At 70.7% G+C, this 115343-nt stretch carries 96 protein-coding genes and 2 pseudogenes (1 of these 98 running past the window's edge); 71 read left to right on the forward strand and 27 right to left on the reverse strand.

The genetic code is table 11. The features are described from left to right. Nucleotides 1-19: 19 nt before the first annotated feature. Complete coding sequence (locus ACFVYE_RS05030) at nt 20-640, forward strand: hypothetical protein (RefSeq protein ID WP_389604152.1); 621 nt, start codon at nt 20-22, stop codon at nt 638-640. Next, nucleotides 640-1362, forward strand: a complete 723-nt coding sequence (locus tag ACFVYE_RS05035; RefSeq protein WP_383977184.1) for a tetratricopeptide repeat protein — start codon at nt 640-642, stop codon at nt 1360-1362. Before ACFVYE_RS05030 ends, ACFVYE_RS05035 begins: the two co-directional genes overlap by 1 nt. Before the next feature lie 60 nt (nt 1363-1422). Here the strand turns inward: ACFVYE_RS05035 and ACFVYE_RS05040 are convergent, their stop codons facing one another. Further along, nucleotides 1423-2700 carry a DUF1015 family protein gene (locus ACFVYE_RS05040; protein ID WP_383977187.1) on the reverse strand — a complete coding sequence of 426 codons (1278 nt, stop codon included), beginning with the start codon at nt 2698-2700 and terminating at the stop codon, nt 1423-1425. Between the two features lie 71 nt (nt 2701-2771). Between ACFVYE_RS05040 and ACFVYE_RS05045 the strand changes: the two genes are divergently transcribed. Then, a complete protein-coding gene (locus tag ACFVYE_RS05045; protein WP_383977190.1) occupies nt 2772-3800 on the forward strand; it encodes an HAD hydrolase-like protein in 1029 nt (342 codons plus the stop codon). A gap of 178 nt (nt 3801-3978) precedes the next feature. Beyond that, nucleotides 3979-4821: an ABC transporter ATP-binding protein gene (locus ACFVYE_RS05050; RefSeq protein WP_383977208.1), complete on the forward strand. Its 843-nt coding sequence runs from the start codon at nt 3979-3981 to the stop codon at nt 4819-4821. A gap of 58 nt (nt 4822-4879) precedes the next feature. Here ACFVYE_RS05050 and ACFVYE_RS05055 read toward each other — a convergent pair whose 3' ends face one another. Further along, nucleotides 4880-5227: an SCP2 sterol-binding domain-containing protein gene (locus ACFVYE_RS05055; protein ID WP_383977193.1), complete on the reverse strand. Its 348-nt coding sequence runs from the start codon at nt 5225-5227 to the stop codon at nt 4880-4882. A gap of 43 nt (nt 5228-5270) precedes the next feature. Here ACFVYE_RS05055 and ACFVYE_RS05060 point away from each other — a divergent pair, with 43 nt between their 5' ends. The 6 genes from ACFVYE_RS05060 to ACFVYE_RS05085 all read left to right on the forward strand — a co-directional run bounded on the left by ACFVYE_RS05060 (nt 5271) and on the right by ACFVYE_RS05085 (nt 11373). Then, nucleotides 5271-5621, forward strand: a complete 351-nt coding sequence (locus tag ACFVYE_RS05060) for a hypothetical protein (RefSeq protein WP_389604155.1) — start codon at nt 5271-5273, stop codon at nt 5619-5621. 7 nt (nt 5622-5628) lie between these two features. Next, nucleotides 5629-6444, forward strand: a complete 816-nt coding sequence (locus ACFVYE_RS05065) for a TlyA family RNA methyltransferase (RefSeq protein WP_383977199.1) — start codon at nt 5629-5631, stop codon at nt 6442-6444. Next, nucleotides 6441-7346 carry an NAD kinase gene (locus ACFVYE_RS05070; RefSeq protein ID WP_383977202.1) on the forward strand — a complete coding sequence of 302 codons (906 nt, stop codon included), beginning with the start codon at nt 6441-6443 and terminating at the stop codon, nt 7344-7346. The genes ACFVYE_RS05065 and ACFVYE_RS05070 overlap by 4 nt, the downstream gene beginning before the upstream one ends. A gap of 108 nt (nt 7347-7454) precedes the next feature. Beyond that, entirely contained in the window at nt 7455-9200 is a 1746-nt protein-coding gene (gene recN / locus ACFVYE_RS05075) for a DNA repair protein RecN (protein ID WP_383977205.1), read from the forward strand. Between the two features lie 135 nt (nt 9201-9335). Further along, nucleotides 9336-10097, forward strand: a complete 762-nt coding sequence (locus ACFVYE_RS05080; protein ID WP_389604158.1) for a hypothetical protein — start codon at nt 9336-9338, stop codon at nt 10095-10097. Nucleotides 10098-10275: 178 nt separating this feature from the next. Beyond that, nucleotides 10276-11373: a glycosyltransferase family 4 protein gene (locus tag ACFVYE_RS05085; RefSeq protein ID WP_383978567.1), complete on the forward strand. Its 1098-nt coding sequence runs from the start codon at nt 10276-10278 to the stop codon at nt 11371-11373. A 27-nt stretch (nt 11374-11400) separates the two neighbouring features. On the opposite strand, the gene ACFVYE_RS05090 is transcribed toward ACFVYE_RS05085, so the two are convergent. Then, on the reverse strand, nt 11401-13026 hold the full coding sequence (locus ACFVYE_RS05090; protein ID WP_383978564.1) for a PucR family transcriptional regulator: 1626 nt from the start codon (nt 13024-13026) through the stop codon (nt 11401-11403). Nucleotides 13027-13290: 264 nt separating this feature from the next. Here ACFVYE_RS05090 and ACFVYE_RS05095 point away from each other — a divergent pair, with 264 nt between their 5' ends. After that, nucleotides 13291-14184 (forward strand): sulfurtransferase, encoded by an 894-nt coding sequence (locus tag ACFVYE_RS05095; protein WP_383978560.1) that lies wholly within the window; start codon nt 13291-13293, stop codon nt 14182-14184. A 55-nt stretch (nt 14185-14239) separates the two neighbouring features. Here the strand turns inward: ACFVYE_RS05095 and ACFVYE_RS05100 are convergent, their stop codons facing one another. After that, the gene (locus ACFVYE_RS05100; protein WP_389604443.1) at nt 14240-16042 is read right to left on the reverse strand and encodes a glycoside hydrolase family 15 protein; all 1803 of its coding nucleotides are present in this window, start codon (nt 16040-16042) and stop codon (nt 14240-14242) included. 405 nt (nt 16043-16447) lie between these two features. On the opposite strand from ACFVYE_RS05100, the gene ACFVYE_RS05105 reads away from it, so the two are divergent. The 13 genes from ACFVYE_RS05105 to ACFVYE_RS05165 all read left to right on the forward strand — a co-directional run bounded on the left by ACFVYE_RS05105 (nt 16448) and on the right by ACFVYE_RS05165 (nt 31166). Beyond that, nucleotides 16448-18133, forward strand: coding sequence for a CTP synthase (locus ACFVYE_RS05105; protein ID WP_383072365.1), 1686 nt, complete (start codon nt 16448-16450; stop codon nt 18131-18133). An 89-nt stretch (nt 18134-18222) separates the two neighbouring features. Next, nucleotides 18223-18849: an NUDIX domain-containing protein gene (locus tag ACFVYE_RS05110; RefSeq protein WP_383978472.1), complete on the forward strand. Its 627-nt coding sequence runs from the start codon at nt 18223-18225 to the stop codon at nt 18847-18849. Between the two features lie 248 nt (nt 18850-19097). Then, nucleotides 19098-21161, forward strand: a complete 2064-nt coding sequence (locus tag ACFVYE_RS05115) for a tetratricopeptide repeat protein (protein ID WP_383978469.1) — start codon at nt 19098-19100, stop codon at nt 21159-21161. A gap of 143 nt (nt 21162-21304) precedes the next feature. Next, complete coding sequence (gene ald, locus ACFVYE_RS05120; protein WP_383978475.1) at nt 21305-22420, forward strand: alanine dehydrogenase; 1116 nt, start codon at nt 21305-21307, stop codon at nt 22418-22420. A 369-nt stretch (nt 22421-22789) separates the two neighbouring features. After that, the gene (locus ACFVYE_RS05125; protein ID WP_093893768.1) at nt 22790-23908 is read left to right on the forward strand and encodes a ParA family protein; all 1119 of its coding nucleotides are present in this window, start codon (nt 22790-22792) and stop codon (nt 23906-23908) included. After that, a complete protein-coding gene (locus tag ACFVYE_RS05130) occupies nt 23905-24534 on the forward strand; it encodes a hypothetical protein (RefSeq protein ID WP_383974297.1) in 630 nt (209 codons plus the stop codon). The genes ACFVYE_RS05125 and ACFVYE_RS05130 overlap by 4 nt, the downstream gene beginning before the upstream one ends. Before the next feature lie 96 nt (nt 24535-24630). Then, nucleotides 24631-25743 (forward strand): segregation/condensation protein A, encoded by a 1113-nt coding sequence (locus tag ACFVYE_RS05135; RefSeq protein ID WP_383974294.1) that lies wholly within the window; start codon nt 24631-24633, stop codon nt 25741-25743. Then, nucleotides 25740-26387, forward strand: a complete 648-nt coding sequence (gene scpB / locus ACFVYE_RS05140; protein WP_383974291.1) for an SMC-Scp complex subunit ScpB — start codon at nt 25740-25742, stop codon at nt 26385-26387. The genes ACFVYE_RS05135 and scpB overlap by 4 nt, the downstream gene beginning before the upstream one ends. Continuing rightward, nucleotides 26387-27481, forward strand: coding sequence for a pseudouridine synthase (locus ACFVYE_RS05145; RefSeq protein WP_383974288.1), 1095 nt, complete (start codon nt 26387-26389; stop codon nt 27479-27481). The genes scpB and ACFVYE_RS05145 overlap by 1 nt, the downstream gene beginning before the upstream one ends. A gap of 127 nt (nt 27482-27608) precedes the next feature. Beyond that, nucleotides 27609-28310 carry a nicotinamide riboside transporter PnuC gene (gene pnuC, locus ACFVYE_RS05150; RefSeq protein WP_383974285.1) on the forward strand — a complete coding sequence of 234 codons (702 nt, stop codon included), beginning with the start codon at nt 27609-27611 and terminating at the stop codon, nt 28308-28310. A 26-nt stretch (nt 28311-28336) separates the two neighbouring features. Continuing rightward, on the forward strand, nt 28337-29416 hold the full coding sequence (locus tag ACFVYE_RS05155) for an AAA family ATPase (protein ID WP_383974282.1): 1080 nt from the start codon (nt 28337-28339) through the stop codon (nt 29414-29416). Then, entirely contained in the window at nt 29413-30147 is a 735-nt protein-coding gene (locus ACFVYE_RS05160; protein WP_383974280.1) for an NUDIX domain-containing protein, read from the forward strand. Before ACFVYE_RS05155 ends, ACFVYE_RS05160 begins: the two co-directional genes overlap by 4 nt. Beyond that, nucleotides 30144-31166: an ADP-ribosylglycohydrolase family protein gene (locus ACFVYE_RS05165; RefSeq protein ID WP_383974276.1), complete on the forward strand. Its 1023-nt coding sequence runs from the start codon at nt 30144-30146 to the stop codon at nt 31164-31166. The genes ACFVYE_RS05160 and ACFVYE_RS05165 overlap by 4 nt, the downstream gene beginning before the upstream one ends. Nucleotides 31167-31239: 73 nt before the next feature. Here ACFVYE_RS05165 and ACFVYE_RS05170 read toward each other — a convergent pair whose 3' ends face one another. After that, on the reverse strand, nt 31240-31944 hold the full coding sequence (locus tag ACFVYE_RS05170; RefSeq protein ID WP_383974273.1) for a DNA polymerase beta superfamily protein: 705 nt from the start codon (nt 31942-31944) through the stop codon (nt 31240-31242). Between the two features lie 112 nt (nt 31945-32056). Between ACFVYE_RS05170 and ACFVYE_RS05175 the strand changes: the two genes are divergently transcribed. The 7 genes from ACFVYE_RS05175 to der all read left to right on the forward strand — a co-directional run bounded on the left by ACFVYE_RS05175 (nt 32057) and on the right by der (nt 40618). After that, nucleotides 32057-35374 carry a hypothetical protein gene (locus tag ACFVYE_RS05175; RefSeq protein ID WP_383974270.1) on the forward strand — a complete coding sequence of 1106 codons (3318 nt, stop codon included), beginning with the start codon at nt 32057-32059 and terminating at the stop codon, nt 35372-35374. An 85-nt stretch (nt 35375-35459) separates the two neighbouring features. Beyond that, entirely contained in the window at nt 35460-35891 is a 432-nt protein-coding gene (locus ACFVYE_RS05180; protein WP_383974267.1) for a YidB family protein, read from the forward strand. Between the two features lie 251 nt (nt 35892-36142). Next, entirely contained in the window at nt 36143-36505 is a 363-nt protein-coding gene (aroH, locus tag ACFVYE_RS05185) for a chorismate mutase (RefSeq protein WP_383974264.1), read from the forward strand. Beyond that, entirely contained in the window at nt 36502-37587 is a 1086-nt protein-coding gene (locus tag ACFVYE_RS05190; RefSeq protein WP_383974261.1) for a prephenate dehydrogenase, read from the forward strand. Before aroH ends, ACFVYE_RS05190 begins: the two co-directional genes overlap by 4 nt. A 124-nt stretch (nt 37588-37711) precedes the next feature. After that, a complete protein-coding gene (gene cmk, locus ACFVYE_RS05195) occupies nt 37712-38428 on the forward strand; it encodes a (d)CMP kinase (protein ID WP_383974258.1) in 717 nt (238 codons plus the stop codon). After that, nucleotides 38425-39081: a lysophospholipid acyltransferase family protein gene (locus tag ACFVYE_RS05200; RefSeq protein WP_383974256.1), complete on the forward strand. Its 657-nt coding sequence runs from the start codon at nt 38425-38427 to the stop codon at nt 39079-39081. Before cmk ends, ACFVYE_RS05200 begins: the two co-directional genes overlap by 4 nt. A 67-nt stretch (nt 39082-39148) precedes the next feature. Beyond that, a complete protein-coding gene (gene der / locus ACFVYE_RS05205; protein WP_389604166.1) occupies nt 39149-40618 on the forward strand; it encodes a ribosome biogenesis GTPase Der in 1470 nt (489 codons plus the stop codon). Between the two features lie 69 nt (nt 40619-40687). Here der and ACFVYE_RS05210 read toward each other — a convergent pair whose 3' ends face one another. Both ACFVYE_RS05210 and ACFVYE_RS05215 read right to left on the reverse strand, forming a co-directional pair. Further along, the gene (locus ACFVYE_RS05210) at nt 40688-41053 is read right to left on the reverse strand and encodes a hypothetical protein (protein WP_383976743.1); all 366 of its coding nucleotides are present in this window, start codon (nt 41051-41053) and stop codon (nt 40688-40690) included. A 131-nt stretch (nt 41054-41184) separates the two neighbouring features. Next, nucleotides 41185-41985 (reverse strand): hypothetical protein, encoded by an 801-nt coding sequence (locus ACFVYE_RS05215; protein ID WP_383976757.1) that lies wholly within the window; start codon nt 41983-41985, stop codon nt 41185-41187. A 357-nt stretch (nt 41986-42342) separates the two neighbouring features. On the opposite strand from ACFVYE_RS05215, the gene ACFVYE_RS05220 reads away from it, so the two are divergent. From ACFVYE_RS05220 to ACFVYE_RS05235, 4 genes are all read left to right on the forward strand, one after another. Then, nucleotides 42343-43626 carry a glycosyltransferase family 4 protein gene (locus tag ACFVYE_RS05220; RefSeq protein WP_383976745.1) on the forward strand — a complete coding sequence of 428 codons (1284 nt, stop codon included), beginning with the start codon at nt 42343-42345 and terminating at the stop codon, nt 43624-43626. After that, the gene (locus tag ACFVYE_RS05225) at nt 43623-44480 is read left to right on the forward strand and encodes a transferase (RefSeq protein ID WP_383976747.1); all 858 of its coding nucleotides are present in this window, start codon (nt 43623-43625) and stop codon (nt 44478-44480) included. The genes ACFVYE_RS05220 and ACFVYE_RS05225 overlap by 4 nt, the downstream gene beginning before the upstream one ends. 57 nt (nt 44481-44537) lie before the next feature. Beyond that, nucleotides 44538-45497, forward strand: a complete 960-nt coding sequence (locus tag ACFVYE_RS05230; RefSeq protein ID WP_383976748.1) for a helix-turn-helix transcriptional regulator — start codon at nt 44538-44540, stop codon at nt 45495-45497. A gap of 414 nt (nt 45498-45911) precedes the next feature. Next, nucleotides 45912-46127 (forward strand): I78 family peptidase inhibitor, encoded by a 216-nt coding sequence (locus ACFVYE_RS05235; protein WP_383976750.1) that lies wholly within the window; start codon nt 45912-45914, stop codon nt 46125-46127. Nucleotides 46128-46244: 117 nt separating this feature from the next. On the opposite strand, the gene ACFVYE_RS05240 is transcribed toward ACFVYE_RS05235, so the two are convergent. Then, on the reverse strand, nt 46245-47288 hold the full coding sequence (locus ACFVYE_RS05240) for a phosphatase PAP2 family protein (RefSeq protein WP_383976751.1): 1044 nt from the start codon (nt 47286-47288) through the stop codon (nt 46245-46247). A 554-nt stretch (nt 47289-47842) separates the two neighbouring features. On the opposite strand from ACFVYE_RS05240, the gene ACFVYE_RS05245 reads away from it, so the two are divergent. Together ACFVYE_RS05245 and ACFVYE_RS05250 are read left to right on the forward strand one after the other, a co-directional pair. Beyond that, nucleotides 47843-49567 (forward strand): MFS transporter, encoded by a 1725-nt coding sequence (locus ACFVYE_RS05245; protein ID WP_383976753.1) that lies wholly within the window; start codon nt 47843-47845, stop codon nt 49565-49567. 73 nt (nt 49568-49640) lie between these two features. Further along, a complete protein-coding gene (locus ACFVYE_RS05250) occupies nt 49641-50852 on the forward strand; it encodes an acyl-CoA dehydrogenase family protein (protein ID WP_383976755.1) in 1212 nt (403 codons plus the stop codon). Nucleotides 50853-50874: 22 nt separating this feature from the next. Here the strand turns inward: ACFVYE_RS05250 and ACFVYE_RS05255 are convergent, their stop codons facing one another. Beyond that, entirely contained in the window at nt 50875-51318 is a 444-nt protein-coding gene (locus ACFVYE_RS05255) for a cell division protein SepF (protein WP_383958884.1), read from the reverse strand. Nucleotides 51319-51626: 308 nt separating this feature from the next. On the opposite strand from ACFVYE_RS05255, the gene ACFVYE_RS05260 reads away from it, so the two are divergent. Continuing rightward, nucleotides 51627-52868: a DUF5685 family protein gene (locus ACFVYE_RS05260; RefSeq protein ID WP_389604446.1), complete on the forward strand. Its 1242-nt coding sequence runs from the start codon at nt 51627-51629 to the stop codon at nt 52866-52868. Nucleotides 52869-52926: 58 nt separating this feature from the next. Here ACFVYE_RS05260 and ACFVYE_RS05265 read toward each other — a convergent pair whose 3' ends face one another. Continuing rightward, nucleotides 52927-53871, reverse strand: coding sequence for an ABC transporter substrate-binding protein (locus ACFVYE_RS05265; protein WP_383958883.1), 945 nt, complete (start codon nt 53869-53871; stop codon nt 52927-52929). A 476-nt stretch (nt 53872-54347) separates the two neighbouring features. Between ACFVYE_RS05265 and ACFVYE_RS05270 the strand changes: the two genes are divergently transcribed. The 10 genes from ACFVYE_RS05270 to ACFVYE_RS05315 all read left to right on the forward strand — a co-directional run bounded on the left by ACFVYE_RS05270 (nt 54348) and on the right by ACFVYE_RS05315 (nt 64918). Next, the gene (locus ACFVYE_RS05270; RefSeq protein WP_383958882.1) at nt 54348-55214 is read left to right on the forward strand and encodes an amino acid ABC transporter permease; all 867 of its coding nucleotides are present in this window, start codon (nt 54348-54350) and stop codon (nt 55212-55214) included. Then, entirely contained in the window at nt 55211-57067 is a 1857-nt protein-coding gene (locus ACFVYE_RS05275; protein WP_389604171.1) for an FAD/NAD(P)-binding protein, read from the forward strand. The genes ACFVYE_RS05270 and ACFVYE_RS05275 overlap by 4 nt, the downstream gene beginning before the upstream one ends. Nucleotides 57068-57126: 59 nt before the next feature. Further along, nucleotides 57127-58026 carry an amino acid ABC transporter permease gene (locus ACFVYE_RS05280; protein ID WP_389604173.1) on the forward strand — a complete coding sequence of 300 codons (900 nt, stop codon included), beginning with the start codon at nt 57127-57129 and terminating at the stop codon, nt 58024-58026. Between the two features lie 38 nt (nt 58027-58064). After that, nucleotides 58065-58817: an amino acid ABC transporter ATP-binding protein gene (locus tag ACFVYE_RS05285; RefSeq protein ID WP_389604448.1), complete on the forward strand. Its 753-nt coding sequence runs from the start codon at nt 58065-58067 to the stop codon at nt 58815-58817. 44 nt (nt 58818-58861) lie between these two features. After that, nucleotides 58862-59836 carry an ABC transporter substrate-binding protein gene (locus ACFVYE_RS05290; protein WP_383958876.1) on the forward strand — a complete coding sequence of 325 codons (975 nt, stop codon included), beginning with the start codon at nt 58862-58864 and terminating at the stop codon, nt 59834-59836. Between the two features lie 19 nt (nt 59837-59855). Then, entirely contained in the window at nt 59856-60923 is a 1068-nt protein-coding gene (locus tag ACFVYE_RS05295) for an LLM class flavin-dependent oxidoreductase (protein ID WP_383958874.1), read from the forward strand. Continuing rightward, nucleotides 60920-62260 carry an NtaA/DmoA family FMN-dependent monooxygenase gene (locus tag ACFVYE_RS05300; RefSeq protein ID WP_383958872.1) on the forward strand — a complete coding sequence of 447 codons (1341 nt, stop codon included), beginning with the start codon at nt 60920-60922 and terminating at the stop codon, nt 62258-62260. Before ACFVYE_RS05295 ends, ACFVYE_RS05300 begins: the two co-directional genes overlap by 4 nt. A 4-nt stretch (nt 62261-62264) precedes the next feature. Beyond that, entirely contained in the window at nt 62265-63080 is an 816-nt protein-coding gene (locus ACFVYE_RS05305; protein ID WP_383958870.1) for a DUF1684 domain-containing protein, read from the forward strand. A gap of 248 nt (nt 63081-63328) precedes the next feature. Beyond that, nucleotides 63329-64228, forward strand: coding sequence for a S1 family peptidase (locus ACFVYE_RS05310; protein WP_383958868.1), 900 nt, complete (start codon nt 63329-63331; stop codon nt 64226-64228). A 210-nt stretch (nt 64229-64438) separates the two neighbouring features. Beyond that, nucleotides 64439-64918 carry a hypothetical protein gene (locus ACFVYE_RS05315; protein ID WP_383958866.1) on the forward strand — a complete coding sequence of 160 codons (480 nt, stop codon included), beginning with the start codon at nt 64439-64441 and terminating at the stop codon, nt 64916-64918. Between the two features lie 57 nt (nt 64919-64975). On the opposite strand, the gene ACFVYE_RS05320 is transcribed toward ACFVYE_RS05315, so the two are convergent. Further along, nucleotides 64976-65902, reverse strand: coding sequence for a DUF4231 domain-containing protein (locus ACFVYE_RS05320; protein ID WP_383958865.1), 927 nt, complete (start codon nt 65900-65902; stop codon nt 64976-64978). 226 nt (nt 65903-66128) lie between these two features. On the opposite strand from ACFVYE_RS05320, the gene fxsA reads away from it, so the two are divergent. From fxsA to fxsT, 4 genes are all read left to right on the forward strand, one after another. After that, nucleotides 66129-66296 (forward strand): FxSxx-COOH cyclophane-containing RiPP peptide, encoded by a 168-nt coding sequence (gene fxsA, locus ACFVYE_RS05325; protein WP_383958863.1) that lies wholly within the window; start codon nt 66129-66131, stop codon nt 66294-66296. A 64-nt stretch (nt 66297-66360) separates the two neighbouring features. Then, the gene (fxsBH, locus tag ACFVYE_RS05330) at nt 66361-68595 is read left to right on the forward strand and encodes a radical SAM/SPASM protein FxsBH, inactivated beta-hydroxylase extension form (RefSeq protein WP_389604177.1); all 2235 of its coding nucleotides are present in this window, start codon (nt 66361-66363) and stop codon (nt 68593-68595) included. Nucleotides 68596-68805: 210 nt separating this feature from the next. Beyond that, on the forward strand, nt 68806-70161 hold the full coding sequence (fsxC, locus tag ACFVYE_RS05335) for an FxsC protein (protein ID WP_383958894.1): 1356 nt from the start codon (nt 68806-68808) through the stop codon (nt 70159-70161). After that, complete coding sequence (fxsT, locus tag ACFVYE_RS05340) at nt 70145-74080, forward strand: FxSxx-COOH system tetratricopeptide repeat protein (RefSeq protein ID WP_383958859.1); 3936 nt, start codon at nt 70145-70147, stop codon at nt 74078-74080. Before fsxC ends, fxsT begins: the two co-directional genes overlap by 17 nt. Nucleotides 74081-74146: 66 nt before the next feature. On the opposite strand, the gene ACFVYE_RS05345 is transcribed toward fxsT, so the two are convergent. From ACFVYE_RS05345 to ACFVYE_RS05360, 4 genes and pseudogenes are all read right to left on the reverse strand, one after another. Next, nucleotides 74147-75022, reverse strand: a complete 876-nt coding sequence (locus ACFVYE_RS05345; RefSeq protein WP_389604179.1) for an alpha/beta fold hydrolase — start codon at nt 75020-75022, stop codon at nt 74147-74149. 77 nt (nt 75023-75099) lie between these two features. Further along, nucleotides 75100-75312, reverse strand: a pseudogene (locus tag ACFVYE_RS05350) (DUF397 domain-containing protein); the annotation flags it as partial. Nucleotides 75313-75497: 185 nt separating this feature from the next. Then, nucleotides 75498-76376 carry a septum formation family protein gene (locus ACFVYE_RS05355; protein WP_383958855.1) on the reverse strand — a complete coding sequence of 293 codons (879 nt, stop codon included), beginning with the start codon at nt 76374-76376 and terminating at the stop codon, nt 75498-75500. Between the two features lie 425 nt (nt 76377-76801). After that, nucleotides 76802-76951: a hypothetical protein gene (locus tag ACFVYE_RS05360; protein ID WP_389604182.1), complete on the reverse strand. Its 150-nt coding sequence runs from the start codon at nt 76949-76951 to the stop codon at nt 76802-76804. Between the two features lie 180 nt (nt 76952-77131). On the opposite strand from ACFVYE_RS05360, the gene ACFVYE_RS05365 reads away from it, so the two are divergent. The 3 genes from ACFVYE_RS05365 (at nt 77132) to ACFVYE_RS05375 (ending at nt 82710) form a co-directional block, all read left to right on the forward strand. Continuing rightward, nucleotides 77132-80629 (forward strand): DNA polymerase III subunit alpha, encoded by a 3498-nt coding sequence (locus ACFVYE_RS05365; protein ID WP_389604184.1) that lies wholly within the window; start codon nt 77132-77134, stop codon nt 80627-80629. Beyond that, the gene (locus ACFVYE_RS05370) at nt 80626-81633 is read left to right on the forward strand and encodes a hypothetical protein (protein ID WP_389604186.1); all 1008 of its coding nucleotides are present in this window, start codon (nt 80626-80628) and stop codon (nt 81631-81633) included. Before ACFVYE_RS05365 ends, ACFVYE_RS05370 begins: the two co-directional genes overlap by 4 nt. A 183-nt stretch (nt 81634-81816) precedes the next feature. Next, nucleotides 81817-82710 (forward strand): esterase/lipase family protein, encoded by an 894-nt coding sequence (locus ACFVYE_RS05375; protein WP_383958848.1) that lies wholly within the window; start codon nt 81817-81819, stop codon nt 82708-82710. A 21-nt stretch (nt 82711-82731) separates the two neighbouring features. Here ACFVYE_RS05375 and ACFVYE_RS05380 read toward each other — a convergent pair whose 3' ends face one another. Then, entirely contained in the window at nt 82732-83754 is a 1023-nt protein-coding gene (locus ACFVYE_RS05380; RefSeq protein WP_389604188.1) for a lytic polysaccharide monooxygenase, read from the reverse strand. A 158-nt stretch (nt 83755-83912) separates the two neighbouring features. On the opposite strand from ACFVYE_RS05380, the gene ACFVYE_RS05385 reads away from it, so the two are divergent. Both ACFVYE_RS05385 and ACFVYE_RS05390 read left to right on the forward strand, forming a co-directional pair. After that, nucleotides 83913-84377 (forward strand): GNAT family N-acetyltransferase, encoded by a 465-nt coding sequence (locus tag ACFVYE_RS05385; protein ID WP_389604190.1) that lies wholly within the window; start codon nt 83913-83915, stop codon nt 84375-84377. Between the two features lie 35 nt (nt 84378-84412). Next, on the forward strand, nt 84413-85960 hold the full coding sequence (locus ACFVYE_RS05390) for a trifunctional class I SAM-dependent methyltransferase/NUDIX hydrolase/VOC family protein (protein ID WP_389604192.1): 1548 nt from the start codon (nt 84413-84415) through the stop codon (nt 85958-85960). A gap of 16 nt (nt 85961-85976) precedes the next feature. Here ACFVYE_RS05390 and htpG read toward each other — a convergent pair whose 3' ends face one another. The 4 genes from htpG to ACFVYE_RS05410 form a co-directional block, all read right to left on the reverse strand. Further along, nucleotides 85977-87914: a molecular chaperone HtpG gene (htpG, locus tag ACFVYE_RS05395; protein ID WP_383958840.1), complete on the reverse strand. Its 1938-nt coding sequence runs from the start codon at nt 87912-87914 to the stop codon at nt 85977-85979. A 146-nt stretch (nt 87915-88060) separates the two neighbouring features. Further along, nucleotides 88061-88207: a hypothetical protein gene (locus ACFVYE_RS05400; protein WP_389604194.1), complete on the reverse strand. Its 147-nt coding sequence runs from the start codon at nt 88205-88207 to the stop codon at nt 88061-88063. Nucleotides 88208-88275: 68 nt separating this feature from the next. Beyond that, nucleotides 88276-88770, reverse strand: coding sequence for a DUF402 domain-containing protein (locus ACFVYE_RS05405; RefSeq protein WP_383958838.1), 495 nt, complete (start codon nt 88768-88770; stop codon nt 88276-88278). Next, a complete protein-coding gene (locus tag ACFVYE_RS05410) occupies nt 88751-89671 on the reverse strand; it encodes a GNAT family N-acetyltransferase (protein WP_383958836.1) in 921 nt (306 codons plus the stop codon). Before ACFVYE_RS05410 ends, ACFVYE_RS05405 begins: the two co-directional genes overlap by 20 nt. Nucleotides 89672-89740: 69 nt before the next feature. Here ACFVYE_RS05410 and ACFVYE_RS05415 point away from each other — a divergent pair, with 69 nt between their 5' ends. Further along, nucleotides 89741-90118, forward strand: a complete 378-nt coding sequence (locus ACFVYE_RS05415) for a GntR family transcriptional regulator (protein WP_266362696.1) — start codon at nt 89741-89743, stop codon at nt 90116-90118. 174 nt (nt 90119-90292) lie between these two features. On the opposite strand, the gene ACFVYE_RS05420 is transcribed toward ACFVYE_RS05415, so the two are convergent. Next, nucleotides 90293-91387, reverse strand: a complete 1095-nt coding sequence (locus ACFVYE_RS05420) for a DUF5925 domain-containing protein (protein ID WP_383958833.1) — start codon at nt 91385-91387, stop codon at nt 90293-90295. 224 nt (nt 91388-91611) lie between these two features. Between ACFVYE_RS05420 and ACFVYE_RS05425 the strand changes: the two genes are divergently transcribed. The 3 genes from ACFVYE_RS05425 (at nt 91612) to ACFVYE_RS05435 (ending at nt 94112) form a co-directional block, all read left to right on the forward strand. Beyond that, entirely contained in the window at nt 91612-92421 is an 810-nt protein-coding gene (locus ACFVYE_RS05425; protein ID WP_383958831.1) for an SGNH/GDSL hydrolase family protein, read from the forward strand. Between the two features lie 271 nt (nt 92422-92692). Next, on the forward strand, nt 92693-92956 hold the full coding sequence (locus ACFVYE_RS05430) for a hypothetical protein (protein ID WP_383072304.1): 264 nt from the start codon (nt 92693-92695) through the stop codon (nt 92954-92956). Nucleotides 92957-93503: 547 nt separating this feature from the next. Next, entirely contained in the window at nt 93504-94112 is a 609-nt protein-coding gene (locus ACFVYE_RS05435) for a TetR/AcrR family transcriptional regulator (protein ID WP_389604197.1), read from the forward strand. Between the two features lie 4 nt (nt 94113-94116). Here the strand turns inward: ACFVYE_RS05435 and ACFVYE_RS05440 are convergent, their stop codons facing one another. Beyond that, nucleotides 94117-94869, reverse strand: coding sequence for an ABC transporter permease (locus ACFVYE_RS05440; protein ID WP_383958892.1), 753 nt, complete (start codon nt 94867-94869; stop codon nt 94117-94119). A gap of 71 nt (nt 94870-94940) precedes the next feature. Next, nucleotides 94941-95918 (reverse strand): ATP-binding cassette domain-containing protein, encoded by a 978-nt coding sequence (locus tag ACFVYE_RS05445; RefSeq protein ID WP_383958829.1) that lies wholly within the window; start codon nt 95916-95918, stop codon nt 94941-94943. 63 nt (nt 95919-95981) lie between these two features. Between ACFVYE_RS05445 and ACFVYE_RS05450 the strand changes: the two genes are divergently transcribed. Further along, on the forward strand, nt 95982-96689 hold the full coding sequence (locus tag ACFVYE_RS05450) for a TetR/AcrR family transcriptional regulator (RefSeq protein ID WP_383958827.1): 708 nt from the start codon (nt 95982-95984) through the stop codon (nt 96687-96689). Nucleotides 96690-96711: 22 nt separating this feature from the next. On the opposite strand, the gene ACFVYE_RS05455 is transcribed toward ACFVYE_RS05450, so the two are convergent. From ACFVYE_RS05455 to hmgA, 3 genes are all read right to left on the reverse strand, one after another. Continuing rightward, nucleotides 96712-97938 carry a type ISP restriction/modification enzyme gene (locus ACFVYE_RS05455; protein ID WP_383958825.1) on the reverse strand — a complete coding sequence of 409 codons (1227 nt, stop codon included), beginning with the start codon at nt 97936-97938 and terminating at the stop codon, nt 96712-96714. A 119-nt stretch (nt 97939-98057) separates the two neighbouring features. After that, the gene (locus ACFVYE_RS05460) at nt 98058-98825 is read right to left on the reverse strand and encodes a GntR family transcriptional regulator (protein WP_383958823.1); all 768 of its coding nucleotides are present in this window, start codon (nt 98823-98825) and stop codon (nt 98058-98060) included. A gap of 83 nt (nt 98826-98908) precedes the next feature. Then, nucleotides 98909-100237 (reverse strand): homogentisate 1,2-dioxygenase, encoded by a 1329-nt coding sequence (hmgA, locus tag ACFVYE_RS05465; protein ID WP_389604200.1) that lies wholly within the window; start codon nt 100235-100237, stop codon nt 98909-98911. Between the two features lie 122 nt (nt 100238-100359). Between hmgA and ACFVYE_RS05470 the strand changes: the two genes are divergently transcribed. The 9 genes and pseudogenes from ACFVYE_RS05470 to ACFVYE_RS05510 all read left to right on the forward strand — a co-directional run bounded on the left by ACFVYE_RS05470 (nt 100360) and on the right by ACFVYE_RS05510 (nt 112732). After that, nucleotides 100360-102471, forward strand: a complete 2112-nt coding sequence (locus ACFVYE_RS05470; protein WP_383958820.1) for a right-handed parallel beta-helix repeat-containing protein — start codon at nt 100360-100362, stop codon at nt 102469-102471. 17 nt (nt 102472-102488) lie between these two features. Then, nucleotides 102489-103316: a hypothetical protein gene (locus ACFVYE_RS05475; RefSeq protein WP_389604451.1), complete on the forward strand. Its 828-nt coding sequence runs from the start codon at nt 102489-102491 to the stop codon at nt 103314-103316. Continuing rightward, entirely contained in the window at nt 103313-104596 is a 1284-nt protein-coding gene (locus ACFVYE_RS05480) for a hypothetical protein (RefSeq protein WP_383958818.1), read from the forward strand. The genes ACFVYE_RS05475 and ACFVYE_RS05480 overlap by 4 nt, the downstream gene beginning before the upstream one ends. 49 nt (nt 104597-104645) lie before the next feature. Beyond that, on the forward strand, nt 104646-105266 hold the full coding sequence (locus tag ACFVYE_RS05485; protein WP_383958816.1) for a TetR family transcriptional regulator: 621 nt from the start codon (nt 104646-104648) through the stop codon (nt 105264-105266). Between the two features lie 168 nt (nt 105267-105434). Then, nucleotides 105435-107732 (forward strand): molybdopterin oxidoreductase family protein, encoded by a 2298-nt coding sequence (locus ACFVYE_RS05490; protein WP_389604203.1) that lies wholly within the window; start codon nt 105435-105437, stop codon nt 107730-107732. A gap of 133 nt (nt 107733-107865) precedes the next feature. Further along, a complete protein-coding gene (locus tag ACFVYE_RS05495) occupies nt 107866-109293 on the forward strand; it encodes a CitMHS family transporter (RefSeq protein ID WP_389604205.1) in 1428 nt (475 codons plus the stop codon). 2 nt (nt 109294-109295) lie between these two features. Beyond that, entirely contained in the window at nt 109296-110549 is a 1254-nt protein-coding gene (locus tag ACFVYE_RS05500; protein WP_389604207.1) for an MFS transporter, read from the forward strand. 55 nt (nt 110550-110604) lie between these two features. Then, nucleotides 110605-110781: pseudogene (locus ACFVYE_RS05505) on the forward strand (sugar ABC transporter ATP-binding protein); the annotation flags it as partial. Between the two features lie 64 nt (nt 110782-110845). Continuing rightward, nucleotides 110846-112732, forward strand: a complete 1887-nt coding sequence (locus ACFVYE_RS05510) for an ABC transporter ATP-binding protein (protein WP_383958808.1) — start codon at nt 110846-110848, stop codon at nt 112730-112732. A gap of 22 nt (nt 112733-112754) precedes the next feature. On the opposite strand, the gene ACFVYE_RS05515 is transcribed toward ACFVYE_RS05510, so the two are convergent. Further along, nucleotides 112755-115343, reverse strand: the 3' portion of a protein-coding gene (locus tag ACFVYE_RS05515; protein WP_389604210.1) for an ATP-binding protein. It continues 777 nt past the right edge of the window; 2589 of the gene's 3366 nt are visible here — the last part of the coding sequence; its start codon lies off the right edge, out of view — the gene reads right to left on this strand; the stop codon is at nt 112755-112757.

A 115343-nucleotide genomic window follows, 5' to 3' on the forward strand; every position in this document is an offset into this window, starting at 1 on the left:
GACGACCGTGGTCCGCGGCGTGATGACGATCGGGGTGGGCGTCCTGCGGGTGGGTTCGAGCGGCGTGACGACCGGCCGCGTGGCCCCCGTCGTGACGACGACAGCCGTGGTGGCGGCTACCGGCGCGACGACAATCGCGGTGGTGGCTCCGGCGGCGGTTTCCGTCGGGACGATCGGCGGGATGACCGTCCGGGTGGGTTCCGTCGTGATGACAGCCGGGGTGGTTCCGGTGGTGGGTTCCGGCGTGACGACCGGGATCGTGACCGTGGTCCGCGTCGGGATGACGACCGTGGTCCGCGGCGTGATGACGATCGGGGTGGGCGTCCTGCGGGTGGGTTCGAGCGGCGTGACGACCGGCCGCGTGGCCCCCGTCGTGACGACGACAGCCGTGGTGGCGGCTACCGGCGCGACGACAATCGCGGTGGTGGCTCCGGCGGCGGTTTCCGTCGGGACGACAACCGCGGCGGTGGTTACCGCGGGCAGCGGGACGACCGCGGTGGCCGGGGTGGTTACGGCGGGCGCGACGACCGTGGTGGGTACGACAGGCGTGACGACCGGGACCGTGAGCCCATCAAGCGGCTTCCGATTCCTGACGACGTCACCGGTGACGAGATCGACAAGGACGTGCGGCAGGAGCTGATGAGCCTGCCGAAGACCCTGGCCGAGGATGTAGCCAGGAACCTTGTGATGGTGGCCCGGCTGATCGACGAGGACCCCGAGCAGGCGTACGCGTACTCGCGGATCGCGTTGCGGCTGGCCTCGCGGGTTGCTGCGGTGCGTGAGGCGGCCGGGTTCGCCGCGTACGCGACGCAGAAGTACTCGGAGGCGCTGGCGGAGTTCCGGGCGGCCAAGCGGATGACCGGTTCCGTGGAGCTGTGGCCCGTCATGGCCGACTGCGAGCGCGGACTCGGGCGGCCCGAGCGGGCGATGGCCATGGCCGGCGAGCCCGAGGTGCAGAAGCTGGACAAGGCCGGTCAGGTCGAGATGCGCCTGGTGGCTGCCGGGGCCCGCAGGGACATGGGGCAGATCGATGCCGCCATCGTCACGCTGCAGAGCTCCGAGCTCGCCTCGAACGCCGTGCACCCGTGGACTCCGCGGCTGCGTTATGCGTACGCGGACGCGCTGCTGGCGGCGGGGCGCGAGGACGAGGCGCGTGAGTGGTTCGGGAAGGCGCTGGAGGCCGACAAGGACGGCGCCACCGACGCCTCGGACCGGCTCGCCGAGCTGGACGGTGTCGAGTTCGTCGATGCCCTCGGTGAGGACGAGAGCGAGGACGACGCCGCTCAGGCGCCGTCCGCCGCCGCGGATGACGACAAGAGCGAGGGCAAGGACAAGGACGAGGACGGTACGTCCGAGTCGTAAGGCATGAGAAAGGGCGGCACCCCGGAAGGGGTGGCGCCCTTTTTTGTTGCTGTGGGGGGGTCAGCCGAGGGCGAGGCTTCGCAGGACCAGGCCGGTGGCCGGCTTGGGGCCGAAGGAAGTCGACTTGCGGGGCATGGTGACGCCCTGTCGGGCGAGATCCCGGACGACTTCCTCACGTACCGGATGCATCAGGACCGCCGTGGCATTGTGACGTTCGGCCTGTTCGACGACGGCCGCGGTGTCGTGTATGTACGCGATGTGCTCCGGGGCGTCGGGGATTTGCCAGATGTGGTCGAGCAGAGCCGCGTGCAGGACCGTCGCGTCGAGGGTCTGCCAGGCGGTCGGACGGTCGGCCGGAATCGTACGGGACAGCAGGCCGGCGTCGGGACGGTCGATGAGGTGGAAGCCGCCGTCGCCCGCGAGCAGGAATGCGTTGCCTTCGGCGGCCGCCTCGGCGAGTGCGTCCAGGGCCCGGGGGAGCGGGCCCTCCATGTCGCGGATGCGGAAGCGGCCGTTCAGTGCGGCGAGTGCGTCGGCTACCGGGAAGCGGTGCAGCAGCCGGTGGATGGCGCGGACCCGGAGCGGGTAGCGGGCCGTGTCGACGAGGAGGACCAGGCCGAAGTCCCAGGGGCCGGGAGTTGTGTGCTCCTGCTGGAGGCGGAGGTAGGTGGCCCAGCGGTGGTGGCCGTCGGCGATCAGGGCCTGGTGGTGGGCGAGATCGGCCTCGATCTCGGCCCGGTCGGCCGGGTGGGTGACTGCCCAGAGCCGGTGGCTGTATCCGTCCTCGGTGGTGGTGGAGAGGAGTGGCGGCCGGTGGATGGTCCGTTCGATGACGGCGCTCGCGCCGGTCGGGTGGCCTTCGCTGCGGTAGGTGAGCAGCAGCGGTTCGAGATGGGCCGCGGTGGTGCGCATCAGGTTGGCCCGGTCCTCGACGACATGGGCCATCACGTCCTCGTGCGGCAGCACGATGCCGTCGGCGGGGGAGGAGAGCGCCAGCGCGCCGACGATGCCGCGTTGCAGGATCTCGGCGTTGCTCTGCTCGTAGACGTACAGCGCGGGCTCGGGATCGGGAGCGAGTATGCCCTCGGCCAGCCAGCGGTTCAGGGTCTCGGCAGCCTGCGTGTGGCGGGCCGCGGCCGTGTCGGCCTGCGGCAGGATCAGCCGGACGATGTTGTGCGGGTCCGCCGACTCCAGGTGGTGCAGTCCGTCGGGGCGCACGACGACGTCGTACGGCGGTGAGGTCACCGCGGCAAGACTGCCGACCCGCTCGGGGACGTATCGCAGTCCACGGAACGGAATCAGACGCAGTCCCTGCCCGGCCGGACCTGATGTGTTCATTTCTGCATCGTATGTGTGCGGCCGGGATGCGCGATGATCGGGACAGAAGCATGGAATGAGGAGCGCAAAGAATGAGTCAGGTGAGCAGGACCAGGCCGAGCGGCAGCAGCACCGCGTTGAACGAGGCGTACGACACGGCGCTGCTCGATCTCGACGGGGTGGTGTACGCGGGCGGTCATGCGATCGTCCACGCCGTCGAGTCGCTCGGAGCGGCGCGGGACGGCGGGATGCACCTGGCGTATGTGACGAACAATGCCCTGCGGACCCCGGCCGCGGTGGCCGAGCATCTGACCGGACTCGGGGTTCCCGCCGAGCCCGCCGATGTGATCACCTCGGCGCAGGCGGTGGCCAGGCTGATGGCCGATCAGCTGCCGGCCGGGGCGCGGGTGCTGGTGGTGGGCGGCGAGGGGCTGCGCGTCGCGCTGCGGGAGCGCGGTCTGGTGCCGGTGGAATCGGCGGACGACGAACCGGTTGCGGTGGCGCAGGGGTATGGCGGGCCCGACATGACGTGGGGGCGGTTCGCCGAGGCCGCGTACGCGATTGCGCGGGGCGTGCCGTGGTTCGCGTCCAACACGGATCTGACGATTCCGAGTGCCCGGGGGATCGCGCCGGGGAACGGTGCGGCGGTGGAGGTCGTACGGATCGCGACCGGGGCCGAGCCGCAGGTCGCCGGGAAACCGTTGCCTCCGATGCACCGGGAGACGGTGCTGCGGACCGGGGCCGAGCGCCCGCTGGTGGTCGGGGACCGGCTGGACACGGACATCGAGGGTGCGTTCAACGGCGGTGTGGACTCGCTGCTGGTGCTCACCGGGGTGACGGACGCGGCGCAGTTGGTGGCCGCCGAGCCGAAGCACCGGCCGACGTATGTGGACGCGGATCTGCGGGGGCTGCTGACCGGGCAGCCCGAGGTGGTGCGGGCGGGCGACGGGTTCGGCTGCGGTGGCTGGACGGCGTCGGTGCGCGGTGGCGACCTGGTGCTCGAAGGGGACGGGGACGTGCTCGACGGACTGCGGGCGCTCTGCGGGGCGGCGTGGTCGTACGCCGGAGACGGCTCGTGCGGGCTGGACGCGGGGAAGGCGGTCGCCAGGCTGGGGCTGTGAAGGGCGGCTCCCGGTGATTCGCGCCAAAAGGAGGGTAGGCTAACCTAACTTTGTTCTGTTCGGGTGTGCCGCCGTCCGGATGGCCGACCCGCCGGGCGACCGGGCGCGGCCCCGGCCCCCGCTTGCGGCGAGGGACGACCCCGCGCACCCGATCACCTCCGACTCCGGGAGTACGACCATGCAGCGCCTCACCGCGGACTCGGTGACCCTCGGCTACGACCAGCGGGTCATCGCGGAGAATCTCTCGGTCGAGATCCCCGACAACTCGTTCACGGTGATCGTCGGCCCCAACGCCTGTGGCAAGTCGACCCTGTTGCGCGCGCTCTCGCGGATGCTGAAGCCGAACAGCGGGCGGGTGCTCCTGGACGGGCAGGCGATCCACGGCATGCCGGCCAAGAAGGTCGCCAAGACGCTCGGGCTGCTGCCGCAGTCCTCCATCGCGCCGGACGGCATCACCGTCGCCGACCTGGTCGGGCGCGGCCGGTATCCGCATCAGGGGCTGTTGCGCCAGTGGTCGCCGGACGACGAACGCATTGTCGAGGAATCGATGGCGGCTACCGGAGTCGACGCGCTTGCCGATCGCTATGTCGATGAATTGTCCGGCGGGCAGCGGCAGCGTGTCTGGATCGCCATGGCGCTCGCCCAGCAGACGCCGCTGCTGCTGCTCGACGAGCCGACGACATATCTCGACATCCAGCACCAGATCGATGTTCTCGACCTCTGTGCGGAGCTGCACGAGACGCAGGGGCGCACCCTGGTGGCCGTCCTGCACGATCTGAATCACGCCGCGCGGTACGCCACGCACCTCATAGCGATGCGGGAAGGCGAGGTGATTGCCGAGGGGACACCCGGCGAGGTCGTCACCGCGGAGCTGGTGGAGCGGGTCTTCGGGCTGCGCTGCCAGGTCATCGACGATCCGGAGACCGGGACGCCGTTGGTGGTGCCGGCCGCGCGCAAGCCGCGGAGCGGCGCGGTGGGCGTGCAGGGCAGGGCGGCTGCCGGGGCGTCGGCAGGGGGCTGACCGAACGGGGCCTGCCCCCAGTGGCGGGACCGGCCGGGAAAGCGGATCCGCCCTGCGGCTACAGCAGCGACCTGAGTCTCAGCAGGTCGCGGAAGCCGGCCTCCAGGCGGACCCGGCCCGCGCCCCATGCCCTGGCGAAGTTCATTTCGCCGTTTACCATGGCCACCAGGTCGTCGCCGGTCATCGCGAGCCGGATCTCGGCCTTCTCCCCGGGCGGGCCGTCGGCCGTGTCCAGGACATGGATCCGGCCATTGGCCAGCCGGCCGGTGAAGGTGACGTCGAGGTCCTTGATGTGGCAGCTCAGCGAGCGGTCGAGGGCAGCCGCGCTGCGCACGTCGCCGTCGGCCCTCGCGAGGTTGTCGGAAAGTTTGTCGAGTGCGCTGCGGCACTCCGCCATGGTCGCCATCGTGACCGACGGTACCGCAGCCCTTCGCGGTAGCGTTTCCCGTATGAGCGACTCGATGCCGGGGTCCGGGACGGCAGCCGGAACAGCGTCCGGAGTGACACCCGTGGCCGTTGCGGAAGATCCGTCCGCCGAGGGCGCGGCCCCGGCCGCCGCAACCCCTGTCGACCCCGCCGTACCCGCGTCCCTCGGCGTCGTACGCACCCCCACCGGCAATGCCGAGGTCGACGCACGGCTGGAGCGTCTCGCCGATGCGGACCACCTCCCGGCGGACGGACACATCGAGGTGTACGAGGATGTACACCGTGGGCTGCGCGATGCGCTGACCGCGCTGGACGCCAGGCCCGCACCCGCACCGGCACCCGCACCGATGCCCTCGTACAACAACAGGAGCTGAACCGAACGTGGCAGGAGTGGCCCGTCGCCGCCTCGACGCCGAGCTGGTACGCCGTAAGCTCGCCCGCTCGCGCGAGCATGCGAGCCAACTGATCGCCGCAGGGCGGGTGACCGTCGGCGGAAACACCGCGACCAAACCCGCCACCCAGGTCGAGACCAGCGCCGCTGTCGTCGTGATCAAGGACGACAGCGACCCCGAGTACGTCTCGCGCGGCGGGCACAAGCTCGCCGGCGCCCTCGCCGCCTTCGTACCTCTCGGGCTGAAGATCGAGGGGCGGCGGGCGCTGGACGCCGGGGCGTCGACCGGTGGCTTCACCGACGTACTGCTGCGGGCCGGCGCCGGTCATGTCGTCGCCGTCGACGTCGGCTACGGGCAGCTCGCCTGGTCGCTCCAGTCCGATGAGCGCGTCACCGTCAAGGACCGTACCAACGTACGGGAATTGACGCTGGAAGCCATCGACGGGAAGCCGGTGGACCTGGTCGTCGGCGATCTGTCGTTCATCCCGCTGGGGCTGGTCCTGCCCGCTCTGGCGCGCTGCGCCGCCCCGGACGCGGACCTGGTCCTCATGGTCAAGCCGCAGTTCGAGGTCGGCAAGGAGCGGCTCGGCAGCGGTGGCGTGGTGCGCAGCCCCGAGCTGCGGGCCGAAGCGGTACGGGAAGTGGCGCGCCGGGCCTGGGCGCTGGGTCTCGGAGTACAAGGGGTGACGGCGAGTCCACTGCCGGGGCCCTCGGGAAATGTCGAGTACTTTCTGTGGCTGCGGGCCGGAGCACCTGAGCTGGATCCCGCAGATGTCGACCGTGCAGTGGCGGAGGGGCCTCGTTGACGACGAATGCGGCACGAACTGTCTTTCTTTTGGCACACACCGGCCGCCCGGCCGCGATCCGCAGCGCCGAGCTGGTCGTACAGGGACTGTTGCGCAGCGGCCTCGGCGTACGGGTGCTGGCCACCGAGGCGGCCGATCTCCCGCTGCCGCCGTCCGTCGAGACGGTCACAGACACCACGCCCAAGGCCGTGGACGGCTGTGAGCTGCTGATCGTGCTCGGCGGGGACGGGACGCTGCTGCGCGGCGCCGAACTCTCCCGCGCCTCAGGCGTGCCGATGCTCGGCGTCAACCTGGGCCGGGTCGGCTTCCTCGCCGAGGCCGAGCGGGACGACCTGGACAAGGTCGTCGACCGGGTCGTCACCCGGGCGTACCAGGTCGAGGAACGGATGACGCTCGACGTCGTCGTGCACAGCAACGGCGACATCGTCCACACCGACTGGGCGCTGAACGAAGCGGCCGTGCAGAAGGTGTCGCCCGAGCGGATGCTGGAGGTGGTCCTGGAGATCGACGGCCGGCCGGTGACCGGGTTCGGCTGCGACGGGATCGTCTGCGCGACCCCGACCGGATCGACCGCCTACGCCTTCTCGGCGGGCGGACCCGTCGTCTGGCCCGAGGTCGAGGCGCTGCTGATGGTGCCGATCAGCGCCCATGCACTGTTCGCCAAGCCACTGGTGACCTCGCCGACCTCGGTGCTCGCCGTCGAGGTCCAGCAGCACACCCCGCACGGAGTGCTGTGGTGCGACGGGCGCAGGACCGTGGAGCTGCCCGCGGGGGCGCGGGTCGAGGTGCGGCGCGGTGCGGTGCCCGTGCGGCTCGCGCGGCTGCACCACGCCTCGTTCACGGACCGGCTGGTGGCGAAGTTCGCACTGCCCGTCTCGGGGTGGCGGGGCGCGCCGCACTGACCGGCGGACATTCCCCCGGAGGCGGTGCGAATGCTTCAGGAGCACACGGGAGAGTGAACGCCGGGGGGCGGGGCCCGTCGCACATCGGGGCCCGGACCTCGTAAGGTCATGTCCGTGTTGGAGGAGATGCGGATACGGTCGCTCGGAGTCATCGACGACGCGGTGGTCGAGCTGTCGCCCGGTTTCACCGCGGTGACGGGTGAGACCGGCGCGGGCAAGACCATGGTCGTCACCAGCCTGGGGCTGTTGCTCGGTGGGCGTGCCGACCCTGCCCTGGTACGGATCGGGGCCAAGGCCGCGGTCGTCGAGGGGCGGATCACGGTGTCCGAAGGCGACGCCGTGGCCCTGCGGGCCGAGGAGGCCGGGGCCGAATTCGACGACGGCGCCCTGTTGATCAGCCGTACGGTCTCCGCGGAGGGGCGCTCCCGGGCGCATCTCGGCGGCAGGTCCGTGCCGGTGGGGGTGCTCGCCGAACTCGCCGACGAACTCGTCGCCGTGCACGGCCAGACCGACCAGCAGGGGCTGCTCAAGCCCGCGCGGCAGCGGCAGGCCCTCGACCGGTACGCGGGCGACGGTGTCGCCGTGCCGCACGCCAAGTACGCGGCGGCCTACCGGCGGCTGCGGGCCGTCGTCACGGAGCTCGACGAGCTGACGACGCGCGCCCGCGAACGCGCCCAGGAAGCGGATCTGCTGCGCTTCGGGCTGGGCGAGATCGCTGCGGTCGAACCACTCGCGGGTGAGGACGGCGACCTGGCCGCCGAGGCCGAGCGGCTCGGTCATGCCGAAGCGCTCGCCTCCGCGGCGGCCCTCGCACACACCGCGCTCGCGGGCAACCCGGAGGACCCGGAGGGCGTCGACGCGACGACCGTGGTCGCGGCCGCCGGACGGTCCCTGGACGCCGTACGGGCCCACGATCCGGCGCTGGCCGCGCTCGCCGACCGGATTGGCGAGATCTCGATCCTGCTCGCCGATGTGGCGGGCGAACTGGCCGGGTACGCCGACCAGCTGGACGCCGATCCGCTGCGGCTCGCCGCGGTGGAGGAGCGGCGAGCCGCGCTCACCGGACTCACCCGTAAGTACGGCGAGGACATCACCACCGTTCTCGCCTGGGCCGAGGAAGGGGCCACCCGGCTCACCGAGCTGGAGGGCGACGACGACCGCATCGGCGAGCTGACGGCGGAGCGCGACGCGCTGCGCGCCGAACTCTCGGACCTCGGGCAGGCGTTGACCGATGCGCGTACAGGGGCGGCGGAGCGCTTCGCCGAGGCGGTGACCGCGGAGCTGGCATCCCTCGCCATGCCGCACGCCCGGGTCTGCTTCGACATCCGGCAGACCGAGGCGGCGGACGAGGCATCCGGCATCGAGATCGGCGGCCGGAGCGTGGTCTACGGGCCGTCCGGCGCCGACGAGGTCGAGCTTCTGCTGGCCCCGCACCCCGGCGCCCAGCCTCGGCCGATCGCCAAGGGTGCGTCGGGCGGCGAGCTGTCCCGGGTGATGCTCGCCGTCGAGGTGGTGTTCGCCGGCTCCGATCCCGTACCCACGTACCTCTTCGACGAGGTCGACGCGGGCGTCGGCGGCAAGGCGGCCGTCGAGGTCGGGCGGCGGCTGGCGAAGCTCGCCAGGTCCGCGCAGGTCGTCGTCGTCACGCACCTGCCGCAGGTGGCGGCCTTCGCGGACCGGCAGTTGCTGGTCGAGAAGACGGTCGACGGGTCGGTGACCAGCAGCGGGGTCACGGTCCTGGAGGGCGAGGACCGGGTGCGGGAGCTGTCCCGGATGCTCGCGGGACAGGAGGACTCGCAGACGGCCCGGGCCCATGCGCAGGAGCTGCTGGCCGCGGCGCGGGCGGACGGGTAGCGGGGGCTTCGCGGCCGCCGGGCGTGTGTTCGTGCCCGGTCTCCGGGCGGGCTTGTCATTCGGGTCCGCCCGGAGATCTGCGGACGCAGCGGCCCGCCGGACGGTCCGGGCGGGCCGCTGCGTAGCCTGGCCCGCATGGGAGCAACGTTCAGCAAAGCCGCAGTGTCCGGTGCCGTCGCGGCCGCCGTCGCGGGGGGTGCGTACCGGGCGCTGCGGGCCCGGCCGCGCAGGCGCTGGCAGCGAACCAACTACGCGGGCCGTACCGTCGATCTGTACGCGGGACCGGCCGTCGCCCTCGGCGCCGCAGCCGGAACCGCCGTTCTCCCACTGCCTGCGCGTACCCGGTGCGCCGCCGTGCTCGCCGTTCTCGCGGCCGGCGGCTGCGGTGCCTACGACGACCTCGTCGGTGCGGACGATCCGCGCCGCGGGTTCCGTGCCCACCTGGGTGCGCTGCGGGACGGCGAGGTGACCAGTGGCGCGGTGAAGCTCTTCGGGATCGGGGCCGCCGGGCTCGCGGCCGGTGCGCTGCTCAAGGAGCGGCCCGTCGACCGGGTCCTCGCCGGCGTCGTGATCGCCGGAAGTGCGCACCTCGTCAATCTGGCGGATGTGCGGCCCGCCGTGGCCGCCGCCACCGTGCTCGCCCTCGGGGCCCCGGGCCTGCCGGGCGCACTCGCCGCCGCGCCCATGGGGGCCGTGGCAGCCCTCGTCGCAGACGACCTGGGTGAGCGCACCATGATCGGGGACACCGGGGCCCACGCGCTGGGCGCCGCACTCGGTGTCGCCATCGTCGCGGGCCGCGGCCGGGCCGGGCTCGTCGCCCACGCGGCGGGGCTTGTCGCGGCGACGGTGTACGGGGACCGGATCAGCCGGCTCGCCCGAATACTGTCGAACCGCTGACAGGGTCCACGGAGGCGGCAACATCGCGCCGCCTCCTCACCCGTGCGAGTGGTGCGTCACGGCCGGTTGCTGTTGTATGCGGCGGGACAGTGGCTCGACTGTGCCGGAACGTGCGTACGGACTGGCATCCTTGGCGTTGCCATCACCGCCCACTCGGGAGCCCCGGGAGCCATTCAACGTGTCACAGCTGCGTACGGTCCAAGTCCTGGGCGGCGGCAGCGCGGGCAGCAGCGCCCACGTCAGCTCGCTGGCCGCAGGGCTGGTGGCGAGAGGCGTGCACGTCACCGTCTGTGCCCCTGCCGAACTGGACCACGCCTACGACTTCTCCGGTACGGGTGCCCGGTTCGCCCCCGTACCGCGGCGCAGTGATCCCGCCGCCGTCGCCGCGCTGCGTACCGCCTGCCTGACGGCGGACGTGGTCCACGCGCACGGTCTGCACGCCGCCGTACGCGCCGCTCTTGCGCTCGGCGGCCGCCGTATCCCGCTGGTCGTCACCTGGCACGCTCGCGCCCACGCCGAGGGAGCCCGCAGCCGGCTGCTTCATCTGATGGAGCGAAGAGCCGCCCGTGCGGCGGCAGTTGTGCTCGGTACGACATCGGACCTGGTCGACCGGGCGCGGCGCCGAGGAGCGCGCGATGCCCGGCTCTCGCCGGTCTCCGCCCCCGTACCGCGCGTTCCCGCCGATGTCCACGAAGGCAAGGCGAGGGCCGAACTCGGTGTGGTGGAACGGTCGTTGATCGTGTCGTACGGGAGTCTCGTACCGCATCACGGGTACGACATGCTGCTCGATGCCGCACGGGTATGGCGCGAACTCGACCCCGTGCCGCTGCTGATCATCGTGGGGGAGGGGCGGGAGCGGGCCGCTCTGCAGCGCCGGATCAGGAACGAGGAGCTGCCCGTCCGGCTCATCGGCAGCCGCGACGACATCGCAGAACTTCTCGCCGCCGCCGATCTGGCCGTGCTGTCCAGCCGGTGGGAGGCGCGCTCGGTGCTGGCCCAGGAGGCGCTGCGGCTCGGCGTTCCGCTGGTCGCCACCGCGGTCGGAGGGGTGCCCGAACTCGTGGGGGACGGGGCGGAGCTCGTACCGTACGGGAATGCGGAGGCGCTCGCGCGGGCGGTGGTCAGGCTGCTCGGCGATCCGGAGCGGCGCGCGGAGCTGGTGGCCGCGGGGCGTGCGCAGGCCGCGAGTTGGCCGACGGAGGACGACACGATCGCTCAAGTTCTCAGCATCTATGACGAGTTGACGAAGCCGTTGGCGGTGGCGCGGACGCGGTGAGCGGTTGCTCGTCGGACGGGTCCGGAGCTACGAAGTGTGGCGGCGGGCCCGGAGGGCCAGGCTCAGCGCCAGGACCGCCTGGGGGTCGTCCAGGTCGGTTCCGAGCAGTTCGCCGATGCGGGCCAGCCGGTTGTACAGCGTCTGGCGGTTCAGATGCAGTTCGCGTGCCGTCTCCGCCTTGCGTCCCGCGTGGGCCAGATATGTCTCCAGCGTCGGCAGCAGCGGAGGGCGAGAGGTGCGGTCGTGATCGCGCAGTGGACCGATCGCCCGGTCCACGAACGCCGCCAGATCCGGATGGTCCCGCAGCCGCCACAGCAGCAGATCGATGTCCAGACGCCGGGCGTCGTACCAGGGCCGGTCGCTGAGACCGTGGGCGGCCGTCGCCGTCTCCGCGGCGTGCCGCAGCCCCGCACCGGCCGCCGCCCAGCCGCCCGCCACGCCCACCACCACGACCGGCGGATACGATCCTGCACGCTCCAGACCGGCCCGCTCCACACCCGCCCGCAGCGCCACCGCGACCCGGTCCGCGACCGCCGTGCGCTCCGTCTCGGACCGCAGCCCCAGCAGCACCGGAACCCGGCCCTCCACGGGCCGCACACCGAGCAGCACCGGCACACCCACCGACGAGAGCTCCTCCAGCACCGCCCGCGCCAGCAGTGCCCAGTTCCCCGACACGGACAGCTCCGGGGCCAGCCGCATGACCACCGGCAGCAGCGGCATCTCACCCGGTTTGAAGCCCAGTACGCGGGCTTGCGCCGGCGCGTCCTCCGGAGTGATCCGGCCCTCGGCGAGATCCGTCAGGAAGTCGCCCCGGCCGCGCGCGGCGAGCTCCTCCTCCTGGCGGGCCTGCATCAGCACGACGGCGAGGATGCCGGCCGCCCGCTCCGCCGCCATCCGGTGCACCGTCACCAGCGGGCCGGCCACGGCCAGCAGCACCAGCCTGGCCCGTACCGAACCCGTTCCGGGGCCGCCGCCCGGCACATCCACCAGCACCGAACCGGTGGGGGGCGTCTCACGGGCCGCCCGGTCGCCGCGCATCCCGTCCCACACCTGGAGCGGATCGGCGGACACCGGGCCGGACCCGGGGCCCGCCGCGTACAGCAGCTGGCCGTCCGCCGTCTCCAGGAAGACCGGGTTGGCCGTGAAGTCCGCCAGGATGCCCAGCACCTGGGGCACCCCTCCGCCGCCGAGCAGCGCCTCCGTACACCGCCGGTGCACGTCCTCGGCCTGCCGCAGCAGCGCGTAGTGACCGTTGACGATCTCGGTGTGGATCTCCTCGGTCACCGTCACGAACGGCACCTCGCGGTGCAGCTGCACCAGCGGCAGACCGGCCGCGCGGGCGGCGTCCACGATCGATGCCGGCAGCCTGCTGAAGCGCGGTCCGAGCTCCACCACCAGGGCGGCGATCTGGCGGTCGGCGAGCCTGCGGACGAAGGCGCGCTGCTCGGCGGGGCGGGTGCCGAGCCCCAGACCGGTGGTGAGCAGCAGCTCACCGCCCTTGAGCAGCGAAGCGATGTTCGGGACCTCGCCCGCGTGCACCCAGCGCACCGTACGGTTCAGCCGGTCCGCGCCGGCCACCACCTCCGGGAGCCCGCTGCGCAGCCCCGGCAGCTCAAGGGCTCGCTGCACGGTGATTCCGCCTTGGGTCTCCACTGGCTCTGGCCTCGCGTTTCCACTCGGGTCGGGCGGGCAGTCGCCCTGATTCAGGAAGGTACCGGCCCCGGGCGCCGGAGGCGTCGTCGGGGAGCCGTCGGGGGAGTCCGCCGACCGGGGGCAGCATCATTGATCAGCCACTTTCGCCATGCCCGGGGGGCATGGAACCGCTGTTGACATGGGCCGAGAGCCGCTGCGATCTTGTGACCGCCGCGCGGTTCGGGCCGAGTGGCCCCCATACCCGGACCTGGACCTGGAGCAGACGTGGGCGACGATATTTCGGCGTACTCGGGCCGGATAGGCCTTGTGGGCCCCCTTCCCGGCCCGCTGGTCGGGGCCGACTGGCTCGCGGCGCGGCTGGGCGAGCACGGGCCGGTGGTCCTCGATGCCTCGGTGGGCGCGCACCGGGGCTCCGAGCAGCGGATTCCGGGAGCGCGGCCCTTCGACATCGACGGGGCACTGTCCGACCACTCCGGACCACTGCCCCACACGCTGCCCGACGCCGACAGATTCACCGAGGAGCTGCGCTCCCTCGGCGTCGACGACACCGACACCGTCGTCGTCTACGACGCTGCGGGCATCTACTCCAGCGCGCGTGCCTGGTGGATGCTGCGAGCGATGGGCTTCGACCGGGCCGCGGTACTCGACGGTGGCCTGCCTGCCTGGACCGACGCCGGACTGCCGCTGGAGAACGCCGGGCCCGCGCCTGCCGTGGCGCGCGGCGACTTCACGGCTCGGCCGCGCGTGGGGCTGGTCGTCGGCAGCGACGAGGTGGTGGCGGCCCTGGCCGACCCCGCCGCGGCCGTCTTCGACGCCCGCTCCAGGGAGCGGTTCTCCGGCGCGGTCGCCGAGCCACGACCGGGGCTGCGCGCCGGCCATATGCCGGGGGCGGTCAATCTGCCCTTCGGCGAGATCCAGCGCGACGGCCGGATGCGCCCGGCAAAGGAGCTGCGCGCCGTGTTCGCCGCCCTCGCCGGGGAGCGGGAGCGGCTGTTCTTCAGCTGCGGATCGGGCGTCACCGCCTGCGTGCTGACGCTGGGGGCCGAGCTGGCGGGGTACCGCGAGCTGGCCGTGTACGACGGGTCCTGGAGCGAGTGGGGGCTGCCTTCGGGGCTGCCCGTCGTGACCGGAGCGGAGAGCGGGGGATCGCTGCGATGATGCCGCTCGCCGCAGGGGGCGGGCCCGGCATACGCCGCCCGCCCCCTCCCCGAGATCAGCCGACGTACGCCCCGCTCGCCGTCAGGCGCAGTGCCGTGTCGATCAGCGGCACATGGCTGAACGCCTGGGGGAAGTTCCCCACCTGGCGCTGCAGCCGGGGATCCCACTCCTCCGCCAGCAGGCCCAGATCATTGCGCAGGGACAGCAGCCGCTCGAAGAGCTGGCGTGCCTCGTCGACCCGGCCGATCATCGCCAGGTCGTCCGCCAGCCAGAACGAGCAGGCCAGGAACGCGCCCTCGTCGCCCTCCAGGCCGTCGACGCCCGCGTCCTCGCCCTTGGTGGGGTAGCGCAGCACGAAGCCGTCCTCCGTGGACAGCTCGCGCTGGATCGCCTCGATCGTGCCGATCACGCGCTTGTCGTCCGGCGGCAGGAAGCCCATCTGAGGGATCAGGAGGAGCGAGGCGTCCAGTTCCTTCGATCCGTAGGACTGGGTGAAGGTGTTGCGTTCCTTGTCGTAGCCCCGGTCGCAGACATCGCGGTGGATGTCGTCGCGCAGCTCCCGCAGCCGCTCCAGCGGCCCTTCCGCGTCCCCGGACTCGATCAGCTTGATGGTGCGGTCGACGGCGACCCAGGCCATCACCTTCGAGTGGACGAAGTGGCGGCGCGGGCCGCGCACCTCCCAGATGCCCTCGTCCGGCTCGTCCCAGTGCTTCTCCAGGTACTCGATCAGCTTGAGCTGGAGGCCCGTCGCGTAGTCGTTGCGGGTCAGGCCCGTCATATGAGCGAGGTGCAGTGCCTCGATGACCTCGCCGTACACGTCCAGCTGGAGCTGGCCCGCCGCGCCGTTGCCGACCCGGACCGGGCCGGAGTTCTCGTAACCGGGCAGCCAGTCCAGCTCGGCCTCGCCCAGCTCGCGCTCGCCCGCGATGCCGTACATGATCTGCAGGTTCTCCGGGTCGCCGGCGACCGCCCTCAGCAGCCACTCGCGCCAGGCGCGAGCCTCCTCGCGGTAGCCGGTGCGCAGCAGGGAGGAGAGGGTGATCGCGGCGTCACGCAGCCAGGTGTAGCGATAGTCCCAGTTCCGGGAGCCGCCGATGTCCTCCGGCAGGGAGGTGGTCGGCGCGGCGACGATGCCGCCGGTCGGCGCGTACGTCAGGGCCTTGAGGGTGATCAGGGAGCGGACCACGGCCTCGCGGTAGGGCCCGTGGTATGTGCACTGCTCGATCCATTCACGCCAGAAGTCCGCGGTCGCGTCCAGCGAACTCTCCGGGTCCGGAAGACCGGGCGGTTCGTGGTGCGAAGGCTGCCAGCTGATCGTGAACGCGATCCGGTCCCCGGGCGCGACCGTGAAATCGGAGTACGTCGTCAGGTTCTCGCCGAAGGTGTCGGCGGGGGTGTCCAGCCAGACGGAGTCCGGGCCGGCGACGGCGACCGTACGGCCGTCGACCTTGTGGACCCACGGTGTGACCCGCCCGTAGCTGAACCGCATCCGCAGCTCGGAGCGCATCGGCACCCGGCCGCTGATCCCCTCCACGATCCGGATCACCTGCGGTGCACCGTCACGAGGCGGCATGAAATCGGTCACTCTGACCGTTCCGCGCGGTGTATCCCATTCCGATTCCAGGATGAGGGAGTCCCCGCGGTAACGGCGGCGGTCCGCGGACGGCGGCTCCGCCCCGTCCTCCCGCGCCGGTCCCAGGCGCCAGAAGCCGTGCTCCTCGGTACCCAGCAGTCCCGCGAAAATAGCGTGCGAATCGAAGCGGGGAAGGCACAGCCAGTCCACTGTGCCGTCCCGGCAGACCAGGGCGGCGGTCTGCATGTCTCCGATGAGTGCGTAATCCTCGATGCGCCCGGCCACGTGCATCTCCAGTCGAACGGCCATGTCGCCCCGTGGGGCATTACTGCAGGTAATGAGGTCGTCGCAGGGGGCGTTGTGGGGGAACCTGCGAGCTCGGTGCCTCGCCCGGAGCGAGTGTCCGAGCAGGATACGACGCACCCGGATGATCTGCGCGACGGTCTCAGCAAAGCGTCTGAGCCGAACGGGTGGGGCGGGAGGGGCCGACGTCGATCTTGTGCGGTCGGCATGCGGAGCGCGGCCGGAAGCAGGCTCCCTTTGTCGCTGATACCCTGGTAGCCCGTGGACCGGTGGTCGTTCGCAACAGCAGACGAGGCCCCCGAACCGCAGCGACGGCACCTCCGGAATCTCCGGACGGCAACGCCGGCACGCACCTCACGATCGCGACCACGGGAGCCCCCTTTGGCTATGCAGCCCACATCCACGACGACCAAGCACATCTTCGTCACCGGGGGTGTCGCCTCTTCCCTCGGCAAGGGTCTGACTGCCTCCAGCCTCGGTGCCCTGCTCAAGGCGCGCGGCCTTCGGGTCACCATGCAGAAGCTCGACCCGTATCTGAACGTCGACCCGGGCACGATGAACCCCTTCCAGCACGGTGAGGTGTTCGTCACCAACGACGGCGCCGAGACCGACCTGGACATCGGCCACTACGAGCGCTTCCTCGACGTCGACCTCGACGGGTCCGCCAACGTCACCACCGGCCAGGTCTACTCGCAGGTGATCGCCAAGGAGCGGCGCGGCGAGTACCTCGGTGACACCGTGCAGGTCATCCCGCACATCACCAACGAGATCAAGCACCGCATCCGCCGCATGGCGACCGACGACGTCGACGTCGTCATCACCGAGGTCGGCGGCACGGTCGGCGACATCGAGTCGCTGCCGTTCCTGGAGACCGTCCGCCAGGTCCGTCACGAGGTCGGCCGGGACAACGTCTTCGTCGTGCACATCTCGCTGCTGCCCTACATCGGCCCGTCCGGCGAGCTCAAGACCAAGCCGACCCAGCACTCCGTCGCCGCGCTGCGCAACATCGGCATCCAGCCCGACGCCATCGTGCTGCGCGCCGACCGTGACGTACCGACCGCCATCAAGCGCAAGATCTCGCTGATGTGCGACGTCGACGAGGCCGCAGTGGTGGCCTGCGTGGACGCCAAGTCGATCTACGACATCCCGAAGGTGCTGCACACCGAGGGCCTGGACGCGTACGTCGTGCGCAAGCTCGACCTGCCGTTCCGCGATGTCGACTGGACCACCTGGGACGACCTGCTGGACCGCGTCCACAACCCCGACCACGAGATCACCGTCGCGCTTGTGGGCAAGTACATCGACCTGCCCGACGCGTATCTCTCGGTCACCGAGGCCATCCGGGCCGGCGGCTTTGCGAACAAGGCCCGGGTCAAGGTCAAGTGGGTCGCCTCCGACGACTGCAAGACCCCGGCCGGGGCTGCCAGGCAGCTCTCCGACGTCGACGCGATCTGTGTCCCCGGCGGCTTCGGCGACCGCGGTGTCAACGGCAAGATCGGCGCCATCCAGTACGCCCGCGAGAACAAGGTGCCGCTGCTCGGCCTCTGCCTCGGCCTGCAGTGCATCGTGATCGAGGCGGCGCGCAACCTCGCCGAGATCCCCGACGCCAACTCCACCGAGTTCGACGCCGCCACATCGCACCCCGTCATCTCGACGATGGAGGAGCAGCTGGCGTACGTCGAGGGCGCGGGCGACCTGGGCGGCACCATGCGGCTCGGCCTGTACCCGGCGAAGCTCGCCGAGGGCTCGCTGGTCCGTGAGGCGTACGACGACCAGCCGTACGTGGAGGAGCGCCACCGCCACCGCTACGAGGTCAACAACGCCTACCGCGCAGAGCTGGAGAAGAAGGCCGGTCTGGTCTTCTCCGGCACTTCCCCGGACAACAAGCTCGTCGAGTACGTCGAGTACCCGCGCGAGATCCACCCCTATCTGGTCGCCACCCAGGCGCACCCGGAGCTCCGCTCCCGTCCGACCCGCCCGCACCCGCTCTTCGCGGGCCTGGTGAAGGCGGCCGTCGAGCGCAAGACGGGTGCCGGGGCCGGTGGCAAGCAGGGCACCACGTCGGGCAAGTAGTCCGGCGGGACACAGGCATTAACGTTGACCGGGGTACGGATCCACTGAGGATGCGTGCCCCGGTTTCTGTTTTTTGTGGGAGGACGTAGATGGGTTTCCAGGACACGCCCGAGGAGTGGCAGGTCACCGCGACCGAGACGCCCTTCACCGGCAACAAGACCAGCGTCCGCACCGATGAAGTGGTGATGCCCGACGGCACGGTCGTACGCCGCGACTACCAGGTCCACCCGGGCTCGGTCGCCGTGCTCGCGCTCGACGAGGAGGACCGGGTCGTCGTGCTGCGGCAGTACCGCCACCCGGTGCGCCACAAGCTCTGGGAGATCCCGGCGGGACTGCTCGACATCCCCGGTGAGAACCCGCTGCACGCGGCCCAGCGAGAGCTCTACGAGGAGGCGTACGTCAAGGCCGAGGACTGGCGGGTGCTGACCGACGTCTACACCACGCCGGGCGGCTGCGACGAGGCCGTACGGATCTTCCTGGCCCGGAATCTGTCCGAGGCCGACGGGGAGCGCTTCGAGGTCTCCGAGGAAGAGGCCGACATGGAGCTGGCCCGGGTGCCGCTCCAGGAGCTGGTTCGGGGGGTGCTCGCCGGGGATCTGCACAACAACTGCCTCGTGGTGGGCGTCCTTTCGCTCGCGACGGTGCTCGCCGGTGACGGGATCGAGTCGCTGCGTCCGGCCGAGGCGCCGTGGCCGGCCCGCCCGTTCGAGGCCTGACGGTCAGCGGTCTGACGGTTCGTAAGGATTGTTCGAGGTCCCGCGGTCGCAGGGATCGTTCGAGGTCCGACCGCCCGTAGGGGCAGCTGAACGCTTCACCGGCGTCCTCCGATCGGAATAGATGCTGATCCGATCGGGGGACCTCTGCGCCATGCTCCACGGAATTCGTCCACACGCCTGAACTACGCTCGGAATGCCCTGGCCGGAGTCCCGGCGGGCAACGCGTGCAGCGAAGTGGAGCGTGGCCCGTGACGGATCAGGCGGTGGACACCAGCGGCCCGGCCGAGGCAGCGGGAACCGAGGAGCCGTCCAGCACCGTCCCACCCCAATTCTTCGGCCGCGACCGTGAGTTGAAGGCGCTGCGAGCCGACATCGAACGGGCCGGACTGGATACCCTGGCCGGTCGCAAGGCCGCCCGCGCCCGGGTCCTGCTGATCGCCGGACGCCCCGGCTCCGGACGCACCGCACTCGCCGGCGAGCTCACCGGCCGGCTGCTCTCCACCGGCGACCACCCCGACGGCCTGCTCCGGGCCCGGCTCACCGACCCCGGCGGCGCACCCGTCCCCACCGAGCGCACCGCCCGTGAGCTGCTCGACCAGCTGGGCGTGACGGGGCCGCCCGGCGCGGACGGGGACGAGCTCTCCGAAATGGTCCGCGAGGCGCTCGCCGAGCGCCGCGCCCTGCTGCTCCTCGACGACGCCGTGGATGCGGAACAGGTCGACCCACTGCTGCCGGACAACCCCGACTGCCTGGTCGTCGCCACCTCCGAGGGCCCGCTGACCGGTATCCCCGGTGTCCGCCCCTGCACCATCGGCGGCCTGGACGCGGGCTCCGCCGTCCGGCTGCTCGCCCGCATCATCGGCCAGGTCAGGATCACCGTCGACCCGCGGACCGCCGAGACCCTCGCCGAGGAGTGCGCCGGCCTGCCGGCCGCCCTGGTCATGGTCGGCGGCTGGCTCGCCGCCCACCCCATGGCATCGGTCGCCGATGTCACCAAACAGCTGCGCGAGCTGCCGGACGACACGGAGCAGTCCACCGGCGCCCGCCCGCTGGCGCGCGCCTTCCGGCTGGTCCATGACTCCCTGCCGCAGACCGCCGCCCGGATACTGCGACTGCTGGCCCTCGCTCCCGCCGGACTCGCCGACGCCCACACGGCCTCCGCCCTGGCCGGCTGCTCCGTCTCCGCGGCCCAGACGACCCTCGACGACTTCGTGGCCCTGGGACTGCTGAGTACCAATGGGGCGGACCAGCCGCAGTACGAGCTGCCCGGCTGCCTCGCTCCGCTGCTGCGGGCGCTGCTGGAGGACAGGGACCGGCCGACGGAGATCCAGCTCGCCAGAGCCCGGATGCTGGAGCGGACCGTACGGCTGCTGCAATCCTGCCGTGCGGTCACCGAGCCCGAGGGTTCCCCGGCCCGCCGCAAGCTCGCCGGGCTGCCGCGCTCGCTGCGTTTCCCCAGCCCCGATGCGGCCGCCGAATGGCTGCGGATCCGCCGTCCCGCCCTGCTGGCCTCGGCCGGGCTTGCCGTCGAGGACGGTGAACTCGACACGCTGGCAAGGAGGTTGGTGGCCGCACTGGTGCGGGCGCTGGCCGTGCACCAGGGCACCGAGGCGGCCGCGCCCGAGCTGTACGGACTGCACGGTCTGGTTCTGGCAGTCGCCGAACGGCGCGAACTGCCGCGCGAACGGGCCGCCGCACTGCTCAATCTCGCCGACCTCGATGCCAGGACCGGCCGTACGCAGGAGGCGCTGACCCGCTACCGGGCCGCGCTGGACGCCGCACGGGCCGCGAAGGATCCGTACGCCACCGGCCGTGCGATGGAATCCGTAGGCGGTGCCTACGCCGAGCTGGGGGACTTCCAGCGGGCCTCCGACTGGTACGGCCGGGCGTTGGCGCAGCGGCTCACCCAGGGCGAGCGGGCCGACGAGGCGCGGCTGTACGGGCGGCTCGGCGCCGTCCACACCTATGCCGGCCGGTACGGCGAGGCACTGCGGAACTGGCGGGCCGCCGCGGCCGGGTACCGCAGGCTCGGCGATGTGCCGGCCCAGGCGCGGGCGCTGAGCGAGGCGGCCCGAGTGCAGGAGTACGCGGGCCGGCCGCAGGAGTCGCTGCACACCTGTCAGGAGGCCGTCGAGTGGGCCAGGCGGGCCGGGGACGTGCGGCTGCAGGCGGCGCTGGAGCTGCGGCTGGCCGACACGCTCGACCGGCTGGGCGACTCGGCTGCGGCCCGGCTGCACCGGGGCCTGGCCGACAGATTGCTGGGCAAGGAGGGTGCAGCCTACGAAATCCGTAGTGCGGTGAGTGAAAATTAATGCTTTGTAAGGCTAGACAGCGCGAGGCCCTTCATTAGACTGGCTCTGCCGCGTGTGTTCGCGGTGTCTCCATTTACGCTGTGTCTATCCGGGTATGTATAGCTATGTCCGGGTAACCCTCTGAGCCAAGGACCGTGATCGACGTGAAGGTCGGCATCCCCCGCGAAGTCAAGAACAACGAGTTCCGCGTGGCGATCACGCCCGCCGGTGTGAACGAGCTCGTACGCCACGGCCACCAGGTCGTCGTCGAGGAGAACGCCGGGGCCGGCTCCTCCATCACGGACGAGGAGTACGTCGCCGCCGGGGCGCAGATCCTCCCCACCGCCGACGAGGTCTGGGCCACCGCCGACCTGCTGCTCAAGGTCAAGGAGCCGGTCGCCGAGGAGTACCACCGCCTCCGCAAGGACCAGACGCTCTTCACCTACCTGCACCTGGCCGCCTCCCGCGAGTGCACCGACGCGCTGCTGGAGTCCGGCACCACCGCGATCGCGTACGAGACCGTCGAGACCGCGAGCCGCGCGCTGCCGCTGCTCGCCCCGATGTCCGAGGTCGCGGGCCGGCTGGCCCCGCAGGTCGGCGCCTACCACCTGATGCGCTCGGTCGGCGGCCGCGGCGTGCTGCCGGGCGGCGTCCCGGGCACGGCGCCCGCTGAGGCCGTTGTCATCGGCGGCGGCGTCTCCGGCTGGAACGCCACGCAGATCGCCGTCGGTCTCGGCTTCCACGTCACGCTGCTCGACCGGGACATCAACAAGCTGCGCGAGGCCGACAAGGTCTTCGGCACCAAGGTGAAGACGGTCGTCTCCAACGCCTTCGAGCTGGAGAAGGCCGTCATCGAGGCCGACCTCGTCGTGGGCGCCGTGCTGATCCCCGGTGCGAAGGCCCCGAAGCTGGTCACCAACGAGCTCGTCGCCAAGATGAAGCCCGGAAGTGTACTTGTCGACATTGCAATCGATCAGGGCGGCTGCTTCGAGGACTCGCGTCCGACGACGCACGCCGAGCCGACCTTCATGGTCCACAACTCGGTCTTCTACTGCGTCGCGAACATGCCGGGCGCGGTGCCGAACACCTCCACGTACGCCCTCACCAACGCCACACTGCCGTACATCGTGGAGCTCGCCAACCGCGGCTGGGCCGAGGCGCTGCGCCGTGACGCCGCACTCGCCAAGGGCCTCAACACCCATGACGGGCAGGTCGTTTACCGCGAGGTGGCCGAGGCCCACGGTCTGGATCACGTCGAGCTGAGCTCGCTTCTCGGCTGACGGGTCAACATCTCCCGTCAACCTCATGCGTCCGGCCGGACCTTGCTCAGCAAGGTCCGGCCGGACGCATGCCGGGCCCCTGTGAGGCCTCCGTCCAACTCGTCTCGAACGTAACCCTTCAACCGATTCGTGCACCCGCCAAAAGTGCGCCCGGGTGGCTGCGTGCCCTTGACAGGGAGGTGTTCGATTGCCGACACATCGGGCCGGGTCCGGCGGATTGTGTTGCTGCGGAGCGGTGACACGCCATAGAGTCGCCAATCGTCGGCATGGTGCCACGCTGACCTATCGATAAGTTTCCTGGTCACGTCCAAGGAGGTAAGACGACTTGTGAATGAGTCGACATTTACTCCCGGGGGTGTTCAACCAGGGATGCCTGCACGGGGCCAGAGCCCGAACGGGCTGGAGGCTGTCGGCTCCGTCGCTGTCCGCACCTTCGCCACCCACCAGCACATGACGACAGCCCCCCAGATGATGGACGGCCTAAACGTGAACGCCATGGCCGGCAACGAGAGTGGCCGAGAGACCGCCCACTTCGCCGACTTCGACGAGGTGCCCCAGGGGCACTTCTACGACCCCGACGCCGAGTACGAGCCCGATCCGGAGTACGCGGCCACCCTCGCGCCCGACGCTGCCCGCCAGCGCCGCGAGCGGATCGGCCCGACCGGTCGGCCCCTGCCCTACTTCCCGATCCCCGGCCCGCTGACCGATCACGGTCCCGCGAAGATCATCGCGATGTGCAACCAGAAGGGCGGCGTCGGCAAGACCACGTCGACCATCAACCTGGGTGCCGCGCTCGCGGAGTACGGGCGCCGCGTCCTGCTCGTCGACTTCGACCCGCAGGGAGCCCTGTCGGTCGGGCTCGGCGTCAACCCGATGGAGCTCGACCTCACGGTCTACAACCTGCTCATGGAGCGGGGCATGTCGGCCGACGAGGTCCTGCTGAAGACCGCGGTCCCGAACATGGACCTGCTGCCCAGCAACATCGACCTGTCGGCTGCCGAGGTGCAGCTGGTGAGCGAGGTGGCCCGGGAGTCCACGCTGCAGCGCGCCCTGAAGCCGCTGATGGCCGACTACGACTACATCGTGATCGACTGTCAGCCCTCGCTGGGGCTGCTCACCGTGAACGCCCTGACGGCGGCCCACAAGGTGATAGTGCCGCTCGAGTGCGAATTCTTCGCGCTGCGAGGTGTGGCGCTGCTCACCGAGACCATCGAGAAGGTCCAGGAGCGGCTCAACCCGGATCTGGAGCTCGACGGCATCCTCGCCACCATGTACGACTCCCGTACGGTGCACAGCCGCGAGGTCCTCGCGCGCGTCGTCGAGGCCTTCGACGATCACGTCTACCACACGGTCATCGGGCGCACGGTGCGCTTCCCGGAGACCACGGTCGCCGGTGAGCCCATCACCACGTACGCCTCCAACTCGGTCGGTGCCGCCGCCTATCGCCAGCTCGCCAGGGAGGTGCTCGCCCGGTGTCACGCCGAGTGAGTCTGCCCGGGGCCGACGAACTGTTCCGTACCACCGGGGGGATGGGGCTGCAGGCCTCGTCCCCCGCGGACCGGCGGCGCAAGGCGAACGGCGAGGCCCGGGTGCCCGGTCCGGCCGGGGAGAGCGATCCCGCGGCCGAAGGATCCGGGGCGGGCGCGGCGGAGGCCGCAGCCGGCACCGCTGCCCCTTCGCGGGAGGAGCACTCCGCGGCCGACGCCGACGCGGGGGGATCGCGCAGCCGCGGCGGAGACGGTGACCGGGGCGCGGTGGCAGGGCAGCCGGGGCGCAGGCCTCAGCAGTCCTCGCCGTCCACGCAGTCGCCCGCGCCGTCGTCCGGGCAGGAGGCGGTTCCCGCCCCTGCCGTTCAGCAGCAGCGCAGGCGCGGAGGCGGGCGCGGGGCGAACCGGCGGCCCAGCGGCCGGGAGCGTCATGACGAGAAGATCACTGTCTATGTCTCGGCCGAGGAACTGATGGACCTCGAGCACGCCCGTCTCGTGCTCCGCGGGGAGCACGGGCTCGCGGTCGACCGCGGGCGGATCGTCCGCGAGGCGGTCGCGGTGGTTCTCGCGGACCTGGAGTCGCGGGGCGACGCGAGCATCCTCGTACGGCGGCTGCGCGGCCGCTGACCGGCGGGGCGCCGGTAGCCTGCCCGGAGTGCCGCCGCCGGCTGCCCCGTACGGGCCACTGCCCGCCGCCCGTATCCCGCTTGCCCCTGGACCTTCATGCCGACGACCGACGAGCCCGCCCGCACCCCTCGCCGCCCCTTGGGCCGCGGCCCGGGCGGTCGGCCTGCGCCGGGGCCGGCGGGGGACGGGGGCATCGACGGTGAATCCGCCGCCCCGTCTCTTCCCGAAGCCGCGCAAGCGTCCCCGGAACCCTCGGTGGCCGATGCGGCGGCGTCCGCCCGGGCCGACGCCCCCGAGGCGCCCGTAACACCCCCCGAGCCCGCCGTACCGACAACACCCGGCTCACCCCCCGAGTCCGTCGTACCGGCAGGAACCGGCGGCTCGCCCCCCGAACCCGCCGACGACGGGCGGTTCACTGTTCGGCTGGCGAACTTCGAGGGGCCGTTCGATCTGCTTCTGCAGCTCATCTCCAAGCACAAGCTGGATGTGACCGAAGTCGCGCTGTCCAAGGTCACCGACGAGTTCATGGCGCACATCCGCGCCATGGGGCCGGACTGGGATCTGGACCAGACCACCGAGTTCCTCGTCGTCGCCGCGACCCTGCTCGATCTGAAGGCCGCCCGGCTGCTGCCCGCCGCCGAGGTGGAGGACGAGGCGGATCTGGCGCTGCTCGAAGCGCGGGACCTGCTCTTCGCCCGGCTGCTCCAGTACCGCGCGTACAAGCGCATCGCGGAGATCTTCAGCGACCGGCTGGAGTCGGAGGGGCGGCGCTTTGCGCGGACCGTGGGGCTGGAGCCGCACCATGCCGAGCTGCTGCCCGAGGTCGTCATCAGCATCGGGGCCGAGGGGTTCGCCAAGCTGGCCGTGAAGGCGATGCAGCCGAGGCCCAAGCCGCAGGTGTACGTCGACCACATCCATGCACCGCTGGTCAGCGTGCGGGAACAGGCCGAGATCGTGGTGGCGCGGCTGCGGGAGGCGGGGGAGATCAGTTTCCGGGTGCTCACCGAGGACGCCCAGGACACCCTCACCGTCGTCGCCAGGTTCCTCGCGCTGCTGGAGCTGTACCGGGAGAAGGCCGTCGCGCTCGACCAGGACGAGGCGCTCGGCGAGCTCCTGGTGCGCTGGGCCGGGGGAGAGGGGGCCGAGCCCGTCGTGACGGACGAGTTCGACGCCGAGGTGCAGGACGTCTCCGAGGATGTGAAGGCATGAGTCAGCAGGACACCACCGGCTCCACCGTCGCGGATCTTGATCTCAAGCCCGCCCTGGAGGCCGTCCTCATGGTCGTCGACGAGCCCGCCACCGAGGAACACCTCGCCAAGGTGCTGGAGCGGCCCCGCAGAGCCGTCTCGGACGCGCTGCGGGAGCTGGCCGACGAGTACACCGTGCAGCGCCGAGGTTTCGATCTGAGGCTGGTCGCGGGCGGCTGGCGCTTCTATACCCGCCCGGAGTACGCGGCGGCCGTCGAGGGCTTCGTCCTGGACGGCCAGCAGGCCCGTCTCACGCAGGCGGCCCTGGAGACCCTGGCGGTGGTCGCGTACCGCCAGCCGGTCAGCCGGTCGAGGGTCTCCGCGGTCCGCGGTGTGAACTGTGACGGGGTCATGCGGACCCTGCTGCAGCGGGGTCTCGTCGAGGAAGCGGGCGCGGAACCCGAAACAGGTGCGATCCTGTACAGGACGACGAACTACTTTCTGGAGCGGATGGGCCTGCGTGGCCTGGATGAGCTCCCGGAGCTCGCGCCCTTCCTTCCCGAGGCGGACGCGATCGAGGCTGAGACGCTAGAGGGTGTGCCGTCGTTCGATCCGGACGCACCGGACACCCCGGATACTCACGCAGACGACAAGACGGAATTTTGATGCGAAGCAGTGGCAGGAACAGCGGCAGCGGCAAGAGCGGCGGCAACCGGAATCCCCGGGGTGCCGGCGCCGGGCGCGACGACAAGCAGGAGCAGCGTCCCCGCCGGCCCCGGCCCGAGGAGCGCCGCTACGACGTGGGCGCCGACAAGCCGGGCGGCGACGGCCCCCGCAAGGGCCGCGGCGCGGCGGCCCGCGGCGGCGCCAAGGGCGGCCCGAAGCCCGCGCAGGCCGGCGGCAGGAGCGGCGGCCCGCGTCGCCAGGGCGCCCCGTCCCGTCCGCGTGAGCTCGACGCCAAGATCGAGCAGCGCAACCGGGACAGGTACGCGAACAAGCCCGACATCAGGACGCCCAAGACCCACCCGGGCGCCGAGCAGGAGGGCGAGCGGCTGCAGAAGGTCCTCGCCCGGGCCGGTATGGGCTCGCGCCGTGCGTGCGAGGAGCTGATCGAGCAGTCCCGCGTCGAGGTCAACGGCGAGATCGTCGTCGAGCAGGGCATGCGCGTCGATGTGCACAAGGACGAGATCAAGGTCGACGGTCTGACCGTCGCCGCCCAGTCGTACCTCTTCTTCGCGCTGAACAAGCCCGCCGGTGTCGTCTCCTCCATGGAGGACCCGGACGGCCGCCAGTGCCTCGGCGACTACGTCACCAACCGTGAGACGCGGCTCTTCCACGTCGGCCGGCTGGACACCGAGACCGAGGGCATCATCATGCTCACCAACCACGGCGAGCTGGCCCACCGGCTGACCCACCCCAAGTACGGGGTGAAGAAGACCTACCTGGCCGCCATCCAGGGACCGCTCCCGCGCGACCTGGGCAAGCGGCTCAAGGACGGCATCCAGCTGGAGGACGGGTACGCCCGCGCCGACCACTTCCGGGTCGTCGAGAACACCGGCAAGAACTACCTGGTCGAGGTGACCCTCCACGAGGGCCGCAAGCACATCGTCCGCCGGATGCTGGCCGAGGCCGGCTTCCCGGTCGAGCGGCTCGTACGGACGTCCTTCGGGCCGATCCCGCTGGGCGACCAGAAGTCCGGCTGGCTGCGCCGCCTCACCAACACCGAGGTCGGCATGCTGATGCGCGAGGTCGGTCTGTAACCCGGCTCCGTCCGCTCAGAGGCCCGCGGCCGGTTCCTGCTTTCGATTTTCGAACAGGAATCGGCCGCGGGCCTTTTGCTGCGACCGTTCCGCCTTTATAGTCAGAGTGACTATTAAGGAGGCGGGAGTGAGTCTCGCGGAATTCCTCGATCCCCTGCAGCAACCTCTGGTGACAGTCCTTGACACTCCGGTCAGCTGGACCGAGGTGCTCGGCTTCGGCAGCGGAGCGCTGTGCGTCTGGCTCGTGGCCCGCCAGCACCTCGCCAACTGGCCGATCGGCATCGCCAACAACCTCTTCTTCATCCTGCTGTTCGCCCAGTCCGGTCTGTACGCCGACGCCGGCCTCCAGATCGTCTTCATCGCCCTTGCCGCGTACGGCTGGTGGACCTGGACCCACGGGGGTGGACCGGGGACACCGGACCTGCCGGTGCGGCGCACCACGCGCACCGAATGGACCTGGCTGCTCGCGGCAGGGGTGGTGGGGGCCTTCGCCCTCACCGTCCTGCTCGACCACGCCACCGACTCGACCGTGCCCTTCTGGGACGCCCTGACGACCGCGCTGTCCCTGACGGCGACGTACGGGCAGTGCAGGAAGCTCGTCGAGTCGTGGTGGCTCTGGATCGCTGCCGATGTGGTGTACATCCCGCTGTACGCGTACAAGGAGCTCTATCTGACCTCCCTGCTGTACGTCGGCTTCCTGACGCTGTGCCTGATCGGCCTGCGCAACTGGAAGCGCGATCTCGCCGTGCTGCAACGGCGGCCCGTGGAGGTGGCGGCGGCACCCGGGTACGAGGCCGGCGTGGGCCGGGGGCGTGGGGGGTCGCTGTGAGTGGTCGGTTTCCACGGGGCAGCGGCATGAAGCGCTTCGCGCACGGGCTCGTCCTCGGCAAGTTCTACCCGCCGCACGCCGGCCACCACCACCTCGTCCGCACCGCGCAGGACCGCTGCGAGCGGCTGACCGTCCTGGTCTGCGCCGCCTCCGTCGAGTCCGTACCGCTCGCCGACCGGGTGGCCTGGATGCGGGAGGTGCACCCGGACGTACGGGTCGTGGGCGCCGTCGACGACATCCGCATGGATCTCCACGACCCGGTGATCTGGGACGCGCACATGGCCGTCTTCACCGGGGCCGTGCCCGAGCCCGTGGACGCCGTCTTCACCTCGGAGTCGTACGGGGACGAACTGGCCCGCCGGTTCGGTGCCGAGTCCGTCTGCGTCGACCCCGACCGCACGGTCTTCCCGGTCTCCGGCACCGCTGTCCGCAAGGACCCGGTCGGCTGCTGGGACTTCCTCGAACCGCCGGTACGGGCCGCGCTCACTCGCCGGATCGTCGTCCTCGGCGCCGAGTCCACCGGCACCACCACGATGGCTCGCGCCCTCGCCGACCACTACCGGCGGCGCGGCGGCGTCTGGGCACAGACCCGTTACGTCGCCGAGTACGGGCGGGAGTTCAGCGAACAGAAGCTGGCCGCGCTGCGCGCACGGTGGCCCGGAGCCCAGTGGGAGGACGTCGCCTTCACCACCGACGACTTCCCGCAGATCGCCCAGGTGCAGAACGCCAAGGAGGAGGCGGCCGCGCGCACCGGGTCGCCGGTGCTCTTCTGCGACACCGACTCCTTCGCGACCACCGTCTGGCACGAGCGGTACATCGGCGGCCGCAACCCGCTCGTCGAGGAGACCGCCGACCGGGTCGCCCACCATCTGTGGCTGCTCACCGACCACGAGGGCGTCGCCTTCGAGGACGACGGCCTGCGCGACGGCGAGGAGCTGCGGCCCTGGATGACCGACCGCTTCCGGGCCGAACTGACCCGCACCGGAAGGGAGTTCATCGAGCTCACCGGAACCCACCAGGAACGCCTGGCCACCGCGGTCGCCGCCGTCGACACCCTGCTCGCCGACGGCTGGAACTTCGCCGCACCCCTCCCGGAGCACCGATGAGCGCCGGTGTCCCCGCAGGCTACGACCCGTACGCCTTCGAACCCTTCGCGGTCACGGTCGACCTCGCCGTCTTCACGGTCCGTGGCACCCGGCTGCACGTCCTGCTCGTCGAAAGGGGCGAGGACCCGTACAAGGGCCACTGGGCGCTGCCCGGCGGCTTCGTTCTGCCCCGCGAGTCCGCCGAGGAAGCCGCCCGCCGGGAGCTCGCCGAGGAGACCGGGCTGACCGAGGGCACCGTCTCGGCCCTCCACCTGGAACAGCTGCGCACCTACAGCGACCCGGACCGCGACCCGAGGATGCGGGTCGTCTCCGTCGCCTACGCCGCACTCGTACCCGACCTGCCCGAACCGCAGGGCGGCGGCGACGCGGCCAGCGCCCGGTGGTGGGATGCCAAAGCCCCCGGACCCCTCGCCTTCGACCACGACCGCATCCTCGCCGACGCACACGACCGGATCGGCGCCAAACTCGAATACAGCTGTCTGGCCACCGCCTTCTGCCCGTCCGAATTCACCCTGGGGGAACTCCAGCAGGTGTACGAGACGGTCTGGGGTGTCGAGCTGGACCGGCCCAACTTCCGGCGCAAGGTCCTCACCACGCCCGGCTTCGTCCAGGCAGTGGAGGGGGCGCCGCGCCGCACCGGCGGACGGGGGAAACCGGCCGCGCTCTACCGGGCGGGTGCCGCTACCGCCCTGCACCCTCCACTTCTGAGACCGGAAGGAAGAACCACGTGATCGTGACCAGGACCATCACCAAACAGGCCGCCACCGGCGCACTGACCGGGCTCGCGCTCGGCGATGCACTGGGCTTCCCGACCGAGTTCAACAACGTACCGTCGATCCTCGCGAAGTGCGGGCCGTGGCGCCAGATGCGACTGCCGAAGCCGGCGATCGTCACCGACGACACCCAGATGACGCTGGCCCTGGGGCGGGGCATCCGTACCGCCATGGACCGTGGGCTGCTCACCCCGCTGCGGCTGGTCCGCCCGGTGCGCGAGGAGTTCGTCGACTGGTACCACTCGCCCGACAACAACCGCGCCCCTGGCCGTACCTGCATGACCGCCTGCCGACTGCTCGACAGCGACCGGCTCTGGCAGGAGGCCAGCCAGACCGGCTCGAAGGGCTGCGGCGCCAATATGCGGGTCGCGCCGGTCGGGCTCGTGCCGGGGCTGAGCGAGGAACAGCGCTCCGGCGCCGCCCAGTTGCAGGCCGCCCTCACCCACGGCCACCCGACCGCCCTCGCCGCGTCCGACCTGATGGCCCGCGCGGTGTACCTGCTGGCGCAGGGCGCGGAGCCGATGGGCCTGATCGGGCAGCTGCGCAGTTACGCGTTCGAGAACAGCAGCCGCTACCTCACGCGCTGGCTCGGCGACCTCTGGCGGTACGCGGGCGATTCTTCACCGGAGACGTATATCCAGCGCGGCTGGGACGAGTGCCTCACCGCCCTGGCCCGCGTCCAGGACGCCCTGCGCGACCCGTCCCCTGAGACCGACCCCTGCGAGACCACCGGCGACGGCTGGATCGCCGAGGAGGCCCTCGCCACCGCCCTGCACTGCTTCCTGCTCTTCCCCGAAGAACCCGTCACCGCCCTTCGCCGGGCAGCCTGCACCCGGGGCGACTCGGACTCCCTCGGCTGCCTGACCGGCGCCCTCGCCGGGGCGCACCTGGGAGCGGGGGCCTGGCCCAAGGAGTGGTCGGAGCGGATCGAGTACCGGAGCGATCTGCTGTCGCTGGGGGCGCTCTGGGATGCTTGATCCATGTGCATGGAAGGGGTGCGTTCATGAGGGCACCCCCGCCCAGTGCCGGAGGTGGGTGACGAGGGGCCGTTCACCCCTGGTCGGGCCGCAGTGCGGACGCCCGGCGGGTGCGGATCAGGAAGTCCTCCACGCGAGCCCGGTCCGGTCGTAGGGGGAGCGGGGAGTGCTCGGCCGCCTCGTCGTTCTCCTCGGCCAGGCGGCTCATGCGGCGCTCGACCTCCGGCCACGGCACCTCGCCGCGCTTCACCGCCAGCAGCTCCTCCCTGGCAGGCCCCACCTCGATCACGAGCTCGCCCGTGCGCAGCAGATCCCGGCCGCTGGTCAGCAGCCGCAGCAGATGCATGGCGTGCTTCCAGCGCGGCGCCCCGTACTGCCGTACGTCCGCCTCCAGCTTTCTGTGCTGGCCCAACGCGTACCGGACGAAGGTCTGATGGGCCAGGCGGGACAGGAACGCCCCGCGCAGGGAAAGCAGTTCACGGCCCACCGCGTCGACGTGTTCCACCAGCGGCGAGTGCAGGCACTCCAGCACATTGGGGTTGGCGCGCAGGGCCAGCTCGCAGAAGCGTTGCAGCTCCCAGGAGAACTGTTCCTCCGCCGGGCCGTCGACATGCGTCGGTGGCTTGTCGAACCGCCAGAACAACGGGGTCGGCGCGAGGAAGACGCCGCGCCGGTCGGTGTCGCTGCCGTCCGTGGCGAGCCCGAAGGCGCGTGAGCCCATCACACAGGAGTAGACCGTGTGGTCACGTACGAGAGCCTCGTGGTCAGGGGTGATCATGCCGGCGAGCGTACGTGGGCGAAAACGTGTTGCACCGGAAGATCCTCGGTGTCACGATCACCGCCATGACGATGATCGGAAAGGCTCGCCGCGCCACCCTCCGGTGAGCGCGATGACGACACCTCCGTACCCCAGAGAAGAAGTAACCGCTCTGTACACCAGGTTCGAACACCTGCCGTATCCGGCCCGTATGCGGGCCATCGCCGAACACACCCGTTCCCTGGACAACACCGCCTACCGCGCCGCGCACACGGCCCTGGACGCAGGCAACCCCGATGAACGCAGGCTGGCGCTCTTCCTCGCCGTCGCCCGCCGCGACCTCGACGTCGTCTCCCGGGCACTCACCGATCCGCTGCTCAGGCCGCGCGCCCTGGCCGCCGCGATCAGACTTCCGGTCGACGAACAGGCCCTGACCGCACTGGCGTTGGGTGATCTGAGAGACGTACGACATCACACGTACCGGATCCTGCGGCTGTCCCGCCGGGCCGCGCTCGCCGACCGGCTTCTCCCGCAGGTGCACGAACGACACGGCGACGAGGACACGGCCCGGCTGCTCCCCGCCTGTACGCCCGACGCGGCCGAGCAGTGGCTGCCACGGCTGGTCCAGGCGCCGTTCGGGGTTCTGCACGCCCTCGCCCGGACCGCACCGGCCGCGCTCGCCGCCCATCTCGCCGACCGGTTGCCCGCGGGGAGCGCCGACCGGTCCGAACCCAGAGGCCTGCGCGGACGCAGCCGGTACCTCGTGACCCGCCTCAGCACCCGCGATCCGGCAGCCGGGATGCTGCTGCTCGACCGGGCCCCTCATCTGGTCACCGGTACAGCGACGGCCACACTGCTGCACGACCCCGCCGCCGTACTGGCCTCGCTGCGACGCACCGGCACCGAACGCCTGCCCCTGGCGCCGGAACCCTTGCCGCGGCGGGTGCTGAGCGCCCTCGCGGCCTGTACACAGGAGGACATCGCCCTGCTCGCGGGTGTCCTGCGCGTCGAATCCCCAGGGGGGCGACGGGCCTTCGGGCCAAAAGCGGCGCCGGAGCCGCTGCTCGCCCTGCTGCCACCGGACCGGCGGCGGCGAGTGGTCGAATCAAGGTCGGCCGACGGGCTCACCGACTGGCGCGGCGAACTCGGCGGCGTCGCCTCCCTCGAACCCACCGACAGGGCAGAGATCGCCACACGCTGGCTGAACGGACGGGCCGGGCGCCGGACATACCCTCGCAGCTTCATCGCGGCACTGCTCCCGCTGCCCGAGGGCGAGCCGCGCCTGCGGGAACTCGCCTCCGCGCACCGCCCGTTCGAACGGGCTGCCGCCTGGCCCGCGTTGCTGGACTGCGCCGCACGGCACGGCGATCCGGAGGAGTACGCACGCGTCCTCACCTCCTGCGAACGGGCCTGGCACGACCAGGAGGAGGTGCGCCGGGCGACTCTGGCCGCGGCCGGCACAGTCCCGGATTCCTTGCTGGACGCGGCACCGTACGCGGCTCTGCGGGACGCCGCGATGACCACGGTGCAGTCCCGCGACTCGACCCGGGTGTCGCTCGTGGCCGCCGAGCACTGGCTGCGGCGCACGGCGGTGAGCGCCGCCCGCAAGGGTGACCTGGACCGGGCCGAAGCCGTCATCGGGCTGCTGGTCCACGTGCTCGCCGACCCGCGCGGCCCCGGAACCGTCCGGCCGCTGCCGCTGGGCAGGGAAGCGGCCGTCGGCGTGTGGGAGCTCGGTGGCCCACGTGCCGCGCGAGCGCTCGTGCTGTTCGCGGCCCTGTTCGTACGTCATCTCCCGCACATCCCCGCCCTGGACGAGGCGGTCGGCCGGGCGGCACGGGACCTGTCGCGTGGAAGCCACGCCCGGCGGGCGGCCGAACTGTGGCTCGCGGACCCGGCCACCCGGGAGCAACGCTGCGCCGAACTCCTCGCTGCCGTCCCCCTGTCGGTCGTCGTGCCGGTCGTCTGGCGCACGATCGCCCGTCGCCGTACGGATCTGCTCGACACGGTCCTGGGATCCGGTCTGCCGCCGCACTGGGCGCCGCGTATGCGACGGAGCGTCCTCGGGCGCTGGCTGCCGCGTCAGCGCGCCGCACTCGATGAGCGGCTGTCGCGCATCGCCGCCGCCGACGAGGTGCCCCTGCTGGAACGGACCGACGCCACCGCCCTGTTGGGGGAGACGGGCAGCCTGCGCCTGCTGGCCGGGACGGCACCGCAGCCCGTTGCCGCGGCTGCCCTCGCCGCGCTGGGGGAGCGCGCCGCCGGCAGCGGCGGAGTACCGGCCCATCCCGAGACCCTGGACTTCCTGCTCGGACATACCGGGACCGGCGGGGTACGGGGACGGGCCGCGATGAGCGGTGTGCGGGCCATGCTCGGCACGGTGCCGGACGACGAGGCCGTGGCGCGGTTCAGCCGGGTCGTCATGGATGTCACCGGGTCCGTCGGCAGCCGGAAGGCGGCCGTGCGCGGGCTGTCCGCGCTGTCCTCGGCGGCCGCCTTCGCGGCCGTGCTGGCCGGATGGGACGCACCCGGTCAGCACCGTGACGTCCACGCCACGATGGTCGGGGTGCTCGTGACCCGCATGGACGTCGCCGGTGTCGCGGAGCGGTTCACGGCGCAACTGCACCATGCGGCGGTGCGGGAACGGGTGATGGCGGCGCGGCCCGGTCGGCCGTCGGCCGCCGACGCCCTGTGCCGGTTCCTCGCGGGCACGGTGGCGACGGGGGAGAAGGTGTCCGCGACAGCCGCCGCCCACGCGCTCCTCGGCATGGTGGTCACCGCCCCTGTCGGAGAAGTCATCGCCGCCGCGGTGACCGACAGCGGCCGACCGCGCGGGGTCCGCGACGAGGCGGCGCGCCTGCTGTGCGAATGGGCGACCACCGAGGAGGGGCGGTCGGCGCTGAAGGGCGCGCTCGATGCGGTGGTGGGCCAGGTCCGTTCCGTGGACGAGGGGGAGCAGCGGGATGCGCTGCTGGTCCTCGACTCGCTGAAGCGGGGGTACGGGCAGCGCCCGGTCGCCGCCCTGGATGCCGTCACCGAGGCGCTCCGGGAGGCGGGGCTCGTCCATACGGCGTCCGGGGTGGCGCTGTCGGCGGCCCTGTCGTCGCTGACGGAGGCGGACGAGGGGATGGTCGAGCGGTGGGGCCGGTGGCTGGCCCTCGCGGGGGAGCGGCCGGGCCCGCTCGACGCCATCCGGTACGAGTGGCGGGGGCCGCGGCCGGTGCTGCCGATCGGGTCGATCGGCACGGTGGTGGCCGCACTGCGGGCGTGGGGGTCGGCCGTCGCGGGGCTGGCCGCAGTGGAGCTGGTGGTCCGGGCGGGCGACAACACCCGGTGGGCGGAGCCCTGGCCGGACCAGCTGGCCGCGCTGCGGGACAGCGAGCATCCGGATGTCGCGGAGGCGGCGCTTCTGGCCGATGTCCGCAGGCCCGGCCCGGCGACCGCTGTGTGACGGCGGATCCGCCCCGCTCAAGTGGCAGAAGCCCGGGTTCTGATCGACATTGTCGATAAATCATCCCCTCCGGAAAGGCAGAACCATGGCGGGAAACGACCTCGGCAGCCTGCTGGGCAGTTTGCTGGGCGGTGGCGGCCAGGGCGGCGCCTCCGGCGGCGCCGGGAACATCCTCGGCGCGCTGCTGGGCGCACTGGGCAACGGCCAGAGCGGTACGGGCGGCGGTGGCAACGCGCTCGAAGGTCTGATCGGGATGCTCACCAAGTCCGGCCTCGTCGACCAGGCGCAGTCCTGGGTCGGCACCGGTGAGAACCAGGCGGTCAGCGGTGCCCAGATCGCCGAGGCGCTGCCGGACGAGACCCTGCAGAAGGTCGCCCAGGAGACCGGGGTCTCCACGGAACAGGCGGCCGACGAGATCGCCCGGTCGCTGCCGACGGCGGTCGACAGACTGACCCCGGCGGGAGAGGTCCCGGAGGGCCGCTCGATCGAGGACCTGGTCCGGGAACAGCAGCTCTGAGACCGGAGCGGCCGCAAGGGCCGTTCACCGTGCAGAAAGAAGTGTTTCCGGAACACCCCGCGTGGCCGGAGGGCCTTCGCCACCAGGCGGAGCCCTCCGGCCGACGTGCTCTGTCACGTGCACGCCACCGCCCCGTCTCACTGGGAGAGCACCCCGGTCGCCCGCCGCGCCGCCCCTCTAGGCTGATCGTGCAGAAAGATCACGCAGGCGGACAGCAGGCGCGACACGTACGAAAGAGCGAGGAGCACGACGTGGCGGTACGAGCGGTCCGTGGAGCCGTCCAGCTGGATCAGGACGAGGCCGGACACATGGACGAGCGGGTCAGCGCCCTGCTCACCGCCGTCCTGGAGCGCAACAAACTCGTCGCGGACGATCTGATCAGCATCTGGTTCACGGCCACCCCCGATCTGCACAGCGACTTCCCCGCCGCCGCGGCACGCGGGATCGGTATCGTCGACGTACCGCTGATCTGCGCCCAGGAACTGGACATCGTGGGGGCGATGCCCCGTGTGGTGCGCATCCTCGCGCACGTCGAGACGTACCTTCCCAAGTCCGAGATCGCGCACGTGTACCTCGGCGCCACCGCCGCCCTCCGCAAGGACATCGCCCAGTGAGAACCGCCCTCGTCATCGGAACGGGCCTCGTCGGCACTTCCGCAGCCCTCGCCCTGGCCGGGCGCGGCATCCATGTCCACCTCGTCGACCACGACCCCGAATCGGCCCGCACCGCGGCCGCGCTCGGCGCCGGCACGGACGAGGCGCCCGAGGGCCGCGTCGACCTGGCGATCATCGCCGTGCCACCCGCCCATGTGGCCCCGGTGCTGGCCACCGCCATGCGGGACGGCGTGGCCCGCGGCTACCTCGACGTCGCCAGCGTGAAGGGCGGCCCGCGCCGCGAGCTGGAGGCCCGCGGCGTCGACCTCACGCCGTACATCGGTACGCACCCCATGGCCGGCAAGGAGCGATCGGGCCCCCTCGCCGCCACCGCGGACCTCTTCGAGGGCCGCCCCTGGGTCCTCACCCCGACCCGTGACACCGACACAGAGGTCCTCAACCTCGCCCTGGAACTGGTCGCGCTCTGCCGCGCCGTACCGGTCGTCATGGACGCCGACGCGCACGACCGGGCCGTCGCCCTGGTCTCCCACACCCCGCAGCTGATCTCGTCGATGGTCGCCGCCCGACTGGAGGAGGCCGACGAGACCGCCGTACGCCTGTGCGGTCAGGGCATCAGGGACGTCACCCGGATCGCCGCCTCCGACCCCCGGATGTGGGTGGAGATCCTCTCCGCCAACCCCGGCCCGGTCGCCGACGTGCTGGCCGGGGTCGCCGCCGATCTGGACGAGACGGTACGGGCGCTGCGCGGTCTGCAGTCCGGTGACGACGACAAGCGCCGCGAAGGCACCGAAGGCATCGAGGACGTACTGCGCCGCGGCAACGCGGGCCGGGTCCGGGTGCCCGGCAAGCACGGGACGGCCCCCGCCTCCTACGAGATCGTGTCCGTGCTCATCAGTGACCGTCCGGGCGAACTGGCCGGGATCTTCGCCGACGCCGGCCGGGCCGGGGTCAACGTCGAGGATGTCCGCATCGAGCACGCCACCGGGCAGCAGGCGGGCCTGGTCCAGCTGATGGTCGAGCCGAGCGCGGTCCCCGAACTGAGCGCGGCACTGCGCGACCGGGGCTGGTCGCTGCGCCAGTAGGCCCGGGGCGGCGGGCCCGGGAGGCGGTTGTCCACAGGGGTGCAGAGGACCGCTCCGACACTCGGTAACCTTGTGCGGGGCGGGTTCGCGCGCCCCCGTCCCGCCCACCCCGTGTACCAGGAAGGTGTCCACCACCGTGGAAACCGCAAGCGCCGCCGCCCGGACGGCCCCGGCCGCAGTGATCGTCGCCATCGACGGGCCCTCCGGCACCGGCAAGTCGAGCACGTCCAAGGCCGTCGCCGCCCAGCTCGGCCTGAGCTACCTGGACACCGGCGCCCAGTACCGGGCGATCACCTGGTGGATGCTGAACAACGACATCGACGTGCAGGACGCGATGGAGGTGGCGACCGCCGCCGCCAAGCCGGTCATCGTCTCCGGCACGGACCCGGCCGCGCCGACGATCACCGTCGACGGCGAGGACGCCTCGGGCCCGATCCGTACGCAGGAGGTCACCTCCCGGGTCAGCGCGGTCAGCGCGGTCCCCGAGGTGCGTGCGCGGATCACCGAGCTGCAGCGTTCCATCGCCGCCGCCGCCGAGGGCGGCATAGTGGTCGAGGGCCGCGACATCGGCACCACGGTGCTGCCCGACGCCGACCTGAAGATCTTCCTCACCGCTTCGCCGGAGGCGCGCGCCGCCCGCCGCAGCGGAGAGGTCAAGGGCTCCGATCTCGCCGCCACCAAGGAGGCGCTGATCAAGCGGGACGCGGCCGACTCCGGCCGCAAGACCTCCCCCCTGGCCAAGGCGGACGACGCCGTCGAGGTGGACACCACCGAGCTGACCCTCCAGCAGGTCATCGAGTGCGTCGTCACCCTCGTCGAGGAGAAGCGGGCGGCGAAGTGACCCAAGCCACGGGCTCGCCCACGCTGCGCGGCGCAGCGGTCGGGCGCGGGATCGGCATCGGGCTGATGTACGGGCTGTGGAAGCCCCGCGTCCTCGGTGCGTGGCGGGTTCCCGCCTCCGGACCCGTCATACTCGCGGTGAACCACTCCCACAACATCGACGGTCCGATGCTGATGGGCACCGCGCCCCGGCCCGTCCATTTCCTGATCAAGAAAGAGGCGTTCGTCGGCCCCCTCGACCCGTTCCTGCGCGGAATCGGTCAGCTGAAGGTGGACCGCACGACTGCCGACCGCACCGCCATCACCCACGCCCTCGGCGTGCTGGAGAACGGCGGGGTGCTCGGGATCTTCCCCGAGGGCACCAGGGGCGAGGGCGACTTCGCCTCCCTGCGTGCCGGGCTCGCATACTTCGCGGTACGCAGCGGGGCGCCGATCGTGCCCGTGGCCGTACTGGGAAGCACCGAGCGCCGCGGACGGTTGATATCGGCACTGCCGCCGTTGCGCAGCCGGGTCGACGTCGTCTTCGGTGATGCCTTCGACGCGGGCGACGGCAGTGGACGGCGGACGCGCAAGGCGCTGGACGAGGCGACGGTACGGATCCAGGGGCGGCTGACCGCCCACCTGGACGAGGCCAGGCGTTTCACCGAGCGCTAGGTAAGACTTGAGTAGTGGGCCGCGTGGTCGTGGCCCATCGATGATGATGCAAAGAGGAACGGACTTCATGAACGACCAGATTCACTCCGACGGCTCGGACCACGAGCACGGAGCGCTTGGCGACGCCGAGTACGCGGAGTTCATGGAGCTCGCCGCGGAGGAGGGCTTCGACGCCGAAGAGGTCGAGGGCGCGATCGGTGAGGCCGGTCACGGACCGCTTCCCGTGCTCGCCGTCGTCGGCCGCCCCAATGTCGGCAAGTCGACGCTGGTGAACCGGATCATCGGCCGCCGTGAGGCGGTCGTCGAGGACAAGCCCGGCGTCACCCGCGACCGCGTCACCTACGAGGCCGAGTGGGCGGGCCGCCGCTTCAAGGTCGTCGACACCGGCGGCTGGGAGCAGGACGTGCTGGGCATCGACGCCTCCGTTGCCGCCCAGGCCGAGTATGCGATCGAGGCCGCCGACGCGGTCGTCTTCGTGGTCGACTCGACCGTCGGCGCGACCGACACCGACGAAGCCGTCGTCAAGCTGCTGCGCCGGGCCGGCAAGCCCGTCGTGCTGTGTGCCAACAAGGTCGACGGACAGAGCGGCGAGGCGGACGCCACCGCGCTCTGGTCGCTGGGCCTCGGCGAGCCGCACCCGGTCTCCTCGCTGCACGGCCGCGGCACCGGCGACCTGCTCGACGCCGTACTCGAAGCACTTCCCGAAGCCCCTGCGCAGCGCTTCGGCACCGCGATCGGCGGGCCGCGCCGGATCGCCCTCATCGGCCGCCCCAACGTCGGCAAGTCCTCGCTGCTGAACAAGGTGGCGAACGAGGACCGCGTCGTCGTCAACGAGCTCGCGGGCACCACCCGCGACCCGGTCGACGAGCTGATCGAGCTCGGCGGCATCACCTGGAAGTTCATCGACACGGCCGGTATCCGCCGCCGCGTCCACCTCCAGGAGGGCGCGGACTACTACGCCTCGCTGCGCACCGCTGCCGCCGTGGAGAAGGCCGAGGTCGCCGTCGTCCTGATCGACGCCAGCGAGTCCATCAGCGTCCAGGACCAGCGCATCATCACCATGGCGGTGGAGGCCGGGCGTGCCCTGGTGATCGCGTACAACAAGTGGGACACCCTCGACGAGGAGCGCCGCTACTACCTGGAGCGCGAGATCGAGACGGAGCTCGCGCAGATCGCGTGGGCCCCGCGGGTCAACGTCTCCGCCGTCACCGGCAGGCACATGGAGAAGCTGGTTCCGGCGATCGAGACCGCCCTCGCCGGCTGGGAGACCCGCGTCCCCACCGGCCGGCTGAACGCCTTCCTCGGTGAGATCGTCGCCTCCCACCCGCACCCCGTCCGCGGCGGCAAGCAGCCCCGCATCCTCTTCGGCACCCAGGCGGGCACCAAGCCGCCGCGCTTCGTGCTGTTCTCCTCGGGCTTCCTGGAGCACGGCTACCGGCGCTTCGTCGAGCGCCGGCTGCGCGAGGAGTTCGGCTTCGAGGGCACCCCTAACCACTTCTGGGTGGGGGACGGCGAGATGGGCGGCCGAAAAAAGTAGTCCGAATGCCCTCAGGGCGGCCCCCCGCACCATTTCCAATACCAATGGGACCGGGGCTCCGTCGTGAGGTCAGGCCCCTCGCGATCCCGATCCCGGGGGCAGCGCCGCAGGCTGGGCCCGCCCGGAGTGCCGGCCCACCCGCTGCCAGGAGCCGAGGCTGCCGGTGTGGGTGCTCGGGCCGCTGCCGTGTCCGGTGGCCCCGCTGGGTACGGAAAGACCGCTGGAGAGCCCCGTGGTGAGGCCGGAGAGGCCGGAGTGGCTGCTGAGCGGGACGCGGCTGCCGAAGAGCCCGGCGCCGAAGGCCATGAAGCCGAGATGCTCCTCGCCGCTACGATCACCCGGCAGCGCCCGGAACGACCGGCGGTACTCGGAGTACAGCGCGTCGTAGATCGGGGTGTGGGACTGACCGCCCGATGGCTCCTGCGAGGGACGCATGGCAGGGATCGGGCGCTGGCGGGAGGAGTCGTATGAGTGCACGTATGTGCCAACGACCCCACTGTCCGTCGGATGCGGTCCCGGCGGAGAAATAGCTGTTCGCCGCGGGTGCGAGGAGCCGACGGCCATGATCAGGTCCCGGCCAGCGGCATTGCCGCGGCGACCAGGAGCCCGCCGGCGGCGGCCCTGTCCAGAGCGTCGCGCAGCAGGTCCTCGCGGGGCTGCTGGCCGATCGCCCCCGCCGGGGCGGCGAAGACGAGCACGGTCTGCGACTTGTTGGCCGCGGTCCGCCAGCCCTCGGTGACCTGGAGCGGCGCATGCGCCTGCCACCAGGCGACCGGGGCGCCGCCGCCGGTGCCGGGCTGGAGCACGGCGTGCAACTGGCCCATGGCGAGCAGGATCGACCAGCCGTGCAGCACCCCGGGCATCTGGTCCACCCGGTGGACCGGGTGGAAACCCTGCTCCAGCAGCAGCTGGAGGAATTCGTCGCCCCGGCTGCCGTCCGTGCCGGGGCGGGCGATCGCGCCGGTCGGCTCGACGACGAGGGCCGGGTGGAGCTCGTCGTCGATCAGGACGAGGCCGCTGGTGATCCCGAGGACGGCCTGTTCGGGGCTGAGGCCCTCCGGGTACTCAAGGTGCTCAGGGTGCTCCGCGTCGCTGCCGGTGATGCTGCGTACGGCGCCCTGCAGCTGCTCCTCGGCGACCTGGACGACCTGCGAGGGGATGCAGGTCGCGTGGGCGAAGGCGAGGACAGCGGTTTCGTCACCGACGAAGAGCACCGTGCTGGTGCGTTCCTGTTCGGAGTCGCCAGGGGTGCGGCAGGAGGTGCAGTCGTAACTGCCTGGGGTGTTGTCGCCGACGAGCAGCCGGTCGGCTTCGGCGTCGCCGATCTCGGCGCGTACGTCCTCGCTGACGTCGAGCATGCGCGGCACGGGTGGCTCCTCGAACTCGGTGCGTGCGCCGGGCGGTTCCCGGCTCATGCAGAAGACAACGGGCGATCTGCGGCCGGGGTCACGCGAGAAGGGGAACGTAATCGAACCATCCGACGCAGAGGGTGAATCTCGGGATTCGAGAGGCCAATTACGACCTGTTTCTCCTGATTGGCCGTACGGCGATGTGGTCGACTCGGCCATGGAACGGTTCACCGATACATCGACAAATCAGGAAAACGGGTGAGTATGACGATGGCTGAAACTGGCCGGTTCCCGGAGTGAACCGTCGGCCGGTCTGCGCCGTCATGGCAAGTGCCGTCCCCCACCGACCAGCCGAACCAGGAGATATGGCGTTTCATGCACATTTCTTTCCTGCTCCACAACGCCTACGGAGTCGGGGGCACGATCCGTACGACCTTCAATCTCGCCGGGGCGCTGGCCGGGCACCACGACATCGAGATCGTGTCGGTCTTCCGGCACCGCGACGTCCCCGCACTGGGCGCCCCTGAAGGCGTGCGCATGAGCCATCTCGTCGACCTGCGGAAGAAGAGCCCGTCATACGACGGTGACGCGGCCGAACACGCCCGTCCCGCAACCGTGTTCCCGCGTGGCGACACCAGGTACCGCCAGTACAGCAGGCTGACCGACGCGCGGGTGGCGGACCATCTGCGCTCCCTGGACGCGGATGTCGTGGTCGGAACCAGGCCGGGGCTCAATGTGCAGATCAGCAGGCAGGCCCGGCGCGGCCCGGTCCGGATCGGGCAGGAGCACCTCACCCTGGACAGCCACAGCTACCGGCTGCGCCGCGAGATCGGGCATCGCTACACCCTGCTCGACGCGGTCACCACCGTCACCGAGGCCGACGCCCGTGCCTACCGGACCGGGCTCAAGCTGCCCGGCGTACGGATCGAGGCCATTCCCAACAGCGTGCCCGAGCCGGGGATCGCCCCCGCCGACGGCGACAGCAAGTGGGTGATCGCCGCAGGCCGGTTGCACAAGGTCAAGCGGTACGACCTGCTCGTCAGGGCGTTCGCCGACGTGGTCGCCGTCCGTCCGGACTGGCGGCTGCGCATCTACGGCGGCGGCGACGCGACCGGGAACGAACGCCAGGTACTGCTCGCACTCATCGGTGAACTCGGCCTGCACAACCATGTGTTCCTGATGGGGCCGGTCAACCCGCTGGAGGCCGAGTGGCCCAAGGGGGCGATCGCCGCAGTCACTTCGGACCGCGAGTCCTTCGGCATGACCATCGTCGAGGCGATGCGCTGCGGCCTGCCGGTCGTGGCCACCGACTGCCCGCACGGCCCCCGCGAGATCATCGAGGACGGCACCGACGGACGGCTGGTGCCGGTCGGTGACACGGCGGCAGTGGCGGACGCCCTGCTCGGTCTGATCGGCGACGATGAAGCACGGCACCGCTCGGGCCGCGCCGCGCTGGCCGCGTCGCAGCGGTTCGACCCGTCGCGGATCGCCGAACGCCATGAGCGGCTCTTCACCGAACTCGCCTCCCGAGCCCCGCGCGACCGCTCGCACGGCGCTCTGCGCACCACACTGCACCGAGCCCGTGGCACCGTGCTGGACGGGGTGTACGCCCTGCGCTACAAGGCCGCCGATGTCATCCGCAAGGGGAAGCCCGCATGACCGTCTCCGCAGAGCGACAGACGCCACGAGCCGACTGCACCGCAGGCTCCGACGGCGGGATCACCTTCGACCTCGACCTCCGTCGCCGCGAGGCAGGGGAGACGCCCGAACTGCTTCTGCGGCTGCGCGGGACCAAGGGAACGGGCGGCGACGGCGACACCTTACGGCTGCCCCTGAACCCGCTCGGCGGGGGACGGCTGCGAGCGGTGCTGCCGGGCACCGTGACGCCCGCCGAGGGCCGCTGGGACGTCTATCTGTGTGAGCCGGGCGCGGACGACGACGGAGCGGTGGCCGTCGAACCCGGAATCAGGGATGTGCGGCTCCTCATGGACCGCACGCCGGAGACCGGGCGGATCGCGGTCCGTATCCCGTACCCGACCGTCGACGGCCGGCTCGCCATGCGCTGCTGGGTCCGCTCACCGCACGCCGAGGCCGGGCCGGTCACCTTCGACGGGGGCGGGATGACCGTCGGGGGCACGCTGTACGGGACCCGCCTCGGCGACGACGCCCGCGTCGAGGCGCGGCTGGCCGGCGCCCCCGACAGGGTCTGCCGGGTGCCGGTGGCCGGGAAGGAAGGCACGTTCTCCTTCACGCTTCCGCTCGACCGGCTGGGCACCGGGCGGCCGGTCACCGAGCAGCAGCTGTGGACGCTCTGGCTGCTCCCCGGGACGGGCGCCGGGGAGCAGGCCGACGGCGTACGGATCTCCCGCATCCTCGATGACGTCTGGGACCGCAAGAACAGCTTCGTCTACCCGGGCCGCAGCGCAGGGGAGGGCGTCCGCGCCGTCCCCTGCTACTCGGCCGACAACGATCTCTGCGTACGGCTCGTACCGGATCCGGCGCAGGCCCGGTAGACCGTCGGCAGCCGGTTGCGGACGCAGGCTGTCCGCAACCCCTGGCAGACTCGCCCCATGTTGGAGACCTCGGCACGACTGCTGCGCCTGCTCTCTCTGCTCCAGGCGCACCGGGACTGGTCGGGCGCCGATCTCGCCGAACGGCTCGGGGTCACCCCGCGGACCGTCCGCCGTGACGTCGACAAGCTGCGCGAACTGGGCTACCCGGTCAACGCCAGCCCCGGCACCGGCGGCGGATACCAGCTCGGCGCCGGTGCCCAGCTGCCGCCGCTGCTCCTCGACGACGAGGAGGCCGTCGCCGTCGCCGTCGGGCTGCGCACTGCCGCGGGCAATGGCGTCGAGGGCATCGGCGAGACCTCTGTACGCGCCCTGGCCAAGCTCGAACAAGTGCTGCCGGACCGGCTCCGGCGCCGGGTGGGCGCGCTGAACACCTTCACCGTGCCGCTGCTCCGCGGACCCGGCGCTTCCACCGCCGATCCGGGCGTCCTCACCGAACTGGCCGGAGCCTGCAGGGACAGCGAGCGGCTGCGCTTCGAGTACCGGGACCACTCCGGCTCCGTATCGCGCCGGACCGTCGAACCGCACCGGCTGGTGTGCACCGAGCGCCGCTGGTATCTCGTCGCCTGGGACCTGGACCGCGCGGACTGGCGTACGTTCCGCGCGGACCGGATCACACCCACGCCGCCGCACGGCCCGAGAGTCGCCCCCCGCGAGGCGCCGGCCGAGGATCTGGCCGCCTATGTTTCGAAGGGAATCTCGACCACCGTGTACGCGACGCACGCGGTGATCCGGCTGAGGGTGGGGATCGAGCGCGCGGCCGAGCGGATCTCGCCGTCCTCAGGGGTGCTGGAGGCGGAAGGCACCGAAAGCTGCCTGCTGCGCGCCGGAGCAGCGAGTCTCGATGTGCTGGTCATGCACGTCATGCTGCTGGGGATCGACTTCGAGGTCGTCGAACCGCCGGAGCTCAATGACGCGATCAGGGCGGCCAGGGACCGGCTGTCCCGGGCCCTGGACTGAGCGCTTCCTCCGGCGTAGCCATACAGGGACGGTTCGGGTTGTCCGCTATACGGGCGGCGGTGGGCGGCTGTCCCCGGCCCGTGGTACGGATTTTGTGACCAAAAGATAAGGCTGCCATAAGGAAGCGTGAATTCCCGGTGGCATGCTCATTTACGCAGACTATTCGGCCCGGAAATTCCAGCTGTTCGACACGGAATATTCCGCTTTGTTTTCGGTCCTTCCGTGTGATCGTTTTCCGGCCTGTGTGATTACTGTGTGTCCGGTAGTGGGCCGCGTGCTCGGGTGGCGTGATTCGAGCGGCACGCGTGTCGTGATCCTGTGACACAAGCGTGACCGCCGAGGGACGTGAGGATGCCGTGCGGTGGTCGGCGCCCCGGCTTCCGTCATGGTTCGAGGCCGCCTACGGTGAGAGGCATGGCACCCATACCGACTCCTTCCGCCCAGCCGGACGACACACCCGATGCGTACGTCGGCCTCTCCGCCGACGCGGCCGAGCAGCGGGCCCGCAGGCATGGCTGGAGCACCGTCAGATCCCTGCCGCCGGGCGCGATCATCACCATGGAGTTCCGGAGCGGACGGATCAACTTCGAGGTCGCCGATGCCGTCGTCACCCGCTGCTGGGTGGGCTGAGGATTTCCCGCGCCCCGGGCTCCGGGCCCGGACATGAGTGAAGGCCCCGACCGGAGTCGGGGCCTTCACTGTGCGGGAGAGCGGCTGTGCGTACCGGCCCCGCTGCTCCTGGGGTGTTCAGCCGCCGGTCATCGGGCGGGCGGGGGTGGTGCCGCCGCGTGGCGTACGGTCCGCGTGCGGCGGGCGGCGGCTGCCGGCCGGGGTGACCGGGGTCCGCTCCGAGCGCACCAGATGCGCCGGATGCGACGGCGGCGCCGGGTGTGCACGCGAGCGGGCGCCCGTGACCGTGCCCGTTGTGGTCGCCGTGTGTCCTCCCGCGGCGACCGGCTCCAGTACCGGGCTCTCCGCCACGGCGTCGCCGCCGTCCAGTTGCGGGAGCAGTACGGTCCGGGGTCCTCCGGCCGCGACGGGCACGGAAGGAACGGGACGGCCGCGTCCCGGCAGGTTCTCGCGCTGGGCGAAGATCCAGGCCTCGGCCCGGGTGATCAGCGGCTCGACCCAGGGCAGGCCCAGCAGGATCAGCAGTCCCGCCGCCCAGCCCAGCAGCACGTCGCTGAGCCAATGCGTGCCGAGGTAGACGGTGGTGAGTCCGACGCCGAGCGAGACGATCGCCGACGTGGCCGACAGATAGCGCCTGGCCCGCGGGGTGGTCGCCAGATAGGCGAGGATCCCCCAGGTGACGACCGCGTTGGCGGTGTGGCCCGACGGAAATATATCGCCGCCGGCGAAGAGCTCCGCGGAGCCGATCTGGGTCGCGTAGTGCGGACCGAGCCGCCCCAGGCCGATCTTGACCGCGCCGACCGTCATATTGAGCAGCAGCAGTGCGGCGGCGAGCGTCAGCAGGGGCCGCAGCGTGTGCTGTCGCCAGGAACGCCAGCCGAGCCAGCAGGCGACCATGGTGGCGGTGGGGCCGCGCTGGCCGAGCACGATGTAGTAGTCGAGGAAGGCGTGGATTTCCGGCCACTGTTGATACGGCCGGAAGAGCATGACCTTCCAGTCCAGAGTCACCAGCCAGGAAGAGACCAGCACGGCAACGACGATGGCGAGATAGAACGCCAACGTCCCGCAGAAGAGAGCGATGCGGTGACGGCTCATCCGCGGTGGCTCTATCTTCGGCGGCTCCGGCTCCCGGTCCAGGCGGGCAAAGATGTCGGTACGCACCCAATCGACGTTACAGCGAGTTAGTGCGCGAACAGGTCGATCCGGTCTCTTTGTGATGACGATGTGATGTGGACTATGTCTCAGTCGGGCCTTAATTCCCGACCCGAAGAAGCGTAACGATGGGTCTCTGCATTATTGATTTCGCACTCATTTCGGAAGGGTGTTTGGGTGTGGGCGGAAAAGCGCAAGGGTGCCGGTATGAATTTCGCCGAGGCTTCTTGGCGGGGTGAAACGGACGGTGCTCGTCCGGTTACCGAACGCTTTCGGCGTGGGCCCGGCGCGTGCTCCGGCAGTCACGCCGAGTACCTTCTGTGCCGGGCGCGAAAGCCGTCCGCGCGGGTTCGTGCAGGTCCGAGCGGGTCCCAAGCGGCGGCTCGGCGTGGCGTACGCCACACTTCACGGCCCATCGAGGTATGAGGTGGACCACGTGTGAGTGCTCCGAACTCGCGTACGCTGACGGATCACTCGCCCGTCGATGCCGGGCCCCGAGGGCAGCGAACCGCTGCACCCCGGCTGGCCTGCCGAGCGCGAGGGACCTTTTGGGAGGTACATGCATGTCCGGGACGACCACAGCCCGAATTCGGCTGCGCTCAGCCGCCGACGGTGCCAATCGATGGGTCGTCCTCGTCGTCCTCTGCCTCAGTCTGCTGCTCGTCGCGCTCGATGCGACCGTGCTCCATGTCGCCGTCCCCGCCGTCACCGAGGACCTGCGGCCCAGCGCCGTCGGTCTGCTCTGGATCGTGGACGCCTATCCACTGGTCTGCGCCTCGTTGCTGATCCTCTTCGGCACCCTCGGCGACCGTGTCGGCCGGCGCCGCATTCTGCTGCTCGGTTATGCCCTCTTCGGTGTCGCCTCCGCGATCGCCGCGATGGCCGGCAGCCCCGGCGTGCTGATAGTGGCGCGTGCCCTGCTCGGCGTCGGCGGGGCGATGATCATGCCTGCGACGCTGTCGATCCTCCGGCAGGTCTTCCCCGACCGGCGCGAACGGGCCGTGGCGATCGGCGTCTGGACCGCGGTCGCCGCCGTCGGCGCCGCCACCGGACCCGTCATAGGCGGCTTCCTCGTCGAGCACTTCTGGTGGGGCTCGGTCTTTCTGATCAACATCCCGCTGATGGCTCTGATCCTGCCGGTCGGCCGCCTGCTGCTCCCCGAGTCACGCGGCAGCAATGACGGCCCGTGGGATGTGCTGGGCGCGCTGATGGCCGCGGCCGGAGTGCTCGGTGTGGTCCTGGGAGTGAAGCGGGCGGGTACCGGTGAGGGGCTGCTGAGCCCGGCCACACTGGCCCCGCTGCTGATCGGGGCCGTGCTGCTCATAGCCTTCGTGCGCCGTCAGAAGCGCCGTACACATCCGCTGATCGACATCGGGATGTTCGCCAGGCCCGCCTTCTCGACCGCGGTGGGCTGCATCATCCTCGCCATGCTGGCTCTGGTCGGGCTGGAACTGATAGCCGTGCAGTACCTCCAGCTCGTCCTGGGTCTGAGCCCGCTTCAGACCGGTCTGCGGCTGCTGCCGCTCACCTTCGCGGCCATGGCCGCGGGCGCCACCGGCTCGTACACCCTGCGCCGCATCGGGCCGCGCCGGATGGTCGGCTGGGGCTTCGTGCTCACGGCCGCCTCGGTGCTGGTCCTGACCGCGATGGGGCAGCACGACCGGCCCGGCCTGCTGACCGCGGCCTTCGTCGCACTGGGCTTCGGGCTTCAGTCCACGCTCTTCGGGGCGTACGAATCCATGCTCAGCGAGGTCCCCGCCGACCGGGCGGGCGGCGCGGCGGCGATCGGCGAGACCTCCTACCAACTGGGCGCGGGCATGGGGATCGCTCTGCTCGGCAGCGTCATGAACGCCGCCTACGCCCCCGGACTTGCGAAGCTTCCCGAGGAGGGCGTCCCCGCCGGGGACGGTGCGGCCGCCTCCCACTCGCTGGGCGAGGCATACCAGGTGGCGGACCGGCTGGGCGGTCCGCTGGGTGAGGTGCTGCGCTCCACGGCCCGCCACTCCTTCATCACCGGGCTGCATGTCACGCTGCTGGTCAGCGCAGCCCTGCTGCTGGTCGGAGCGCTCGCCGCGCTGCGGCTGCCGAGGGTGATGGAGTGCTCGTCACAGGGCGTCCGTGAACCCCGGGAGGCCGACGATGTCCATGAGTCGCCGGGGCGGAGCGGGACGCCGGAATTCCACGGAACGCACGAGGTGCCCGCTGCGGGCCGCACGCAGCGGCCGCGCCCGCTGTCCGCCCGGCGCCGACCCGCCGAGGCGACCGGCTCTGGACGAGCGGGGCACTGAGCCGTAACGTCGGTGCGACACCATAACTAACACTGCTAGTTTTAGTATCGTGCGAGCCGCCGGAGGCACCCTCATGTCCACTACTGAGTCCTCGAAGCTCCCGCCCTTCGACCCCGCCGACCCGATCGGCATCGACGATCTGCTCAGCGCCGAGGACCTCGACATCCGCGACACCGTCCGCGACTGGGCCACCGACCGTGTCCTGCCGCACATCGCCGAGTGGTACGAGAACGGCGAGCTGCCCGGCATCCGTGAGCTGGCCCGCGAGCTCGGTTCGCTCGGCGCCCTCGGCATGTCCCTGCAGGGGTACGGCTGCGCGGGCGCCACCGCCGTCCAGTACGGACTGGCCTGCCTGGAGCTCGAAGCGGCCGACTCGGGAATCCGTTCCCTCGTCTCCGTACAGGGATCGCTCGCCATGTACGCCATCCACCGCTTCGGCTCCGAGGAGCAGCGGCAGCAGTGGCTGCCGGGCATGGCGGCCGGCGAGATCATCGGCTGTTTCGGCCTCACCGAGCCGGACCACGGCTCCGACCCGGCCGGGATGCGGACGTACGCCAAGCGCGACGGCGAGGACTGGGTGCTCACCGGCCGCAAGATGTGGATCACCAACGGCTCGGTCGCCGGGGTCGCCGTCGTCTGGGCGCAGACCGACGAGGGCGGCGCGGCCGGCGGAATCCGCGGATTCGTCGTGCCGACCGACACCCCGGGCTTCTCGGCGCCCGAGATCAGGCACAAGTGGTCCCTGCGCGCCTCGGTCACCAGCGAGCTGGTCCTCGACGAGGTACGGCTGCCGGCCGATGCCGTGCTCCCCGGGGTCACCGGTCTCCGCGGCCCGCTCAGCTGCCTCAGCCATGCCCGCTACGGCATCGTCTGGGGAGCCATGGGCGCGGCGCGCGCCAGCTTCGAGTCGGCCCTCGACTATGCGAAGACCCGGGAGCAGTTCGGCAGGCCGATCGGTGGCTTTCAGCTCACCCAGGCCAAGTTCGCGGACATGGCCTTGGAACTGCACAAGGGCATCCTGCTCGCCCACCATCTGGGACGGCGGATGGACGCGGGCAGGCTCCGTCCGGAACAGGTCAGTTTCGGAAAGCTCAACAACGTGCGGGAGGCGATCGAGATCTGCCGTACCTCGCGCACGATCCTCGGCGCCAACGGGATCTCGCTGGAGTACCCGGTGATGCGCCATGCGACGAATCTGGAGTCGGTGCTCACCTACGAAGGAACCGTGGAGATGCACCAGCTGGTGCTGGGCAAGGCGCTCACCGGCCTCGACGCGTTCCGGTAGACCGGTCCGGCGAGCGCCCTGCTCAGCTCTGGTTGAAGAAGCCGTCGGCCGGCCGGCCGACGGCTTCGCCGTTGACCACCTGGGTGTCGGCCGGGGTCAGCAGGAAGACCCGGGTGGCCACGCGCTCGATCGAGCCGCGCAGTCCGAAGGTCAGCCCCGCCGCGAAGTCCACGACGCGCTTGGCGTCGGTGGGGTCCATGGTCGTGAGGTTGACGATCACCGGGACGCCGTCCCGGAAGAGCTCCCCGATCGCTCGCGCGTCCCGGAAGCTGTCCGGGGTGACGGTGGCGATCCGGCGGCCCGTCTCCTCGGCCGCTTCGGAGGCCACCTGTACCCGGGGGTCGGTCACCCAGGCCTGACCGGTCCCGGTCTGTGCACCCTCGGCGTACTCGTCGTCGTCGTAGTACCGCTCGTCGTTGTCCTCTACGAGGCCCAGCCAGGCACTCGCCTTGCGCACCGATCCCATGGACGCCTCCTCTCACCGCGGTTCCGTGGTGTTCCGCATCTCTTTCGTATCCCTATGGTCGTCCATGATGCGGATCGTGCGCCAAGTGGATAGTCGGCGCGCAGGGGATTCGTGACGGTACTGGTGCAGAAGATGTGGCGGTTCGTCAAGGTTCCTCCTGCATCAGGGGCCTGAAAGAAAGAAAATATGATGCACCGGCCCGTACGGGTGACATGGGGGACGTACGGGTGAACGGAGCCCTCGATACGATGCACGTCGCGCATGCGCACGAGCGCGGCGCGCAGGTGAACGACTCTCGGGGGATCGTCGTGTTCGGAATCGTCAGGCCCTGTGCCCACCGGTTGTCCGAGGGGCTCAGGACCGAGTGGATGGCCCATCTCTGCGGGCTCTGTCTGGCACTCCGTTCCGACCATGGGCAATTCGCCCGGATCGTCACGAACTATGACGGTCTGATCGTCTCGGTTCTGACGGAGGCTCAGTCCGAGCGCGCCACCGGATGGCGACGTACCGCCGGGCCCTGCCCGCTGCGAGCCATGCGGACCGCTCCGGTCGCCCGCGGCGAGGGGGCCAGGCTGGCCGCCGCCGTCTCCTTGGTGCTGGCATCGGCCAAGGTGCGGGACCACGTCGCCGCGGGGGACGGCCTGTTGACGCGGCGACCGGCCGCCGCCGCAGCGCGCAGGGTAGCCGCGGGCTGGGACCGGGCCGGCGCGCGCACCGGCGCGCAGCTCGGCTTCGATACGGCGCTGCTCGTCGACGCCGTCGACCGGCAGACCGGCATCGAGCTGCTCGCCGGGCCCGGTACCCCGCTGCTCATGGTCACCGAGCCCACCGAGACCGCCACCGCGGCGGCCTTCGCCCACACCGCGATACTCGCGGGCAAGCCGCAGAACGCGGAGCCGCTGGCCGAGGCGGGCCGCCTCTTCGGACGCCTGGCACATCTACTGGATGCCGTGGAGGACCAGCAAGCTGACGCCGCGTCGGGTGCCTGGAACCCGCTCACCGCGACCGGCACCACGCGGGCCGAGGCCCGGCGGCTCTGCGACGATGCGCTGCGCGGCGTGCGGCTGGCGCTGCGGGACGCGGAATTCACCGACGTCAAGCTGGCCCATGTGCTGCTGGTGCACGAACTGCGGCAGTCGGTGGACCGGGCGTTCGGCACCACGGCATGCTCGCACCGGGCGGGCGGCATGGTCCCGGACGGAGCTGTCCCTCCGTCAGACTCAGGGCAGACGGGGTCTTTCGGGCCGCCGCCCGGCAATCCGTACGCGCCGAGCCCCGGCAGCCCCGTCGGCCCGCCGCAGCCCCCGCCCGAGCCCCCGCGCGACCGGCGCGGACTGATCGCGGGCTGCCTGGTGTGGGCGGGACTGGCCTGCACCTGCCAGATGTGCTGCGGCACTTTCAACGACCCGTGGAGCCACCAGCGCCGCGAGGGACTGTGCAGTCAGTGCGACTGCGGCGACTGCTGCGAGGCCTGTGACTGCTGCAGCAACTGCGGGGACTGCTGTGAATCCTGCGACTGCTGCGACTGCGGGTGCGACTGCAGCTGCTGAGGCGAGGTGTCCTGCCTCGCGGGGCGGGCGGGACCTGTCCCGCCCGGCCCGGACCGGATCACTTGATCTCGGGCGGCGAGATCTGAGAGGTCTTGATCGCCGACGCGCTGATGCCCCACTTCTTCAGGATCCGGCCGTAGGTGCCGTCCGCCTTGAGGCCGTTCACCGCGGCCTGGAAGGCGGGCGCCAGCGGGGTGCCCTTCTTGAAGGCGAAGCCGACGTCGAGGCGCTTGAACTCGTTGAGGAAGCGCACACCCTCCTGCTGTTCCACCGCGTAACGCAGCCCGTTGATGGTCGACATCACCACATCGCTGCGGCCCTGCTGGAGCGAGCCCCAGATCGCGCCCTGGTCGCTGTAGGTCTTCACCTCGTACGGCTTCTTGCCCGCGTCGGAGCACAGGTGCCTGTTCTCCTCCAGCGTCACCTCGAAGGTGGTGCCCGCGCCGGTGCCCACGGTCAGGCCGCAGAGCTGGGTGAGATCGGTGACCTTCTTCAGCTTGCTGTCGTCGCGGACCGCGAAGCCCTGGCCGTCATTGATGTACGTGACGAAGTCGATCGTCTTGCGGCGCTCCTCGGTCACCCCGAAGTTCCCGGTACCCACGTCGTACTTCCCGCTGCCCAGCGCGGGCAGGATCGCCTCGAAGGAGGCCACCTCGCGCTTCAGCTTCAGCCCGAGCTTCCTGGCCACCGCGTCCGCGAAGTCGATGTCCGTACCGGCCACCGTCCTGCCGTCCTCGAGGTAGGTGGCGCCGGGCGGATTGCCGATGCTTGAGGCGATGGTGAAGGTGCCGGAGGCGCGGACATCGGCGGGCAGCAGCTTCGCCGCGGCCTCGTCCCTGTGCACCGACGACACGACATCCGTCGTCGGGATCTTTCCCTTGGCGGCCGCGGTCCCGGCGGCGCCGGCCGGTGCGGCCGCCGGATCGCCGGACCCGCACGCGGTGAGGGCGAGAGTGGCGACGGTGATCAGCGCGAAGGCAGCGGAGTGCCGGGTTCGGGGCATGAGGCGTGGTTCTCCAGGTTCGTCGGCCGTGAACAGGCACGAAAGCGCGGCAGCAGGGCAGCGCGCAGCGACACCACGGTCGTGGCGAAGGAAATCGGCGGAGCGAGGGGAGGGCGGAGCGGTGTTGTGTACGTGAAGGCACGCAGGGAACAGTGCTCAGGCGCCGCACACGGCGCGAGGCAGAGACGCGAGGAGACGCAGGGGGTCAGCTCAACAGGAAGAGGACCACACGCGACCGAAGTCGATGTGGGAGCGCTTGACCAGCCACTGCTGCGAATGCATGGCCCAAGTGGAACAGGCATCCGGTGGTCCGTCAACTGAACTGAGACGTACGACTCACAGTGTGGACAAGCTTGACAACACGCAGTGAACAGCGCTTACCTCGGAAGCGGACCGGTGCTGAGGGGCCCGGTCCACGTTGTGTTTCTGCTGAAGGCACGCCCCGTGTTCGATCTCTGCATCCACGGAGCCTTCGCATGTCCGCGCAGACAGATACCCGCCCTCCGTCTCCCCCCGCCCCGCTCACGAAGAGCAATGATGCCGACCGGCTCCGGATCGTCCCGGTACGCCGGACAGGGCAGTGGGCGGCGGCCGTTGCCGCCCTGGCGCTCCTCGCCCTGGCGCTGAACTCCGTCATCCGCAACGAAGCCTTCCAATGGGACGTCGTCGCCGACTACTTCACCACCACCGCAGTCCTGCGCGGCCTCGGCCTCACCCTCTGGCTCACGGCACTGGTCATGGTGCTCGGCTTCGCCCTCGGCACGCTGCTCGCCGTCCTCAGGCTCTCCGGCAACCGCGTGCTGCAAGCGGTCAGTTGGGGATACGTCTGGCTCTTCAGGTCCACCCCGATCCTGGTCCAGCTGCTGTTCTGGTTCAACATCGGTGCGCTCTACCCGGAGATCCTCGGAGTCCGTACGGTGAACCTCCTCGGCCCCGTCACGGTCGCCGTCATCGGGCTCACCCTGCACGAGGCCGCGTACGCCGCCGAGGTCGTCCGCGGCGGCATCCTCTCCGTCGAACGCGGACAGATCGAGGCCGCCCAGTCGCTCGGCCTCGGGCCCTGGCGCCGGCTCCGCCGGATCGTGCTGCCGCAGGCGATGCGCTCCATCGTCCCGCCCGCCGGGAACATGCTGATCGGCACCCTCAAGGGCACCTCGATCGTCAGCATCATCGCCGTGCAGGACCTGCTGTACTCGGTGCAGCTCGTGTACCACCGCACCTACCAGGTCATCCCGCTGCTGCTGGTCGCCACCATCTGGTACGCCGTCGTCACCTCGTTGCTCAGCATCGGCCAGCACTACATCGAGCGGCACTACGCGCGCGGCACGGCCGGTGCCCGATGAGCCGGTCACCGACACTCGTCGTCATCGGCGCCGGGCCGCGCGGCACCGGCCTCATCGAGCGCATCGCCGCCAATGCCCCCGGCCTGTACGAGGGCCGCCCGCTGGACATCCATCTCGTCGACCCGTACCCGCCGGGCGGCGGACGGATCTGGCGGCACGACCAGTCGCCGCTGCTCTGGATGAACTCCATGGCCGAGGACGTCACGATGTTCACCGACGACACGGTCCAGCAGGAAGGGCCGATACGCCCGGGGCCCGCGCTGGACACCTGGGCGGCGGACATCCGGGACGGACGTCTCACGCTCCCGGACGAGGCCGGCATCGAAGTCGGACTCCTCGCCGAAATAAAGGCGTTGGAGGGAAGCGACTTTCCGAGCAGGCGACTGCAGAGCGTCTATCTGCGCTGGGTGTACGAGCATGCCGTGGCCGCGCTCCCGAAGGGCATCGCCGTCCACTGGCACCGGGGCAGCGCCGTGCGCGTCACCGGGCCGCGCGAAGGCCGTCAGCGCGTCTGGCTGGAGGGGCGCGACAAGCCGATCCTCGCCGATCTCGTCGCCGTCACCATCGGCCACCTCGACGCCGAACCGGAGCCGGAACAAGTCGAGTTGGCCGACTTCGCGGACCGTCACGGACTCGTCCACCTGCCGCCCGACTTCACCGCGGACACTGATCTGACCGGCCTGCCCGCGGGCGAACCGGTCATAGTCCGGGGCTTCGGACTCGCCTTCGTCGATCTGATGGTGCTGCTCACCGAGGGCCGCGGCGGACGGTACGAGAACGGTGAGTACGTGCCGTCCGGCAGGGAACCCGTGCTCCACATCGGATCGCGCCGGGGTGTCCCGTACCACTCCAAGATCGGCTACGCCTGGCAGGGCGAACGGCCGCCGCTGCCGCGTTTCCTCGGCCCCGACCGGACCGAGGCGCTGCTGAAGACGGACGAGCCGGTCGACTTCCGGCGCGATGTGTGGCCACATGTCGACAAGGAGCTCGGCTACGCCCACTACCACCGGCTCTTCACCGCCCACCCCGAGCGCACGACGGGCGACTGGCCGGAATTCGAGGTGAAGTACGCCGCCGCGGACCCGGCCGGCCCCGAGCTGCGCGCCCTGGTATCGGCCGCCGTCCCCGACCCTGACGACCGGCTCGACCTGGAGGCGCTCGACCACCCCCTGGACGGGATGCGCTACCCCTCGTACGACGAACTGCAGGAGGGGCTGCGGGGCTACATCACCGCCGACCTGGAACGCCGCCACGACCCCGCCCACAGCCCGGACCTCGCCGTCTTCCTCGGACTGCTTTCCGCCTACGGGCAGTTGATCCGGCTCGGTGACATCGGCGGCTGGTGGCACGGCTTCTTCAGCTATCTCGCCTCCGGCCCGCCGGGACCCCGGCTGCACCAGCTCCTCGCGCTCTCCCGGGCCGGTGTCGTCCGCTTCCTCGGCGCCGGAATGACCGTCGAGGCCGATGAACGGCGCGGCGTCTTCCGGGCCGGCAGCGCCACCGTGCCCGGGGAGCGGATCGAGGCCCGCGCCCTGGTCGAGGCCCGGCTGCCGGACCCCTCGCTGGAACGCACCCGCAGCCCACTGCTTCAGGATCTGTACGAGGACGGGGCCGCCGCCACCGACACCGGGCTGCTCTCGGTCGACCCCGACAACGGCCGGATCCTGGGCCGTGACGGCCGTCCGCATCCGCGCCGCTTCGCGCTCGGCCCGTTCACCACCGCGCGTGCCGGCGGAGCGTTCACCCGGCCGCGCACCGGCGGCCCGGCCTTCCGGCAGAACGACGCCACCGCGCGCACGGCGCTCACCTTCCTCCGGGACCTCGCCTGTAGCGACGGCCCCCTCGGCGCCTGACCCCGGCTCCGCGCGAAGCCCCGCCCCACCCTCGTACACCTGCAGCTCAAGGACCCCTCATGTCCCTCACCAGCGATCCACCCATCGGCAAGGCGACAGGACCACATGTCGCCGCGCCCGCCGCCGCCGACCACGACGCACTCACCGTCGTCCCCGTACGCCACCCCTGGCGCTGGGTCGCCGTCGCCGTCACCGCCGTCGTACTCGCCCAGTTCCTGCACGGCCTGGTCACCAACCCCGGCTGGGAGTGGGACGTCTTCGTCCAGTTCTTCACCGCCGAGACCATCCTCAAGGCCGTCTGGGTCACCCTCCAGCTGACCTTCTACGGCACGGTCCTCGGCTTCGCGCTGGGCATCGTCCTCGCCTTCATGCGGCTGTCGGCCAGCCCGTTCCTCAGCGCGGTCGCCTATGCGTACATCTGGGCGTTCCGCTCCATCCCGCTCATCGTCCAGCTGCTCTTCTGGTTCAACCTGGCCTATCTCTACGAGGAGTTGCAGTTCGGCATCCCGTTCGGGCCCGGCTTCTTCTCCTTCGACACGATGAACCTGGTCGGCGCGATGAGCGCGGCCGTCCTCGGACTGGCGCTGCACCAGGCCGCCTATGCGGCGGAGATCGTCCGCGGCGGCGTACTGGCGGTGGACGGCGGCCAGCTGGAGGCCGCCGCCGCGCTCGGGATTCCCCGGAACCGGCAGCTGCGGCGGATCGTGCTCCCGCAGGCGATGCGCTCCATCCTGCCGAACGCCGCCAACGAGATCATCTCGCTCTTCAAGGGCACCTCGATCGTCTCCGTGATGGCGATCGGCGAACTCTTCTACCAGGTCCAGGTCGTCTATGGACGCAACGGCAGGGTCGTGCCCCTGCTGATGGTCGCGACGGTCTGGTACATCCTCCTGACCACCGTGCTCTCCGTCCTCCAGCACTACGTCGAACGTCACTACGCCAAGGGGGCCGCGCGATGAGCGCCACCACCACCGACACCACCGGATCCACGGACGCCATGGTCGAGATCCGCTCCGTCCACAAGCGCTTCGGCAGCCTCGAAGTGCTGCGCGGCATCGACCTGTCCGTGCGCAGCGGAGAGGTGACCGTCGTCCTCGGTCCTTCCGGCTCCGGCAAGTCCACGCTCCTGCGCACCATCAACCACCTGGAGAAGGTCGACAACGGCTGGATCAGCGTCGACGGCACCCTGGTCGGCTACCGCAGGGACGGCAACAAGCTGTACGAGCTCCGTGAGCGCGAGGTCCTGCGACAGCGCACCCGGATCGGCTTCGTCTTCCAGAACTTCAATCTCTTCCCGCACCTCACCGTGCTGGAGAACATCATCGAGGCCCCGGTCGCCGCCCTCGGCCGCCCGAAGAAGGAAGCCGTCGCCGCCGCGGAGAAGCTCCTCGCCCGGGTCGGGCTGTCCGACAGGGCGGGGGCGTACCCCAAGCAGCTCTCCGGCGGGCAGCAGCAGCGGGTCGCCATCGCCCGCGCGCTGGCCCTCGAACCGAAGCTGCTGCTCTTCGACGAGCCGACCTCGGCGCTCGACCCCGAGCTGGTCGGCGAAGTCCTCGACGTCATCAAGGACTTGGCGCTCCAGGGCACCACGATGATCGTCGTCACGCACGAGATCGGTTTCGCCCGCGAGGTCGCCGACACCGTCGTCTTCATGGACGAGGGACGGATCGTCGAGCAGGGGGCCCCCGGCGACGTACTCGACCGTCCGGAGCACGAGCGCACCCGCGCCTTTCTCTCCAAGGTTCTGTGACCCCACCCATGTTCACTTCAGTGTTCTTTTCAAGGAGTACGCACGTGTCCGTCCGCCGCACCCTTTACGCCGCACTCGCCACCCTCACCGCCGCGGGACTGCTCACGGCCTGCGGTGCCGGTGACGCCGCCACCAGTGAGGTGAAGCCGAAGGGGCAGCAGGGCACCGGTATCAATATCGGTCCCGATCAGCACCGGATCAGAGGCACGAAGGTCGACGCCATCGCGGCGAAGGTGCCCGAGGCCATCCGCGAGCGGGGCACGCTGCGGCTGGGCGCGAGCGCCGACGCCTCGCCACCGCTGGGCTTCTACGCGACCGACGACAAGACCCGGATCGGCTCGGAGATCGACATAGCGACCCTGATCGCCGACACGCTCGGTCTGAAGCCGCAGTTCGAGGAGGTCTCCTGGGAGAACCTCTTCGTCGGTCTCGACAGTTCCAAGTTCGACGGAGTGCTCTCGAACGTCACGGTCACCGAGGAGCGCAAGGAGAAGTACGACTTCGCGACCTATCGGCTCGACAACATCGCCTTCGAGGCCAAGAAGGGCTCCGGCTGGAAGGTGAAGGAGCCGAAGGACGTGGCGGGGAAGACCATCTCCGTGGCGTCCGGGACCAACCAGGAGAAGATCCTCGTCGACTGGAGCGAGCAGAACGTCAAGGCCGGACGCAAGCCGGTGGACATCAAGTACTTCCAGAAGGACACCGACTACTACCTGGCCCTCCAGTCCGGCCGTATCGACGCCTACCTCGGCCCCAGCCCGTCCGCCAACTACCACGTCGCATCGGCCGGCCAGTCCGAGATCGTCGGCACACTGTCGGGTGCGGGCGACGGGCTCCAGGGCAAGATCGCCGCCACCACGAAGAAGGGCAGCGGTCTGGCCGAGGCGTATGCGGCCGCCATCGACCACGTCGTGCAGGACGGTTCGTACGCCAAGGTGCTGAAGCGCTGGGGGCTCTCCAACGAGGCCGTGGCGAAGTCCGAGATCAACCCGCCCGGCCTGCCCAAGCCCAAGAACTGAGCCCCGAGAGGTAACACCCATGCCTTCGACCGCACCTCTTCACCTGGCCGCCGAGATCGGCGGTCCGCCCCGCTACGCCCCCGAGCACTACATCGGCCTCGCCCGGCTCGCCGAGCGCGGCGCCCTGGACTTCGTCACCCTCGGCGACTCGTTCGCCAGGCCCGGACTCGACGCACTCGCCGTGCTCTCCCGGGTCGCACCCGCCACCGACCGGATCGGTCTGGTGCCGACCGTCACGACCACCCACACGGAGCCGTTCCATGTGTCGTCCGCCGTGGCCACCCTGGACTGGGTGAGCCGCGGCCGGGCGGGCTGGAGTATCGATGTGTCGACGACCGAGGCCGAGGCCCGGCTGTTCGGCCGGCGCCCGGCAGCACCCGCCGACGATCTGTGGCGCGAGGCGGGTGAGGCAGCGGACGTGAGCGCCCGGCTCTGGGACAGCTGGGAGGACGACGCCGAGATCCGGGACGTCGCCACCGGACGCTTCATCGACCGCGACAAGCTGCACTACGTCGACTTCGAGGGTGCCGCCTTCACCGTCCGAGGGCCGGCCATCGTGCCCCGGCCCCCGCAGGGACACCCGGTCACCGTCGTCGACGCAGCGGGCGGCCCGGCCCGCGAGACCGCGGCCCGCCACGCCGATGTCGTCCTCGTCCGCGCCACCGCCCCCGAGCGGGCTGCCGCGATCCGCGCCGATCTGCGCCGGCGCGCCGCGGCGTACGGACGCGACCCCGACGCCCTCCGGGTCCTGGTCGCGCTCACCGTCGACCTCGGCGACGCCGAGACCGCCCCGGAACCGGGACTGGAGAGCGGACCCCCGCTCGCCGCAGGCGGCTCGTACTACCGGGGCGGACCGGTCGACCTCGCCGAACTGATCACCCGGTGGCACCGCGGGGGAGCGGCGGACGGCTTCCACCTCACGCCCATCACCCCCGGGCGCGACCTCGAACGGATCGTCAACGGCACGGTGGCCCTGCTCCAGCACCGCAGCCTGTTCCGCACTTTCTACCCCGGCGGCACTCTGCGCGAGCACCTGGGGCTGGCCCGCCCCGCCAACCGGTACGCCCTCGAAGGGGGACGAGCATGAGCACCGCACCGAGGCAGATGCATCTCGCTGCCCACTTTCCGGGTGTGAACAACACGACCGTCTGGGCGGACCCCCGCTCCAGGAGCCAGATCGACTTCTCTTCCTTCGAACACCTCGCCCGCACTGCGGAACGCGGCAAGTTCGACTTCTTCTTCCTCGCCGAAGGGCTGCGGCTGCGCGAGCACAACGGGCGGATCCACGACCTGGACGTGGTCGGCCGCCCCGAATCCCTCACCGTGCTGGCCGCGCTGGCAGCCGTCACGGACCGGCTGGGCCTCGCCGCCACCGTCAACGCCACCTTCAACGAGCCGTACGAACTGGCCCGCCGCCTCGCCACCCTCGACCACCTCAGCGACGGCCGGGCCGCCTGGAACGTCGTCACCTCCTCGGACGCCTTCACCGGGGAGAACTTCCGGCGGGGCGGCTATCTCGACCGGGCCGACCTCCCCCAAGTTCTCGGCTTCGCTCGAACAGGGGGGACCCCCTACACCCGGGCGGCCGAGTTCGTCGCCACCGCCCGTGAACTGTGGGACACCTGGACACCCGACGGCACCCCGCGCCCCTTCACACATCGGGGACAGCACTTCGGCATCGAGGGCGAGTTCACCGTCCCGCGCTCCCCGCAGGGCCATCCGATCGTCATCCAGGCCGGGGACTCACCGGAGGGCCGCGAGTTCGCCGCGTCCGCCGCCGATGTCGTCTTCACCCGGCACGGCACCCTGGAGGCCGGCCGTACCTTCTACGCCGACGTCAAGGCGCGGCTGGCGAAGTACGGCCGGGAAGCCGACGAGCTGAAGATCATGCCCGGGGTCACCTTCGTGCTCGGCGACAGCGATGCCGAGGCCCAGGAGAGGGCGGCCGAGATCCGCCTCCAGCAAGTCTCCCCGCAGAACGCGCTTTTGGCCCTGGAACAGATCTGGGGCCGTGACCTTTCCTCGTACGACCCCGACGGACCGCTTCCCGAGACCGACCCGGACCCCGAGTCCTCGCTGGTCCAGGGCCGGGTCAGACACGGAGACCCCCTCGCGGTCGCGGCCCGCTGGCGTGCGCTGTCGAAGGAGAAGGGGCTGTCCATCCGGCAGACCGTCATCGAGACGACCGGGCGGCAGTCCTTCATCGGCAGCCCGCAGACGGTCGCGGCGCAGCTGACGGAGTTCGTCGCCGCCGATGCCGCCGACGGATTCATTCTCGTTCCCCATCTCACGCCGGGCGGCCTGGACGATTTCGTCGACCGGGTCGTCCCGCTTCTCCAGGAGCGCGGTGCATTCCGCTCCGAGTACACGGGTCCCACACTGCGGTCGCATCTCGGGCTCGCCGAGCCGGTATGGAAAGGTTGATCGCATGAGCACGGACGCACAGCAGCCGCACGATTCCGGGCAGGCGGCACAGGACTGGAAGCACTGGCACGAGGAGCGCACCGCCACGGTCGCCGCACCGTACGGACCGCTCTCCCTCACCGGCACCCACTGGCTCTCCGACTACCCGGAGGGCCACATTCCAGGGGTGCCCGGGCAGTGGCGGGAGGACGGCGAGGAGCTGGTGCTCAGCGCCGCCGCCGCGGACGGTCTGAGTGTCGACGGCAAGCCCCTCACCGGCCAGGTCCGCCTCACCGCCGACCGCGGCCCGATCGGCGAGTCCCGCGTCGCGCACGGCGAGCGGCGGCTCGTCGTGCTGAGTCGCGAAGGGCTCTGGGCGGTAAGGGACTTCGACCCGGACTCCGCGGCACGGCGCGCCTTCCGGGCCATCGAGGCCACCCCGTACGACGCCCGCTGGGCGCTGCCGGGCACCTTCCGCCCGTACGAGAGCGCCCGTACGGTCCGGGTCGAGAACGCCGACGGAGTCGAGCGCGGCCTCGGACTCGCCGGCGAGATCGCCTTCGTGGCCGACGGCACGGAGTACACGCTGCAGGTCGCGGTCGAGCCCGATGGCTCGCTCTGGGCGGTCTTCGCAGATGCCACCAGTGGAAACAGCAGCTATCGCTTCCGGTTCCTGCGGCCCGCGGCCCCGTCCGAGGACGGCAGTGTGACGGTCGACCTCAACCGTGCGCTGCTGCCGCCCTGCGCCTTCGCGGACCACTTCATCTGCCCCTTCCCGCCGCCCGGCAACACCCTTCCCATCGCCGTCGAGGCGGGGGAGCGGAACCGCGTCGACGGCTGACGCACTGCCACATCCCCTCGGGACAACGTCCCCGGCAGCCCATGTGCTGCCGGGGACGCTCGTGCAGTCCGACAAGTTCAGGCCAGAAGGCCCTCTTGCGCCAGAAGTTGACGCCTTGAATACTCCCGAGCAGCGCTTGTCAGGAACACGGCATTCCGTACTGCGGGCATGCCGTGCGAACGACTGCGCCTCACGGGTCCGACCACCCCACAGGCGGACCCCCGACTTCCCCCCGGGAGGAATGAAAAGTGAGGATCAAGCGCACCACCCCCCTCAGCGGTACCGCGAGACGCAGCAGGGCTGTCGCCATTGCCGCAGGCCTTGTCGCCGTCGCCGCACTCGCCGTCCCCGCCGCCCAGGCCGACACCGCCACAACGTTCAGCGCCAACCAGCTCTCCGCCGCGAGCGACGCCGTGCTCGGCGCCGATGTGGCGGGGACCGCCTGGAGGATCGACCCGGCGACCGACACCCTTGTGGTCACCGCGGACAGCACGGTCTCGCAGGCCGAGATCAAGCAGATCAAGCAGTCCGCCGGAGCCAACGCCGGCGCCCTGCGGATCGAGCGCACCTCCGGAAAGCTCAGCAAGCTGCTCTCCGGCGGCGACGCGATCTACGCCCCCGGCTGGCGCTGCTCCCTCGGCTTCAACGTCCGCAGCGGCAGCACCTACTACTTCCTGACCGCCGGTCACTGCACCGACGGCAACCCGCCCTGGTACACCAACTCCTCCAACTCGACCAGCATCGGCCCGACGGTCGGGTCCAGCTTCCCGACGAATGACTACGGCCTGGTGCGCTACGACAACACCTCGCTCGCCCACCCGGGCACCGTCGGCAGCGTCGACATCACCAGCGCGGCCAATGCCACGGTCGGCATGTCGGTCACCCGCCGGGGCTCCACCACCGGCATCCACAGCGGCACCGTCACGGGCCTCAACGCCACGGTCAACTACGGCGGTGGAGACATCGTCTACGGCATGATCCAGACCAACGTCTGTGCGGAGCCCGGCGACTCCGGCGGTCCGCTCTACTCCGGCTCCAAGGCGATCGGTCTCACCTCGGGCGGCAGCGGCAACTGCTCCTCCGGCGGTACGACCTTCTTCCAGCCGGTCACCGAGGCGCTCAGCGCGTACGGGGTCAGCGTCTACTGACGCCAGGCACCCCGGTCCGGCCTCGAACAGGCAGTCGGCCGAGACGGAGCCCCCGCCCGAATCCTGGGCGGGGGCTCCCGTTCACCCCGCGGCTTTTGAGAGGATGTGGGGCAGGTCGGTCATGCAGGAGCAGACGGGGGCGGATGCTGTGCCTTCCGGAGGGATGCCCTCCGGGAACCCCCGGCAGACACCTCAGGGGGTTCCAGGTCCGTGAAACGCATTGGAGTGACTGGCCATCGCAGCATTCCGCAGGAGGCCCATGCCCATGTGCTGGCCGGGTTACAGGCGGCGCTCTGCGGGTTCGAAGACTCCCTGGAGGCCCTCTCCAGCCTGGCGGTGGGCGCGGACCAGCTCTTCGCCGACCTCGCCCTGGCCCGAGGTGCGGATCTGACCGTGGTCATCCCCAGCGGCGACTACGAATCCTGCTTCGCCGACGCAGCCGAACTCGCCCGCTACCGGGCTCTCAAGGACCGGGCGGTCCGGGAAGTCCGGCTGGACTACCCGCACTCCACCGACGAGGCGTACTACGCGGCGGGCGCGTACATCGCCGACCACTGCGACCGGCTGCTCGCCGTGTGGGACGGAAGGCCGGCCCGAGGCTTCGGCGGCACGGGCGACATCGTGACGTACGCCCGCAGCCTGGGCCGCCCGGTCACAGTGATCTGGCGCGAGGGCGTGGAGCGCACCTGACCGGTTCCCGCGGCCGTCCTCGTATACGACCGCGCGTCCGCCCCAGCTGATCGTTCGTCACATCTGATGCCGGGCAAGCCAGTCGGTGTGCTGCGGGGAGACGATGCGCTCGGTCTCGAAGACGGCCCGCGGCCACTGACGCTCGGTCAGCGTGGTCTCCATCGCCACCTGCATCGCCTCCAGATCCTGCTCCACCAGCGAGTGGGCCGAGATCAGCGGGTGGTGACGGCGCATCTCACTCCACGCCAGACAGGCCGCCGCGGCGGCCGACAGCACCCCCGTCAGGGCAAAGGACTGGGTGACGGAGAACGTCCGCAGCAGCGCGAACACCAGGGCGAGCGCCGCCAGTACGGCAATGGTGGTCGACCAGACGAGCGTGGCCCGCCGGGACACCTCCTGACGCCTGCGGTACCAACTGCGCTGCTCGATCAGCCGGTCCCGTACATATGTCTCCTTGCGTACGGTGAATGCCTTGTTCCGCAACTCGCGCATGGAGTCCGTTATCAGCCCGCCAGAATCCGCGGTCAGGTCGCGGGGGTCGGCCCACCCCACCTTCCGGAGCTCCTGAAGACCCTCTTCGAGACGATTCGCGAACACCGCCTCGGGGTGCTGGGTTGTGGTGTCGAAAGGCGAGCCGTGCACCGAGTAACGCCAGCATATCGATTTGATGAACTCTGCTGCCGAGCGGTTGAGTTGCCATTGCGACTTTGCTTTGCGCTGGGCGGTGAGGTACATCGTGATCAGGACACCCACATAGGCCAACACGCCGATGGCATCGGCGAGTTGAAACGTGTCAGCTATCTCCAGGTGCCAGGGCACCGCGGCCGGCATCGCGCCGATGACCAGTAGAATCAGCTGGACGCGGGTGGTGTTCACTGCCTCCCGCTGGCTTGCGATGGCGATCGCGTCCGTGTGATGGAAGAGCGCCGGCAGGTCGGCGTTCCTGAACACCATGCTCTGCAGCGGTCCGGGAATCGCCGTCATGTTCACTCCCGTCTGCGGTTATGTCGTCACCTCAATGGTGGAATCGGTGGTTCCGTTCGATCCGGGACGGTCCCTCATGACGCTTTTGTTCCAAGTGGGCGTCCTCAGTTGCCAACCGAAGCCATGAGAGTAAAGTCGTGCCGCCAGACACTGCAATGGTGCAGATACCGTTGCTGCATTCCTGTCTGGAACCATTCCATCGGAACAAACCCCCTCAAGGACGGCCGTGAAGACCTCTGAATCCTCTCTCTCCTTCGCTGTTGCGAAGAAGAACCGTGTGCCGCTCGCCGAGATCGATGTCCGCGGCGCTGCTGCTGCCCGGAAGCTCGGTCGTGTGCATGCCGCGTCAGCCGGTCGCCCCACCCAGGCATCGACCTTCAACTCGGCACTCTGAATCGACGCCTCGGCACCGGGAACCAATGCCCCGACCACCCCTTCGGGCTGGCTAGACTGGTGGAATGACAGGACCCCTGGTCCCTTTCCGCGAAGTCGTTCTCAAGGTTCACAGCAGGTGCGATCTTGCCTGTGACCATTGCTATGTCTATGAACATGCAGATCAGAGCTGGCGAACCCGGCCGAAAACAATCTCTGATGATGTCATCTTCCGGACTGCTCAACGCTTGGCCGAGCATGCCAAGACACATGCACTGCCCTCCGTGTCAGTGATCCTGCACGGAGGGGAGCCTCTACTGGCGGGCCCCGCCCGATTGCGGCGCGTCTGCGAAGAGCTCACCTCCGCCTTCGAAGGCATCGCGGAGCTCGACCTCCGTATCCATACCAACGGACTCCAGCTCAGCCCGCGCTATCTCGACCTCTTCGACGAGTTCGACGTCAAGGTCGGCATCTCCCTGGACGGCGACCGGGCCGCCAACGACCGGCACCGCCGCTATGCCGACGGACGCAGCAGCCACCCCCTGGTTCTCAAGGCCGTCGAGCTGCTCCAGCAGGAGCGCTACCGCCATCTCAACCTCGGGCTCCTGTGCACCGTCGACATCGAGAACGACCCGCGCGCGGTCCTCGACGCTCTCGCCGAGCTCGACCCGCCGCTCATCGACTTCCTGCTTCCGCACGCCACCTGGGACGAGCCGCCGCCCCGTCCGGACGGCTCACCCACCGCCTACGCCGACTGGCTCCTCGCGGTCTTCGACCGCTGGCAGGAGCAGGGGCGCACGGTGCCGGTACGGCTCTTCTCCTCGGTGCTGTCCACGCTGAGCGGCGGCCCCAGCCTCACCGAGTCCCTGGGGCTCGCCCCCACCGACCTCGTCGTCGTCGAGACCGACGGCCAGCTGGAGCAGGTCGACTCGCTCAAGAGCGCCTACGAAGGCGCGGCGGCCACCGGATTCGACGTCTTCACCCACACCTTCGACGAGGTCGCGGCCCACCCCGGGGTGCGGGCCCGCCAGCTCGGACTGGCCGGTGTCAGCGAGACCTGCCGCCGATGCCCGGTCGTACGTTCGTGCGGAGGCGGCCTCTACACCCACCGGTACCGCTCCACGGGGCCGTCCGGCGTATTCGACAACCCGTCCGTGTACTGCGCCGATCTGGAGGCCCTGGTGCGCGGCATCGAGGCGCGCAGCGCAGCGGCCCTTGTCGCACCCGCGGTGGTCGAGCCCGTCGAGCTGCTCGCCGCCCAGCAGGACCTCACCCGCACCCTGCTCGCCCGGCTTAACGCCGACATCGGACGGCGCGGCGGCGAGCGGTGGGAGTCCGTCTGGGAACTGGCCGCCACCATCGACGCGTCCGAGGAAGGGGCCCGCGGTCTGGACGAGGTGCTGGCCCACCCCTATACCCGCAGCTGGCTGCTGCACGCGATGGAGCTGGCCCAGGAGCGGCCCGGGGTCGTGCAGGTGGCGCATCGGATGCCGGTGTATCTCGCGGCCGCCGCCGTGCGGGGCGGCCTCGATCTGCCCGTACGGGTGACCTTCTCGGGCGGCAGGATCTTCCTGCCCGGTCTCGGCGAGTTGCGGATCGCGGATGCGGGGGAGCACGGCACAGCACTGGTGCGGGCAACCGAGGACGGCTTTCTGGTCCGGCGGGAAGGGAGCGACGCGGCCGAGCTACGGGTCGTACGGCCGGAGGCGGCCGGTCCCGGCTGGCGGCCGTTGCGCCGGTTCGCGACGCCCGGTTCGGCGCCCGGTCTCGTGCTCGACGACCTCGACCCGTACCGCAAATGCTTCTCCGCGCCCGCCGCGGACGCCCTCGACGACCGGGCCGCCGCCGACCTGGAGGCCAGGATGGGCGAGGCATGGACGCTGATCGAGACGAAGGCGCCCGGGCGTACCGGGGAGATGGCGGGCCGCCTCACCACCCTCACACCGCTGACCCGTCTGGCGCCGGCGGAGCCCGCCGTCGGGCAGCACGGATACGGCGCTCTGGGGATCTCCCCGGACGGCAGCGCGGAGGAGTTGGCGTTCGCGCTGCTGCGGGGCTTCCGGCGGGCCGAATTGCGGGCGCTTGGCGATGTCACGGATCTTTACGCGGCAGACGGCTCCTGGGAACATCGGATGCCCTGGCAGGAAGAACCAGTTCCGTTTTCCCGGTTGCTGGCCGACACCTATGAGCGGATGGCGTTGGGGGCTTTCGAGCCGAGCTATCTGGAGGGCGTACCGCAGGCCCTCGATACTCTGGAGGGTGCCGCCGAGCTGACCATCAGTGGAAAACAGCTGCTGGATCAGATGCGAAAAGAGATCTGAGGCTCGCATTCCGGTTTAGTCGGGGCCGTCGGTACGCACAGGACAACTGGGAGGAACGGACGCAGACCGAATTCGATCAAGGAATGATCGGCTGAACCTGGGAACGTATGACTGAAAACTGGCGTTGAATGACCGAACGCCATGGGGGTGGAGCAACGTCCGCTCCGGAATGATGAATTCGCTCGCATTCACTTCAATCCTCGGGTGCGGGTGCTCACACAGGACGGGGGTCGTGTGCACGCAACAACGCAGCAGCGAGCGGCGGACCATCGGCCGTACTTCTTCTTGAGTTATGCACATACACCGGGGTACGGCGGTGGAACGGACCCCGACATGTGGGTCGAGCGGCTCTTCCAGGATCTCTGCGGCCATGTGATGGCCATGACCGATCTGCCCGCGGGCGCGCCCGCCGGGTTCATCGACCGCGAGATACGCTCCGGCGAGGGCTGGTCGGAGCGGCTCGGCGAAGTGCTCGCCACCTGCCGGGTGTTCGTTCCGCTGTTCTCGCCGCGCTACTTCGCCAGCGAGATGTGCGGCAAGGAGTGGTACGCCTTCGCCCAGCGCGCCATTCACTACCGGGCCCGCTCCAATCAGCCGGCCGAGGCGATCGTCCCGGCGCTCTGGGTGCCGGTACCACCGAGCCAACTCCCGGGCCCCGCCGAGCGATTACAGTTCAACCACCGCGACTTCGGGGACCGTTACGTCAGCGACGGACTCTACGGACTGATCAAACTCAGGCTCTTCGCCGAGGAGTACGAGCGCGCGGTGTACGAACTCGCCAAGCGCATCGTCAACGTCGCGGACACCATACGGATCGGCACCGGCCGCCCCGTCGACTACCGGCTGGCGCCCAGTGCCTTCGGCCCGCCGAACAGCGGAGTCGGCGGCCCCCGCCCCATGCAGGTGACCATCGCCGCCCCGACCCGGCACGACCTGCCCGAGGGACGCAACGCCGAGTACTACGGCGACAACCCGCAGGACTGGAATCCCTACCACCCGGCCGCCGCTCGTCCCCTGGCCTATGTCGCCGAGGACCTGGTGCGCTCCCTCAACTACCAGGCCACCATCTCCTCCTTCGACGAGGAGTCCGGGCACCCGGAGGGCAAACAGCCGCCCAGCCGACCGGAGATCCTGCTCGTCGACCGCTGGGCCCTGCAGGACGAGGACCGGCGCCGGCGGCTCGCCGCCTTCGACGCCGAGAACCGCCCCTGGGTGACGATGGTCGTGCCGTGGAACCGCGAGGACCACGAGAGCAGGGCGGCCGAGGCCGAACTGACCGAGAAGCTCGAACAGACCATGCCGACCAAGATGCGCCAGGGGCGGGCCTACTGCCGCGTCGCCGCCAAGGGCGTACCCAGCATGGAGGCCTTCGGGCAGATCCTTCCGCAGGTGGTCGAGGTGGCGGCCCAGCAGTACCTGAGACATGCGGCGGTCTACCCACCCGCCACCGGCGGCGGGCACACCGAACGGACACGGTTGATGGGGCCGATGGCGCAGACGTACTACACCCCCGAGACACACGACCCTGCGACGGATGCGGAGGACACGGATGACGGCCAGTCGTGACGGGCGCATCGTCACTTTCTACTCGTACAAGGGCGGCACCGGGCGCACCATGGCTCTGGCCAACACCGCCTGGATACTCGCCGCCAACGGAAAACGGGTACTGGCCCTCGACTGGGACCTGGAGGCACCGGGGCTCCACCGGTTCTTCCACCCGTTCCTCGACCCGTCGACACTCGGTGCCACCACCGGTGTCATCGATCTGATCACCGAGTACGCGTGGGCCGCGACCAGCCCCGTCCAGCGCGCCGACGACTGGCACCGCGACTACGCCCGTATCCAGCCGCACGCCGTGTCCCTCACACCCGAGGCGCTCGGCTGGGAGTTCCCGCACGGCGGCACCCTCGACTTCGTCTCCGCCGGGCGGCAGAACCGCGAATACTCCGCGACCGTCTCCACCTTCGACTGGGACAACTTCTACGACCGGCTCGGCGGCGGCCACTTCTTCGACGCCCTGCGCGACGACATGAAGGCCAACTACGACTACGTCCTCATCGACAGCCGGACCGGTCTCAGCGACATCGCCGACATCTGCACCGTCCATCTGCCCGACGTCCTCGTCGACTGCTTCACCCTCAGCGACCAGTCCATAGACGGCGCCGCCTCCGTCGCCCGGCAGATCTCCGAGCGCTACACCGGCCGCCCCATCTCCATCTTCCCCGTCCCGATGCGCATCGACGAGGGCGAGAAGGAGAAGGCCGATGCCGGACGGGCGCTGGCCCGGCTGAAGTTCGACCGGCTGCCGCGCGATCTGTCCGGGGACGAACTCACCGCCTACTGGGGCGCGGTGGAGATTCCGTACCGCCCCTACTACGCCTACGAGGAGACCCTCGCGACCTTCGGCGACGAGGCCGGTCTCACCAACTCACTGCTCTCCGCCTTCGAACGGCTCACCTCCGTCATCACCGACCAGCAGATCACCTCGATGCCGCCGGTCGGCGAAGAGGTACGGCTGCGCATCCGCGACGCGTTCACCCGGCGCAGGCCCGCGCTGCCCGCCGATCTCTTCCTCAGCTATGTGGCGGAGAACCGGATGTGGGCCGACTGGATCGAATCCGTGCTCACCCGGGCCGGGTTCCGCGTCGTACCGCGCGATGTGTCCGCCGAGCGGGAGAACCCGGAACCGGCGGCCGCCGCTGCGGAGAACGCAGCCCGTACCGTGGTGCTGCTCTCCAGCGCCTACCTCAAGTCGCAGCGTGCGGTGAACCTCTGGGAGCGCGCCGTGGCGGAGGACCCCGGCGGTGGCCGGCGCCATCTGCTGCCGCTCAGGGTCGGTGACGTACGGCTGTCCGCGCCCTACATCGACCGCAACCCCGTCGATCTCTTCCGGCTCGACGAGGTCCATGCCACCGCCGCCCTGTTGCGCGCCCTGGACCGGCCCGTACAGCTCACCGACAGTGTGTCGCCCGGACCCCGCTTCCCCGGTACCGTCCCCAGGATCTGGAACGCGCCGCCGCGCAACCCCGGCTTCACCGGCCGCTCCCTGGTCCTGGAGCGGATGCGCGACCAGCTCGGCGGTGGCATGGCCGTCGTGCTGCCGCAGCCGCAGACCCTGTACGGACTCGGCGGCGTCGGCAAGACCCAGGTCGCCCTGGAGTACGTGCACCGTTTTATGGCCGACTACGACCTGGTCTGGTGGATATCGTCCGAGCAGACCGACGACGTGGTGGCCGGGCTCGCCGAGCTCGCCGTCCGGCTCGGTGCCCAGGGCGGCGACGACATGGCGGCCGCCTCCCAGGAAGCCGTGGACCTGCTGCGGCGCGGCGTGCCCTCGGACCGCTGGCTACTGGTCTTCGACAACGCCGACGACCCAGAACGGCTCAGGCGCTACTTCCCGCAGGGCGGCTCCGGACACATCCTGGTCACCTCCCGGAACCAGGCCTGGTCCCAGCACGGCGACGCACTGCCCGTCGACGTCTTCCTGCGCGAGGAGTCCATCGAGCACCTCCAGCGCCGGGCCCCGGGGCTGAGCGACGAGGACGCCGCCCAGGTGGCCACCGCAGTCGGTGACCTGCCGCTCGCCGTCGAACAGGCGGCGGCCTGGATCGCGGAGACCGCCACCCCGATCGACACCTATCTGGAACAGCTGGCGCAGCAGGCCCCCGAGGTCCTGGCGCTCAACCAGCCGGCCGGCTACCCGCAGCCGGTCGCAGCGACCTGGAACATCTCCATCGAACGGCTCAAGGAGCGCTCGCCCGCCGCGGTGCGGCTGCTCCAGCTCTGTGCCTTCTTCGCCCCCGAGCCGATCTCGGGGAACCTCCTGTACAGCAAGGAGATGATCGAGGCGCTGAAGCCGTACGACGCCTCGCTCCAGGAGAAGCTCGTGCTGGGCCGAGTCATCCGGGAGATCGGCCGGTTCGCCCTCGCCAAGGTCGACCAGGTCTCCAACTCCATCCAGGTGCACCGTCTCGTCCAGGCCGTCATCCGGGCACAGCTCAGCGAGGAGGAGCAGCGCGACGCCCGGCATGCCGTCCACCGCATTCTGGCGGGTGCCCGGCCCGATGAGGACGAGCCGATCGACAACCCCTCGACCTGGCCGCAGTTCGCCACTCTCTGGCCGCACCTCGTCCCGTCCGACGCCCGCAACTGCAAGGAGCCCGAGGCCCGCAGGCTGTTGATCGACCGGGTCCGCTATCTCTGGAAGCGAGGTGACTTCAGGACCGCGGGCGCCCTCGGCGAGGAGCTGCGGGCCATCTGGAAGGAGACGCTGGGGGAGCGGGACATCCAGTACCTCTACCTCTGCTTCCACCTCGCCAACATCTACCGCTCGCGCGGCCGTTATGTGGAGGCGAAGGAGCTCGACGAGATCACCCTGGCGACGCAGCGGGAGGTCCTGGGACCGGAGCATCCGCACACGTACATGAGCACCAGCAGTCTGGCGACGGACCTCGGCACGCTCGGCGAGTACACCATGGCGATCGAGCTGGCGACCGAGGCCACCGACGGGTTCAACCAGATCTTCCACGATTCGCATCCCAGGACCCTGGCAGCGGCCAACAACCTGGCGTTCACCCTGCGGTCCATCGGGCAGTACGCCAAGGCCAGGGAGATCGATCAGGACGTCTTCGACCGGCGAGTCGAGGTGCTCGGCGCGGAACACCCGTACAGCCTCTCCTCGGCCATGAACCTCGCCCGTGACCTGCGTGATGTCGGGCGGTACGAGGACGCGGTCGGCATCCTCAGCCGCACGTACGACAGTTACAAGGCCACACTCGGCCGGTCCTTCCCCGGCACGCTGAGCGCGGCGAAGAGCCTGGCGGTGTCGCTGCGCCGGGCGGGCAGACTGGAGGACGCCCGCAGGCTCACGGTGGCCACCCGTGCCCGGTACCGGGCCAAGTACACCTCCGCCAACCCGGAGTGGCTGGCCTGTGACCTCAATCTGGCGGCCGACCTGTTCGCGGCGGGCGAGCCGGCCGAGGCCAGGGACACCGCGCAGGAGGTCGTCGACCAGTACATGAAGGTGCCGGGGGAGAAGCACCCGTACACCCTGGCCGCCCTGAACAACCTCGGTGTCTACCTGCTGGGGGCCGGTGCGGTCGAGGAGTCGGAACAGGTGCTGACCCGGGTGGTCGCGTCGATGCGGGAGGTGTACGGGCCGGAGCACCCCAACACCCTGTTCTGCGTGATGAACCTGGCCAATGCGACGGCCGAACGGGGCGATCTCGACATCGTGCTGGAGACCGAACGGAAGGTGGCCGGACAGCTCAGGCATGTCCTCGGGGCGCACCACCCGGAGACCCTGGCCATGATGTCGAACACGGCGGTCACGCTCGATGCGATGGGGCGCAAGGACGAGGCGATGCGGCTGAGAGCGGAGACGGTCGAGGAGCTGTCGCGACAGCTCGGTGACGACCACCCGATGACCCGGATCGCCCGGGACGAGCGCCGGTTCGAGCGCGAACTGGAACCGACGGCGGTATGAGCCGAGGGAGCGTCCGGCCGCCGCCGGACGCTCCCTGTCTCTTCCTGTCCCTCCCGGGGCTGTTCCTCAGCAGGCAGCCGGCTCCAGCAGCCAGTTGAGGATCGTGGGCAGGACGTGCAGCGCATCGAAGTGTGCGGCCGCCGGTTCCACCACGACGGTGGAGTTCGGGATGCGCTCGGCCAGCCAGCGGGAGTGGCCCACCGGCGAGAACACGTCCTTCTCGCCGTGCCACAGCATCACCGGACCCGGGATGTCCGCAGGGTCGAACCCCCACGGACGGCTGAACGCGATCGCGTCGTCGATCCAGCCCCATGCCGAAGTGCGCAGCCCCTCACGGTAGTTGCGCAGCAGCATGGTGCGGACCCCGGCGTCGTTGACCACCATCCGGTCGGAGTCGGTCAGCTCCCGGCGCAGATCGTCGATGAGCCTGACCGGGTTCTTCCTGATCGCCGCGGACCGCGAGATGAACGACTCGGCGAGCCCGTCCGGATCGGCCGCCGCGGTGGAGTACGCAAGCACATTGGAGGCGGCCATCCCGTCGAACCAGTCGAGGCCGTCGGCGCCCCAGGGGGCCAGCCCGACCAGTGCGGCGGTACGGGTGACCCGCTCGGGCATCAGCGCGGCGCAGGCCAGGGCATGCGGGGCGCCACCGGATCGACCCACCACGGCGAACCGCTCAAGACCGAGGTGGTCCGCGATGGCCCGTACGTCCTGAACGACATCGGCGACACAGCGGCCCGGCAGCCGGTCGGAGTCGCCATAGCCCGGCCGGTCATAGGTGATCAGCTGTGTCTTGCGCTGGTACAGCACCATGCCGCGCGGAGCCGGACCGAGCCTGCTGCCGGGCATTCCGTGCAGCAGGAAGACCGGTCTGCCGCGGGGATCCCCGAGACGCTCCACCACCAGATGCCGCCCGTCCGTTGCGCGCACCCGATTACGCACTCCGTGCCTCCTCCGTATGGTGCGGGCACCGCGTGCCCGGCTTCTCCCGCCGATTCGATGATGGACCATCAGAGCACTTAACGGGACGGTGCGTTGGGAAACCGTGGGGGCGTTCGGGGGCGCGATCTCGTCGGCGTCACCCCCCGAGCGAGCGTCACGAACGCCGCCCACTCGCCCCGGCCGACCCGCAGCACCGGTCCGCCGCCCGCGACCTTCGAGTCCCGTACGTGCACCGCACCGGGGCCGACAGCCACTTCCACGCAGTCGCCGCCATCCGATCCGCTGTAGCTCCGCCCGGAGGATTGTCAGGCTCAGGAGATCCATCTCTGCTCAGGCTCCGGGGCTGTTCTTCGGTCCCGGCACTTGACCGAAGCCAGGATGCCGGGACCGAAGGCCCTACGCAGGCCGGCGTGCGGGATCCGGCGGTGTCCTCGCCGTCCGGCAGGGGCCCGGCCGTCGGCGTGATCCGACGGGGTCAGCCAGCCCAGACCTCGGCTTCGTCGGCCGGGACGGTGGTGGCGAGCTTCAGCTCCTTGCGGGCGGCGATCGTCCTGCCCGGGTCGATGCCGGCGAAGGCCCGGTCGTAGGCGAGGTAGAAGGCGTCCGTGTCACCGGCCGAGGCGGCCTTCTCCCACGCACCGGCGGTCTCCGTCAGCCGTGCATGGAGCTTGGCGGTCTCCGGCTGCTGAATGCCCTTCAGGGCCGTGAGGTGGGTGCCGAGCGCGGCGGTGACGGCTTTGGCCTGCTTCTTGTAGCCGGCGAAGTCGTCCTCGACATGCTCTGCTTCGGGCTGGTTCGTCCACAGGGCCTCGTAGACGGCGTTCGAACCCTTCAGGTACGCGAGCTGGTCGGCGTTCAGGGGCTTGCTCTTCAACGAACCGGAGAATGTGCCCGCTTCCTTGGTGTACGTGCAGCTCACGGCCCGATCGCCCGTCGCCCAGCTCTCCTTGGTGGGGGAGTAGTAGTAGACGTCGACGCCCTTGGGCAGGGCCCAGGCGTCGGGGGTGAACTTCTGCGCCTCGACCGGGCATCGTTCGTCGGCGATCTGTGCGGTTTTGTCCTCGCCGGGGTACGCCGACTGCCCGTCGATCTTGAAGTCACCGACGACCTGGCCCTTGTGCGGTTCCTTGCACGGCACGACCTCGACGCTGAACTCCTCGCCCTTGGATGTCCCGTTGTTCGCGTTGTAGCAGTCGCCGGTCGCGAGCGAGAAGACCGACCGCTGGCGAACCACTTTCTTGGCGCCGGCCTCTGCGCTGTCGAGGGCTTCGGAGCATCCCACCGCTCCGACCGAGATCAGGGCTACGACAGCGGATATACCGCGCAGGGAACGGGACGTGACACCGGGAGACATGACGTAGGCATCCTCAAACGGAAGGGTTGTGAACAGGTGTGCGCATCGTATGGCATGTCAGTGACAGTGCTGTGAGCAGGCACTTTGGTGCACCGGCGGTGGTGGTGCAGGTGATAACCGGACGAGTTGTCGCCCGGCGCTTGAGGGCAGCCGAGAAGTGAACTCCTGACGAAGTCTTCGGGAAAAGATGCCTTTGAGGCGTGGAGCGGCCTTCTCCTGTATCGACGCCCGTGCGAGCCGCTGGGGCTGCACGTTCGCGACGCCTGCACCGGGACGGGTCCGGACGGAAGCGATGTTCTCGGCGAGCCACGGGGGTGGAGGTGGGCGCCGGTAGCCCTGTCCAGGGTCATCACCTCCACGGCCGGAGCTCAGCGCCCGACCACCGCTCCCCGCCCCGTGCCGGACCACTCGCGCAGTGGTCCGGATCAGGAAGCCTTCGACTCCAGGTGGTAGGTCGTGTCGACCCAGAAACCGCTCGTGGCCCTGGCTTTGATCTCCAGCACGTACTGACCGGGAGCCAGCGACGCGATGCCACCCCAGATGCCCCACGCGTAGCGCTGGGTCGACCGAGTCATGCCCCCACGGTCCGGGGCGTCGGCTGTTCGTGCAGGTGGGACCGGGTCGAATGGATGACCGGACCGCCGGTCCGGGGCCGGGGTGCATGTCCCGCGCTCCGAGTATCGTACGAATGTTCGAAATTTGGTCTATGGTGGAAGGCGAGGGGTGGTGAGTGCGGATCGGTCCAGGAGGTGCAGATGCCAGGGTTCACGCATCTGCATACCGTTTCCGGGTTCTCCCTGCGGTACGGGGCCTCGCACCCGGAGCGATTGGCGGAGCGCGCCGCGGAGCGGGGGATGGACGCTCTCGCGCTGACCGATCGCGACACGCTCGCGGGTGCGGTCCGCTTCGCCAAGGCCTGCGAGAGGGCCGGGGTGCGGCCGCTCTTCGGGGTGGAGCTCGCGGTGGATCCTGCGGCGGCGGAGCATACGGGAGAAGGCGGACGTACGCATCGGCTGCGGACCCCGGTCCGCGGCGGTGCCTTTGTCGATGAATCCGCACTCCGGGTCACCTTCCTCGCCCGGGACGGTGCGCAGGGCTGGGCGGAGTTGTGCCGTCTCGTCACCGCCGCCCACGCCCCCGCGCCCGCCGGTGCCGGACAGCCCCTGGTCGGCCGGTCCGAGCTGCCCGCCGAAGGGCTCACCGTGCTGCTCGGCCCCGCCTCCGACGTCGGCAGGGCGCTGGCCGCCGGTCGTCCGGACCGGGCCGCGGCACTGCTCGCCCCTTGGCGGGAGATCTACGGCGACGACCTGTGCCTCGAAGCCGTCCACCACGGACGCCAAGGCGCCGGACCCGGATCGCTGCGGCTCGCCGCCCGTACCGTCGGCTTCGCCGCCGAGCAGGGGGTGCGGGCCGTGCTGACCAATGCCGTCCGGTACGCCGACCCCGGGCAGGGCCCGGTCGCCGATGTGCTCGACGCGGCCCGCAGGCTGGTCCCCGTCGACCCCCGCCGCGCCCCGCTCGACAGTGATGAGCGCTGGCTGAAGGATGCCCGTGCGATGGCGGAGACCGCCGAGCGGATCGCCTCCGCCGCCGGGCTCGGCCGGGACGGCGGAGCCCGGCTGCTCGCAGAGACCCGGCGCACCGCCGACGCCTGCGTCGTCGACCCCGAGGGCGACCTCGGCCTCGGCGCCGTCCACTTCCCCGAACCACATCTCGTCGGCGCCGGCCGGCGCACCGTCCAGCGGGTACTGGCCTCCCGCGCCGCCGCCGGAATGGTGCTGCGCGGCTATGACCGCAGGCGCGACTACTGGGAGCGGATGCACCAGGAGCTGGACATCATCGCCTACCACGGTTTCGCCTCCTATTTTCTGACGGTTGCTCAAGTCGTTGATGATGTAAGGGCGATGAAGGTACGGGTTGCTGCCCGGGGCTCCGGCGCGGGCTCCCTGGTCAACCATCTCCTAGGGATCGCGCACGCCGACCCGGTCGAGCACGGGCTGCTGATGGAACGCTTCCTCTCCAAGCGCCGCTTCGTGCTGCCCGACATCGACATCGACGTCGAATCGGCCCGCCGCCTCGACGTCTACCGCGCGATCATCGGCCGCTTCGGCACCGAGCGGGTCGCGACCGTCGCCATGCCCGAGACCTACCGGGTGCGCCACGCCATCCGGGACGTCGGCGCGGCACTGTCCATGAACCCGGCCGAGACCGACCGGCTCGCCAAGGCATTCCCGCACATCCGGGCCCGTGATGCCCGCGCGGCCATGGAAGAGCTGCCCGAACTGCGGGCTGTCGCGGCGGAGAAGGAGAAGTACGGGCGGCTCTGGGAACTGGTGGAGGCGCTGGACGGCCTGCCGCGCGGTATCGCCATGCACCCGTGCGGGGTCCTCCTCTCGGATGCCACGCTGCTGCGCCGTACGCCTGTCATGCCCACCAGCGGCGATGGCTTCCCGATGGCGCAGTTCGACAAGGAGGACGTGGAGGATCTCGGGCTGCTCAAGCTCGATGTGCTGGGCGTGCGGATGCAGTCGGCGATGGCGCACGCGGTCACGGAGGTCAAGAGGGCCTCGGGGCAGGATGTGGACCTGGACGCCGTTTTGCCGGGCGACCCGGAGACGTACCGGCTGATCAGGAGTGCCGAGACGCTGGGCTGCTTCCAGATCGAGTCGCCGGGCCAGCGCGACCTGGTCGGCAGGCTCCAGCCCGCCACCTTCCACGATCTGGTGGTCGACATCTCGCTGTTCCGGCCGGGACCGGTCGCCGCCGACATGGTGCGGCCGTTCATCGAGGCCCGGCACGGCCGGGCGCCCGTGCGCTGTCCGCATCCCGACCTGGAAGGGCCGCTGCGCGAGACGTACGGAGTGGTCGTCTTCCATGAGCAGATCATCGAGATGGTCGACATCATGACCGGCTGCGGCCGGGACGAGGCCGACCGGGTGCGGCGTGGGCTCTCCGACCCGGGGGTGCAGGGCCGGATCAAGGTGTGGTTCGCGCAGCAGGCGGCGGCGAAGAAGTACAGCGCCGAAGTGATCACCCGCACCTGGGAGATCATCGAGGCGTTCGGCAGTTACGGCTTCTGCAAGGCGCACGCGGTCGCCTTCGCCGTACCGACCTACCAGTCGGCGTGGCTCAAGGCGCATCACCCTGCGGCCTTCTACGCCGGGCTGCTCACCCATGACCCGGGGATGTATCCGAAGCGGCTGCTGCTCGCGGACGCGCGGCGGCGCGGGGTGCCGGTGCTGGGGCTGGATGTGAACCGGTCGGCGGCCGCCCATCGAATCGAACTGGTGTCTGATGATGGGAAGGGGAGGGAGGTCTGGGGGGTACGGCTCGCGCTCTCGGACGTCCATGGCATCAGTGGGGCCGAGGTCGCCCGGATCGAGGCCGGGCAGCCCTTCACCTCGCTGCTGGACTTCTGGCAGCGGGCCAGGCCGGGAAAGCCGGCCGCTGAACGGCTGGCCCAGGTCGGCGCGTTGGACGCGTTCGGTGCCAACCGGCGTGATCTGCTGCTGCATCTGTCCGAACTGCACCGTGCCCAGCGGGGTACCGGGGCGCGGTCCGGCTCCGGTGGCGCGCAGCTCCCGCTCGGCGAGGGGCGCAGGACCGGCTCCATCGGCCTGCCCGACCTCAACGAGGCCGAACGCCTCAGTGCCGAGCTCGGCGTCCTGAGCATGGATGTCTCCCGTCATCTGATGGGCGACCACCATGCGTTCCTGAAGGAGCTCGGCGCGGTCTCCGCCAAGCGGCTGCGCGAGGCACGGCACGGGGATACCGTGCTGGTCGCGGGCGCCAAGGCGGCCACCCAGACACCGCCGGTCCGCTCCGGCCGCCGGGTCATCTTCACCACCCTGGACGACGGTACGGGCCTGGTCGACCTGGCCTTCTTCGACGACAGCCATGCCGCATGCGCGCACACCGTTTTCCATTCCTGGCTGCTGCTGGTACGCGGAGTGGTGCAGCGACGCGGACCGCAGAGCCTGAGTGTGGTCGGTGCGGCCGCCTGGAATCTGGCGGAACTGGCCGAGCTGCGGCGTACCGGCGGACTCGACGCGGTCGCGGCCCGGCTGGCGGAGGAACCCTCGTCCGAGGAGAGCGCCCCCGAGGCTCCCGAGCCTGCTCCCACCGACAACGGCCGTCGCATCCGGATGTCCACCGGGTACGAGATGAACCCCTGGTCCGACCTCCAGCCGCCCGGCGAAGGCGTCGCCACCGGAAGGAAGTTGTGGCACCGGAGTCCGGGGAGCGCGGGATGAGCACTGCACATGATGCGCCGGGAATCCTGTATCTGCGATTCCGCAAGGTCGGCGGCGGCCTCCCGGACAGCGCCGGCCATGAGGGGCTGCTCGCCCTTCTCGGCGCGTTCACCCCGGCGGTCGAGGCGGTCCCGCCCGACGGGGCGCTCGCCGATGTGCGCGGCGCGCTGCGCTACTTCGGGCGGGACGTGAAGGGGCTGGCCGCGGTGATCCGGATCCGTGCGCTCGCCCTGCACGGCGTGGACTGCGCGATCGGGGCCGCGCAGAACCCGATGCTGGCCCGGATGGCGGCACGGCAGGCCGCGCCCGGAACGACCTTCGTGGTCCCCGCGGGCGGGGGAGCGGAGTTCCTCGCGGCCAAGCCGGCCGCCGCGCTGGACGGTGTGGGGGCAGCGACGGCCCGCACCCTGTGCGGGTACGGGCTCGACTCCGTCGGCCGGATCGCTGCGGCCCCGCTCGGCACCCTGCAACGGATCACCGGCGTACGGACCGGACGTGAACTGTGGGAGCGGGCGCGCGGCATCGACCGTACGACAGTCGTGCCGGGCGCAGCCGCGCGGTCGATCGCCGCCGAACGGTCCTTCCCGCGCGACGAGCTGGACCGGGAGCGACAGCGCCGCGCGCTCATGTCGCTCACCGAGGAGCTGGGGGCCAGGATGCGCGGGGACGGACAGGTGTGCAGGGGGCTCTCGGTCTCCGTGCGCTATGCCGACCGGACCGGATACTCGACGCTGACCCGCAGTCGTACGCTCCGGGAGCCCACCGCACACTCCGCGGCGCTCACCGAACTCGCGTACCGGATCCATGACTCGTTCGCTCTGCAGCGGGCCCGGGTGCGGGGGATCGCGCTGCGCGCGGAGGGGCTGATGGAAGCCGAACGGGCCGCGCACCAGCTGTCGTTCGACCCGGTGGACGAACGGGCACGCCGGATCGAGGCGGTGGCGGACCGGCTGCGGGCCAGGTTCGGCCCGCAGGCCGTGATGCCGGGGCGGCTCGCGGCCTGATCGGCCCCTTGACGTCGCATGGTTGATGACTCATCAGTTTTTACCGACGCGTAACTTCCCACGCCACCCTACTCGCCCGTAATTTGACATGAGCACATAGGAAATTCAGCAGTCAGAACTTGTGGTCCGGGCCGCAGGGCGCACAGACATCGCAACTCCCTTGAGCCGCAAGGAGACCACACGATGCTGCCCCGGACCCGTGCGCCGCGCACCCCACGTGCGCGGAGAACCCTCGCCGCACTGCTCCTCGCCGTCGCCGCAGTCGCCACCCCCACGGCCACTGCAGCTGCAGCCACCCCCACCGTCGCCACAGCCACCTCCCGTGGCTGGAACGACTACTCCTGCAAGCCCTCCGCAGCCCATCCCCGTCCCGTCGTCCTGGTCCACGGAACCTTCGGGAACTCGATCGACAACTGGCTGGTCCTCGCCCCCTACCTCGTGAACCGGGGCTACTGCGTCTACTCGCTCGACTACGGGCAACTGCCCGGCGTGCCGTTCTTCAACGGCCTCGGCCCGATCGACAAGTCGGCCGGTCAGCTCGCCACGTTCGTCGACCGGGTGCTGGCCTCCACCGGAGCGCCGAAGGCCGACATCGTCGGCCACTCCCAGGGCGGCATGATGCCCAACTACTACCTGAAGTTCCTCGGCGGCGCCGCCAAGGTGAACGCCCTGATCGGGCTGGCGCCCGACAATCACGGCACCACCCTCCTCGGCCTGACGAAACTGCTGCCGTACTTCCCGGGCGCCGAGGACCTGCTGAACGCCAACACCCCCGGCCTCGCCGACCAGATGGCCGGATCCCCGTTCATCACCAAGCTCAACGCGGGCGGCGACACCGTGCCCGGGGTGCGGTACACGGTCATCGCGACCAGGTACGACGAGGTCGTGACCCCGTACCGCACGCAGTACCTGGACGGACCGAACGTACACAACGTGCTGCTCCAGGACCTGTGCCCGGTCGACCTGTCCGAGCATGTGGCGATCGGGACCGTGGACCGGATCGCCTACCACGAGGTGGCGAACGCCCTGGACCCGGCGCACGCCACCCCGACCACCTGCGCCTCGGTCATCGGCTAGGACCCGGGCTCGCTCCGGTGCTCAGTGGCCGTGTCGGGTCGCGGCGGCGGCCCGGCGGCGGACCGAGGCGAACAGTGCGGCCGAACCCACGGCAAGCGCGGCCGCACCGCCGATGGCCAGGTAACGGGTACTGCCGTCGCCACCCGTCTCGGCGAGGTTCGCGCCCGCCGGGGCGGGGGTGGAGGCGCTGTCCGGCCCGGGCGCGTTCGCCTCGGACGGACCGGCCCCGGACCCGGCCGCCGGAGCGGCCCCGGTGACCTTCGCGCCCGTACGGGTGTCGTCGTCACCATGGCCGCTGTGCTCCACGGACGATTTTCCGGCTCCCTGGGCGATCTCCCGTTCGGTCGGCGTGGACGCCGTCGGCGCCGGGACCGCGCCGACCGATCCACTGCCGCTCGCACCGTCGAACACCACATCGGAGCAGGCGTAGAACGCCTCGGGGGAGTCCGAACGCTGCCAGACGGTGTAGATCAGCTGCCGTCCCGAACGCTTCGGCACGGTGCCGCCGAAGACGTACGACCCGCTCTCCAGCTTCGGATCGGTGGCCGTGGCGAAGGGCTCGGCCTCCAGGTCCGACCACTTCAGGGGCTGCGTCGGGTCGTAGCCGGCCTCGGTGAGATACAGCTCGAAGGTGCCCTTGTGCGGTGCGGTGGCCCGGAAGCGGAAGGTGTGCGTGCCCGTCGCCATTTTCGTCGACGGCCAGTCGGCGCGCGGCAGATCGAGCCCCTTGAACTTGTCGTTGCCCGCGCTGCACAGCTTGCCGTCCGGGATCAACTGCCGGTGATTTCCTGCCGCGTTGGCGATGTTGACACCGTTCCAGTCGTACAGCGCCTGCGTCCCGCCCGCCGCGACCGCGGCCACGCACGCCGCCGACTTCGGATGCTCGGGCCCCTCGGCGAAACAGGCGGAGACCCGGCTGACCGGATCCGTCAGCGAGCCGTGGGCGGCGGCCGGAGCCGCGGCGAGGCCGGTCAGCGCGAGAGGCGCCGCACCGAGAGCGACAATGGCGGAGGCCTTGCGGCGGGCGGTCCTGATGGCGGCCATGGTGGCGTTTCTCCTTCGGTGGTTCACGTCCGGGCGGAGGAGAAGCTAGCCGCTCCCGGCTCCGAGAACGGCTGCTGAGCGCGGTGACGGCGATCGTTATGACCGCCTTAAGGACCCGCTCAGCAGCGATTAAGAACAACCGGCCGTACGGTGCGTACATGACCGCCGAAGCCTCCGAGAAGATCCGCCTCGCCACCCCGGCCGACGTCCCCGCCGTGCGGGCCGTCACCGACGCCGCCTACCGTCACTACATCGAACGCATCGGTCTCGTACCCGCACCGATGGAGGCGGACCACGCGGCGGATGTCGCCGCGGGCCGGGTGCACGTGACGGGGGTCCTGGACGTCGTCGGCGTCCTGGTCCTCGTACCGCACGACGACCACCTCTTCCTGGAGTCCGTCGCCGTCCACCCGGACGCGGCCGGCCGGGGAGTCGGCCGACGGCTGCTCGCCCACGTGGACGCGCACGCCCGCAGCCTCGGCCTCCCCGAGATCCGGCTCTACACCAACGCCCTGATGTGGGAGAACCAGAAGCTCTACCCGCGCTACGGGTACGAGCTGGTGGAGCGCCGTGCGGACGGCGCGTACGACCGCTTCCACTACCGCAAGCGGCTGGCCGGCTGATCGACTCTGTCAGCGGCGGATGGCACGATCGGCTCATGACGACGATCGACTGGGATTCCGCAGCCGACTCCTTCGACGAGGAGCCCGACCACGGGCTGCTCGACCCGGCGGTCCGGCACGCCTGGGCGCAGCGGCTGGAGAGCTGGCTGCCCGGTGAGCGCTCCGAGGTGCTCGACCTGGGATGCGGCACCGGAAGCCTTGCGCTGCTCGTCGCCGGGCAGGGGCACCGGGTCACCGCCGTCGACCGGTCGCCGCGCATGGTGGAGCAGGCACGGGCCAAGCTCGCCGGGACGGGTACCGGGGTGTTTCTCGGAGATGCGGCCCAACCACCGGTCGGAAAGCAGCAGTTCGATGTGATCATGGCCAGACATGTCGTGTTTCTGCTGCCTGATCCGGCGGCGGTCCTGCGCCACTGGTTCACCCTGCTGCGGCCCGGCGGCCGGCTGATCCTGATCGAAGGTGTCTGGGGCGGCGTCGGCCTCTCCGCCGAGCGGCTGACCGGACTTCTCTCGGAGCTCACCGAACGCATCCATCACGAGCGGCTCTCCGACGATCCGACCCTGTGGGGCAAGCAGGTCGACGACGAGCGCTACGCCCTGGTGGCCCGCGCCGAACCGCCGCACCGGCACACCGAGGTCGTCGATGTGCATCTGATCCTCCGCCGCGGCCCGGACGTCCTGCTCGCCCGACGGGCCAATACCGGTTACGCGGACGGGCTGTTCAACGGCCCGTCCGGACATGTCGAGGACGGTGAGGACGTCCGTGAGGCGATGATCCGCGAGGCCGCCGAGGAGATCGGTGTCGAACTCGGCCCGGACGAGCTGCGGGTCGCGCTGGTCATGCAGCACCGAGGCCCCGGCGGCAGTCCCAGGACCGGCTGGTTCTTCGAGGCGGAGTACGACCCCGGCCGCCCGCCGTACAACCGTGAACCGGACAAGTGCTCCGAGCTGGCGTGGTTCCCGCTGGACGCCCTTCCGGACGACATCGTCGCCTACTGCCGGGCGGGACTCGACGGCTACCGCGCGGGGGAGCACTTCCTGATCCACTGGCACGAGGACGGCGACACCGTGGCGTACCAGCCGCACGCGATCCGCCGCGCCGTCCCGCTGCCGGCCGGCGGGGCCCGCACCGGCGGGGTGCACCACATCGAACTGTGGGTGCCCGATCTGCCGGCGGCCGAACAGGGATGGGGCTGGCTGCTCGGCGCGCTGGGCCATGTCCCGTACCAGAGCTGGGAACACGGGCGGAGCTGGCGGCGCGGCGACAGCTATGTGGTGGTCGAGCAGTCACCGGATCTGGCCGGGGGGACGCACGACCGCCGCCGCCCCGGGCTCAACCACCTGGCGTTCCACGTCCGGGACCGGGCCACCCTCGACGCACTGGTGGCCGGGGCCCCGGAGCACGGCTGGCGGCCGCTCTTCCCGGACCGTTACCCGCACGCGGGCGGGGACGGGCACATCGCCGCCTATCTGGAGGACGCGGCGGGGTACGAGGTGGAGCTGGTCGCCGGAATCCAGCAAGCCCGCCCGACGCCTCAGGACCCGGCGCCGCACACCGATGTATGGGCGCGGCGCCGGGACTAGGGCCTGCGTCCTTCACTCACAGGGTGCGCTCAAGGCGGTCGGCCATCAGTCTGACGAAGCGCGACGGGTCGCCGAGTTCGCCGCCCTCGGCCAGCAGCGCCAGATCGTGCAGGAGTTCCGCCGTCTCCTCCAGGCCGCTGCCGGCATCCTCGCCGCGTTCGGCGTGTGCCCGGTTGAGACCGCTGACCAGCGGGTGTTCCGGGTTGAGTTCGAGGATGCGCTTCACGTGGGGGACGGGCTGACCCATGGCGCGGTACATGTTCTCCAGGGCCGGCGTCACATCGTGCGTGTCCGAGACGATGCAGGCGGGCGAGACGGTGAGGCGCGAGGAGAGCCGTACCTCCTTGACGGTCTCGCTGAGCCGGTCCGTCATCCAGGCGAGCAGATCCGCGTACTCCTGCTGCCGGTTCTCGCGCTCGGTCGCGGCCTCCTTCTTCTCCTCCTCGGTGCCGAGGTCGACCTCGCCCTTGGCGACGGACCGCAGCCGCTTGCCGTCGAACTCGGGCTCCGCCTCGACCCACACCTCGTCGACGGGGTCGGTCAGCAGCAGCACCTCGACGCCCTTGGCCCGGAACGCCTCCATGTGCGGGGAGTTCTCGATGGCCTGCCGGGACTCACCCGTGAGGTAGTAGATGTGTTCCTGGCCGTCCTTCATCCGTTCCACGTACTGCCGCAGAGTGGTCGGCTCGTCCTTGTCGTGGGTCGTGGCGAAGGAGGCGACACCGAGGATGGCGTCGCGGTTCTCGAAGTCGCTCAGCAGCCCCTCCTTGAGGACGCGGCCGAACTCCCGCCAGAACGTGGCGTAGCGCTCCGGGTCGGCGGACATCATGTCCTTGACCGTCGACAGCACCTTCTTCGCCAGACGCCGGTGCATCAACTGGATCTGGCGGTCCTGCTGGAGGATCTCGCGCGACACGTTGAGCGACAGGTCCTGAGCGTCGACGACGCCCTTGACGAAGCGCAGGTACGGCGGCATCAGCGCTTCGCAGTCGTCCATGATGAAGACGCGCTTCACATAGAGCTGGATGCCGCGCTTGTACCCCTGCATGAACAGGTCCTGGGGCGCGTGCGAGGGGATGAAGAGAAGCGCCTGGTACTCGAAGGTGCCCTCCGCCTGCAGCCGGATGGTTTCGAGCGGGGCGATCCAGTCGTGACTGATGTGCTTGTACAGCTCGTGGTACTCGTCGTCCGTGACCTCGTCGCGCGAGCGCGCCCAGAGGGCCTTCATCGAGTTGAGGGTCTCGGGTTCGCGCGGGGCGTCGTCGTCCCCTGCCCCGGAGTCCGCGGCGTCGTCGGCAGCGGTCTCCGGGGCCATCCTGACGGGCCAGGTGATGAAGTCCGAATACCGCTTGACGATCTCCCTGATCTTCCAGGGGGAGGTGTAGTCGTAGAGCCGGTCATCGGCGTCCTCCGGCTTGAGCCGGAGTGTGACCGAGGTGCCCTGGGGAGCGCCGTCGACGGTCTCGATCGTGTACGTGCCCTCGCCGGTCGACGTCCAGCGGGTGCCCTGGCTCTCGCCTGCGCGCCGGGTGAGCAGCGTGACCTCGTCGGCCACCATGAAGCTGGAGTAGAACCCGACCCCGAACTGGCCGATCAGCCCTTCGGCCGCGGCGCTGTCCTCGGCCTCCTTGAGCTCCCGCAGGAACTTCGCCGTGCCCGAGTTCGCGATGGTCCCGATGAGCTGGACCACTTCGTCGTGCGACATCCCGATGCCGTTGTCCCGCACGGTCAGCGTACGGGCCTGCTTGTCGGTCTCGATGTCGATGTGGAGGTCGGACACATCCGCGCCGAGCGAGTCGTCGCGGAGTGCTTCGAGCCGCAACTTGTCGAGCGCGTCGGAGGCGTTGGAGACGAGTTCGCGCAGGAACACGTCCTTGTTCGAGTAGATCGAGTGGATCATCATCTGCAGAAGCTGGCGCGCTTCCACCTGAAACTCGAACGTCTCACTGGGCATAATCCGTGATTCCTTCTCAGGTCACCGGGTGGGGAACTGACCTGAGCACTGTAGATCAACTGGTCATCACGGGAACTGCGTTCCGACGGGTCAGGGGTGTCCGTTGTCCGGTTCCGGCGACGGAACCGGACCGGATTCACGGAAATTCAGTACAAAGCGGGCATGCTCTCCCCGAATGCATCGACGGGCATGGAGCACCGGTTCGCCAGTCGGGTGGCGATCACCGAGGCGTCGGCACCGCAACCGTGCAGGAATTGTTCGGTGCCGACGTGGCGGGTGCGGATGCCGCCCATGAAGGCGCCGATCGCCTCGGCGGGCGCCTCCAGCAGAGCGGCGGGACCGGCCGGTCGCCGTGGGCCGGTCAGGCCAGCAGCGTCGCGAGGCCCCCCGCCCGGGCCAGGTGTTCCAGCTCGTCCAGCGCCCGGCGGGCCGCATCGGCCGCCGCCGGATCGCGTCCGGCGAGACCGCTCTCCTCGAATTCGTCCTCGTCCAGCCGGAGTACGGACGAGCCGTCCGCCGACACCCACAGATCGAGATCCAGGTCCTCGACCAGAAGCTCCGCGTCGCGCAGCACGGCGGGGCGGGTGATGTCGCAGTACCAGCCCTTGAGTTCGCCCGCGCCGGTACGGACCTCCTTCACTGCGAACCAGCGGTCGCGCCAGTAGTGCTCGGTGAACACATCGCCCGGCTCGAACCGTACGAAGCCGAAGTCACGGACCCCCGGCGCCGCCCAGGGCGCACGCACCGTCACCCGGGTGCCGTCGTCGCGGACCACGTCCGCCGGGTAGCGGATCTTGGTCCGCCCGGCCTTCACCAGGGCGACCACCAGCGCGGTCTCAGCCGAGCTTGCGGACATACCGCACCTCCGTGGCACAGATCTCGTAGCCGAACCATCGATTGACCGCCAGCATCGGACCGTTGTCCGCGTCATTGCCGGTGTACGCGTCCGTGTACCCGGCGTCGCGCGCCCGGTGCAGCGAGTCGTTCTTCGCGAGCCTGGCCAGGCCCCGGTTGCGGTACGCCCGGCGGGTGCCGGTCATCCCCGACATGTAGCGGGTCAGACCGTCGGTCTGCGCCGCGCTGAACGCCGCCACCTTCCCGTCGGCCACCACGACCGAAGTCAACTCGTGGTCGAGCCCGGGGTGGCGCCAGATCCGATTCAGCCAGTCCTCGTAGTCGGACAGTTCGGCCGGGGTGTCGCTCGGCTCGTCGGCCGTGGTCTCGGCGTCCGCCTCGAAGAGCGGGCGCGGATCGTCCGCGAAGTCCGCGGCGGTACGCAGCTCGACGTCCGCCGGGATTTCCTGACGGGGCGGCAGTGAGCCACCCGCCAGATCGAGGTGGAGGAAATGCGCCGAGCGGCTCGGCGCATAGCCGCGCTTCTCGGCGAACCCGCGATTCGACGGGGTGTCGAGCACCCAGGTGTAGATCGCGAGCGCGCCCTCCCGCGCCAGGTACTCCTCGGCCGTGTTCAGCAGCAACCCACCTGCCCCGTGCCCGGTGCGGTCCGGATGCGTGTAAGGATTGCAGAACGCCTGGCCGGGTTCGGGGCCGTCGTGGACGAGACCGACCTGTGCGGTCCCGATGACCTCACCGTCCTCCTCGGCGACCAGCAGCCGGTAGCGCTTGTCGGGATGGGCGGAGGCCAGATCGAAGGCGACCTGCTCGGGAGTCGTCACCATGTAGGGCAGCGCGGCACGCCGGACCTGCACCCAGGCCTCTGCGTCGGCGGGCAGGAAGTCGCGAACGAGGACAGTCATGGGCCGGACGTTACGCGTGGTCCCGCACGGGGCGCCGCTGATTTTCCGGCGGTGGGGGACAATCGGCACGTGACCCTGAAGATCGCCCTTGATCCGGATTCCGGTACCGCCCCGTACGAGCAACTGCGCACGCAGATCTCCGAACTGGCCCGCTCCGGCGCGCTGCCCGTCGGCTTCAGACTTCCGACCGTACGCGGCTTCGCCGAGGAGCTCGGCCTCGCCGCGAACACCGTCGCCAAGGCGTACCGGGCGCTGGAGGCCGACGGGGTGATCGAGACCCGCGGCCGCAACGGCACGTTCATCGCCGCTGCCGGTGATGCGGCGGACCGGCATGCGGCGGCCGCGGCGCAGGAATACGCGGAGCAGGCCCGGCGGCTGGGCCTGTCCCGGGCCGAGGCGCTGTCCCTGGCCGAGGATGCGGTGCGGGCGGCGTACGCGGCGCGATGAGCCGGGGGCCGGGGCGGGGCGAAGCCCGGCGCCGGACGGCCGCCGGCCTGTCTTCCAACACCGGACGGGCTTGAAGGGCGTACTCAGACGCCGGACGGGCTCGACGGACGCCCTCAGACGCCGGACGGCTTGAAAGATGTCATCGAGCGCCGGACGGGCTTGGTTTCGCCGGGCTCAGAGGTACAGGCCCGCGTCCGCGCCGGAATCCTGCTTGGGCACCGACGCGGGACCGCTGCCGCGCCGCAGTGCGTACAGCTCGGCGAGCGTGGCGCCCTCGCGGCCCAGCCCTTCCTCCGTACCCAGCCAGGCCGCCGCCTCCTTGCGGGTCAGTGAGCCCACTTCGATCCTGGCGAGGCAGCGGCCCGGCCTGACCACGGCCGGGTGGAGCCGCTCCAGGTCCTCGTTGGTGGTGACGCCCACCAGCACATTGCGGCCCTGGCCCAGCAGCCCGTCGGTGAGGTTCAGCAGCCGGGACAGCGCCTGGCCCGCCGTGTGCTTGGCCTCGCCGCGGATCAACTCGTCGCAGTCCTCCAGGAGCAGCAGCCGCCAACGGCCTTTCGCCGTGCCGTCGTCCTCACCGATCGCGATGTCCATCAGATAGCCGACGTCGTTGAAGAGCCGCTCCGGATCGAGCACGCAGTCGACCTGGCACCAGTCCCGCCACGAGCGCGCCAGTGTGCGCAGTGCGGACGTCTTGCCGGTGCCGGGCGGGCCGTGCAGCAGGAGCAGCCGGCCGGCGATGTCGTCGGGCGTGACCTTCATCAGCCGGTCCATGGCATCGGCCACCGGCGCCGTGTAGTTGTTGCGGACCTCGTCCCACGTGCCGGCGGCGATCTGCCGGGTGGTGCGGTACGGGCCGCGGCGCGGGGACACGTACCAGAAGCCCATCGTCACATTCTCGGGCTGTGGTTCCGGTTCGTCCTGGGCGCCGTCCGTCGCCTGGCCGAGGATCTTCTGCGCCAGCTCCGGGCTGGTCGCGGTGACCGTGACATCGGCGCCGCGGTTCCACCGCGAGATGAGCAGCGTCCAGCCGTCGCCCTCGGCGAGCGTGGCGCTGCGGTCGTCGTCGCGGGCGGCGCGCAGCACCTTGGCGGCAGGGGGCAGCAAGGTGGCCCCTGCCTTGACGCGGTCGAGGGAGGAGCTGTGCGAGTACGGCTGCTCGCCCGTCGCGAAGCGGCCGAGGAACAGCGCGTCGACGACGTCGGACGGGGAATCGCTGTCGTCGACGGTGAGCCGGATCGGGAGAGCGGACTCAGGGTTGGCAGACATGGCGCCCATGATCCGGCAAGGGGGCACCCGGCGCACCCAGGTTTCGCCACCTTCCTCCCTGCTTCCGGCGGGCGGACCGCGGACGTGACGCAACCTCAGCGGGACGCGCAGGAGAACTCATTGGACCAACTTGGCATGGACACTTCCGATAGGGGTGTGGGTACTGCTACCACGGACACGGCAGACCAGGCGGAGATCCTGCCGGTCGGTCCAAGGGAGGTTCCATGAAAATGTCCAGACTCGTGGCGTTCTCGTCCTCGCTCCTGCTCGGTGCCGTACTCGCTCTGACCGGAGCGGCCACCGCCAACGCCGCACAGTCTGTTCAGGCCGTCGACTACGTCGCCCTCGGCGACTCGTACTCCTCGGGTGTCGGATCCGGCAGTTACGACAGTGCCAGCGGTGACTGCAAGCGCAGCACCAAGGCCTACCCCGCACTCTGGGCGGCCGCCAACTCGCCCTCGTCCTTCGGCTTCACCGCTTGCTCCGGTGCCCGCACGGGTGATGTCAAGGCCAACCAGCTCGGCCCTCTCAGTGCCTCGACCGACCTCGTCTCGATCTCCATCGGCGGCAATGACGCCGGTTTCTCCGACGTCATGACCACCTGTGTCCTCCAGTCGGAGGCCACCTGCCTCAGCCGGATCGCCACGGCCCGCAGCTATGTCGACACCACCCTGCCCGGCAACCTCGACTCGGTGTACTCGGCGATCCGGACCAAGGCGCCGTCCGCTCATGTCGTCGTCCTCGGCTACCCGCGCTTCTACAAGATCGGTGGTAGCTGTGTCGTCGGCCTGAGCGACAAGGTGCGCACCGCGATCAACGGTGCCGCCGACTACCTCAACGCGGCGACCGCCAAGCGCGCCGCCGACCACGGCTTCACCTTCGCCGATGTCACGGGGAAATTCACCGGGCACGAGATCTGCTCCGGAAGCGCCTGGCTGCACAGCCTCAACTGGCTCAACATCGGTGAGTCGTACCACCCCACCGCAGCCGGACAGTCGGGCGGCTACCTGCCCGGCCTCAACTCGGCCGCCTGACCCCCGCCCAGTACATGCGCCGGGCCCGTCCAGCCGTCTGACGGGTAGGAGGCCCCGTCCGCAGGGGTCTCCGTCCGGCGCCCCGTCGACTCATTGCGGGCGAACCGCTTCCGTTCTGTCCAACTCGCCCTGGAATCGGGCGGATTCAGAGGCCGGTCGTCAGCCTCCGTATGTGTGTGCTCAATCCTGTGACCGGGATACACGAGTGTCGTCGCGGGGGGATAGGGTTAACCTGCCCGGGCCGGGTGCCCTCGTACGGGTGGGGAGTGACATGGAACAGATAACGGTGCGCAGCAGGCCGCGTGTGCCTGCCATCACATGCGGGAGCAGTGCGACGAGTTCGCGCCTCGACCGCCATCTCGCGGTGCTCGGCGGCCCTGCCGTCCCGCAGCGGGAGGCCGCGGAGGCGACGCTGCTGATGCGTGAGCTCACCTCGCGCGATGCCGCCCACAGCCGCCGGAGCAAGAGTGCGCGGGTCTCGCTCTTCGCGCCGCTGCGACGACTGCGACGCTCGCTCTTCGGCAGCCGCCACTGACCCGACGGCCCGTCACTACCGCGCTCGGGTCCACGCCCGGGCTCCCCGGCCAGGGTCCGTCGCCCAGGCCCCCCGCTCGGGGCCGCGCAGGCGATCACACCGTCCCGGCGCTGCGCTGCTGTCCGCTCTCCCGTCATCCCCAGGGCTCGCAGCAGCGCTTCGGTGTGTTCGCCGGGCGTCGGTGCGGCGGCCATCGACGGCTGCGGCCAAGGCGAGCCGGACGACGGTGCGTCACCGCATCACCTCGGCCTGCTGGAACCAGCTGCCGTCACGGTCCTTCGCCGAGCTGCTGCACGAGAACATGACACAGATCGGCCCGCCCGAATTCACCGACGAGGCACACCGGCTCGCGAAGGAGCTGCAGGATGTCCGTGGCATGCCGTCTCCGCCGCCACCGGGTGACGTCTCGGTCACTGGCTGCCGGAGGAGGTGCCCGACACGGTGATCCCGCCGATGCCGGACCGTCCGGCCCGGTACGCGGACCGGAACGGGGGTGCGGAACGGGTGCCGAAATAATTCGGCTCCGAAGTACTTCTAGACTGTTCGCATGTCCGAAAAGCGAGCCGCGCGCCTCAGTCCCGACGAACGAAGGGCCCAGCTGGTTGCCATCGGCCTGGACATGCTCGCCGACCGGTCACTGGACGAGCTCTCCACCGACGAGGTGGCGCGCCGGGCCGGGATCTCGCGGGGGCTGCTCTTCCACTACTTCGACTCCAAGCGCGACTTCTACCGCGCCGTGGTGCGGCAGGAGTGCGACAACTTCGCCGCAGCCACGGAACCGGACTCCTCGCTGGAGCCCGTCCCCTGGCTGCGGTCGTTCATCACCGGTTTCGTGGCGTACGTACTGGAGCACCGCAAGGTGTATCTCGCCCTGGTCCGCGGTGCCGCCGGCAGTCACCCCGCGGTGGAGGACATCGTCGAGGGGACCAGGGGCACCCTCGCCCGGCGGGTGGAGGAGGGGCAGCGGCGGCTCGGGATGCCCGGCTCGCCCCGGCTCTCCATCGCCACGCGGGCTTGGATGGCGTTCGCCGAGGAGGCCGTGACCAACTGGCCGCTGGACGAGCCGGACGCGCTGACGGAGCTCGGTGCCTTCCTGGAGTCCAGCTTCATCAGCCTGCTCGGCACTCTGGACCGGCCCGCCACGCTGCTCCGGTGAGCGGTCACTCGCCGCCGCGCGCGTAACGCCGTACGGACAGCGGCACGAACACCGCGAGGAGCACCACCGACCAGGCGAGCGTCCCGGCCACCGGGTGGGCGACCGGCCAGGCCGCGTCGGCGGCCGGGGACGCGTTGCCGAACAGCTCGCGGGTGGCCGAGGCCATGGCGCTGATCGGGTTCCACTCCGCGACCGTCCGCAGCCAGCCCGGCAGATTGTCGGTCGGGATGTACGCATTCGACAGCAGCGGCAGGATGAAGGTGGCGCTGCCCAGCTGACCGGCGATCTCCTCGTTGCGGATCAGCAGGCCCAGCCAGCAGCCCAGCCAGGACGTGGCGAACCGGAGGAGCAGCAGCAGCCCGAAGGCGCCCAGGGCGGCGAGCGGACCGCCCTCGATCCGCCAGCCGACCGCGAGTCCGACCAGGATCAGTGGGATCATGCCGACGGCCGTGGTCAGCAGATCGGCGGCGGTCTGGCCGAACGGTACGGCGGCCCGGCTCATCGGCAGCGTACGGAGCCGGTCCATCACCCCGCGGTGGCAGTCCTGTGAGGCCTGGAACATCCCGACCATGATGCCGTTGGCCGCCGTCGACGCCAGCAGGCCCGGCACCAGGAACGCGCGGTACTCCTGGCCGGGCATGGCCAGGGCGCTGCCGAACACGTACCCGAAGAACAGCAGCATCGTGATCGGCATGGTCTGAGTCAGGATCATTACGCCCGGCGCCGCTTTGATCCGCTGCAGATGGCGGCCCAGCATGGCCAGGGCGTCGGTGATCGGGGCGCTTGTGGCGGGCGCGACGGTCTGCTCGTGGACCAGTGCGGTGCTGCTCATGCTGCCGTCTCCTTCAGGGGCGGGGAGGTGCGGCCGTCGCCGCGATCGGTCAGGCGGAGGAAGACCTCGTCGAGCGTCGGCGGGCGCAGGCTCGCGTCGATCACCGGTACTCCCGCCGCGTCGAGTTCGCGGACGATACGGGGGAGGGTGAGCGTGGTGTCGGTCGCGACGGCGCCCACGGTGCGGCGCTCGTGGTCGAGTACGGGTTCGGTGCCGGTGAGCTGATCGAGGACGCCTGCCGCCGGGACCAGCGCCGATTCATGGGAGACGACCACTTCGGCGTAGCTGCCGATGCGGGCCTTCAGCTCGGTGGGGGTGCCGCGATGGGCGGCTCGGCCATGGTCGATCAGCACGATGTCGTCTGCCAGCTGATCGGCCTCCTCCAGATACTGCGTGGTGAGCAGGACGGTCGTGCCCCGGCCGGCCAGTTCCCGTACCGCCGCCCAGATCTGGTTGCGGCTGTGCGGGTCGAGTCCGGTGGTCGGCTCGTCCAGGAAGAGCACCTGCGGGCGGGTCAGCAGGCTGGCGGCGAGGTCGAGGCGGCGGCGCATGCCGCCCGAGTAGGTGCGGGCCGGGCGGTCGGCGGCCTCCGTCAGCTCGAAGCGTTCCAGGAGTTCGTCGGCGCGGGTGCGCGCGGCCTCGCCGCGGAACCGGAGCAGCTTGGCGAAGAGCCGCAGGTTCTGCCGGCCGGACAGCTCGCCGTCGACCGAGGCGTTCTGCCCGGTGACGCCGATCGCCGCGCGCACCGCGCCCGCCTCGCGCACCACGTCGTGGCCCGCCACCCGGGCGCTTCCGCCGTCCGGGGTGGTCAATGTGGTGAGGACCCGGACGGCGGTGGTCTTGCCCGCGCCGTTCGGCCCCAGAACTCCGCAGACGGTCCCTTCGGCGACCGCGAGATCGAGTCCCTGCAGTGCATGGACGTCGCCGTAGTGCTTCTCCAGACCTTCACTAAGTACAGCGTACGTAGTTGTCATGCGACCACCGTACCGCACTACGTACGGTGTACGTAACTACGATGGTGGGAGAGGTGATGATCAATGGTGGGGCGACCCGCTGTACCCGAAGTGATCTGGGCGCGCCCCGAGCGTGCGGGCCGTGGCCCCAAGCCCGCTTTCAGTCGCGCCGACATCGCGGCAGCCGCCGTCCGCATCGCTGATGCGGAGGGTTTCGACGCGGTGTCCATGCGGAAGGTCGCGGCGGAGCTCGGCTGCGGCACGATGTCGCTCTACAACTACGTGCCGCGCAAGGAGGACCTGTACGAGCTGATGTTCGACGCGGTCAGCGGCGGGTACGAGTTCCCGGAACCGTCCGGTGACTGGCGCGCCGATCTCGTCGCACTGGCCCGTCAGGCCCGCGAGATGATGCACCGCCACACCTGGATGCCCCGGCTGATGTCACCCGTGTACGGCTTCAGCCCGAACGCCCTGCGGTATCTGGAGTACTCGCTCAGCTGCCTGGACGGGGTCGATGTGCGGTTCGGCGAGAAGATGGAACTCATCGCCATGGTCACCAGTGTGGTCACCACCTATGTGGCCAACGAGATCGCCACGGCGGAACGCAGCCGGTCGCTGCCCTGGTCCGAGGAGCAGGAGCACGCCGCGCGCACCGGCTATCTGATCAGCCAGATCGCGACCGGGAAGTATCCGCGGATGGCGGCGGCATTCGCCGAGGACCCCGGGCCGATCGATCTGGACGGCGTCTTCGACCGGGCACTGCACCGGGTGCTGGACTCCTTCGACCGGTAACGAGTGGGGCCGGGGCACCCGGTCACAGCAGCGCGAACTGCCCGTCCGGGCCCTCCTCCTGATGGTCGAGCACCGATGCGGGCCGCCGGGCCGTGGCCGGGACCGGCAGGACGCCCGCCGTGCGGAGGTCGCCGGCCGTGATCTGCGGGCCGTCGGCCAGGCTCTCCTGCCGTGGCCGGAGTCCGTCGAGCAGCGCGAGCACGGTGATCAGTTCCAGCAGCTCCGAGGTCCACTCCTGGGGCCAGGCCCGGGGCCTGACCGCTTCCAGGCCGTCCATGTCCTCCGCTCCGGCCGCCGCCGTACGGCGCTCGAACCACAGCTCCAGCATCCGGACCCCGCCCACCCGGAACTCCCATGCCCCGGCCGGCACGGGCGAGATACGGCCTGTGTCCAGCGTCAGCGTCTCGTCGGCAGGGTCGTACTCCAAGGCGGTCGGTACGGGTGGAACCGCGGCCCGCACATAGGGGCGCCGCCCACCGGGCAGCCGCGGGCGCTCCCCGCCCCGGGCGCCGCGCAACTGCAACCGCAGCAACTCCTGCCCCAGTTCGACCCCCGCCGACCAGCGCTCCGTGTCGGCGGGCAGCGGCACCACGCACCCGGCCGGGGAAGGGCGGGCCGCCGCGAGTGTCCATGCCAGCACGGACCGATCGGTGACCGCATCCCCGTGGCGGGCCCGCAGCAGCGCGAGCAGTCCGGGCGCCAGATTGGGTTCCAGACCGCCGGGGCGCCGGTACAGCGGCCGGATGCGGCCCGGCCGGCCGGCGGGGGAGTGACCGTCCGGCAACAGCGCCGTCACGGAGAGGGCGGGGCCGGCGTCCTGGGGCACGTAACCGTGCTCGACGGCGAAGAGCTGGTGCCCGTCGGCGACCCGCCACAGTTCGGGGCGGGCGGCATCGATCAGCCGGTGATCGGGGAGCAGCCACTGTTCGTCGAACGGGCCGTGCAGGATCCGTACCGGCTCGGGGCACGGTCCGGTCTCCCGGGCGAACCGGCCGGTGGAGGTGGCCTGTCCGGGAAGTGCCGCCACCGGGGTCTGCGGGGTACGGGAACGGGTGGGCCGGAACAGCCGTTCCCGTTCGGCGGCCTCCGCCCGAACCAGCCGCTCCCAACGGGCCTTGAGCGAACCGGCATCCGGGGCGGTCACCCAGGGGCGCCCGGTCCGCAGAGGCCGTACGGACCATGGCATGAGGTCGTCGAGCAGCGGGATGTCGTCGTCACCGCCGGCTCCGGCCGCCGCCCGTGCTGCCACCGTGTCGTCCTCCCCGTCGCCACGCCGCCTCCAGGGCCGGTCCGGCGGAGCACGGCCGGGGTCCGCCCCTGATCCACCGGACCGGCCCTGGCATCGTAACGGCGCCGGAGGGCGGGCCGTCAGTGCGCCTCCACCGTCACCGAGAAGGAGAACCGGTCGCCCCGGTAGCGGATCTGCGCCACATCCACCACCCGGCCGCTCTCGTCGTACGTCACGCCCGTGTAGAACAGGATCGGGCTCAGCAACGGCACCTGGAGGAGTCCGGCGGTGGCCGGGTCGGCGAGGCGCGCCTCGACCGTGTCGGTGATGCGCGCGATCCGGACACCGACCCGGTCGCGCAGCACCTTGGTCATCGGCCAGCGTTCGAGATCGGCCACATCGAGCCGGGCCGCGACCTCTGGATGCACCGCGTTCTCCGCCCAGTTGGTGGGCTCGTCGCTCTCCCCGTCGCGGCGCAGCCGGCGGTAGCTGACGACCTCCGCGCAGTCGGAGAAGTACTCGGTGAGGTCTCCCGGCACGGCGACCGGACCATGGCCGAGGATCACGGTCCGCTCGCCCGACTGCTGGGCCACGATCGCATCGATCGAGCCCAGCAGCCGGACCGGTGACACCCGGCGGGCGCGCGGCTCGATGAAGGTGCCGCGCCGCCGGTGCCTGCTGATCAGTCCTTCCGTCTCCAGCTCCTTGAGCGCCTGGCGCATCGTCAGGACGCTGACGCCGTAGTGCGCGGCGAGCTGTTCCTCGGTCGGCAGCCGCGCCGATGCGTCCTTGGCGCGGCCCAGTATCGAGGCGCGCAACGACTGCGAGACCTGGTACCACAGCGGCAGTTTGCGGTTCAGGACCAGCGAATCGGGGGCGAAGGCATGCCCTTGGGGCATCTTGGGCATCTGAGGCACCTGGGTCACCTGGTCTCTCCGTACTGCGACACAGCGGACGCGACGACGCGGGGGCCGAGAAGCGGCGTCGTTGCCTACGGCCTGAAGTTGCGGCTCAGACCCTGCCACACGTCGTCGTAGCCACGCTGCAGATGGCCGGCGGCAGCCGCCTGCCCGGTCGCCGTCACCGGCCAGCGGGTCTCGAACATGAAGGCGAGACCGTCGTCGATCTTCTGCGGCTTCAGCTCCGCCTCGCTCGCCCGGTCGAAGGTCTCCCGGTCCGGGCCGTGCGCCGACATCATGTTGTGCAGCGAGCCGCCGCCCGGGACGAAGCCTCCCTTGCCGGCCGTCTTCGCGTCGTACGCGCCCTCGATCAGGCCCATGTACTCGCTCATCACATTGCGGTGGAAGTACGGCGGCCGGAAGGTGTCCTCGCCGACCAGCCAGCGCGGCGCGAAGACGACGAAGTCGACCCCGGCCAGACCGGGGGTGTCGGACGGAGAGGTCAGCACCGTGAAGATCGACGGGTCGGGGTGGTCGTAGCTGATCGAGCCCATGACATTGAAACGGTGCAGGTCGTAGACGTACGGAGTGTGGTTGCCGTGCCAGGCGACCACATCGAGCGGCGAGTGGTCATAGGTCGCGGACCAGAGGTTCCCGCAGAACTTGTTGACCACCTCCACCGGGCGGTCGTCGTCCTCGTACGCGGCGACGGGGGCCAGGAAGTCCCTGGCGTTCGCCAGGCCGTTGGCGCCGATCGGGCCGAGGTCGGGGAGGGCGAACGGCTGGCCGTAGTTCTCGCAGACATAGCCGCGGGCGGTGGCATCCAGCAACTCCACGCGGAAACGGACGCCGCGCGGGATCAGCGCGATGTGCCCCGGTTCTGCGCGCAGCAGGCCCAGTTCGGTACGGAGCAGCAGACCGCCGCGCTCCGGGACGATCAGCAGCTCGCCGTCCGAGTCGCTGAAAACCCGGTCGGTCATGGACGAGTTGGTGTGGTAGAGGTGCACGGCCATGCCGGTGCGCTGCGTCGCGTCGCCGTTGCCGCCGAGGGTCCACAGGCCGGCCAGGAAGTCCGTCCCGGCCGCGGGCTCGGGGAGCGGATCCCAGCGCAGCCGGTTGGGGTCGGGCACGGATCCGGTGAACGGGGCGGTGCGCACTGTGCCGTTGTCGATACGGACGAACGGGGGATGAGCGGCCGACGGGCGGATCCGGTAGAGCCAGGAACGGCGGTTGTGCACCCGCGGTTCGGTGAAGGCCGAGCCGCTCAGCTGCTCCGCGTAGAGCCCGAGGGGCGCGCGCTGAGGCGAGTTGCGGCCGTGCGGCAGCGCTCCTGGCACTGCCTCCGAGCTGTGTTGATTGCCGAAACCGGCGGAATGCTCAAGCCCTTCCGCGGTCTTCCTCGCCTGCTCGATGCCGCTCATGTGCGCTCCCGGTGCCGAAGGAATCCTATGGACAACCGTAGGAATCAGATCGGGGCGCGTCAACGGCATCCGTGGTGCGCAGGGGGGTTCCAAAAGTTGAACAATGCTCTACTCTCCCGCACATGTCGTGGACACGAAGACTTCTGGTGGTCCTGGCGGCGCTCGCCGTCGCCCTCCTCGCGGCTCCGGCCGCCCAGGCGCACGAGGAACGTCCGGTCACCCTGCCCGACGGAACCGGCAGCGTCCCCGTGTACCGCACCGGCGAACCGGATCTGCTGGTCTGCAAGAGCGACCGGGCGGACTTCGAGCGCCGCATATCCGGCTTCCCCGACGGGCTGCGGGCCCGGAACCTGCAGCTGTTCGACCGGTGCCTGAAGTCCGGCTACCACCATCTGCAGCAAGCCGTCGACGCGGTCGGCAGGCCCGGCATGAACATCGCGATCCTGCCCGGCCTGTACGAGGAGGAGCCCTCACTGCCCGGACCGGCGGGGGAGTGCACTCGCCTGAAGGCGCCCGACTCCAAGCTCGGCTACCAGATCCTGTCCTACGCGCAGCAGACGCAGTGCCCGCACAACCAGAACCTGGTGGCGATCCTCGGCAAGAAGAACCTCCAGATCGAGGGGACGGGCGCCGAGCGCACGGATGTCGTCATCGACGCCAAGTACCAGAAGCTCAACGCGATCCGCGCGGACGGCTCCGACGGCATCTACTTCAAGAACTTCACCGCCCAGCGCACCACGTTCAACTCCCTGTACGTCCTGGCGCAGGACGGATTCGTCATCGACTCCGTCCTCACCCGGTGGAACGACGAGTACGGCTTTCTGACCTTCGCGAGCGACCACGGGCTGTACAAGAACTGCGAGTCGTACGGAAACGGCGACTCCGGCATCTACCCCGGCAGCGCGTCCGACATCAACGACGGGTACGGCTACAAGGTCCCGCGCTACTCGATCGAGATCACCGGCTGCCGCAGCCACCACAACATGGTCGGCTACTCCGGCACCGCGGGCGACTCCGTCTATGTTCACGACAACGAGTTCGACCACAACATGGGCGGCGCCTCGATGGACAGCGCCTTCCCCGGCCACCCAGGACTGCCGCAGAACCACGCCCGCTTCGAACGCAATCTGATCCACGACAACAACGCCGACTACTACCCGTATGTCGCCGACGGGACCTGCGCCAAGCCGCCCGTGGACCGCGGCTACGAGGACGGGGTCGTCTGCCCGCAGATCTCCATGCCGCCGGGCTCCGGCATCATCACCGCCGGCGGCAACTGGAATCTGTACGAGAACAACTGGATCTACGGGCAGAAGCGCGCCGCCTTCTTCCTGACCGCGGTCCCCGCCTTCATCCGCGGCGAGAGCGCGCTGTCCAGGCAGACCGACACCTCCCACCACAACCGGTACGCGGGCAACCACCTCGGCACGGACAAGGCGGGCAACTCCCGGCCCAACCGCACCGACGTGTGGTGGGACGGCCAGGGCGACGGCAACTGCTGGCAGTCGGACACCGGGCCGTCCTCCCCGCGCACCCTGCCCGCCTGCGGCTCCGAGCGCGGCGCCGTGTCCGGACGCACCGACCGGCTCGTCGGCGAACCGGTCAAAATCGCCCAACTGCTGGTCTGCGCCGACTACAACGTGCAGGCGCGACGGCTTCCGGCCGGCTGCGACTGGTACGGAGCACGTGGCATCGAGCGCATCGAGGTACAGGTGACGCTGGCGATCACGGTGGTGCTCGCGCTGGTCGGCGGGGTGCTGTGGTGGCGCAGACTGCGCGGCAGCGGGCTCGCCACGGCGGTCACGGTGCTCGGTGCGACAGGCCTCGGGCTGGATGTGGCCGGATCGACGATGGGGCTGGCCTCCACCTATGTGCCCGCGCTGGCACTGCTGCTGACCGGGGTGTGGTGGACCGGGATCGGGCTGGTGCTGCGGGGCGAACGGCCCTGGCTGGGATGGACCACGGTGGTCCTGGGTGCGCTCACCCTGCTCGACGCCGTGGACAAGGCCGTTTTCATGATCCCGTGGATTCCGCTCAGCCCGGCCTGGGTGCGTGGACTGCTCGGTGTGATCTGGGTGGTGTGGGCCGTCGTGGCCGCAGCCAGGCACGGCGAACGGGGAGCGACGGGTGAACAGGGAGCGTCGCAGGAGGGCCCCGCTACGGACGCGGGCGTGGACGCGCCTGCCGCCCCGGCCCTCGCTCCGGCCCCCGCCCCGGAAGGAGATGCATCGTGAAGCGTTCGCGCAGGCGACTGCTGCCCGCCCGGCCGGGCGTCTGGGCCGTCATCGTGCTCACCGCAGGCGCCCTCGTGTTCGGTGCGAGCGCCTGTGGTGGGCGAGCCACCACCCACCACAAACCGGGCACCAGCCATGAGCAGGCCAGTGGCAGCGTCGGCCGGCTCCTCGCCGCCGACGACGGCTCCGGCCACCGGCTGCGCCAGGTCGACGCCAAGGGTGCTCCCAAGGTGACGGTGGCCGTCCGGCGGGACTCCGAGGACGGCTGGAACGTCCGTCTTTCCGTACGGAACTTCCGGTTCACCCCGGACAGCGTGGGCGGCGCCGCTCTCCTCGGGCGCGGCCACGCCCGGCTCTTCCTCGACGGCCACCCTCTCGCCCGGGTCTACGGCTCCTGGTACCACCTCCCCGACTCCCTCGTCCGCAGCGCCGGCGGCGGCGCCGGCCTCACCGTCCGCCTCTACGCCGACGACCACACCGCCTGGGCCGTGAACTCCGCCCCGATCCAGGCCACCACCTCCCTCACCACTGCCTCCGCGCAGCCCACCACCCCCGCGCCGCACCAACCGCAAACGCCCCGGCCCGACACAACACTTGAGATGGTCGTCTCCCACGGCAAGGTCAGCCCCGCCCCCGGCCGCACCGAGATCAAGAAGGGCCAGGTCATCGAACTCCGGGTCCGCAGCGACCACGCCGACACCCTCCACGTCCACGGTTACGACAAGGAGGCCCGGCTGCCCGCAGGAAAGACCGTCACCCTCACGTTCACCGCCGACCGCACCGGGCTCTTCGAAGTGGAGACACATGAGTCCGACCTGCTCCTGACCCAGCTCGTCGTACGGTGAGCGTCCTCGCCCATGGCATCGGCGCCCAGCACGACCTTCCGCTGTCCCCCTTCTACGCCTTCGCCGGGGCCTTCGCCGCGCTCTTCGTCTCCTTTCTCGCGCTCGGCCTGCTCTGGTCCTCCTCCCGATTCCGCGGCGACCGGGCGGGCCGCCCGCTCCCGGCCGCCGTCCAGCGCCTCGCCGACGCACGCCCCACCCGTGTCGCCGTGCGCGTACTCGGGCTGGCCGCCGCCCTGTTCATCACGCTCCACCTCCTCCTCGGTCCGGACGACCCGGACCGCAACCCGGCCCCCGGCGCCGTCTACGTACTCCTCTGGGTCGGGCTCGTCCCCGCCTCACTCCTTCTCGGCCCCGTCTGGCGACTGCTGAACCCACTCCGCACCGTCCACCTCCTCGGCTGCCGCGCGCTCGGCCGCGATCCCGCCGCAGGCCGCCCCCTTCCCGCACGCCTCGGTCTTCGGCCCGCCGCGGCCGGGCTCCTGGCCTTCACCTGGCTCGAACTCGTCGTCCCCGACCCCGCTTCGACCACCGCCCTACTCCTCTTCCTCGCCCTCTACGCCGCCGTCCACCTCGCAGGCGCCGCCCGCCACGGTGCCGGATGGTTCGACCACGCGGACGCCTTCGAGGTCTACTCGGGGCTGCTCGCCAGGCTCTCCCCGCTCGGCCGCCGCCCCGCCGACCGCCGCCTCGTACTCCGCTCCCCTTTCAACGGCCTCGATGCCACCCCGCAGACCCCCGGACTCGTCGCCACCGTCTGCGTCATGCTCGGCTCCACCGCCTACGACGGCTTCTCGGACGCCCCCTCCTGGATCGCCACGGTCCAGACCTCACCCCTGGGCCGCACCACCGCGGCCACGCTCGGACTCCTGGGCGCCGTCGCCCTCGTCGCCACCCTTTATGCCCTCTGCACCGGCGCCACCCGGCTGATCTCCGGTCAACTCCGCCACCCCCTCACCGCCTTCGCACACTCACTCGTCCCGATCGCCCTCGGTTATCTCATCGCCCACTACTTCACGCTCTTCGTCACCGAAGGGCCACGCACAGTCATGGTGGCATCCGGCACCGACAACCCCGTCCCGCCCGAGCCGCCCCTGGGTCCGGGGGGCGTCGCCGTGCTCCAGGTCGCCGCGATCGTCCTCGGCCACGTAATCGGCGTCATCGCAGCCCACGACAGGTCCGTGCGCCTCTTCCCGCCCGGCCGCGCCGTCGCGGGGCAACTCCCGCTGCTGGTCCTGATGATCACGTACACCATCGGCGGGCTGTCCCTGCTCATCGCATGACGGCCGCACCGGCCCCGACCTGCCACCCGCAGAGGAGACCCACGGCATCATGGATCCCGTGCCCCATGCGAACACGAACCTCCGCCGCGCCCCCGTGCAGCAGCGCAGTGCCGAACGCCTCGCCCGGATACTCGACGCCTGTGCCGAACTCCTCGACGAGACCGGATACGAGCAGCTGTCCACCCGCGCCGTCGCCGTCCGTGCCGAGGTCCCCATCGGCTCCGTCTACCGGTTCTTCTCCAACAAGCGCGCGCTGACCGATGCGCTCGCCCGTCGCAACCTGGACAGCTACGCCGAACGCATCACCGCCCGCCTCGCCGCCATCCCGGCCGCCGACTGGCGCAGCGCCATCGATGCCGTCCTGGACGAATATCTGGCCATGAAGCGCTCCGTGGCCGGCTTCGCCCTCGTCGACTTCGGCGCTCCGGCCCCCGACGACGACCCGGCCGGTGACGCCAACCACCGGGTCGCCGGCCGGCTCACCGAACTGCTCTCCGGGTACCTCGGCCGCGCCCCCGACGAGGAGCTGCTCCGGACGATCCTGGTCTGTGTCGAGGCCGCCGACGCACTCCTCCAACTCGCCTTCCGCACCGACCCGTCGGGCGACCGGGCCATCGTCGGCGAGACCCGCGTCCTGCTCCGGGCCTACCTCGCACAAGTCCTGGACTGACCGCGAGGGCCTCGTCCCACGGCCCGCCCCCCGACCCGCCCCGCGCCCGTCCCAAGGCCCGGCAATATCGGCGCGACAACACCTCCCCACCATGCGTACCGGTCGGTATGCTCGGCCGTGCTTGCCCACGTACGCGCGCCACCGCTGTCGCCGCCCCGGGGAGGGCCCATGTCGCACGACCCCAGCAGCTCCCGCACCGCCCTGCGCATCTGCCCCCTCTGCGAGGCCACCTGCGGACTCACCCTGACCATCGAGGGGGCCAGGGTCACCGGCGCCCGGGGTGACCGGGACGATGTCTTCAGCCGCGGCTTCATCTGTCCCAAGGGCGCGTCCATCGGCGGGCTCGACGCCGACCCCGACCGGCTGCGCACCCCGCTCGTCCGAAAGGGCGGCGTCCTGACGGAGGCGAGCTGGAGCGAGGCGTTCGACGCGATCGCCGGCGCCCTGCCCGCACTGACCGAGGAGCACGGGCAGCAGGCCGTCGGCGTAGTCCTCGGCAACCCGAACGTGCACACGATGGCCGGCGCGCTCTACCCGTCCGCGCTGCTCTCCGCCCTCCGCACCCGCGCCCTGTTCACCGCGAGCACCCTCGACCAGATGCCCAAGCATGTCTCCAGCGGACTGCTCTTCGGCGACCCGAACGCCATCCCGGTGCCCGACCTCGACCGCACCGACCATCTGCTGCTCCTCGGCGCCAACCCCCTCGAATCCAACGGCAGCCTCTGCACCGCCCCCGACTTCCCCGGCAAGCTCAAGGCGCTGCGCCGCCGTGGCGGCACCCTGACCGTCGTCGACCCGCGCCGCACCCGCACCGCCCGCCTCGCCGACCGGCACGTCGCCATCCGCCCCGGCACCGACGCCCTCCTCCTCGCCGCACTCACCCACGTACTCTTCGAGGAGAAGCTCACCGACCCCGGCGCACTCGCCGAGCATGTCGAAGGCATCGACGAAGTGGCCGAAGCCGTAAGGGAGTTCACTCCCGAGACGGTCGCCGAGGCGTGCGACGTGGACGCCGCGGCCATCCGTGCGATCGCCAGGGAACTCGTCGCCGCCCCCACCGCAGCCGTCTACGGACGCATCGGCAGCTGTACCGTCGAACACGGCACCCTCGCCAGCTGGCTCGTCGATGTCCTCAACATCCTCACCGGCAACCTCGACCGTCCCGGCGGTGCGCTCTTCCCGCTCTCCGCCACCGCCCGCGCTCCCCGTCCCGCCGCCCCCGGCAAGGGCTTTGCCCTCGGGCGCTGGTCGAGCCGGGTCTCCGGACACCCCGAGGCCAAGGGCGAACTGCCCGTCTCCGCACTCGCCGAGGAGATCGAGACGCCGGGCCAGGGCCGGATCCGCGCCCTGATCGTCCTGGCCGCCAACCCCGTACTCTCCGCACCCGACGGCGACCGACTCGACCGGGCTCTCGACGGGCTCGACTTCATGGTCAGCGTCGACCCGTACCTCAACGAGACCTCCCGCCACGCACACGTGGTGCTGCCCCCGCCGCCGCCCTCGCAGAGCGCCCACTTCGACTTCGCGTTCAACGCCTTCGCCGTGCACAACCAGGTCCGTTACACCCGGCCGGCCGTCCCCCTCGACGAGGGTCTGCTCGACGAGAGCGAGATCCTCGCCCGGCTCGTCCTCGCCGTCTCGGGGATGCACGGCGGCGACCCGTCAGCCGTCGATGCCATGGCCATCGACCGGATGCTGACCAGGGCTGTCGCCGACCCGCACTCTCCCGTGCACGGCCGCATCCCCGCCGAACTCACCGCCGCCCTCACCGGCCGCACCGGACCCGAACGCCGCCTCGACCTGATGCTCCGCCTCGGCCCGTACGGCGAAGGCTTCGGCGCCGACCCCGACGGCCTCACCCTGGGGCGGCTTCTGGCCCACCCGCACGGCATCGATCTCGGCCCGCTCCGGTCCCGGATCCCGGAGGTCCTCACCACCCGCAGCGGACGCATCGAACTCCTCCCCGCACCGATCGCCGCCGATCTGCCGAGGCTCCGCCACGCCCTGGCCGACCGGCGCGGACCGGACGCACTCCTCCTCATCGGCCGCCGCCATCTGCGTTCCAACAACAGCTGGATGCACAACATCGCGGAGCTGAGCGGCGGCTCGAACGTCTGCACCCTGCAGATGCACCCCGCCGACGCGGCCCGGCTCGGACTGACGGACGGCGGCGTGGCCACGGTCACATCGGACGGCGGCTCGGTGACCGCCCCGGTCGAGCTCACGGAAGGCGTACGCACCGGAGTGGTGAGCCTCCCGCACGGGTGGGGGCACAACCGCCCCGGCACCCGGCTGTCCATTGCCGCGGCCCACCCCGGCGTCAACGTCAACCAGCTTCTCGACGGCAGCCGGCTCGACCCGCTCTCCGGCACCGCCGTGCTCAACGGCATCCCGGTCGCTGTGACGCCCGCCACGACACCCGACACCGTGACCCAGGGGGTGCCGCCGGTTGTGCCCATCACATGATCACCGCGTTGACCTGGGGTTTTGCTCGTATTGCTCGCATGTCAACATCTTGTTAACGCTGCGAGGCGCGCCCTAACGTCATCCGCACCGCCGACTCCGGTGGGAGTTCAAGGGTGAGCGATAGGTATCCCACATGCTGACAATCCTCGGCTTTGCCATGATTGCGACCTTCCTGGTCCTGATCATGATGAAGAAGATGTCGCCGATCGCGGCGTTGGTCCTGATCCCCGCACTGTTCTGTGTCGCCGTCGGGAAGGGTGCGAAGCTCGGCGACTACGTCATCGAGGGCGTCGGCAATCTGGCCCCGACCGCCGCGATGCTGATGTTCGCCATCGTCTACTTCGGCGTGATGATCGACGTCGGCCTCTTCGACCCGATCGTGCGGGGCATCCTGCGCTTCTGCAAGGCCGACCCGATGCGGATCGTGGTCGGTACGGCGGTGCTCGCCGCGATCGTCTCGCTCGACGGCGACGGCTCCACCACCTTCATGATCACCGTCTCGGCGATGTATCCGCTCTACAAGCGCCTCAAGATGAGCCTGGTCGTGATGACCGGTGTCGCCGCCACGGCGAACGGCGTCATGAACACCCTTCCCTGGGGTGGCCCCACCGCCCGCGCCGCCACCGCGCTCAAGCTGGACGCGGGCGACATCTTCGTCCCGATGATCCCCGCGCTCGGCGTCGGACTGGTCGCCGTCCTGCTCCTGGCCGTCGTGCTGGGCCGGCGCGAGCGCAAGCGGCTCGGCACGCTCACCCTCGACGAGGTGCTGGCCACCGAGACGGTCACGGAGTCGGAGACGGTTCTCGTCGGGGCGGGCGGCGGCAGCGACCGTACTCGCAAGAGCTCCGGTGGAAGCGGTACGGGCACGGGCGCTGCCGGCGACGAGGCGGCAGACGCCGAGGCGAATGCGGACGAGGGCTTCAAGGGCCTGGACCCGCACCGCGCCACCCTGCGCCCCAAGCTCTACTGGTTCAACGCGGGCCTCACCGTCGCCCTGCTCACCGCGATGATCATGGAACTGATGCCGATCCCGGTGCTCTTCCTGCTCGGCGCGGCTCTCGCCCTCACCGTCAACTTCCCCCACATGCCCGACCAGCGGGCCCGTATCGCCGCCCACGCCGACAACGTCCTCAATGTCTCCGGCATGGTATTCGCAGCCGCCGTCTTCACCGGCGTCCTCTCCGGCACCGGTATGGTCGACCACATGGCCGACTGGCTCGTCGGCGCGATCCCCGACGGCATGGGCCCTCACATGGCGATCGTCACCGGCATCCTGAGCATCCCGCTGACGTACTTCATGTCCAACGACGGCTTCTACTTCGGCGTCGTTCCCGTGCTCGCCGAGGCCGGTGCCGCCCACGGTGTCTCCCCGCTGGAGATCGCCCGCGCCTCCCTGGTCGGACAGCCCCTGCACATGTCGTCCCCGCTGGTCCCGGCCGTCTATGTGCTCGTCGGCATGGCGAAGGTCGAGTTCGGCGACCACACCAGGTTCACCGTCAAGTGGGCCGCGCTCACCTCACTCGTGGTGCTCTGCGCCGGACTCCTCTTCGGGATCATCTGACCGTGCCCCGTACACAGGAGCCCGGCAGGAGCTGGCTGCTGCGCCTCGTCATCGCCTTCGCCTTCGCGCAGGGGGCGGTGTCGATGGCGCGGCCCGCCGTCTCCTACCGGGCTCTTTCGCTGGGCGCGGACGAGCGTGCCATCGGTGTGATCACGGGGGTGTACGCGCTCCTGCCGCTCTTCGCCGCCGTCCCGCTCGGGCGCAGGACCGACCACGGCCGGTGCGCGCCCCTGCTGCCGATCGGCGTCGTCCTGATCGCAGGCGGCTGCGCACTCAGCGGCAGGGCGGGCTCATTGACGGCGATGGCGGCCTGGAGCGGTGTGATGGGGCTCGGCCATCTCTGCTTCGTCATCGGCGCCCAGTCGATCGTCGCGCGGCAGTCCGCCCCGGCCGAACAGGACCGCAACTTCGGCCACTTCACCATCGGCGCCTCCCTCGGCCAGCTCATCGGTCCGATCGCCGCCGGGTATGTGATCTCCGAGCAGGACGGCGCCATGGCCCGTACGAGCGCACTCGCCCTGACCGTCTCGGCGGCCGTCGCGGCCGTCTCCTTCGTCTCGCTCTGGCGCATCGAGCACCGCTCCGCGCCCACGGCCCGCCGCGCGGATCCGGTCACCAAGGTCCCCGTCGGACGCATCCTGCGCACCCGCGGGGTTCCGGCCGGGATCTTCATCAGCCTCGCCGTGCTCTCCGCCACCGATATCCTCACCGCGTATCTGCCCGTCGTCGGTGAGCACCGGGGCATCGCCCCCGCCACCATCGGGCTGCTGCTCAGTCTGCGCGCCGCCGCCACCATCGCCTGCCGCCTGGTGATGACCCCGATGCTCCGCGTCCTCGGCCGCACAGCGCTGCTCACCACGACCTGTCTGCTGGCCGGATTGCTCTGCGCGGGCATCGCCCTGCCCGTACCCGTGGCGGCGCTGGCCGTGATGCTCGCCGTGCTCGGCTTCTGTCTCGGGGTCGGCCAGCCGCTCTCGATGACCACCGTCGTCCAGGCCGCCCCGGCCCAGGCCCGCTCCACCGCACTCGCCCTCCGGCTGACCGGAAACCGCCTGGGCCAGGTCGCCGCACCGGCGTCCGCCGGTCTGATGGCCGGAGTGGCGGGTACCGCGGCGCCGTTCGTCATGCTCGGCGCGCTCCTGCTCGCGGCGGCGGGGCTGGGGGTAGGCGGCGGGCGCGCCCGAAACACCGAAGCGACCCCGGCCGTGCCGGCGCCCCGGCCCCGACAGCGCCCCGCGGACCGCAGCCGCACCTGACGATTCCGTGGCGCCCGCCCGAGTGCGAGCAACCTTTGCGCGAGTCATTCCCACCGCCCCGGACCGCCCCGCGATCACGGCCGCCGACCTCGTCGTCCGTACCGGCCCCGGCATGCGGCTGCGCACCGGCGGACAGGTCCCGTTCCTGGCCGATCTCGCGCACCTGTACGTCGTCGGCCACCACGGCCGTCGGATCTGCCCACTGCCCAAGGACATCCCGGGTCTCGACGTCCGGGAACTTTCGTCCGGACCCGGGCGGTTGACCTCAAGTCGACTGGAGGTCGTACGTTCCTCCCATGAGCATGGAAGCAACCGCGTGGACGCAGCTCCACAACGTCATGAACGCGCAAGCGGACCGACGCCCCTTCGACCGAGCCACACTGCGGCGCATCGCCGCGTTCGCCCGTCCGCACCGGCGCCGGGTCGCCCTGTTCCTGATGCTGAGCGTGGCGACGGCGCTGCTCGCGGTCGCCACCCCCGTCCTCGCCGGCCGTGTCGTGAACGCGATCGTGACCGGCGACGACGGGGGCACCGTCACACGGCTGTCCCTGCTCATCGCCGTGATCGCCGTCGCGGAGGCGGCACTCGGCCTGGTCGGCCGATGGCTCTCGGCGAACCTCGGCGAAGGGCTGATCCTCGATCTGCGCACCGCCGTCTTCGACCATGTGCAGCGCATGCCGATCGCGTTCTTCACCCGCACCCGCACCGGCGCGCTCGTCAGCCGCCTCAACAACGACGTCATCGGCGCCCAGCGCGCCTTCAGCAACACACTCTCCGGCGTCGTCAGCAATGTCGTGACGCTGCTCCTCACCCTCGGCGTCATGCTCTCCATCTCCTGGCAGATCACCGCGCTCGCACTGGTGCTGCTGCCGGTGTTCGTGCTGCCCGCGCGCCGCATGGGTACGCGGATGGCGAGGCTCCAGCGGGAAGCCGCGGCCCACAACGCCGCGATGGGGACCCGGATGACCGAGCGCTTCTCCGCACCCGGCGCCACCCTGATCAAGCTCTTCGGCCGGCCCGCCGACGAGTCCGCCGAATTCGCCGCCAGAGCGGGCAGGGTGCGCGACATCGGGGTGCGCACGGCCATGGCCCAGTCCGCATTCATCACCGCCCTCACCCTCGTGTCCGCGCTGGCGCTCGCCCTGGTCTACGGGCTCGGCGGGTTCTACGCCCTGCGCGGGCAGCTGGACGCGGGCGCGGTCGTCTCCCTGGCCCTGCTGCTGACCCGGCTGTACGCGCCGCTCACCGCCCTTGCCGGGGCGCGCGTCGAGGTGATGAGCGCCCTCGTCAGCTTCGAGCGGGTCTTCGAGGTCCTCGACCTCAAGCCGCTCATCGAGGAGAAGCCGGACGCCCGGACGGTCCCGGAAGGGCCGGTGTCCGTGGAGTTCGACGACGTACGCTTCGGCTACCCGTCCGCCGACAAGGTCTCCCTCGCCTCGCTCGAAGACGTCGCGGCCCTCGACACCCGTGGCGGCAGCGAAGTGCTGCGCGGGGTCTCCTTCCGCGCCGAACCCGGCAGGACCGTGGCACTCGTCGGCTCGTCCGGCGCGGGTAAGTCGACCATCGCGCAACTGCTGCCGCGCCTGTACGACACGGACGAGGGTTCGGTGCGCATCGGCGGCATCGACGTGCGCGACCTGTCCGCCGACACCCTGCGTGACACCCTCGGCATGGTCACCCAGGACGGCCACCTCTTCCACGAGTCGGTCCGCGCCAACCTCCTGCTCGCCCGGCCGGAAGCCACCGAGGAGGACCTCTGGGACGCCCTGCGCCGCTCACGCCTGGACGGTCTGGTCGCCTCGCTGCCCGACGGGCTCGACACAGTCGTCGGCGAACGCGGCTACCGCCTCTCCGGCGGCGAACGCCAGCGGCTGACCATCGCCCGGCTGCTCCTGGCCCGCCAGCGCGTCGTCATCCTCGACGAGGCCACCGCCCACCTGGACAACACCTCCGAGGCAGCCGTCCAGGAGGCGCTCACCGAAGCGCTCGCCGGACGCACGGCAGTCGTGATCGCCCACCGGCTCTCCACCGTACGGGCGGCCGACCTCATCCTTGTCGTGGAGAACGGGCAGATCGTGGAGCGGGGCACCCACGAAGAACTCCTCGCGGCCGGCGGCCGTTACGAGGAGCTGTACCGCACCCAGTTCGAGAGCCCCGGTACGGAGGCCGCGGAGCTCGGCTGACAACGGCCGCCCGGACCACCGGTCAGCCGGGGAATCCGGTACGGGTGGCGGTCCAGTCCGCCCGGCCGGCCTCCTCCACCGCGAACGCCCCAGCGGGATAAGGGAGTTCCCCTGCCAGGGCCGCAGCCCGCCCGAACTCCTCGTGTGCCGCCGCCGCCCGGCCCAGCGCCGCGAGCGCGGCGGCATGCACCGTGCGGGCATCGGTCTCCGACAGCCGCTCGCCGACCCGTTCCGCACGCAGCGTCTCTGCCACCGCCCGCCGCGCCGCCCGCTCCGGGTGACCCGACAGCAGTTCGGCCCAGGCGAGCAGAGGCGCCGCCGACGGGTCTCCGTCGTCGGCCAGCAGAGTAAGGGCTTCCTGCGGGCGGCCCTCGCGCACCAGGCGTTCGGCGTCCGCCGTCCGCACCTCGTGCACGGCCTGCCGGTCGCGCTGCGCCTCGGCGGTCCGCCCCGCCCGCGCCAGCAGTTCCGCCGCGCCGGGCTCACCGGTTCTGATCCGGACTCGGGCCAGAGCGGCCAGAGCGTACGGGGTGCACCAGGCGGGACTCGGTCCCCCGTCCCGGACGGCCGCCCCGGCCTGTTCCCGCGCCTCGGCGAACTCACGCAGCAGCAGATGCAGTTCGGCCAGATTGGCGCGCTCGAAGGCCACCGTCGTCGGATCACCGGTGTGCTCGGCCAGGCTCAGTGCCTGCCGGCCGATGGAGACCGCCTCGCCGAGCCGGCCGGACCGGCGCGCGTGCTCCCGCAGCACCGAGAGGATGGTGACCAGCAGCTCCTGGTCCCCGTACGCCTCGGCATGCGGCAGCGCCAGATCGGCCGCTGCGCGGGCCTGCGCGAACCGGCCCGCGAGGCCGAGCGCGGTCGCCCGGCTCCCCAGGGACCGGGCCAGCAGACCGCGGCGTTCGCCGCCCCGCACCGCCTCGGCGGCCTCCTGCGCCCTGCGGGCAGAGGCGTGCGCGGCCTCGTACCGGCCGCCCACGAACCGCAGGACCGCCGCCGCCAGATGGTGCGTCGCGGTGGTGGTCGGCGGGGTGTGCGGGCCCGGGGGGTACGTACGCAGCAACTCCTCGCCCTCGTCGGTGCCGCGATGCTTCGCCAGCACCTCGGTCAGCCGGGCCGCGGCCAGCACCTGGCCGTCCTCGTCGCCGCGCCGGACCATGTCCGCCAGCGCCTCGCGCAGTACGGTGGCCGCCTCCTGGTACCGGGCCATCCGGCGCAGGACGGCTCCCCGGTCGATCCGGGCCTGTGCCGCATCGGAGGCCATCGTGTCGAGCCGGGCGGTCAGTTCGGCGTAGTAGCGGTCGGCGGTGTCATTGGCGCAGAGGGCCGCGGCGCGTTCGGCGGCCTGCCGCAGGTACTGGGTGGCCCGCGGGTCGTCGGCCCGGGTCAGATGCGAGGCCAGCGTGTCGACGGCGTCGGGGCGCCGCCTCAGCACCGCCTCCGCGTACGCCGAGTGCAGCTGCCGGCGGCGCGCGGCGGACAGCCCGTCGTAACACGTGAGTCGCACCAGCGGGTGGCGGAAGGCGAGGCCGGGCAGCGGCCGGCCACCGACCACCACCGGCCGTTCCGCCACCACCGAGGCGGCGACCGCCGCATCCACGGCGTCGGTCGCCTCGGCGGAGGAGAGCGGCGGATGCAGACCGTGCTCCGCCACATCCAGGATCTCGCCCAGCGCGGCCCCGCCGCCGGCCACGGAGATGGCCTCGACGACCCGGCGTGCCGCGGGCCCGAGCCGCGCAAGGCGAGCGGTCACCAGCTGACGGACGCCCTCCGGGGCGCTCAGCCCCGCGGTGTCCGCGCCGTCCTGAGCGGAGCGGGCGAGCTCCAGGGCGAACAGCGGATTACCGAGCGAGAGCTCCCAGACCCGGTCGAGACCGGTCCTGGCACCCGCGTCCTGTGCGACGGCCAGACACTCCGCGCGTCCCAGTCGCTCCAACTCCAGTGAGTGGGCGAGTCCTTGGCGGGACAGCGCTTCCAGTGCGGTGCGGCGCGGGTCCGTCCCGTCGAACTCCTCCGCGCGGTACGTGACGACGAAACGCCACGCGGCTCCCGTGGCCGACGCCCGCCGGGCCAGATGGCTCAGCAGCTGGTACGACCCCGTGTCGGCGGCATGCAGATCGTCCAGCACCAGCAGGACGGGCCCGGCCGCCGCCAGATCGCCGAGCAGCCCGGCCGTGGCCCGGAACAACCGGTCACGCTGCTCTTCGGGGCTGCGCTCCGCGCCCGCCCCGATCTGCCCCAACGTGGGCAGCAGCGAGGCGAGTTCGGGGTACTCGCCGCCGATCCTGGCCCGTTCGGCGGACGGCCGGTCGGCGAGCCAGGCATCCAGCGCCTCGACGAACACGCCGTACGGGGTGTGCCCCTCGGCATCGTGGCCCGCGCCCCACAGCACGGTCGTCCCGGCCTCGGCCGCCCGCCGGGCCGCCTCCGCCGTCAGCCGCGTCTTGCCCACGCCGGCCTCGCCGCCGACGAGCCGCACCGCAGGGCCGTCGGCGGCCAGCAGCACGCCGAGTTCCTCGGTCCGGCCCCGCAGCGGCGGACCGGGCGGGGTGCGTATCGCGGCCGGGAGAACGGGCACGGATGCGGTGGGGATCACGGCCGTGGATGCGTC

Source organism: Streptomyces sp. NPDC058239 (assembly GCF_042882185.1).
Classification (GTDB): domain Bacteria; phylum Actinomycetota; class Actinomycetes; order Streptomycetales; family Streptomycetaceae; genus Streptomyces.

Coding starts and splice junctions, on each gene's coding strand:
- htpG (WP_383958840.1), bottom strand. CDS start 87,914: ATGCCCAGTGAGACGTTCGAGTTTCAGGTGGAAGCGCGCCAGCTTCTG.
- ACFVYE_RS05375 (WP_383958848.1), top strand. CDS start 81,817: ATGCTGCCCCGGACCCGTGCGCCGCGCACCCCACGTGCGCGGAGAACC.
- ACFVYE_RS05280 (WP_389604173.1), top strand. CDS start 57,127: ATGTCCCTCACCAGCGATCCACCCATCGGCAAGGCGACAGGACCACAT.
- ACFVYE_RS05270 (WP_383958882.1), top strand. CDS start 54,348: ATGTCCGCGCAGACAGATACCCGCCCTCCGTCTCCCCCCGCCCCGCTC.
- ACFVYE_RS05160 (WP_383974280.1), top strand. CDS start 29,413: ATGAGCGCCGGTGTCCCCGCAGGCTACGACCCGTACGCCTTCGAACCC.
- ACFVYE_RS05060 (WP_389604155.1), top strand. CDS start 5,271: ATGAGCGACTCGATGCCGGGGTCCGGGACGGCAGCCGGAACAGCGTCC.
- ACFVYE_RS05440 (WP_383958892.1), bottom strand. CDS start 94,869: ATGCTGGGCCGCCATCTGCAGCGGATCAAAGCGGCGCCGGGCGTAATG.
- ACFVYE_RS05300 (WP_383958872.1), top strand. CDS start 60,920: ATGAGCACCGCACCGAGGCAGATGCATCTCGCTGCCCACTTTCCGGGT.
- ACFVYE_RS05425 (WP_383958831.1), top strand. CDS start 91,612: ATGAAAATGTCCAGACTCGTGGCGTTCTCGTCCTCGCTCCTGCTCGGT.
- ACFVYE_RS05385 (WP_389604190.1), top strand. CDS start 83,913: ATGACCGCCGAAGCCTCCGAGAAGATCCGCCTCGCCACCCCGGCCGAC.
- ACFVYE_RS05380 (WP_389604188.1), bottom strand. CDS start 83,754: ATGGCCGCCATCAGGACCGCCCGCCGCAAGGCCTCCGCCATTGTCGCT.
- ACFVYE_RS05055 (WP_383977193.1), bottom strand. CDS start 5,227: ATGGCGACCATGGCGGAGTGCCGCAGCGCACTCGACAAACTTTCCGAC.
- ACFVYE_RS05105 (WP_383072365.1), top strand. CDS start 16,448: ATGCAGCCCACATCCACGACGACCAAGCACATCTTCGTCACCGGGGGT.
- der (WP_389604166.1), top strand. CDS start 39,149: ATGAACGACCAGATTCACTCCGACGGCTCGGACCACGAGCACGGAGCG.
- ACFVYE_RS05355 (WP_383958855.1), bottom strand. CDS start 76,376: ATGTCTCCCGGTGTCACGTCCCGTTCCCTGCGCGGTATATCCGCTGTC.
- scpB (WP_383974291.1), top strand. CDS start 25,740: ATGAGTCAGCAGGACACCACCGGCTCCACCGTCGCGGATCTTGATCTC.
- ACFVYE_RS05305 (WP_383958870.1), top strand. CDS start 62,265: ATGAGCACGGACGCACAGCAGCCGCACGATTCCGGGCAGGCGGCACAG.
- ACFVYE_RS05460 (WP_383958823.1), bottom strand. CDS start 98,825: ATGCCCAAGATGCCCCAAGGGCATGCCTTCGCCCCCGATTCGCTGGTC.
- ACFVYE_RS05420 (WP_383958833.1), bottom strand. CDS start 91,387: ATGTCTGCCAACCCTGAGTCCGCTCTCCCGATCCGGCTCACCGTCGAC.
- ACFVYE_RS05450 (WP_383958827.1), top strand. CDS start 95,982: ATGGTGGGGCGACCCGCTGTACCCGAAGTGATCTGGGCGCGCCCCGAG.
- ACFVYE_RS05220 (WP_383976745.1), top strand. CDS start 42,343: ATGCACATTTCTTTCCTGCTCCACAACGCCTACGGAGTCGGGGGCACG.
- ACFVYE_RS05080 (WP_389604158.1), top strand. CDS start 9,336: ATGGGAGCAACGTTCAGCAAAGCCGCAGTGTCCGGTGCCGTCGCGGCC.
- ACFVYE_RS05255 (WP_383958884.1), bottom strand. CDS start 51,318: ATGGGATCGGTGCGCAAGGCGAGTGCCTGGCTGGGCCTCGTAGAGGAC.
- ACFVYE_RS05495 (WP_389604205.1), top strand. CDS start 107,866: ATGCTGACAATCCTCGGCTTTGCCATGATTGCGACCTTCCTGGTCCTG.
- ACFVYE_RS05360 (WP_389604182.1), bottom strand. CDS start 76,951: ATGACTCGGTCGACCCAGCGCTACGCGTGGGGCATCTGGGGTGGCATC.
- ACFVYE_RS05145 (WP_383974288.1), top strand. CDS start 26,387: ATGCGAAGCAGTGGCAGGAACAGCGGCAGCGGCAAGAGCGGCGGCAAC.
- ACFVYE_RS05470 (WP_383958820.1), top strand. CDS start 100,360: ATGTCGTGGACACGAAGACTTCTGGTGGTCCTGGCGGCGCTCGCCGTC.
- ACFVYE_RS05410 (WP_383958836.1), bottom strand. CDS start 89,671: ATGACTGTCCTCGTTCGCGACTTCCTGCCCGCCGACGCAGAGGCCTGG.
- ACFVYE_RS05135 (WP_383974294.1), top strand. CDS start 24,631: ATGCCGACGACCGACGAGCCCGCCCGCACCCCTCGCCGCCCCTTGGGC.
- ACFVYE_RS05155 (WP_383974282.1), top strand. CDS start 28,337: ATGAAGCGCTTCGCGCACGGGCTCGTCCTCGGCAAGTTCTACCCGCCG.
- ACFVYE_RS05435 (WP_389604197.1), top strand. CDS start 93,504: ATGTCCGAAAAGCGAGCCGCGCGCCTCAGTCCCGACGAACGAAGGGCC.
- ACFVYE_RS05445 (WP_383958829.1), bottom strand. CDS start 95,918: ATGACAACTACGTACGCTGTACTTAGTGAAGGTCTGGAGAAGCACTAC.
- ACFVYE_RS05370 (WP_389604186.1), top strand. CDS start 80,626: ATGAGCACTGCACATGATGCGCCGGGAATCCTGTATCTGCGATTCCGC.
- ACFVYE_RS05045 (WP_383977190.1), top strand. CDS start 2,772: ATGAGTCAGGTGAGCAGGACCAGGCCGAGCGGCAGCAGCACCGCGTTG.
- ACFVYE_RS05485 (WP_383958816.1), top strand. CDS start 104,646: ATGGATCCCGTGCCCCATGCGAACACGAACCTCCGCCGCGCCCCCGTG.
- ACFVYE_RS05265 (WP_383958883.1), bottom strand. CDS start 53,871: ATGCCCCGAACCCGGCACTCCGCTGCCTTCGCGCTGATCACCGTCGCC.
- ACFVYE_RS05285 (WP_389604448.1), top strand. CDS start 58,065: ATGGTCGAGATCCGCTCCGTCCACAAGCGCTTCGGCAGCCTCGAAGTG.
- ACFVYE_RS05275 (WP_389604171.1), top strand. CDS start 55,211: ATGAGCCGGTCACCGACACTCGTCGTCATCGGCGCCGGGCCGCGCGGC.
- ACFVYE_RS05170 (WP_383974273.1), bottom strand. CDS start 31,944: ATGATCACCCCTGACCACGAGGCTCTCGTACGTGACCACACGGTCTAC.
- ACFVYE_RS05210 (WP_383976743.1), bottom strand. CDS start 41,053: ATGCGTCCCTCGCAGGAGCCATCGGGCGGTCAGTCCCACACCCCGATC.
- ACFVYE_RS05295 (WP_383958874.1), top strand. CDS start 59,856: ATGCCTTCGACCGCACCTCTTCACCTGGCCGCCGAGATCGGCGGTCCG.
- ACFVYE_RS05180 (WP_383974267.1), top strand. CDS start 35,460: ATGGCGGGAAACGACCTCGGCAGCCTGCTGGGCAGTTTGCTGGGCGGT.
- fxsBH (WP_389604177.1), top strand. CDS start 66,361: ATGACAGGACCCCTGGTCCCTTTCCGCGAAGTCGTTCTCAAGGTTCAC.
- ACFVYE_RS05230 (WP_383976748.1), top strand. CDS start 44,538: ATGTTGGAGACCTCGGCACGACTGCTGCGCCTGCTCTCTCTGCTCCAG.
- ACFVYE_RS05490 (WP_389604203.1), top strand. CDS start 105,435: ATGTCGCACGACCCCAGCAGCTCCCGCACCGCCCTGCGCATCTGCCCC.
- ACFVYE_RS05365 (WP_389604184.1), top strand. CDS start 77,132: ATGCCAGGGTTCACGCATCTGCATACCGTTTCCGGGTTCTCCCTGCGG.
- ACFVYE_RS05320 (WP_383958865.1), bottom strand. CDS start 65,902: ATGACGGCGATTCCCGGACCGCTGCAGAGCATGGTGTTCAGGAACGCC.
- ACFVYE_RS05035 (WP_383977184.1), top strand. CDS start 640: ATGAGCCTGCCGAAGACCCTGGCCGAGGATGTAGCCAGGAACCTTGTG.
- ACFVYE_RS05040 (WP_383977187.1), bottom strand. CDS start 2,700: ATGAACACATCAGGTCCGGCCGGGCAGGGACTGCGTCTGATTCCGTTC.
- recN (WP_383977205.1), top strand. CDS start 7,455: ATGTCCGTGTTGGAGGAGATGCGGATACGGTCGCTCGGAGTCATCGAC.
- ACFVYE_RS05510 (WP_383958808.1), top strand. CDS start 110,846: ATGAGCATGGAAGCAACCGCGTGGACGCAGCTCCACAACGTCATGAAC.
- ACFVYE_RS05250 (WP_383976755.1), top strand. CDS start 49,641: ATGTCCACTACTGAGTCCTCGAAGCTCCCGCCCTTCGACCCCGCCGAC.
- ACFVYE_RS05110 (WP_383978472.1), top strand. CDS start 18,223: ATGGGTTTCCAGGACACGCCCGAGGAGTGGCAGGTCACCGCGACCGAG.
- ACFVYE_RS05225 (WP_383976747.1), top strand. CDS start 43,623: ATGACCGTCTCCGCAGAGCGACAGACGCCACGAGCCGACTGCACCGCA.
- ACFVYE_RS05175 (WP_383974270.1), top strand. CDS start 32,057: ATGACGACACCTCCGTACCCCAGAGAAGAAGTAACCGCTCTGTACACC.
- ACFVYE_RS05125 (WP_093893768.1), top strand. CDS start 22,790: ATGCCTGCACGGGGCCAGAGCCCGAACGGGCTGGAGGCTGTCGGCTCC.
- ACFVYE_RS05405 (WP_383958838.1), bottom strand. CDS start 88,770: ATGTCCGCAAGCTCGGCTGAGACCGCGCTGGTGGTCGCCCTGGTGAAG.
- ACFVYE_RS05050 (WP_383977208.1), top strand. CDS start 3,979: ATGCAGCGCCTCACCGCGGACTCGGTGACCCTCGGCTACGACCAGCGG.
- ACFVYE_RS05430 (WP_383072304.1), top strand. CDS start 92,693: ATGGAACAGATAACGGTGCGCAGCAGGCCGCGTGTGCCTGCCATCACA.
- ACFVYE_RS05235 (WP_383976750.1), top strand. CDS start 45,912: ATGGCACCCATACCGACTCCTTCCGCCCAGCCGGACGACACACCCGAT.
- ACFVYE_RS05245 (WP_383976753.1), top strand. CDS start 47,843: ATGTCCGGGACGACCACAGCCCGAATTCGGCTGCGCTCAGCCGCCGAC.
- ACFVYE_RS05390 (WP_389604192.1), top strand. CDS start 84,413: ATGACGACGATCGACTGGGATTCCGCAGCCGACTCCTTCGACGAGGAG.
- hmgA (WP_389604200.1), bottom strand. CDS start 100,237: ATGAGCGGCATCGAGCAGGCGAGGAAGACCGCGGAAGGGCTTGAGCAT.
- fxsT (WP_383958859.1), top strand. CDS start 70,145: ATGACGGCCAGTCGTGACGGGCGCATCGTCACTTTCTACTCGTACAAG.
- ACFVYE_RS05400 (WP_389604194.1), bottom strand. CDS start 88,207: ATGGGCGGCATCCGCACCCGCCACGTCGGCACCGAACAATTCCTGCAC.